At 66.7% G+C, this 115343-nt stretch carries 94 protein-coding genes, 1 tRNA gene and 1 pseudogene (2 of these 96 running past the window's edge); 43 read left to right on the forward strand and 53 right to left on the reverse strand.

Going from position 1 to position 115343, the window contains the following annotated elements:
* The 3 genes in view from trpA to trpB are tightly spaced (at most 1 nt apart) and all read right to left on the reverse strand, a layout consistent with a single transcriptional unit that may run on beyond the window.
* Nucleotides 1-279: the 5' portion of a tryptophan synthase subunit alpha gene (gene trpA, locus SriyCCGPB3_RS15200; protein WP_164161530.1), read on the reverse strand. Its footprint begins 531 nt before the window's first position; 279 of the gene's 810 nt are visible here — the first part of the coding sequence; the start codon lies at nucleotides 277-279; its stop codon lies off the left edge, out of view.
* A gap of 1 nt (nucleotide 280) precedes the next feature.
* A complete protein-coding gene (locus tag SriyCCGPB3_RS15205) occupies nucleotides 281-961 on the reverse strand; it encodes a hypothetical protein (protein ID WP_164161529.1) in 681 nt (226 codons plus the stop codon).
* A complete protein-coding gene (gene trpB, locus SriyCCGPB3_RS15210) occupies nucleotides 958-2175 on the reverse strand; it encodes a tryptophan synthase subunit beta (RefSeq protein ID WP_014647880.1) in 1218 nt (405 codons plus the stop codon). The genes SriyCCGPB3_RS15205 and trpB overlap by 4 nt, the downstream gene beginning before the upstream one ends.
* A gap of 96 nt (nucleotides 2176-2271) precedes the next feature.
* Here trpB and SriyCCGPB3_RS15215 point away from each other — a divergent pair, with 96 nt between their 5' ends.
* Complete coding sequence (locus tag SriyCCGPB3_RS15215; RefSeq protein ID WP_164161527.1) at nucleotides 2272-3159, forward strand: LysR family transcriptional regulator; 888 nt, start codon at nucleotides 2272-2274, stop codon at nucleotides 3157-3159.
* A 71-nt stretch (nucleotides 3160-3230) separates the two neighbouring features.
* On the opposite strand, the gene SriyCCGPB3_RS15220 is transcribed toward SriyCCGPB3_RS15215, so the two are convergent.
* The 13 genes from SriyCCGPB3_RS15220 to prmB form a co-directional block, all read right to left on the reverse strand.
* Entirely contained in the window at nucleotides 3231-4340 is a 1110-nt protein-coding gene (locus SriyCCGPB3_RS15220; protein ID WP_110712999.1) for a toxic anion resistance protein, read from the reverse strand.
* 40 nt (nucleotides 4341-4380) lie between these two features.
* Complete coding sequence (locus SriyCCGPB3_RS15225; protein ID WP_239506136.1) at nucleotides 4381-5082, reverse strand: hypothetical protein; 702 nt, start codon at nucleotides 5080-5082, stop codon at nucleotides 4381-4383.
* A 2-nt stretch (nucleotides 5083-5084) separates the two neighbouring features.
* A complete protein-coding gene (locus SriyCCGPB3_RS15230) occupies nucleotides 5085-10475 on the reverse strand; it encodes a DNA repair ATPase (protein ID WP_350259467.1) in 5391 nt (1796 codons plus the stop codon).
* Between the two features lie 85 nt (nucleotides 10476-10560).
* Nucleotides 10561-12579: a hypothetical protein gene (locus SriyCCGPB3_RS15235; protein WP_350259468.1), complete on the reverse strand. Its 2019-nt coding sequence runs from the start codon at nucleotides 12577-12579 to the stop codon at nucleotides 10561-10563.
* Nucleotides 12579-13253 (reverse strand): OB-fold-containig protein, encoded by a 675-nt coding sequence (locus tag SriyCCGPB3_RS15240; RefSeq protein ID WP_110713002.1) that lies wholly within the window; start codon nucleotides 13251-13253, stop codon nucleotides 12579-12581. Before SriyCCGPB3_RS15240 ends, SriyCCGPB3_RS15235 begins: the two co-directional genes overlap by 1 nt.
* A gap of 168 nt (nucleotides 13254-13421) precedes the next feature.
* The gene (locus SriyCCGPB3_RS15245; protein ID WP_049429515.1) at nucleotides 13422-14078 is read right to left on the reverse strand and encodes a phosphoribosylanthranilate isomerase; all 657 of its coding nucleotides are present in this window, start codon (nucleotides 14076-14078) and stop codon (nucleotides 13422-13424) included.
* Nucleotides 14075-14845: a tRNA pseudouridine(38-40) synthase TruA gene (gene truA, locus SriyCCGPB3_RS15250; protein WP_110713003.1), complete on the reverse strand. Its 771-nt coding sequence runs from the start codon at nucleotides 14843-14845 to the stop codon at nucleotides 14075-14077. Before truA ends, SriyCCGPB3_RS15245 begins: the two co-directional genes overlap by 4 nt.
* 31 nt (nucleotides 14846-14876) lie before the next feature.
* Nucleotides 14877-15239: a VOC family protein gene (locus SriyCCGPB3_RS15255; RefSeq protein WP_093999948.1), complete on the reverse strand. Its 363-nt coding sequence runs from the start codon at nucleotides 15237-15239 to the stop codon at nucleotides 14877-14879.
* Between the two features lie 26 nt (nucleotides 15240-15265).
* Nucleotides 15266-17314 carry a FimV/HubP family polar landmark protein gene (locus SriyCCGPB3_RS15260; RefSeq protein ID WP_350259469.1) on the reverse strand — a complete coding sequence of 683 codons (2049 nt, stop codon included), beginning with the start codon at nucleotides 17312-17314 and terminating at the stop codon, nucleotides 15266-15268.
* A 172-nt stretch (nucleotides 17315-17486) separates the two neighbouring features.
* Entirely contained in the window at nucleotides 17487-18515 is a 1029-nt protein-coding gene (locus SriyCCGPB3_RS15265; RefSeq protein WP_110713006.1) for an aspartate-semialdehyde dehydrogenase, read from the reverse strand.
* 91 nt (nucleotides 18516-18606) lie between these two features.
* A complete protein-coding gene (locus SriyCCGPB3_RS15270) occupies nucleotides 18607-19644 on the reverse strand; it encodes a 2-hydroxyacid dehydrogenase (RefSeq protein ID WP_153855808.1) in 1038 nt (345 codons plus the stop codon).
* Nucleotides 19637-20740 carry a chorismate synthase gene (gene aroC / locus SriyCCGPB3_RS15275; RefSeq protein ID WP_005410486.1) on the reverse strand — a complete coding sequence of 368 codons (1104 nt, stop codon included), beginning with the start codon at nucleotides 20738-20740 and terminating at the stop codon, nucleotides 19637-19639. Before aroC ends, SriyCCGPB3_RS15270 begins: the two co-directional genes overlap by 8 nt.
* A complete protein-coding gene (gene prmB, locus SriyCCGPB3_RS15280; protein ID WP_110713009.1) occupies nucleotides 20737-21666 on the reverse strand; it encodes a 50S ribosomal protein L3 N(5)-glutamine methyltransferase in 930 nt (309 codons plus the stop codon). Before prmB ends, aroC begins: the two co-directional genes overlap by 4 nt.
* 122 nt (nucleotides 21667-21788) lie before the next feature.
* Between prmB and SriyCCGPB3_RS15285 the strand changes: the two genes are divergently transcribed.
* Nucleotides 21789-22439, forward strand: coding sequence for an SCO family protein (locus SriyCCGPB3_RS15285; protein ID WP_006381470.1), 651 nt, complete (start codon nucleotides 21789-21791; stop codon nucleotides 22437-22439).
* Nucleotides 22436-23278 carry an archaetidylserine decarboxylase gene (gene asd / locus SriyCCGPB3_RS15290; protein ID WP_153855806.1) on the forward strand — a complete coding sequence of 281 codons (843 nt, stop codon included), beginning with the start codon at nucleotides 22436-22438 and terminating at the stop codon, nucleotides 23276-23278. The genes SriyCCGPB3_RS15285 and asd overlap by 4 nt, the downstream gene beginning before the upstream one ends.
* Nucleotides 23279-23369: 91 nt before the next feature.
* Here the strand turns inward: asd and SriyCCGPB3_RS15295 are convergent, their stop codons facing one another.
* Together SriyCCGPB3_RS15295 and SriyCCGPB3_RS15300 are read right to left on the reverse strand one after the other, a co-directional pair.
* On the reverse strand, nucleotides 23370-23717 hold the full coding sequence (locus SriyCCGPB3_RS15295) for a ribonuclease E inhibitor RraB (protein ID WP_110713014.1): 348 nt from the start codon (nucleotides 23715-23717) through the stop codon (nucleotides 23370-23372).
* 23 nt (nucleotides 23718-23740) lie between these two features.
* Entirely contained in the window at nucleotides 23741-25348 is a 1608-nt protein-coding gene (locus tag SriyCCGPB3_RS15300) for a transglycosylase SLT domain-containing protein (RefSeq protein ID WP_110713015.1), read from the reverse strand.
* A gap of 122 nt (nucleotides 25349-25470) precedes the next feature.
* Here SriyCCGPB3_RS15300 and SriyCCGPB3_RS15305 point away from each other — a divergent pair, with 122 nt between their 5' ends.
* On the forward strand, nucleotides 25471-26976 hold the full coding sequence (locus SriyCCGPB3_RS15305; protein ID WP_110713017.1) for a helicase HerA-like domain-containing protein: 1506 nt from the start codon (nucleotides 25471-25473) through the stop codon (nucleotides 26974-26976).
* 125 nt (nucleotides 26977-27101) lie between these two features.
* Nucleotides 27102-27608, forward strand: coding sequence for a transcription elongation factor GreB (gene greB, locus SriyCCGPB3_RS15310; RefSeq protein ID WP_110713018.1), 507 nt, complete (start codon nucleotides 27102-27104; stop codon nucleotides 27606-27608).
* Here the strand turns inward: greB and SriyCCGPB3_RS15315 are convergent.
* Both SriyCCGPB3_RS15315 and rimO read right to left on the reverse strand, forming a co-directional pair.
* Nucleotides 27568-28467: a DUF3025 domain-containing protein gene (locus SriyCCGPB3_RS15315; protein WP_350259470.1), complete on the reverse strand. Its 900-nt coding sequence runs from the start codon at nucleotides 28465-28467 to the stop codon at nucleotides 27568-27570. The two genes, greB and SriyCCGPB3_RS15315, sit on opposite strands and share 41 nt — an antisense overlap.
* Entirely contained in the window at nucleotides 28464-29825 is a 1362-nt protein-coding gene (gene rimO, locus SriyCCGPB3_RS15320) for a 30S ribosomal protein S12 methylthiotransferase RimO (protein ID WP_049436796.1), read from the reverse strand. The genes SriyCCGPB3_RS15315 and rimO overlap by 4 nt, the downstream gene beginning before the upstream one ends.
* 204 nt (nucleotides 29826-30029) lie before the next feature.
* On the opposite strand from rimO, the gene SriyCCGPB3_RS15325 reads away from it, so the two are divergent.
* Genes SriyCCGPB3_RS15325 through SriyCCGPB3_RS15335 form a run of 3 tightly spaced genes read left to right on the forward strand, consistent with a single transcriptional unit; the run spans nucleotide 30030 to nucleotide 31303 of the window.
* Nucleotides 30030-30701, forward strand: a complete 672-nt coding sequence (locus tag SriyCCGPB3_RS15325) for a dienelactone hydrolase family protein (RefSeq protein WP_180853796.1) — start codon at nucleotides 30030-30032, stop codon at nucleotides 30699-30701.
* Nucleotides 30698-31120 carry an HIT domain-containing protein gene (locus tag SriyCCGPB3_RS15330; RefSeq protein ID WP_110713023.1) on the forward strand — a complete coding sequence of 141 codons (423 nt, stop codon included), beginning with the start codon at nucleotides 30698-30700 and terminating at the stop codon, nucleotides 31118-31120. Before SriyCCGPB3_RS15325 ends, SriyCCGPB3_RS15330 begins: the two co-directional genes overlap by 4 nt.
* Before the next feature lie 15 nt (nucleotides 31121-31135).
* Nucleotides 31136-31303 carry a LiaI-LiaF-like domain-containing protein gene (locus tag SriyCCGPB3_RS15335; protein ID WP_180846270.1) on the forward strand — a complete coding sequence of 56 codons (168 nt, stop codon included), beginning with the start codon at nucleotides 31136-31138 and terminating at the stop codon, nucleotides 31301-31303.
* Nucleotides 31304-31391: 88 nt separating this feature from the next.
* On the opposite strand, the gene dcd is transcribed toward SriyCCGPB3_RS15335, so the two are convergent.
* Together dcd and apbC are read right to left on the reverse strand one after the other, a co-directional pair.
* Nucleotides 31392-31964 carry a dCTP deaminase gene (dcd, locus tag SriyCCGPB3_RS15340; protein ID WP_010483020.1) on the reverse strand — a complete coding sequence of 191 codons (573 nt, stop codon included), beginning with the start codon at nucleotides 31962-31964 and terminating at the stop codon, nucleotides 31392-31394.
* Nucleotides 31965-32042: 78 nt separating this feature from the next.
* The gene (gene apbC / locus SriyCCGPB3_RS15345; protein ID WP_110714355.1) at nucleotides 32043-32897 is read right to left on the reverse strand and encodes an iron-sulfur cluster carrier protein ApbC; all 855 of its coding nucleotides are present in this window, start codon (nucleotides 32895-32897) and stop codon (nucleotides 32043-32045) included.
* 214 nt (nucleotides 32898-33111) lie between these two features.
* On the opposite strand from apbC, the gene SriyCCGPB3_RS15350 reads away from it, so the two are divergent.
* From SriyCCGPB3_RS15350 to SriyCCGPB3_RS15370, 5 genes and pseudogenes are all read left to right on the forward strand, one after another.
* On the forward strand, nucleotides 33112-35919 hold the full coding sequence (locus tag SriyCCGPB3_RS15350; protein WP_350259471.1) for a TonB-dependent receptor domain-containing protein: 2808 nt from the start codon (nucleotides 33112-33114) through the stop codon (nucleotides 35917-35919).
* Nucleotides 35920-36480: 561 nt separating this feature from the next.
* On the forward strand, nucleotides 36481-39468 hold the full coding sequence (locus SriyCCGPB3_RS15355) for a TonB-dependent receptor domain-containing protein (RefSeq protein WP_350259472.1): 2988 nt from the start codon (nucleotides 36481-36483) through the stop codon (nucleotides 39466-39468).
* A 188-nt stretch (nucleotides 39469-39656) separates the two neighbouring features.
* On the forward strand, nucleotides 39657-41759 hold the full coding sequence (locus SriyCCGPB3_RS15360) for a M13 family metallopeptidase (protein ID WP_164161518.1): 2103 nt from the start codon (nucleotides 39657-39659) through the stop codon (nucleotides 41757-41759).
* Nucleotides 41760-41963: 204 nt separating this feature from the next.
* Entirely contained in the window at nucleotides 41964-43973 is a 2010-nt protein-coding gene (locus SriyCCGPB3_RS15365) for a M13 family metallopeptidase (RefSeq protein WP_110713029.1), read from the forward strand.
* 161 nt (nucleotides 43974-44134) lie between these two features.
* Nucleotides 44135-44703 (forward strand): annotated as a pseudogene (locus SriyCCGPB3_RS15370) (transposase); the annotation flags it as partial.
* A gap of 207 nt (nucleotides 44704-44910) precedes the next feature.
* Here the strand turns inward: SriyCCGPB3_RS15370 and SriyCCGPB3_RS15375 are convergent.
* Nucleotides 44911-47934, reverse strand: coding sequence for a TonB-dependent receptor (locus SriyCCGPB3_RS15375; RefSeq protein ID WP_110713032.1), 3024 nt, complete (start codon nucleotides 47932-47934; stop codon nucleotides 44911-44913).
* 317 nt (nucleotides 47935-48251) lie between these two features.
* Here SriyCCGPB3_RS15375 and SriyCCGPB3_RS15380 point away from each other — a divergent pair, with 317 nt between their 5' ends.
* Together SriyCCGPB3_RS15380 and SriyCCGPB3_RS15385 are read left to right on the forward strand one after the other, a co-directional pair.
* Nucleotides 48252-48746 carry a VOC family protein gene (locus tag SriyCCGPB3_RS15380; protein ID WP_350260379.1) on the forward strand — a complete coding sequence of 165 codons (495 nt, stop codon included), beginning with the start codon at nucleotides 48252-48254 and terminating at the stop codon, nucleotides 48744-48746.
* A 75-nt stretch (nucleotides 48747-48821) separates the two neighbouring features.
* A complete protein-coding gene (locus SriyCCGPB3_RS15385) occupies nucleotides 48822-50405 on the forward strand; it encodes a phytoene desaturase family protein (protein WP_350259473.1) in 1584 nt (527 codons plus the stop codon).
* A 176-nt stretch (nucleotides 50406-50581) separates the two neighbouring features.
* Here the strand turns inward: SriyCCGPB3_RS15385 and SriyCCGPB3_RS15390 are convergent, their stop codons facing one another.
* The 7 genes from SriyCCGPB3_RS15390 to SriyCCGPB3_RS15420 form a co-directional block, all read right to left on the reverse strand.
* Entirely contained in the window at nucleotides 50582-51256 is a 675-nt protein-coding gene (locus SriyCCGPB3_RS15390; protein WP_008267505.1) for a rhomboid family intramembrane serine protease, read from the reverse strand.
* Between the two features lie 93 nt (nucleotides 51257-51349).
* Nucleotides 51350-51688, reverse strand: a complete 339-nt coding sequence (locus SriyCCGPB3_RS15395) for an MGMT family protein (RefSeq protein ID WP_223846496.1) — start codon at nucleotides 51686-51688, stop codon at nucleotides 51350-51352.
* The gene (locus tag SriyCCGPB3_RS15400) at nucleotides 51685-52605 is read right to left on the reverse strand and encodes a DMT family transporter (RefSeq protein ID WP_093999804.1); all 921 of its coding nucleotides are present in this window, start codon (nucleotides 52603-52605) and stop codon (nucleotides 51685-51687) included. The genes SriyCCGPB3_RS15395 and SriyCCGPB3_RS15400 overlap by 4 nt, the downstream gene beginning before the upstream one ends.
* Before the next feature lie 185 nt (nucleotides 52606-52790).
* The gene (gorA, locus tag SriyCCGPB3_RS15405) at nucleotides 52791-54149 is read right to left on the reverse strand and encodes a glutathione-disulfide reductase (protein WP_350259474.1); all 1359 of its coding nucleotides are present in this window, start codon (nucleotides 54147-54149) and stop codon (nucleotides 52791-52793) included.
* Entirely contained in the window at nucleotides 54146-55396 is a 1251-nt protein-coding gene (locus SriyCCGPB3_RS15410; protein ID WP_350259475.1) for an FAD-dependent oxidoreductase, read from the reverse strand. The genes gorA and SriyCCGPB3_RS15410 overlap by 4 nt, the downstream gene beginning before the upstream one ends.
* 3 nt (nucleotides 55397-55399) lie before the next feature.
* A complete protein-coding gene (locus SriyCCGPB3_RS15415) occupies nucleotides 55400-56644 on the reverse strand; it encodes a DUF418 domain-containing protein (RefSeq protein ID WP_153855799.1) in 1245 nt (414 codons plus the stop codon).
* 99 nt (nucleotides 56645-56743) lie between these two features.
* Entirely contained in the window at nucleotides 56744-57226 is a 483-nt protein-coding gene (locus tag SriyCCGPB3_RS15420) for an FKBP-type peptidyl-prolyl cis-trans isomerase (RefSeq protein ID WP_110713041.1), read from the reverse strand.
* A gap of 111 nt (nucleotides 57227-57337) precedes the next feature.
* Here SriyCCGPB3_RS15420 and SriyCCGPB3_RS15425 point away from each other — a divergent pair, with 111 nt between their 5' ends.
* Entirely contained in the window at nucleotides 57338-57877 is a 540-nt protein-coding gene (locus SriyCCGPB3_RS15425) for a C40 family peptidase (protein ID WP_110714359.1), read from the forward strand.
* 131 nt (nucleotides 57878-58008) lie between these two features.
* A complete protein-coding gene (locus SriyCCGPB3_RS15430) occupies nucleotides 58009-58782 on the forward strand; it encodes a C40 family peptidase (protein ID WP_014038011.1) in 774 nt (257 codons plus the stop codon).
* A 309-nt stretch (nucleotides 58783-59091) separates the two neighbouring features.
* Here the strand turns inward: SriyCCGPB3_RS15430 and SriyCCGPB3_RS15435 are convergent, their stop codons facing one another.
* The gene (locus tag SriyCCGPB3_RS15435; RefSeq protein WP_006381938.1) at nucleotides 59092-60426 is read right to left on the reverse strand and encodes a dicarboxylate/amino acid:cation symporter; all 1335 of its coding nucleotides are present in this window, start codon (nucleotides 60424-60426) and stop codon (nucleotides 59092-59094) included.
* 154 nt (nucleotides 60427-60580) lie between these two features.
* On the opposite strand from SriyCCGPB3_RS15435, the gene SriyCCGPB3_RS15440 reads away from it, so the two are divergent.
* The 5 genes from SriyCCGPB3_RS15440 (at nucleotide 60581) to SriyCCGPB3_RS15460 (ending at nucleotide 65828) form a co-directional block, all read left to right on the forward strand.
* Nucleotides 60581-62287: an alkaline phosphatase gene (locus tag SriyCCGPB3_RS15440; protein ID WP_350259476.1), complete on the forward strand. Its 1707-nt coding sequence runs from the start codon at nucleotides 60581-60583 to the stop codon at nucleotides 62285-62287.
* On the forward strand, nucleotides 62284-62829 hold the full coding sequence (locus tag SriyCCGPB3_RS15445; RefSeq protein WP_164080556.1) for a WG repeat-containing protein: 546 nt from the start codon (nucleotides 62284-62286) through the stop codon (nucleotides 62827-62829). Before SriyCCGPB3_RS15440 ends, SriyCCGPB3_RS15445 begins: the two co-directional genes overlap by 4 nt.
* Nucleotides 62830-63376: 547 nt before the next feature.
* Nucleotides 63377-64663: a tRNA lysidine(34) synthetase TilS gene (gene tilS / locus SriyCCGPB3_RS15450; protein ID WP_350259477.1), complete on the forward strand. Its 1287-nt coding sequence runs from the start codon at nucleotides 63377-63379 to the stop codon at nucleotides 64661-64663.
* 36 nt (nucleotides 64664-64699) lie between these two features.
* Nucleotides 64700-64960 (forward strand): exodeoxyribonuclease VII small subunit, encoded by a 261-nt coding sequence (locus tag SriyCCGPB3_RS15455; protein WP_180848089.1) that lies wholly within the window; start codon nucleotides 64700-64702, stop codon nucleotides 64958-64960.
* Nucleotides 64950-65828: a polyprenyl synthetase family protein gene (locus SriyCCGPB3_RS15460; protein ID WP_180853805.1), complete on the forward strand. Its 879-nt coding sequence runs from the start codon at nucleotides 64950-64952 to the stop codon at nucleotides 65826-65828. Before SriyCCGPB3_RS15455 ends, SriyCCGPB3_RS15460 begins: the two co-directional genes overlap by 11 nt.
* Nucleotides 65829-65908: 80 nt before the next feature.
* Here the strand turns inward: SriyCCGPB3_RS15460 and SriyCCGPB3_RS15465 are convergent, their stop codons facing one another.
* Complete coding sequence (locus tag SriyCCGPB3_RS15465; RefSeq protein WP_110713049.1) at nucleotides 65909-66280, reverse strand: DUF4870 domain-containing protein; 372 nt, start codon at nucleotides 66278-66280, stop codon at nucleotides 65909-65911.
* An 87-nt stretch (nucleotides 66281-66367) separates the two neighbouring features.
* Complete coding sequence (gene pmbA / locus SriyCCGPB3_RS15470) at nucleotides 66368-67735, reverse strand: metalloprotease PmbA (protein WP_350259478.1); 1368 nt, start codon at nucleotides 67733-67735, stop codon at nucleotides 66368-66370.
* A gap of 68 nt (nucleotides 67736-67803) precedes the next feature.
* Between pmbA and yjgA the strand changes: the two genes are divergently transcribed.
* Nucleotides 67804-68391 carry a ribosome biogenesis factor YjgA gene (gene yjgA, locus SriyCCGPB3_RS15475; RefSeq protein WP_110713052.1) on the forward strand — a complete coding sequence of 196 codons (588 nt, stop codon included), beginning with the start codon at nucleotides 67804-67806 and terminating at the stop codon, nucleotides 68389-68391.
* A 41-nt stretch (nucleotides 68392-68432) separates the two neighbouring features.
* On the opposite strand, the gene tldD is transcribed toward yjgA, so the two are convergent.
* Genes tldD through SriyCCGPB3_RS15495 form a run of 4 tightly spaced genes read right to left on the reverse strand, consistent with a single transcriptional unit; the run spans nucleotide 68433 to nucleotide 75927 of the window.
* Nucleotides 68433-69878, reverse strand: a complete 1446-nt coding sequence (gene tldD, locus SriyCCGPB3_RS15480) for a metalloprotease TldD (protein ID WP_110713053.1) — start codon at nucleotides 69876-69878, stop codon at nucleotides 68433-68435.
* 60 nt (nucleotides 69879-69938) lie between these two features.
* Nucleotides 69939-73808 (reverse strand): YhdP family protein, encoded by a 3870-nt coding sequence (locus SriyCCGPB3_RS15485; protein ID WP_164162049.1) that lies wholly within the window; start codon nucleotides 73806-73808, stop codon nucleotides 69939-69941.
* A 30-nt stretch (nucleotides 73809-73838) separates the two neighbouring features.
* Entirely contained in the window at nucleotides 73839-75326 is a 1488-nt protein-coding gene (rng, locus tag SriyCCGPB3_RS15490; protein WP_049444954.1) for a ribonuclease G, read from the reverse strand.
* Nucleotides 75319-75927 carry a Maf family nucleotide pyrophosphatase gene (locus SriyCCGPB3_RS15495; RefSeq protein WP_153855796.1) on the reverse strand — a complete coding sequence of 203 codons (609 nt, stop codon included), beginning with the start codon at nucleotides 75925-75927 and terminating at the stop codon, nucleotides 75319-75321. The genes rng and SriyCCGPB3_RS15495 overlap by 8 nt, the downstream gene beginning before the upstream one ends.
* A 131-nt stretch (nucleotides 75928-76058) precedes the next feature.
* On the opposite strand from SriyCCGPB3_RS15495, the gene SriyCCGPB3_RS15500 reads away from it, so the two are divergent.
* The 4 genes from SriyCCGPB3_RS15500 (at nucleotide 76059) to SriyCCGPB3_RS15515 (ending at nucleotide 82248) form a co-directional block, all read left to right on the forward strand.
* The gene (locus SriyCCGPB3_RS15500; RefSeq protein ID WP_110713058.1) at nucleotides 76059-76796 is read left to right on the forward strand and encodes an SIMPL domain-containing protein; all 738 of its coding nucleotides are present in this window, start codon (nucleotides 76059-76061) and stop codon (nucleotides 76794-76796) included.
* A gap of 217 nt (nucleotides 76797-77013) precedes the next feature.
* Nucleotides 77014-77661: an energy transducer TonB gene (locus tag SriyCCGPB3_RS15505; RefSeq protein ID WP_153855794.1), complete on the forward strand. Its 648-nt coding sequence runs from the start codon at nucleotides 77014-77016 to the stop codon at nucleotides 77659-77661.
* Nucleotides 77662-77859: 198 nt separating this feature from the next.
* Nucleotides 77860-80688: a TonB-dependent receptor gene (locus SriyCCGPB3_RS15510; RefSeq protein WP_164162050.1), complete on the forward strand. Its 2829-nt coding sequence runs from the start codon at nucleotides 77860-77862 to the stop codon at nucleotides 80686-80688.
* A 138-nt stretch (nucleotides 80689-80826) separates the two neighbouring features.
* Nucleotides 80827-82248: a basic amino acid/polyamine antiporter gene (locus SriyCCGPB3_RS15515; RefSeq protein WP_248858068.1), complete on the forward strand. Its 1422-nt coding sequence runs from the start codon at nucleotides 80827-80829 to the stop codon at nucleotides 82246-82248.
* Nucleotides 82249-82340: 92 nt separating this feature from the next.
* Here the strand turns inward: SriyCCGPB3_RS15515 and SriyCCGPB3_RS15520 are convergent, their stop codons facing one another.
* From SriyCCGPB3_RS15520 to SriyCCGPB3_RS15560, 9 genes are all read right to left on the reverse strand, one after another.
* Complete coding sequence (locus tag SriyCCGPB3_RS15520) at nucleotides 82341-83315, reverse strand: alpha/beta hydrolase (protein ID WP_425604078.1); 975 nt, start codon at nucleotides 83313-83315, stop codon at nucleotides 82341-82343.
* Nucleotides 83316-83441: 126 nt separating this feature from the next.
* Nucleotides 83442-83518 (reverse strand) — tRNA-Asn (locus SriyCCGPB3_RS15525).
* 22 nt (nucleotides 83519-83540) lie between these two features.
* Nucleotides 83541-84011, reverse strand: coding sequence for a 23S rRNA (pseudouridine(1915)-N(3))-methyltransferase RlmH (gene rlmH, locus SriyCCGPB3_RS15530; RefSeq protein WP_005418108.1), 471 nt, complete (start codon nucleotides 84009-84011; stop codon nucleotides 83541-83543).
* A 64-nt stretch (nucleotides 84012-84075) separates the two neighbouring features.
* Nucleotides 84076-84486, reverse strand: coding sequence for a ribosome silencing factor (gene rsfS / locus SriyCCGPB3_RS15535; RefSeq protein ID WP_005418109.1), 411 nt, complete (start codon nucleotides 84484-84486; stop codon nucleotides 84076-84078).
* 58 nt (nucleotides 84487-84544) lie between these two features.
* Entirely contained in the window at nucleotides 84545-85210 is a 666-nt protein-coding gene (gene nadD / locus SriyCCGPB3_RS15540) for a nicotinate-nucleotide adenylyltransferase (RefSeq protein WP_110713064.1), read from the reverse strand.
* Nucleotides 85211-85213: 3 nt separating this feature from the next.
* Complete coding sequence (gene holA / locus SriyCCGPB3_RS15545; RefSeq protein ID WP_153855792.1) at nucleotides 85214-86251, reverse strand: DNA polymerase III subunit delta; 1038 nt, start codon at nucleotides 86249-86251, stop codon at nucleotides 85214-85216.
* Nucleotides 86252-86260: 9 nt separating this feature from the next.
* On the reverse strand, nucleotides 86261-86845 hold the full coding sequence (gene lptE / locus SriyCCGPB3_RS15550; RefSeq protein ID WP_110713067.1) for an LPS assembly lipoprotein LptE: 585 nt from the start codon (nucleotides 86843-86845) through the stop codon (nucleotides 86261-86263).
* 136 nt (nucleotides 86846-86981) lie between these two features.
* Nucleotides 86982-89624 carry a leucine--tRNA ligase gene (gene leuS, locus SriyCCGPB3_RS15555; RefSeq protein WP_153855791.1) on the reverse strand — a complete coding sequence of 881 codons (2643 nt, stop codon included), beginning with the start codon at nucleotides 89622-89624 and terminating at the stop codon, nucleotides 86982-86984.
* A gap of 105 nt (nucleotides 89625-89729) precedes the next feature.
* Nucleotides 89730-90332: a DUF998 domain-containing protein gene (locus SriyCCGPB3_RS15560; protein ID WP_110713068.1), complete on the reverse strand. Its 603-nt coding sequence runs from the start codon at nucleotides 90330-90332 to the stop codon at nucleotides 89730-89732.
* A 123-nt stretch (nucleotides 90333-90455) separates the two neighbouring features.
* Between SriyCCGPB3_RS15560 and trxA the strand changes: the two genes are divergently transcribed.
* From trxA to SriyCCGPB3_RS15580, 4 genes are all read left to right on the forward strand, one after another.
* Nucleotides 90456-91313 (forward strand): thioredoxin, encoded by an 858-nt coding sequence (gene trxA / locus SriyCCGPB3_RS15565; RefSeq protein ID WP_153855790.1) that lies wholly within the window; start codon nucleotides 90456-90458, stop codon nucleotides 91311-91313.
* Nucleotides 91314-91420: 107 nt separating this feature from the next.
* Nucleotides 91421-93121, forward strand: coding sequence for a FecR family protein (locus SriyCCGPB3_RS15570; protein WP_153855789.1), 1701 nt, complete (start codon nucleotides 91421-91423; stop codon nucleotides 93119-93121).
* Complete coding sequence (locus SriyCCGPB3_RS15575; protein WP_110713072.1) at nucleotides 93118-94740, forward strand: CHASE2 domain-containing protein; 1623 nt, start codon at nucleotides 93118-93120, stop codon at nucleotides 94738-94740. Before SriyCCGPB3_RS15570 ends, SriyCCGPB3_RS15575 begins: the two co-directional genes overlap by 4 nt.
* 424 nt (nucleotides 94741-95164) lie before the next feature.
* Nucleotides 95165-95617: a DUF4442 domain-containing protein gene (locus tag SriyCCGPB3_RS15580; protein WP_153855788.1), complete on the forward strand. Its 453-nt coding sequence runs from the start codon at nucleotides 95165-95167 to the stop codon at nucleotides 95615-95617.
* A 7-nt stretch (nucleotides 95618-95624) separates the two neighbouring features.
* Here SriyCCGPB3_RS15580 and SriyCCGPB3_RS15585 read toward each other — a convergent pair whose 3' ends face one another.
* Nucleotides 95625-96941, reverse strand: coding sequence for a hypothetical protein (locus SriyCCGPB3_RS15585; RefSeq protein ID WP_324187313.1), 1317 nt, complete (start codon nucleotides 96939-96941; stop codon nucleotides 95625-95627).
* Between the two features lie 76 nt (nucleotides 96942-97017).
* On the opposite strand from SriyCCGPB3_RS15585, the gene SriyCCGPB3_RS15590 reads away from it, so the two are divergent.
* The 9 genes from SriyCCGPB3_RS15590 to rnfB all read left to right on the forward strand — a co-directional run bounded on the left by SriyCCGPB3_RS15590 (nucleotide 97018) and on the right by rnfB (nucleotide 106130).
* Nucleotides 97018-97701, forward strand: coding sequence for a DUF502 domain-containing protein (locus tag SriyCCGPB3_RS15590; protein ID WP_100440472.1), 684 nt, complete (start codon nucleotides 97018-97020; stop codon nucleotides 97699-97701).
* Nucleotides 97698-98483 carry a queuosine precursor transporter gene (locus SriyCCGPB3_RS15595; RefSeq protein WP_110713077.1) on the forward strand — a complete coding sequence of 262 codons (786 nt, stop codon included), beginning with the start codon at nucleotides 97698-97700 and terminating at the stop codon, nucleotides 98481-98483. The genes SriyCCGPB3_RS15590 and SriyCCGPB3_RS15595 overlap by 4 nt, the downstream gene beginning before the upstream one ends.
* A 95-nt stretch (nucleotides 98484-98578) precedes the next feature.
* Entirely contained in the window at nucleotides 98579-100519 is a 1941-nt protein-coding gene (locus SriyCCGPB3_RS15600) for a DUF885 domain-containing protein (protein WP_110713078.1), read from the forward strand.
* A 16-nt stretch (nucleotides 100520-100535) separates the two neighbouring features.
* A complete protein-coding gene (locus SriyCCGPB3_RS15605; RefSeq protein ID WP_153855787.1) occupies nucleotides 100536-101606 on the forward strand; it encodes a serine hydrolase domain-containing protein in 1071 nt (356 codons plus the stop codon).
* Nucleotides 101603-102007: an SMU1112c/YaeR family gloxylase I-like metalloprotein gene (gene gloA2 / locus SriyCCGPB3_RS15610; protein ID WP_153855786.1), complete on the forward strand. Its 405-nt coding sequence runs from the start codon at nucleotides 101603-101605 to the stop codon at nucleotides 102005-102007. Before SriyCCGPB3_RS15605 ends, gloA2 begins: the two co-directional genes overlap by 4 nt.
* Before the next feature lie 387 nt (nucleotides 102008-102394).
* A complete protein-coding gene (locus SriyCCGPB3_RS15615; RefSeq protein ID WP_014038046.1) occupies nucleotides 102395-102838 on the forward strand; it encodes a DUF2147 domain-containing protein in 444 nt (147 codons plus the stop codon).
* 102 nt (nucleotides 102839-102940) lie between these two features.
* The gene (gene metG, locus SriyCCGPB3_RS15620) at nucleotides 102941-105022 is read left to right on the forward strand and encodes a methionine--tRNA ligase (RefSeq protein WP_153855785.1); all 2082 of its coding nucleotides are present in this window, start codon (nucleotides 102941-102943) and stop codon (nucleotides 105020-105022) included.
* A gap of 77 nt (nucleotides 105023-105099) precedes the next feature.
* Nucleotides 105100-105690 carry an HAD family hydrolase gene (locus SriyCCGPB3_RS15625; RefSeq protein ID WP_075677000.1) on the forward strand — a complete coding sequence of 197 codons (591 nt, stop codon included), beginning with the start codon at nucleotides 105100-105102 and terminating at the stop codon, nucleotides 105688-105690.
* Nucleotides 105691-105716: 26 nt separating this feature from the next.
* Entirely contained in the window at nucleotides 105717-106130 is a 414-nt protein-coding gene (rnfB, locus tag SriyCCGPB3_RS15630; RefSeq protein WP_110713085.1) for an Rnf electron transport complex subunit RnfB, read from the forward strand.
* 64 nt (nucleotides 106131-106194) lie between these two features.
* Here rnfB and SriyCCGPB3_RS15635 read toward each other — a convergent pair whose 3' ends face one another.
* Nucleotides 106195-106542, reverse strand: a complete 348-nt coding sequence (locus SriyCCGPB3_RS15635; protein ID WP_005418155.1) for a RidA family protein — start codon at nucleotides 106540-106542, stop codon at nucleotides 106195-106197.
* Nucleotides 106543-106734: 192 nt separating this feature from the next.
* Between SriyCCGPB3_RS15635 and mprF the strand changes: the two genes are divergently transcribed.
* Nucleotides 106735-109299 (forward strand): bifunctional lysylphosphatidylglycerol flippase/synthetase MprF, encoded by a 2565-nt coding sequence (gene mprF, locus SriyCCGPB3_RS15640; protein ID WP_350259479.1) that lies wholly within the window; start codon nucleotides 106735-106737, stop codon nucleotides 109297-109299.
* 125 nt (nucleotides 109300-109424) lie between these two features.
* On the opposite strand, the gene SriyCCGPB3_RS15645 is transcribed toward mprF, so the two are convergent.
* The 4 genes from SriyCCGPB3_RS15645 to SriyCCGPB3_RS15660 form a co-directional block, all read right to left on the reverse strand.
* Entirely contained in the window at nucleotides 109425-110771 is a 1347-nt protein-coding gene (locus SriyCCGPB3_RS15645; protein WP_275425333.1) for a virulence factor family protein, read from the reverse strand.
* 78 nt (nucleotides 110772-110849) lie between these two features.
* Complete coding sequence (locus tag SriyCCGPB3_RS15650) at nucleotides 110850-111467, reverse strand: DUF998 domain-containing protein (protein ID WP_110713090.1); 618 nt, start codon at nucleotides 111465-111467, stop codon at nucleotides 110850-110852.
* A complete protein-coding gene (locus SriyCCGPB3_RS15655) occupies nucleotides 111464-111652 on the reverse strand; it encodes an oxidoreductase-like domain-containing protein (protein ID WP_350260380.1) in 189 nt (62 codons plus the stop codon). Before SriyCCGPB3_RS15655 ends, SriyCCGPB3_RS15650 begins: the two co-directional genes overlap by 4 nt.
* A 34-nt stretch (nucleotides 111653-111686) precedes the next feature.
* Entirely contained in the window at nucleotides 111687-112289 is a 603-nt protein-coding gene (locus SriyCCGPB3_RS15660; RefSeq protein ID WP_110713091.1) for an HD domain-containing protein, read from the reverse strand.
* A gap of 228 nt (nucleotides 112290-112517) precedes the next feature.
* Here SriyCCGPB3_RS15660 and SriyCCGPB3_RS15665 point away from each other — a divergent pair, with 228 nt between their 5' ends.
* Nucleotides 112518-113672, forward strand: coding sequence for a tetratricopeptide repeat protein (locus SriyCCGPB3_RS15665; RefSeq protein ID WP_164162057.1), 1155 nt, complete (start codon nucleotides 112518-112520; stop codon nucleotides 113670-113672).
* Between the two features lie 6 nt (nucleotides 113673-113678).
* On the opposite strand, the gene SriyCCGPB3_RS15670 is transcribed toward SriyCCGPB3_RS15665, so the two are convergent.
* Complete coding sequence (locus SriyCCGPB3_RS15670; protein ID WP_088026733.1) at nucleotides 113679-114014, reverse strand: zinc ribbon domain-containing protein YjdM; 336 nt, start codon at nucleotides 114012-114014, stop codon at nucleotides 113679-113681.
* A 182-nt stretch (nucleotides 114015-114196) separates the two neighbouring features.
* Between SriyCCGPB3_RS15670 and SriyCCGPB3_RS15675 the strand changes: the two genes are divergently transcribed.
* On the forward strand, nucleotides 114197-115343 hold the 5' portion of the coding sequence (locus SriyCCGPB3_RS15675; RefSeq protein ID WP_350259480.1) for an Hsp70 family protein. 215 nt of this gene lie beyond the right edge of the window; 1147 of the gene's 1362 nt are visible here — the first part of the coding sequence; its start codon is at nucleotides 114197-114199; its stop codon lies beyond the right edge, outside the window.

Below are 115343 nucleotides of genomic sequence, written 5' to 3' on the forward strand. Positions count from 1 at the left end.
GCGCTCGCGGAACTGCGCCACGGCCTGCAGCACATAGCGGCTGCCGGCCCCCCGCGCCAGCGCGCGCTCGGAGCTGCGCTGGATGGTCGGGCCATCGGCCATCGGGTCGGAGAACGGCACGCCCAGTTCGATCACGTCGGCGCCGGCGTCCACCAGTGCGTGCATGACCGGCACGGTCGCTTCCAGCGACGGATCACCCGCCGTGACGAAGGGAATCAGCGCCTTGCGCTGCTGCTCGCGCAGGCGCTGGAAACAGGCATCGAGTCGGGATACAGGCATCTCAGGCACATCCTTCAATCAGTTCAATCGCATCGCTGGTCCCCCAGTACATCCGGGTGACCTTCCCTTCAAACAGTTCCAGGCGGATGCCCAGGTCCGAACCCGGGTCCTGCCAGGTGAGGTACTCGCCCTGGTCACCGTCGTAGGCATGGGGGCTGGACACCGGCGGCTTCGGGAACTGGGCCACGGCCTGGGCACGGGTCATGCCGATGCGCAGGCCGAACGGTCCCGGCTGTTCAACCGGCAGCTCCGGCTCGTCGCCCGGCTTCAGATCAAAACGGACCACGCGATCGTCGTCGGTCATCATCGACACGCCCGGCGGCAGCCCCTTGCCGTCGTAGTACTCGCAGTCGCCTTCGAAGAATTCCTTCGCGCCCTGCGCCTTCCAGGGCCCCAGGGCGTTCAGGTCACTCATGTGCTGGCCGACCAGCACCTCGCCGGCATGGTCCAGTGCAACCGAGGCGACGGCGGGTGCGTTGTCGCCATTACTGGCTTCCACAGACGGCGGATCGTCGATCGGCGTGCGCGCCATCGGGTCGAGGGCATCATTGGCGGCTAGCTGCTGCGCCGGCTGCGTGGTGGCCTTGGCGGCCGGCGCCAGCACCGGTGGCTCCGGCGGCTGGCACGCGGCCAACCCAAGCGCCAGCAGCAGCACCCCGCTGTTCCGCAGCCGCGCGCTCACAGCACCAGCCCTTCGCGCGCAGCGATGGTGTGCACGTCCTTGTCGCCACGGCCGGACAGATTGCACAGCACGATCTGGTCACGCGGTCGCTCACGCGCCAGCTTGATCGCCTGTGCCAGCGCATGGCTGGATTCCAGTGCCGGCAGGATGCCCTCGGTATGCGCCAGCAGGTGGAAGGCCTGCAGCGCTTCCTCGTCGGTGATGCCGAGGTAGCGTGCGCGGCCGGTATCGGCCAGGAACGCGTGCTCCGGGCCGACACCCGGATAGTCCAGGCCGGCTGATACCGAGTGGGTCTCGATGATCTGGCCGTCGTCGTCGCACAGCACATAGGTGCGGTTGCCATGCAGCACGCCCGGCCGACCCGCCGCGATCGATGCAGCGTGGCGCCCGGTGCTGATGCCATCACCGGCGGCTTCGGCACCGACGATCTCGACCTGGCGATCGTTGAGGAAGGCATGGAACAGGCCGATGGCATTGCTGCCGCCGCCGACGCAGGCAGTAATCGCATCGGGCAGGCGACCGTACTCGGCCAGCATCTGCTCGCGCGCCTCGCGGCCGACGATGGCGTTGAAGTCGCGCACCATGCGCGGATAGGGATCCGGACCGGCGACCGTACCGATGATGTAGAAGGTGTCCTGCACGTTGGTCACCCAGTCGCGCATCGCTTCGTTGAGCGCGTCCTTCAGGGTGGCCGAGCCGGAGGTGACCGGCACCACCGTCGCGCCCAGCAGCTTCATGCGGTAGACGTTGATCTTCTGCCGCTCGATGTCGGTGGCGCCCATGTACACCACGCATTCCAGGCCCAGCCGCGCGGCAACGGTGGCACTGGCCACGCCGTGCTGGCCGGCACCGGTCTCGGCGATGATGCGCTTCTTGCCCATCCGCGCGGCCAGCAGCGCCTGGCCGATGGTGTTGTTGATCTTGTGCGCGCCGGTGTGGTTCAGGTCCTCGCGCTTGAGCAGGATCTGCGCACCGCCGACATGATCGCTCAGGCGCTGGGCGTGATAGATCGGGCTCGGCCGGCCCACGTAGTGAGCCAGGTCACGGTCGTAGGCGGCCTGGAATGCCGGGTCCTGACGGGCCTGGTCATAGGCCTGGGCCAGTTCCTGCAGCGGGCCGACCAGGGTTTCGGCAACGAAGCTGCCGCCGTAGCGACCGAAGTGGCCCTGGGCGTCGGGGAAGGCGTGGTAGTCGGCAATGGGGGAGGCAGACATGGATACGACCGGTGGTTCAGACAGGTGGATACTCTAGCGCACGGGTCGTGACCGGAAAATGGATATTATCTGGCGCATATCGTCAGGAAATCTCACATGAGCCGTTCCCTGCTTCCGCCGCTCAATGCGCTGCGTGCGTTCGAGTCGACCGCCCGCCTGGGCGGGGTTGGCCGCGCCGCGCAGGATCTGCATGTCACCCACGGTGCGGTCAGCCGGCAGTTGAAGCTGCTGGAAGATCATCTGGGCATGGCCTTGTTCCAGCGTGCCGGGCGCGGGCTGCGCCTGACCGCTGCGGGCACGCGCCTGCAGGCAGCGTGCAGCGAGGCCTTCAGCGGCATCGAGGACTGCGTGCGTGAACTGCGACGGCCGGCGGCAGCGCAGGCGCTGGTGCTGGGGTGCAGTGGCAGCGTGCTGGCGCGCTGGATGATCCCGCGTCTGCCTGCACTGCAGGCCGCCCTGCCAGGCGTGCGCCTGCAGTGGTCGGCGCTGGATGGCAGTTTCACCGAAGCGCAGGCCGCACTGGATGCGGTGCTGCTGCTGGCGCAGGGGCCGTGGCCGCGTGGCTGGCAGGTACGCGAACTGGCACCGGAGCGGGTTGGCGTCGTGGTGGCCCCCTCGCATCCGGCGGCGCAGCGCCTGCGGCAGGCATCGCCCACGGCACTGCTGCCGGAAACATTGCTGTACACCAGCTCTCGGCCACAGGCGTGGCCCGCGTGGGCGCAAGCGCACGACCTGGATCCGTCGAAGCTGCAGCTGGGCACCGCCTTCGAGCATCTGTACTACCTGTTGGAGGCGGCGGTGGCCGGGTTGGGCCCGGCGATCGCACCGGAGCCACTGGTGGCCGAAGACCTGGCTGCGGGCAGGCTGGTCGCACCGTGGGGATTTGCCGCCACGGGCGGGTTCTGGGTGCTGGCGCGGCCAGAAGGACAGGCCGATGCGCGCGTGGAGGCGCTGGCCGACTGGCTGGGCCAGCAACTCCGCTGACAACAAAAAGGGGACGGAGGGGATTAAGTCGCAGGTGGCACAAACGACTTAATCCCCTCCGTCCCCTTTTTTCAGCTGGCGGTCGGGGTGGCCAGCCGCTGCTGCAGGTCCTCGCGCAGGCGCGACAGTTCCACCTCCGCCTGCTGCCGCTGCTGCATGCCTTCGCGATGGATGCTGCGCACTTCCTCGACCGTGGCGATCAACTGGTCGTGCACGTGGCGCAGCGTGGCCACGTCGATCACGCCGCGCTGGTTGCTGCGTGCGGTATCCACCGACGCCTGGCGCAGCAGGTCGGCATTGCGGCGCATCAGCTCGTTGGTGGCATCGTCGATGGCGGTGGACAGCTCGACCGCGGCCTTCTGCTCGCCGAGCGAAAGCTGGATGGCGAACTGGCGCTTCCACGACGGGATGGTGATCTCGCGCACCGTGTTGAACTTCTCGATCAGCTGCAGCGCGTTGGCCTGGATCAGGCGGATCATCGGCAGCGACTGATCGGCGGCGTGCTGCATCAGCTGCAGGTCGGACACGCGCTTTTCGATCAGGCGGATCGCGTTGTCCACATCGCTCTGGCGGATGCGCTGCTGCGGATCCTCACTGCCCTGCCCGGCCAGCTGTTCGGCCTGCAGTTCGGCCAGGCGCTGCTTGCCGGCGGCGGCGTACAGGCCGAGCGCATGGCGTTCTTCGCGGACGATGTCATGCATGCGGTCGAACTCACCCACACGCTTGCCCATCAGTACCTGCTGCGCGCCGACGTCTCCCAGCAGCTGTTCGATCTGCGCATTGGTGTCGCTGAATTTCTGCACCAGCTCACCCTTGGAGGCGCGCAGGCGATCGATCAGGCCACCAATCAGCGGCACCCTGGACCGCTGCGCGACCCCATCGAGCTTGAGGCTGCGTGCAATGCGCACTACTTCACCCAGCTTTTCGCCGCTGGCGTCCAGGTCGCGGTTGCGCACCTGGTCCAGCAGCTGGCTCGAGAACGCAGCCGTGCGGCTGGCGGCATCGCGACCGAACACCTGCAGGCTGCTGGGGCGCAGATCATCCAGTTCACGGCGGATCTCGGCGATGCGCGGCAGATCCTCGTGGGCCAGGCCAAGTGCCTTCAGCGTGCCTTCGTCGAGCGTGGAAACGGCGGTGTTGGCGGGCACCAGCGTGCCGGGGCTCTGACTGTCCTGGATCATCGGGCGATCTCCTTGCAATGGGTAAGCGGCGGCGGCCGATTCAGCGCAGTCTAGCCTGAGCGGCCGCAACCTCGTCATCGATCTGGGCGTGCAGCGTGGCAGCCTTGCCGGCCAATGCAGCGCCCGCGGCGGTCTGGTCGGCCAATGCGGCCTGTCGCCAGGCCGGCAGCAGGACATCATGGATGCGCGCGAAGCGTTGCAGCAGCACGTCGTCCTGGTCCTGCAGCAGCTGCCATTGACCGGCTTCCAGACGACGCAGCGTCGCCAGCCGTCGCAGGTGATCCCGCCGTTGTGACAGCGCGGCCTGGCCGGCGGCATCCAGCTGCGTCAGCCGCGACGTCGCCAGCTCGGCCCAGGCGTCCAGCGCCGTGGCCGCCGCTGAATGTTCGGCGATGGCCATGGCCCGCAGCTGCACGTGCTGCTGCAGGTGCTGTGCCTGCTCGCGTGCCCGCAGGGCCAGCACGCCCAGCTGCGACTGCAGCGCACGCCCTTCCGCCTCGCGATCGACATCACGCCCCAGCAGGCGCCCCCACCAGCTCTCCTGCTGCCGGATACGCGTCGGGTTGTCGGCCTGCAGGGCCAGCGCGATGCGTGCCAGTGCCGCCACCAGGCCCTCACCCGCACCCGGTGGCAACGCGGTCTCGCAGCGCGCCAGCGCCTGCAGCAGCGGTGCACCGTAATCGGCCAGCACGGCCACCTCGGCGGTGTCCGGCAGCATCGGTGACGGCAGTGGCGCCTGCATGGTCACAGCGGCGGCTGCGGCTGCGGTGTCAGCGTGGCGACGTCTTCGTTGTCATCCGGCGGCAACGACTCGCCGTAGAAGTGGCGCATCAGGGCTTCATCCAGCGCACGCTCTTCCGGCGTCGTGGCGCGGCGCACCCGCGCGCGCTGCGGCACCGCACTGCCAGGTCCGCCGCGCTCGACCTGCTGGCGCGCCCAACCGGCGAACGCGGCCAGGGTCTGCGACACTTGTACCTGCTGCGCCTGCGATGCCGCCAGCAGTTCCACCAACGGCGCAAGGCCGGCCTGCAGGTCCTCGGCCAGCAGTGTGGCCGGGCTGCTGGGTGCAGCAACGACCGGCATCGGTGCCGCGGGCACCGGCCGCGCTTCGGAAAGACGCTGCAAGGCATCCAGCAATGCCGGCCACGGTGCCGGATCTGCAACGGCAGTCACTTCCGGTGCGGCCGGGGGCAACTGCAACGCGCTGGCGATGTCAGCCAGCTGCGCCACTACACGCCCACCGACATCGCTGTCGTCGGCACCCATCGCCTTGTTGCGCAGGAAATCGCGCTTGATCTGCGCCCAGCGCTGCGCCTGCGTGTCATCCAGTACGCCGCGCAGTTCGGCCAGCTTCAACAGGTTCTCCTCGGCACCGGTGGTGAGCAGCTGTGCCTCGCCCAGGTAGTGGTCGGAGATCAGCTGCTGCAGCTCCTCCTCGTTCATCACCGGCGAGATCTTCTCGGCCAGCTTGTTCATGTTGCGGTAGCTGCCCTGCAGGCGGAACGGCGGTTCGGTGCGGTAGCGATCATCCTGCGCGGCACTGGCGATGTACTGCTGGTTGACCCGGTAGACCACGTCGCGCACGCGCAGCATGCGCTGCAGGGTGGCAGTGATCTCGTTGATCTCCGCGCTGCTGTAGGCATGGCTGAGGCCATTGGTCGAGACGTCCTTGCCCATCGCGCGCTCGACCAGTACATACAGATCGGCCATGTCACGCGTGGCCAGCGGCGCCAGCACCGGGTTGGAGGTCAGGCTGTTCTCGATGTAACTGAGCGTGAAAGCGGCTTCCATGCCACCGAGTACGTCGCCGAGGTTGTAGATGTCGGCACGGTTGGCCAGCATGTCGGGAATCTTGAACACCTCGCCGGACTCGGTATACGGGTTGCCAGCCATCACCACACAGAACTTCTTGCCACGCATGTCGTAGGTGCGGGTACGGCCGCGCCACACGCCTTCGATGCGGCGGGTGCCATCGCACAGCGAAATGAACTTCTGCAGGAACTCGGGATGGGTGTGCTGGATGTCGTCGACATACAGCATGGTGTTGTTGCCCATCTCCAATGCCAGATTGAGCTTCTCCAGCTCCTGCCGCGAGGTTGCGTCCGGTGCCTGGGCCGGGTCCAGCGAGCGCACCTCATGACCCAGCGCCGGACCGTTGATCTTCATGAAGACCAGGCCCAGGCGGTGCGCCACGTATTCCATCAGCGTGGTCTTGCCGTAGCCCGGGGGCGAAATCATCATCAGCAGGCCCATCAGGTCGCTGCGCTTGTTCTCGCCCACCGTGCCCATCTGCTTGGCCAGGTTGTCACCGATCACGCCCAGGTAGACGTCGTTGATCAGCTTGTTGCGCACGAACGAAGACAGCGGCCGCGCCTTGAACTCGGAAAGCCGCAGGGTCTCGCGCTCGCGGCCGATGATGCTCTGGCGCAACGCCTGATAGGCATGGAATGCCGGCACGAAGTGACGCAGGTGCTGCTGCAGGCGTGCCAGGAAATCGTCCAGTGACAACGCAAGCGTGCCATTGCCGATGCGCGCATGCTCGCCAAGCAGGCCATTGACCTCCACCCGCAACGCAGCGTCGCTGGCACGGGTGCGCAGCTGGCGCTGCACCAGGAGCAGTGCCGCCGCTTCATCGACATAGCCGGCATGCATGGCGTACGCCGGCGTTCCCGCAAGTGCACGCAGCCATTGCCTGGCCAGTGCCCAGCGCGTGGCCAGCGGATCCTGGCTGCGCTGCAGGGCACGCTCGACCGCTTCACGCTGCCCTGCCTGCTCCAGCTGTTGCGACAGTGCCTCCAGCAGGACCAGCGCATGGCGGCTGCTGCTGAACACCGGCTCGCCCGCCGCCAGCTCTTCACCCAGATAAGCCGCCGCAGCCTCTGCGGCATCGGCATCGAAAGGCAGGGCATGGGACTGCGCATAGGCCGACAGCGCTACGGCCATCTCCGCACGCAAGGCCTGGCGTCCCTCGTCGGATCCGAACAATCGCGCCAGTGCCTCGGCGCCGGCCTGCCGCGCTGGCCATTGTGCCACCGCCTCACGACGCTGCTCGGCCGCCCAGAACAGCAGTGCCAGCGCACGCACCTGCGGCAGGTGGCGCAGGCTGCCCGCGGCCTGCTGCAGCGGCAACAGTGCGCGCAGGATCAGCGCGGCATCGTGGTCATGGATGCCGCGCTCGTAGCCTTCGCGGTAGCGCGGTGCGGCGAACGCACGCACGCGCTGGTCCAGCGCTTCGGGCGTGGCGACGTCGTGCTGCAGCGTGGCCAGGTCAAGGCCGTCGCGGCCCTCCTGCGCGGCCATCAGCAAGCTGCCGGCCAGATACTCGCCGCGATACAGCGTGGGCGATTCCGAGTCCAGGGTGACTGGCCAGAACGGCTTCAGCGCATCCAGCTCCGGATCGTGCAGGGTCTCAAGGAAGTCCGTGCCGGTCAGGTGGATCGCCAGCGTGTCACCACGCGGCAGCAGGGTCAGGTCCAGCGCCTGGGTGTTGACGCTGAAGCGGTGGCGCGGTCCAAGCCGCACCACGTTGCCGCCGGCTTCGTACAGATCACTGCGGTCGCGCAGCTGGCGCACCGCCTGGTCCCGCACGCCCTTCAGCCGCGCCTCGATGTCGTCGGCCTTGACGTTGTCATGCAATGCGCGCAGGCGCTCGGCCAGCTCACGCAGCTTGAGGATCAGTGGATCGCCAGCGAAGAATGCGTTGAGCTCATCGGCGGTAGCGAAGCGCTCGGTGCGCTTGGCCAGGCCATCGAGAATGCGGTTGGCCGCATCCAGCACCGAGCGCGCCTTGCGCTGGCGGTCATCCAGCAACGCCTGCTTGTGCGTCTCGAAGGCTTCGACCAGCTCCTCGCGCTTGCTCAGGATGTCACCGAGGAACTGCTCATGTTCGCCGAACTGGCTCTCCAGCTCTTCCAGCTGCACCAGCAGGCGCGACAGCTGCTCGTCGGCGCGCTCCGGATCGGTAGCCAGGGCCAGCGCGCTGGTGATCGACTGTGAGAACAGCGCGAACTGTGCGGCGAACTGGGCCACGGCTTCGGCCGAACCGAGCGATCTGCGGCGCTGATCGGCGCGCGCACGCGCCTGGTTGAGACGCCCGTACAGCACAGAGATTGACTCGACCACGCGGGTACGGGCGGTGGCATCCTCCACCTTCAGGCCGGCCATCAGCTCGGACAGCATGTCCAGGTCGGCCGCCATGCCACGCAATCCTTCCAGCTGCTCGTCCAGCTGGCGGGCACTCTGTGCCTGCTGGGCCGCGTCATCCAGCGCCTGCAGGCGCGCGGTCAGCGGCGCCAGCGCGGCATCGCCAGCGAGGAAGTCACCCGTGGCGGCGCCGACGCGATCCTGGGCCTCCACCAGTTCGGCCGTCATCGTCTCGATGCGTGCGGTGTCGATGTAGCGCAGCTCGCGGATGGTCAGCAGGCGTCCACGCAATGCGGTGATTGCGTTGAGGGCCTCGACGAAGGCCTGCACCTCGTTCCAGTTCTGCGGCTGCAGGCGGCCCAGCAGGGCTTTGTGCGCGGCCTCGGCCTCGACCATCGCCTGCGCCGACTGCTGGCGGATCGACTGCACCTTTTCGTATTCGTCCAGCACCGATTCGCCGGTGGCGCTGATCTGCCGCAGCAGCGCCTCTGCACCATCGCAGGCCGCGTCGCCCAGCCAGTGGTGGGCATCGAACAGGCGTCGGGTGTCGGCCACCAGGCGCTGGTAGCGCTGCACCGACACGTCCTGGCCATCAATCTCGCGCGACAGGTTGAACAGGTTGGAAATGCCACGCACCAGCTCGGCGTTGCCGATGCGGCCCATGAAGGTGTTGCCGGGCGGTCGGCTGGCAGCAAACTCGTCACTGCTGAACGGGGTCTGCCAGACCTGCATCGGGTGGATGCGGGTCGGTTCGTTGCCTTCGGCATGGAACAGCACCATGCGCCCGTCCTGCAGGAAGGCGTAGCCATGGCCGAACACCGGGTTCTGCAGCACGCGCTGGATGGTGTTGTAGACGAACAGCGCCGAGCGCCCACCCTCGCGCTCGTAGAAGATGTACAGCACATCCTCGCCATTGGGCGAGCGGATGCTGCGCTTGAACTGCATGCCGGCCATCGAGGCGTCGAACGCCTTGTGCTCGCCTCCCTGCAGGTAGTAGCCGCCCGGGAAGATCACGCCGTGGTCCTCAGGCAGCTGCACGCAGGCCTGCACGATCGCATCGTTGCGCACGATGCCGCCGGTCAGAGTGTTGTAGATCAGGCCCCGCCACTCCGTCTCGCGGTACGGCAGCACCTTCAGCAGCACCAGCGAGCCCACCCGGGCGAATTCGAACTGGGCGTCGTCCAGCGACTGCGTGCTGTCCTCCACCGGTTCGCTGTAGATGCCCTGCCCGGTCTCGGTGTTGTTCTCGACCTTGATGGTGAGATCGCCGCCGGTAGTCTCCACGAACAGGGTGTCGAGGATGTTCAGGTGCGAATGGCGACCATTGACTGCCAGGTCGCGGGTGGCCTTGGTCCATTCGAAGTCGAACGGCGGCGGCAGCGCGATGTCACGCTCGCCGCGCGCATCCAGATAGGTCAGTTCGCCATCGCGCGACAGTGCCCAGCGGAACACGCGCACATCGCTGCTGCGTTCACCGATCTGGAACGAGGCCAGCAGCTTGTCGCCCACCACGATCAGCTGCAGCAGGCGTGCGTGCTTGTAGTAGGCGTACAGCTCGTTGAAGTCGTGCACGAAGCCGGGCTGGTCGAGGAAGCTGCCCTTCAGCTCCAGCGCGGCCACGTCGTAGCCATCGCTGCCCTGCACCAGCCGGTACAGGCCGAACACGTCCTCGATGCGGGTCTGGGTCTTCAGCCCGATGAACACGTTGTAGCCGAACAGCAGGCGGTCAGGACCCACCTGCACGATGTCGCGGCCGACGCAGTTGTTCTCGCTGCGGATGCGGAAGCGCCCAGCCACTTCCAACCGGCTGTCGCCGAATTCGGCCAGGCGCTGGCGGTTGAGCGTTTCGGCCAGGCCCTGCAGGCGCTGGCCCTGCTCGGCCAGGCGGCGGCGCAGGACTTCGTAGGCACCGCCCTGGGCGACGGCCTGGTCGACGGTGGTGCCGCCGGCCTCCGGCGCGGTGGTTTCGGCGGACGGATGGGTTTCAGACATCAGCAGGCTTCCAGCTCACGGGCGAACGGCCGCGTGTGCGGCCGGCACGGACGGGCGATGGCCACGGCGGCCACCGCCCCATGCATCAACGGGCGCTGTCGACCACGGTGGCCGACACGGTCGGCACCGCGTCGGCATCCTCGGTGATCTGGCGCGGGGCCGGTTCGGCCACGGCCACGCCCAGGTAGCGCTGCATCAGCTCCTGCACGATCGGGCTCTTGCCGGCGAAGCCTTCGATCGACTTGCCCAGCGAAACCGCCTTGACCAGATTCTCGAACATGCCGCCGTCGCCGCCGACCAGATCGATGTCGGCATTGCGCAGCGCACTGGCGATGACGTTGGCGTTCTCGCGCGAGACTTCCTTGCCGGCTTCGATCGAGGCCAGCGCCTGCTTCAGGCTGTTGTCCAGCATCATGCGGAACTCTTCGTGGCCACGTGCCTGGTCGCTCAGCGAGGCGATGGCCTCGAACTTGCGCACCAGGCCTTCGGCCTCGGCCAGCAGCTTCTTCTGCACCACGCCGGCTTCGGCATTGCCCAGCGATTCGGTGGCGGTGGCACGGGCCAGGCCCATCTTCTCCTCGCCCTGTGCCTGCGCCTGCAGGGTCTGCGCCAGCACCTGGGCCTCGTTGCTGCCCTGCTTCAGGCTGGCTTCGGCCTTGGCCTCGATCACGCGGGCCTCGGCGATGCCGACCTTCTCGATGGCCAGCGCGGAGGCTTCACGCACCTGCGCTTCGGCCAGGCCCGGCGCGGCCTGCTCGGCGCGCAGTGCGTCGGCCAGCAGTCGCTTGGCTTCGGCCTGCTTGCCGGCCGCTTCGTGTTCGGCCTGGGCCAGCGTGGTCAGTTCCACCGCGCGGTGCTTGGAGGCGGTTTCGCGTGCCTGCGCTTCCTTCACCTCGCGCACCAGCGATTCCTGCGCCTTGGCTTCGGCTTCCAGGATCAGCACCTGCTTCTGGCGGTCGGCCTCGGAGACCTCGCGCACTTCCTTGATGCGCTCCTCTTCCTGGGCCACGGTCTTGTCGATGGAGATGCGTTCGCGGGTGATGTTGGCCACATCCATCTTGCCCTGCTCGACCACCTTGTCGCGCTCCACGCCCTGCAGCTGCACTTCGCGGTCGGTGGTGACCTGCTCCAGCTGGCGCGCGCGCTCCACGCGCTCGGCCTCGATGGCCACGGCGCGCTGGCGGTTCTGCTCGGCCACTTCCACTTCGCGCAGGCGGTTCTGGTCGCGGATCTCGATCAGCTGCTGTGCTTCGATGCGGGCGTTCTCGGACAGCTGGCGCTGTTCTTCCTGCACCTTGGCGGTCTCGGCTTCCTCGCGGGCACGGATGGTCTCGATCTCGCGCTTCTGGCGTGCTTCGGCTTCGGCCTGCTGGCGTTCCAGCGCCAGCAGCGCTTCACGTGCCTCCACATTCTTCTTGGTGATGGCGAGCGTTTCGTTCTGTTCCAGCTCGTTGGTCACCACGTTCTGCGCGGCGGTCAGCTCGGTGATCTTGCGGATGCCCTGCGCGTCGAGAATGTTGAACTGGTCCAGCAGCGACTTCGGCGTCTGCTCCAGGTAGTCGATCGCCACGTCTTCCAGCACGTAGCCATTGAGGTCGTTGCCGATCACCGCGATGATCTCGTCGCGGAATTCCTGGCGCTTCTCGAACAGTTCGGTGAAGTCGAACTTCTTGCCAACCGTCTTCAGCGCTTCGGAGAACTTGGCGTTGAACAGCTCATCGACGGCGTGCTTGTCCGACGCACGGTCGGCACCGATGGCCTTGGCCACGCGCAGCACGTCGGCCTGGGTCTCGTTGACCCGCAGGTAGAAGGCCACGGCGATGTCGGCACGCATGTTGTCGCGGCAGATCAGGCCCTCCTTGCCGCGGCGATCGATCTGCAGGGTGATCAGGCTGATCCGCATCAGCTCGGCGCGGTACAGCACCGGGATGATCAGTGCGCCAGTGAAATGCACCTTGGGCGTGGAGCTCATGTCGTTGACGATCAGGGCCACACCCTGGTCGACCTTGCGGTAGAAGGCCTTGAACAGGCCGGCCAGGCCGAGCAGGCCGACCAGCAGGACCACCACGCCGATCAGGAAGGGGGCCATGGTTGCCAATGTCATCAGTGATTCTCCTTGTTGCCCGGAAGCAGGTTGTCCTGGAAATCGAGGGCGACCGCATCAGCGCGGACCACCCGGTAATAGTGTTGTTCGGCCATGTGCTCGACCAGCACGATGCGCTCGCCACGCTGCAGTTCGATGTCGCTGCGCACCTGCAGCACCAGCCCGGCACCACCGTCGTCGAAGGTGGCGTGACCGCTGCGGGCATCCACCCTGGGCGAGGCGACCACGCCGGTCCGTCCCAGCAGCGAGGCCTGCGCCACTGGTCGCAGGCGCAGCAGGAACCGGCGGATGGGCCGCAGCAGCAGCGCAGTGACCGGCACCGCTGGCAACGGCGCCAGCACGGCCACGACCGCGCCGATCGACCAGCGCAGCAGGTCGGGCAGCGGCAGCAGCACGAACAGATGGATGAAATAGGTGACGATCCAGGCGAAGAAGCCCAGCAGCGTCACCACCAGCATGAGCGGCACCCCGCCCAGGCCCCAGCGCGCCAGCAGCGCGGACAGGCCCTGCAGGTCGTGGTGATCGCCATGCAGCGCACCATCGGCGCCGGCATCGCCGAACCCGTCATCGACCAGGCCGAACGCCGCCAGCGCCCAATACAGCACCGCCACCGCCAGCACGATGCTGTACGGCAGGGTCGGGAAACCGAACACGACGGTGAGGAATTCCTGCATCGCTTTGCCTTCCTGGGCAGTGGGCGGTGTTCGCCCGTTCGGGACGCGCAGAGCGCGCCCCGTCGATCCCCGCGCCGGCCCTCTTGGCAGGCGCGTTGGCTCCATCCTATGTGAAGAATGCGTGCAGGCTCAAATCCGGCCGCAAATCACGACAAAGGGTGACGCGTATCACTCCAGAACCGTGCAGTCCGCGCGGCGCACTTCTTCGACGAAGGTGCGCATCTTGTACCCGTCCTTGATGCCCGGCTCCAGCTCGATGCCACTGGAGACGTCCACGCCCCACGGCAGCGTGGCCAGGACGGCGTCATAGACGTTTTCCGGGTTCAGGCCACCGGCCAGCAGGAACGGCCGGTGCAACCCGGTCGGAATGCGGCCCCAGTCGAACGCTACGCCGGTACCGCCACCACCACCCGGTGCGTGGCTGTCGAACAGGAAGCCAGCGGCGCTGGGATAGCGCAGCTGCAGGGTGCGGGCGTTGACCTCTTCACGCCCGCCCATGGCGATCGCCTTCAGGTAGGGCATGTTGAAGCTGCGGCAGAAGCTCTCGTCTTCCTCGCCATGGAACTGCAGCAGGGTCGGACGCACCGTGCGCAGCACCTCGCGCACCTCTTCCTTGCTGTTGTTGCGGAACAGCGCCACCACGTCGACCATCGGCGCGATCGCCTGGCGCATCGCGCGGGCCTCGGCCGGCGCGACCCGGCGGCTGCTCTCGCGGGCAAAGATGAAGCCCACCGCGTCCACGCCCAGTTCACCGGCCAGGCGGACATCGCCGGCACGGGTCATGCCACAGAACTTGATGCGTGTACGGTAGTAGGAGCGGCTCATAGCGTGACCTCGGCGGGCAGATGCCAGTTGTCGGGGTACAGGGGCCCAAGGAACACCAGGCCCTGCGGCGGTGCGGTGGGGCCAGCTACGGTGCGATCGCGCCCGGCCAGCAGTTCGGCGATCCATTCCACCGGCTTTTCGCCGCTGCCCACCAGGATCAACGATCCGACGATATTGCGGACCATGTGATGAAGGAATGCATTGCCCTGCACGGCGACCTCGATCACCTCGCCCTGGCGGCTGACCTGCAGTGACTGCAGTTCACGCCGGGCATGCAGCGCCTGGCACTGCACCGAACGGAACGCGCTGAAGTCGTTCTCGCCGAGCAGGGCCTGGCCGGCCGCATGCATCAGGGTCTCGTCCAGCGCCCGGCGCTCCCAGCTGAGGGTCTGGCGCTCCAGCGCCGGCCGTACTTCACGGTTGAGCAGGCGGTAGCGGTAGCGACGCGCACGCGCCGAGAAACGGGCATGGAAATCATCGGCCACCGGCACGCACCAACGCACTGCGATCGAGCGCGGCAGGCGGGTGGTGGTACCCAGCATCCAGGCGCGCGGATCGCGCACCACGTCGGTATCGAAGTGGACGACCTGGCATTGGCCATGCACACCGGCATCGGTGCGGCCGGCACAGACCACCTGCAGTGGCGCGTCGGCCACCGACGACAGGGCCTGCTCGAGGCTGGCCTGCACGCTGGGACCGCCCTCGCCCAGGTTCTGCCAGCCCCTGAAATCGCTGCCGTCGTACTCGACGCCAAGCGCGTAACGCATGTGCTACCTCGATGTTGCGGGTGGGCGGCGCTCAGGCCGGATCGCGTTCGGACCAGACCGCCAGTTCGTTGCCACCGGGCTCGACGAACTGGAAGCGGCTGCCGCCGGGGAAAGAAAACACCGGGCGCACGATCTCGCCGCCGGCATCACGCACCGCCGCCTCGATCGGCGCCAACTGGTCGGCGTACAGCACCAGCAAAGGCGCGCCGCTGTCACTGGCCCGTTGCGGCTGGCCGCGGAAGAAGCCGCCCTGCAGGCGGCCATCGTCGAAAGCGGTGTAGTCGCTGCCATAGTCGACGAACGACCAGCCGAACACCTTCTCGAAAAAGGCGCGGCTGGCGGCCGGATCACTGGAGGCGAACTCAACGTAGTCGATGCGGCGCTCGCGGCTCATGGCACGGTCCTTGTCGGCAGGTTCGGTCACGGCAGGCGCGCCAGCAATTCGCGCGCCTGTGCCTGGCTGTGCAGGTCGCCGCCTTCTGCGACCTCCAGCAGCAGGGTACGCGCAGTCTGCGCGTCGCCCAGGTCGAGATAGGCGATGGCCAGCTCCAGGCGCTCCTGGCCCGCACGGGGCGACCAGCCAGCGTCGGTGCCCGCCGCCGCGGTGATCGGCGCGGCATCCTCGTGATGCGGGGCATCGATGCCGTCGCGGTCGATGGGCGCCTGATCGATGGCATCGACCGGAGCGTCGACGTCATGCGTTTCTGCCGGCAGATCGAACACGCCACGGAACTGCGGTTGCTGTTCGGCATGCAGCGCATAGTCCGGCACACCGATGTCGGCCGGGGCTTCCGGTGCAATCGGTTCATCCTGCACCGGCTCGACGACGACACCCTCCCCGCTGGCGGTCGCGGGTTCGTCCCAGCGCGGCAGATCGGTCACCGCCTCGGGCAGTACGACCACGTCTTCGTCACGCAGTGAGTCAGCCCGCCACTCGGGCGGCGCCACGGGGTCGGTGATCGGATCGACTGCGGCTTCGGCCTGCACCTCGGGCTCGCTCGCCCAGGCCGGCATCGCCGGCTCGTGGCGGCCGCCATCGGCTACCGCCGACGACCATGAAGACTGCTCGGCCAGCGTATCCAGCGCCGCGCCCGCCGGCACCGCAGCCGTCAGGCCCGCGGCATCGTCTTCTTCACGCAGCGGCGGCAGCGGCGACGGCTTGCGACGGCGCAGCAGCCAGGCCGCACCGGCCGCCAGCAGCAGCACCGGCAGGCCCAGCCAGTACCACGGCGTCACCGCGTCACGGGCCCCCGGGGCCTGCGCCAGTCGCTGCTGCGCGGCCGCCAGGTCGTTGTCCTTCATCGCGATCAGCGACTGCTGCTGTTCCTTCAGCTTCTCCAGATCGGCCACGCGCTGCTTCAGCTCGCCGATCTCGGCATCGCGGGTGGCGATGTCTTCACGCGCCTGGCGCAGTTGTTCGTTGCCCAGCATGTCACCCTCGCTGCCGGCAGCGGTGCCGGTGGTTGTGCCCGCATGCGCGGCGTCGGACGCCAGCGCCGGAGCGATCTCAAGTCGTGCGCCATTGGCCGCAGCCGGGGAAGAAGCGCTCGTGGTTGCCGCCCTGGCGACCGGTGCGACCGTTCCCGCCGGCTGCGGAACGGTACGTGCCTGCCGCCATTGCGCGGCGTGCTCGCGCACCAGCGCAGCGGCCTCCGCCGCATCCACGGCGGCCAGCGCATCGCTGCCCGGCACACGCAGCACCGCGCCCTGCTTGAGCAGGTTGACGTTGCCACGGATGAAAGCTTCGGGATTGGCTCGCAGCAGGGCGATCATCGCGCGGTCGCGGCTGACCTGGTTGCCGCGCGCCACCGCACTGGCGATCTGCGAAAGGGTCTGACCGCGCTGCACGGTGATGCTGCCATCAACCGGAGTGGCCGCCACCGGTGCAGGTGCCGCACGCGGCCGTGCCGGTGCCGGCGGTGTCGCTGCAGCGGCACGGGTCGGCACATCGGGCGCCTCCGTTGCAGACACGGGCGCCGGCTCGCGGGCAATCGTGTTGGAAAGCGTGCCTGCCGGGGCAACGATCTCCGGTTCGGTTACTGCCAGCGCACTGGACGGTGCATCAACCAGCGCCGAATACTCGCGCACCAGCCGGCCCTGGCCCCAGTCGGCCTCGATCAGGAAGCTCAGCGACGGGGTCTCGACCGGCGCCTGCGAAGTCACCCGCACCACCGCCCTGCCCTGCGCATTGCGGGTCAGTTCGAACTGCAGTTCGCTGACCAGCCCGGTCGGCCGCTGCAGGCCGACACGCTCGAAGGTGACCGGTGAGGCCAGCGCGACGCGCAGGTTCTCCAGCTCGGACGGATCGGCCGAGACCACCGGGATTTCGGCCAGCAACGGCTGGCCCGGCTTGGACAGGACCCGGATGTCACCCAGGCCCAGGGCAAACGCCGAACTGCTGGCCAGGGCCAGCAGCGCGGCGGAAAGATAGCTGAGCGGGCGCTTTGCGCCCTTGGCCCGTTTATTCATGGGCGACACTATAAAGCGTGCGGACCAAGGTCCGCACCCACCGGAAAGACCCTTGAGGTAGTGCCGGCCGCTGGCCGGCAATCCCTTCAGCTGGTGGATCAGGGCAATGCCGGCCAGCGGCCGGCACTACCGACAAGCAGTCGAGCATGGCTCGACGCTACATAACCGGAGATCAGCGCTGCTCGGCGGCGACCAGTTCGGCCAGCTGCACGGCGTTCAGCGCCGCGCCCTTGCGCACGTTGTCCGACACGATCCACAGGTTCAGGCCGCGCGGATGCGACAGATCTTCGCGGATGCGGCCAACGTACACCGCGTCGGTGCCCGAGGCGTGGGTGACCGGGGTCGGGTAACCACCGGCCTCGTGGCGATCCACCACTTCGATGCCCGGCGACTGCTCCAGCAGCGCACGCGCTTCGGCGACGGTGACCTTGTCGCGGGTCTCGATCGCCACCGACTCGGAATGGCCGTAGAACACCGGCACGCGCACCGCGGTCGGGTTCACCAGGATGCTGTCGTCGCCGAGGATCTTGCGGGTCTCCCAGATCAGCTTCATCTCTTCCTTGGTGAAGCCGTTGTCCTGGAAGTCGTCGATGTGCGGGATCAGGTTGAAAGCGATCTGCACCGGGAAACGCTGCGGATCGATTTCCTGGAAGCTCAGCAGCTGGCCGGTCTGCTTGCCCAGCTCCTCGGTTGCCGAACGGCCACCGCCGGACACCGACTGGTAGGTGGAGACGTTGATGCGCTCGATGCCGTACTTGCGGTGCAGCGGCGCCAGCGCCACCAGCATCTGCATGGTCGAGCAGTTCGGGTTGGCGATGATGCCACGCGGACGGTTGGCGACCTGCTCCGGGTTGACCTCGGACACCACCAGCGGCACGTCATCGTCGTATCGGAACGCCGAGGAGTTGTCGATCACCACCGCACCGGCAGCCGCGAACTTCGGTGCGTATTCCTTGGACACGCTGCCACCGGCCGAGAACAGGGCGATCTCGACGCCGGTCGGATCAAAGGTGGCCAGGTCCTGGACCTTGACCTTCTGGCCGTTGAATTCGATCTCACCGCCGGCCGAACGCTCGGAGGCCAGGACACTCAGGGTACCGACCGGGAAACCACGCTCGGCCAGGATCGACAACATGGTCTCGCCAACCGCACCGGTGGCACCGACGACGGCGACGTGGAAACTGCGCTGTGCATTGCTCATGGGGGAAACTCTCACGAAAACGGGGATGGGAAAAAACACGCACGACAGCTGGGTTCGGGGAACCTCCTCAAGCGGGGCGCGCGGAGGTTCCCTATCGTTTCCCGGTTTTTTTGCCCAAAGTCACGCGCGCGGCCATCGCCGCGTCAGCGTTGATCGCGCTCGGCATGCGCGACGGGCCGCCGTCCAGGCCGAGCCCGGCAACCAGATTATCCACGGCCAGCTGTACCATCGCCGTGCGCGTAGCCAGCGAGGCGCTGCCGATGTGCGGAGTGAGCACGACGTTGCGCAGCGCCAGCAGTTCGGGGCGTACCTTTGGCTCGCCTTCGTACACATCCAGACCCGCTGCAGCAAGGCGGCCGTTGGCCAGCGCATCGGCCAGCGCGATCTCATCGACCAGGCCGCCGCGGGCGATGTTCACCAGCGTCGCCGACGTCTTCATCTTCGCCAGCGCGGCGGCATCGATCAGGTGGTGCGAGGCAGGGGTATACGGCAGCACCAGCAGCAGGTGATCGGACTGCGCCAGCAGCGTGTCCAGGTCCACATAACGGGCCCCCACCTCCGCTTCGGTCGCGGCCGGCAGCTGCGAACGGTTGTGGTACAGCACCTTCATGCCGAAACCGTGCGCGCCGCGACGGGCGATGCCCTGGCCGATGCGGCCCATGCCAAGGATGCCCAGCGTGCTGCCGTGGATGTCGGCACCGAGCATGGTCTGGAACGACCACTGCTGCCACTGGCCCTCGCGCAGCCAGCGCTCGGACTCGGTGATGCGGCGCGCGGTGGCCATCAGCAGTGCGAAGCCGAGATCGGCGGTGGTTTCGGTCAGGACGTCCGGCGTGTTGCTGGCCAGGATACCGACCGCACTGAGCGCGTCGACATCCAGGTTGTTGTAGCCGACACCGACATTGGCGATCACCTGCAGCTGCGCGGCATCGGCCACCTGCGCTGCGCCGATGCGCTCGTTGAGGGTGATGATGGCGCCGTCGGCGCTGGCCAGCTGTTCGGCGATCTGCTCGGGCGACCAGGCGGTGACGGTGTCGGTGATGCGCAGCTGCACGCGATCGCGCAGCGGCGCGATGGCCGCGTCGATCAGCGGCTGGCTCACCCACACGGTCGGCCGCGTGTCAGCCATCGATCTGCCCGGGAATGCGCGGGGTGATCGTGCCGACATCGCCGCACTGCGCGCGATGGCGCAGCGCCTGGTCCATCAGCACCATCGCCACCATTGCCTCGGCGATCGGGGTGGCGCGGATGCCGACGCAGGGATCGTGGCGACCGGTGGTGACCACCTCCACCACGTTGCCGGCGGTATCCAGCGACGGGCCCGGCAGGCGCAGGCTGGAGGTCGGCTTCAACGCGATCGAGGCGACCACCGGCTGGCCGGTGGAAATGCCGCCAAGGATGCCGCCGGCATGGTTGCTGGCGAAGCCCTGCGGGGTCAGCAGGTCGCGATGTTCGGTGCCCTTCTGTGCGGCGCTGGCGAAACCGTCGCCGATCTCAACGCCCTTCACCGCGTTGATGCTCATCAGCGCGGCGGCCAGTTCGCCATCGAGCTTGCCGTAGATCGGCTCGCCCCAGCCCGGCGGCACGTTGTCGGCCACCACGTCCACGCGCGCACCGACCGAATCACCGGACTTGCGCAACGCATCCATGTACGCCTCCAGCTCGGGCACCTGTGCGGCGTGCGGCCAGAAGAACGGATTGTCTTCCACCGCCGACCAGTCGAAACCGGCCGGGGTGATGTCGCCCAGCTGCGACAGGTAGCCGCGCACGGTCACGCCGAAGCGCTCGGCCAGCCATTTCTTGGCGACTACGCCGGCGGCCACGCGCATGGTGGTCTCGCGCGCGGAAGAACGACCGCCACCGCGCGGGTCGCGGATGCCGTACTTGTGCCAGTAGCTGTAGTCGGCATGGCCCGGCCGGAACTGCTGGCCGATGTTGGCGTAGTCCTTGCTGCGCTGGTCGGTGTTGCGGATCAGCAGCGCGATCGGCGTGCCGGTGGTCAGGCCCTCGTACACGCCGGACAGGATCTCGACCTCGTCCGCCTCGCGGCGGGCCGAGGTGTGCCGGCTCTTGCCGGTAGCGCGACGCTGCAGGTCGTGGGCGAATTCGGCCGCGTCCAGCGCCAGCCCCGGAGGACAGCCATCGATCACGCAGCCGATGGCCGGCCCGTGCGACTCGCCGAACGTGGTGACGGTGAACAGCTTGCCGAACGAATTGGAACTCACGGGCGCTGCGCCGCCAGTTCGGTGATGCGGGCGCTGTGGGCGATCAGCTCGCGGCATTCGACCGCGAAGATGCCCATCTGGCCAACCTTGAATTCGATCCAGGCGAAGTCGACTTCCGGCAGCAGCTTGATCAGGTGCTGCTCGGACTCGCCCACTTCACAGATCAGCAGGCCGTCCTCGCTCAGGTGCAGCGGGGCATCGCGCAGGATCTTCAGCACCAGGTCCAGGCCGTCGTCGCCGGCACGCAGGCCCATCTCCGGCTCGTAGGAGTACTCCTGCGGCAGGGCATCGGTCTCGTCGTTGGTGACGTACGGCGGATTGGTGACGATCAGGTCGTAGTGGCGGCCGGTCAGGCCATTGAACAGGTCCGACTTGAGCAGGGTGACGTTGTGCGCCTGCAGGCGCTCCTTGTTCTCCTCCGCCAACGACAGCGCGTCGTCGCTCAGGTCGACACCGTCCACTTCCCAGTTCGGGTAGTAGTGCCCCATGGCGATGGCGATGCAGCCCGAACCGGTGCACAGGTCCAGTGCACGATGCACGTCACGACCTGCCAGCCACGGCTCGAAACCGCACTCGATCAGCTCGGCGATCGGCGAGCGCGGCACCAGGGCGCGCGCGTCGCTCTTGAAACTCAGGCCGGCGAACCAGGCCTCACCGGTCAGGTAGGCGGCCGGGATGCGTTCGTCGATGCGACGCTGGAACAGTTCCAGCACGCGCAGCTTCTCGGCCTGCAGCAGGCGCGCCTGGCCGTAGGCCGGGCCGAGGTCGTGCGGCAGGTGCAGGCTGTGCAGCACCAGCTGGGTGGCCTCGTCCAGCGCGTTGTCATAGCTGTGCCCGAAGGTCAGCCCGGCTTCGTTGAAACGGCTGGTGCCGTAGCGGATCAGATCGATGATCGTGTGGAGTTCGGCGGCCGTTTCAGCGGTCATGGCGGTACTGCGGGCAAAGTGGCCCCCGATTATAGGGGCTGGCGCCCGCGGCGGCATCCGTTGCGGCGGAAACGATCGGGCCGCAGCCGGTATGATGGAGCCCATTTCGCGCGGGAGCCCCCATGTTCAATCGCAACGCCGGCATCATCCTGCTGATCGCCCTGGCGGCGGGGCTCGGCCTGCTGGCCGCCCAGCAGGTGTTCGCGCCGAAGCCGCCGGCCAACGCCCCGGCCACCGAAGCGATCACGCTGTACCCGCAACCGCGTGAACTGCCCGACTTCAACCTGGCCCAGTCCGACGGCACCCGGCTGATCCCGGGCGAGCTGAAGGGCCACTGGACCCTGGTGTTCCTGGGCTTCACCTTCTGCCCCGACGTCTGCCCAACCACGCTGGCCGAGCTGGCCGGCGCACAGAACCAGTGGGAGGCCCTGCCCGACAGCCTGCGCCCGCGCGTGCTGTTCATCTCGGTCGACCCCGACCGTGACAGCGCCACCCGCCTCGGCGAGTACGTGCACGGTTTCCACAAGGACACCCTGGCCGCCACCGCCGACGTTCCCTCGCTGGAACGTTTTGCCACCTCGCTGGGCTTCGTGTTCCAGAAGGTGCCGGGCAAGCACTTCGACGAAAATCCCGAGGATTACACCGTCGAGCATTCGGCCAGCCTGGCCGTGCTTGATCCGCAGGGCCGCCTGGCCGGCCTGGTACGCCCCCCGTTCAACGCGCCGGCGATTGCCCGCGACCTGCAGAAGCTGACCGAGAAAACCGCCCCATGAGTCTCACCACCGCCCTGACGTACGTCCTGCCCCACCGCCTGCTGTCCTCGATGGCGCGCTCGCTGGCGTACTCGGACGATCCGCGCGTGTCGCGCTGGCTGATCGACACGGTCACCCGCAAGTTCAACGTCAACCTGGACGAAGCGGCCAACCCGGACCCGCGCAGCTACGCCACCTTCAACCAGTTCTTCACCCGTGCCCTGAAGCCGGGCGCGCGCGTGGCCGATGCCGATCCGCGCAGCCTGGTGATGCCGGCCGACGGCCGCATCAGCCAGCTCGGCAGGATCGAGGCCGGACGCATTTTCCAGGCCAAGGGCCAGTCGTTCACCGCCGCCGAGCTGCTGGGCAGTGACGAGGATGCCAAGCCGTACAACGATGGCCTGTACGCCACCGTGTACCTGTCCCCGCGCGATTACCACCGCGTGCACATGCCGTGGACCGGCACCCTGCGCGAAACCGTGCACGTGCCGGGACGCCTGTTCAGCGTCGGCCCAGCGGCCGTCAACGGCGTGCCGCGCCTGTTTGCGCGCAACGAGCGCCTGGTCTGCCATTTCGACACCAGCTTCGGCCCGATGGTCAGCGTGATGGTCGGTGCGCTGTTGGTCTCCGGCGTGGAAACCGTATGGAGCGGCGAGGAGATCCCGGCCTATGGTGATCGCATCACCCGCAAGGACTACCGCGGCCAGGGCATCCAGCTGGAACGTTTTGCCGAGATGGCGCGCTTCAACTACGGCTCGACCGTGATCGTGCTGCTGCCGCCGGGCGTGGCCGAGTTCGCCCCGCAGCTGGGCGCCGAAAGCCCGGTGCAGCTGGGCCAGGCGCTGGCGAAGCTGCGCTGAGGCTTCGGTAGTGCCGGCCGCTGGCCGGCATCTCCGTTGATCCAACGCGACGAGCATTGCCGGCCAGCGGCCGGCACTACCGGTACGCGCGTTACTGCAGGGCCGGGGCCGGGCCGACGTCCATGCCGTCGTAGTCTTCCACGCCCTTTTCCGCGGCCAGGGCAGCGAATTCCTGGTTGCGGCGGTCCAGCGAGGCTTCGTCGTGGATTTCCACGCGCTCCACGTGCAGCACGTGGAACGGCGCGTCGCCCTCTTCCGGCTCCTGTTCGAACAGCTCGACGAAGCTGTAGCCCTGCGCCTGCAGGTGGTCGGCCAGTACCTGCAGCGGCTCGGCGCTGGAGTGGACGAAGAAATACCCCCACAGCAATGGGCCGTTGATGTCCCAGTCGGTGTTTTCGCGGAGGTTGGCGAACAGGTTGCGGGTGTCTTCGAGGTCCATGCGGGTTCCGGGGGGCGTGGGGATTACTTGTCGCAGCCCTGCAGCTTCAGCGTCTGGCCGTGGCGCAGACTGTAGGCCGGGGCTTTCAGGCCGTTGGCGCGGGCCAGGGTCGGCACGTCGCACTGGAACTTCGCGGCAATGGCGCCCAGGGTCTCGCCCTTGCCCACCTTGTGGCTGCGCACGGGTTTCGGTCGGGCCGGTGCCGGGCGTGGCGTCGCCACCGCGGCCACCGGTGCGGTCGGCACGCTGGTGGACGCTGCCGCATCGGCCACCGGCACCACGCCGCCCACCGCCACGCTGCCGGTATAGCTGGCCGCGGTCGGGCGCTTGATCGCCGCGTTCAGATCAGCGGTGATCAGGGTGCGGGCCAGGTCGGCACGCGGGCCACTGACGCAGTTGCGCTGGTACAGGCCAGCGATGCGGGTAGTGGCGTTGATCAGCGTGCCGGCCGGAATCCAGCCATCGGCTTCATAGCGCGGGTTGAGGTTGCGCAGCGCGCGCATGTAGCCATCACGGGTGCCGTGGCTGCCCAGGCAGATGGTCAGTTCGTAGATGGTGGTGGACTTGGCCAGGCGCAGCGTGGCCGGCTGCGCGCTGATCTTCGGGAACTCCACGCCGTACTGCTGCGGGTGCAGGAAGATCCAGGCCGCGGCGATCACCATCGGCACATAGTCCTTGGTCTCGCCAGGGAACTGGTTGTAGACGCTGTCGGTCCAGAAGCTCTGCCCAGCGCTCTGCTTGAACACGCGCGCGGCACGGCCTTCACCACCGTTGTAGGCGGCCACCGACATTTCCACGTTGTTGTTCAGTTCGCGCAGGCGTTCGTTGAGATAGCTGGCGCTGGCCTCGGCCGCGCTACGCGCGTCGAAACGGGTATCGAAGCCGGTGCCGTCCGGGCCCAGGCCGAAGCGGCGGCCGGTGGCCGGCATGAACTGCATCAGGCCAGCCGCGCCGGCACGCGAGGAGGCATGCACACGGCCATTGGATTCCTTGGCCATGATGCCGAACAGCAGTGCCTCGGGCAGGCCTCGCTTCTCCCACTCCGGCCACATCACCGCGCGCAGGTTCTGGTAATTCTCGTAGCTGGTCAGCAGCGCCGGGCGCATGTCGGTCAGCCAGCGGCGGATGCCGGCCTGCACCGCCGGGTTGTACTCGACCATGCTGTCGAAGGCGTGCCGCTTGTCGTTCAGCAGCGCGGCAGCGCGCGCGGCCTCCGGCACGTCGGCGGTGAGCGGGCCGATATGGTCGGGGTCGGCTTCCAGACGGTCGCCGCCCTCGTCGGCCACGTCATCGCTGGCAGCGGCATCGGCGTCATGCTTGAGCAGGCGCTTGTAGCTGGCCAGCAGGGTGCCCATCTGGCAGCCCTTCTGCTTGACGCAGTCGTTGAGGACATCCTCCATGTCCTCCAGCGCGGCGTCGGCCTCGTTGCTGCCCTTGGGGTCGGCATTGGCGACCAGCAGCAGCGCATCGCTGTAGCGCTTCTCGGCAACGGTCATGCGCTGCTGCAGCGCATCGACCTTCGCCTTGTCCCGGGCCGAAACCCGCTGCGCATGGGCGTCGGGCGCCAGGGAAACCAGGCCGGCCAGGGCCAGCAGCGGCCAACCACGGGAAATCAGGACAGGAACGGGCATTGATGGCACTGTGTGCGAAACAGGCAGGCAGAGTAGCGGCGCCGCCAAGGTCCGGGCAAGCCGACCTTCGGACCGTCACCGCCGGCGGTTAACATTGGGCTATTCACCACAAGGGCTGGACCATGGATCCGATTCTGCTCGGCAAAGGCATCACCGACGATATTGCCGTCACCCTGCTGCCGAAACTCGGCAACCGCCACGGCCTGGTGGCCGGCGCCACCGGTACCGGCAAGACCGTAACCCTGATGACCCTGGCCGAGGGCTTCTCGCGGCTGGGCGTGCCGGTGTTCCTGGCCGATGTGAAGGGCGATGTGTCAGGCCTGGCCGTGCCCGGCACCGGTGCCGAGAACCTGCTCAAGCGCGCGGCCGAGATCGGCGTGGCCGACTATGCGCCGGCCGCCAGCCCGACCATTTTCTGGGACCTGTACGGCAAGCTCGGCCACCCGGTGCGCACCACCGTCAGTGAGATGGGCCCGACCCTGCTGTCGCGCATCCTCGAATTGAACGACACCCAGGCCGGGGTGCTCGATATCGTATTCAAGCTGGCCGACGACCGCGGCCTGCTGCTGCTGGACATGGATGACCTGCGCGCCCTGCTCGGCCTGGTCGCCGAGGAGCGCAAGGACATCTCCACCGAGTACGGCCTGGTCAGCGCGCAGTCGATCGCCGCGATCCAGCGTTCGGTGCTGCGCCTGGCGCAGGACGGTGGCGAGAACTTCTTCGGCGAGCCGGCGCTGGAACTGGCCGACATCATGCGGGTCAACCACGACGGCCGCGGCATGATCGGCATCCTCGCCGCCGACCAGCTGGTGCTCAAGCCCAAGCTGTATTCCACCTTCCTGCTGTGGCTGCTGTCGGAACTGTTCGAGCAGCTGCCGGAAGTGGGCGACCTGGACAAGCCGAAGCTGGTCTTCATCTTCGACGAGGCCCACCTGCTGTTCGACGACGCACCGGCCTCGCTGGTGCAGCGTATCGAGCAGGTGGTGCGCCTGATCCGCTCCAAGGGCGTGGGTGTGTACTTCTGCTCGCAGTTCCCCGACGACGTGCCAGGCAACATCCTCGGCCAGCTCGGCAACCGCGTGCAGCATGCGCTGCGCGCGTTCACCCCGCGCGACCAGAAGGCGGTGAAGACCGCCGCCGAGACTTTCGTGCCGAACCCCAAGCTGGACGTGGCCAAGGTATTGAGCCAGCTCGGCACCGGTGAGGCCCTGGTCTCCACGCTGCAGGACAAGGGCGTACCGATGCCGGTGCAGCAGACGATGATCGCGCCGCCGCGCTGCCGGATGGGACCGATCACCGAGGCCGAGCGCGCCCAGGTGCGTGCCGGCAGCCCGGTCGGCACCCGCTACGACACCGCGATCAACCGCGAATCGGCCGCCGAGCTGCTGGCCCAGCGCGCGCAGAAGACGGTCGAGCAGGCGCAGGCTCCCGCCGCCCGCAGCCGCGAGCAGGACGAAGCGCAGGAAGGCGGTTTCGGCCAGGCGATCAAGGATGCGATCTTCGGCACCAAGCGCCGTCAGGGCATGATCGAGACCATGGCCAAGCAGACCACGCGTACCGTCGGCACCAAGCTGGGCAACCAGATCGTGCGCGGCCTGCTGGGTGGCATCTTCGGCGGCAAGCGCTGATCTGTCGCTGCCGGGGTCAGAGCCCTTTCCCCGGGAAAGGGATCTGACCCACGGGTCGGATCCCTCCCGCCAGGGAGGGCTCCGACCCCTCTCACCTTCGTCATCCAGAAAAGAAGTCGTATTGCATGTCCCGTTGGCGTCCCCCCGCAGAAAAAAGCACTGCCCTGATCACCGCCTCCGGCCATGCCCGGTTGAAGGCCGAACTGGATGAGCTGTGGCGGTTGCGACGGCCGGAAGTGGTCAAGGCCCTGGCCGCTGCTGCAGCGGAAGGCGACCGCTCCGAGAATGCCGAGTACACCTACCGCAAGAAGCAGCTGGGCGAGATCGACCGCCGCGTGCGCTACCTGACCAAGCGCCTGGAATCGCTGCGCGTGGTCGACACCACGCCGACCGATCCGCAGGCGGTGTTCTTCGGTGCGTGGGTGGAACTGGAGAACGTGGACAGCGGCGACACCAGCCGCTACCGAATCGTCGGGCCGGATGAGACCGATGCTGGCCTGGGCTGGATCAGCATCGATTCGCCGCTGGCACGTGCGCTGCTGAAGAAGCGGCTGGATGATGAATTTTCGGTGGAACTGCCCGGCGGCCAGTTCACCTTTGCGGTGATCGGGGTGGAATACGCGCCTGTGTAGCGTCGAGCCTTGCTCGACTGCCTGCCCTTTGTAGCGCCAGCGGCAACGGGTACTGGCGGCCGGCACGCAGCGGTCGGAAGTAATCGGTACTGGCGTAGAAGGCGGCATCCTGTCCTTCGTACCAACCCGGGATGCCAGCCAGCGGCAGCGGACGCAGCTGCAGGGGATCGGTCACAGCCCTGTGCTCGGCGATGGCGGCAGCCACCTCGGCAATGCTGGCCTCATCGTCCTTGCCCTGCACCACCACGCACTTGCCAACCAGCAAACGCCCCGGCAGCAGCGCCTGCTCCATCAGCGCGTGACCGAATACCGCAGCGATGGCGATGTCACCGCTCTGCCAGCATGCCGGTTCGAACAGCACACGCCAGTCGTGCAGGTCCCACGCGCGCAGCAACGTGTTGTCGCGCACGCGCACGATCACACCGGTTTCGTCGAACTGGGTCAGTGCCGCCTGCGCGCGGTTGCGCTGGCCCGGCGGCATGGCCTCGATATGCCGGCATTGCTGCGCATTGAGCGCCAGCTTGAGCTGCGGGTAGCGGGCCCACACCAGTGCATTGAACAGGTCATGCCAGTTGTCGGCGCGGGTGGCGATACAGCCCTGCGCGATGCGGGCTTCATAGTGCAGGCCGTCTGCCAGCAGCGTGGCATCCTGCTCGATCAAGTGCTTGCCGGGCAGTGACAGGCGCGCATCGAGCACGGCGACGGCCGGCCACTCCGGGCCTTCCAACAGATCACCAACGTCGCGCAACCCGGCAAACACCGGGTGCGCGAACACCTGCGGATCGACCGCCGCACGCGGCGGCGGCACGAAGCGGCGGACACCGCTGCCGTCACCGGCGGCGGCCGTCGCCGCGGTCACAGCATCTTGAGATCGAATGCCGGGCGGGTGGCGGCCGGCAGCGCGTCACCATACAGGTCGTGCTCGTCGCTCTCGGTGATTTCCACGTCGACGAACTCACCCACGCGCAACGGCACCTGGTCGGCGTTCTGGATGTGCACCAGGCCGTCGATCTCCGGCGCATCGGCCTTGGAACGGGCCACGGCGATATCACCTTCGATGGCGTCGACCAGGCACTGCTGCACGGTACCAATCTTGGCTTCCAGGCGTGCGGCGGAAATCTGCGCCTGCTTTTCCATGAAGCGGGCCAGGCGCTCCTGCTTCACTTCCTCCGGAACCGCATCCGGCAGGTCGTTGGCGGTGGCCCCCTCGACCGGCGAATAGGCGAACGCACCCACGCGGTCCAGCTGCGCTTCGTCCAGGAACGACAGCAGCTCTTCGAATTCGGCCTCGGTCTCGCCAGGGAAACCCACGATGAAGGTCGAACGCACGGTGATGTCCGGCGCGATGCGGCGCCAGTTCTGCACGCGCTCCAGGGTCTTCTCGACCGCGCCGGGGCGCTTCATCAGGCGCAGGATGCGCGGGCTGGCGTGCTGGAACGGGATGTCCAGGTACGGCAGGATGCGATTCTCGGCCATCAGCGGCACCACCTCGTCCACGTGCGGATACGGGTAGACGTAGTGCATGCGCACCCAGGCATCCAGCTCGGACAGGCCTTCGCACAGCGCCTTCAGACGGGTCTGGTAGGCCTTGTCGCGCCACATCTTCTCGGCGTACTTCACGTCCACGCCGTAGGCCGAGGTGTCCTGCGATACCACCAGCAGCTCACGCACGCCACCGCGCACCAGGCGCTCGGCTTCACGCAGCACCTCATCCACCGGGCGCGAAACCAGCTTGCCGCGCATCGACGGAATGATGCAGAAGCTGCACTTGTGGTTGCAGCCCTCGGAAATCTTCAGGTAGGCATAGTGACGCGGGGTCAGCTTGATGCCGTAGTCGGGCACCAGGTCCACGAACGGATCGTGCTTGGGCGGCAGCGCTTCGTGCACCGCTTCCATCACGCTCTGGTAGTCCTGCGGGCCGGACACCGCCAGCACGTTCGGATAGGCCTCGCGGATCTGCTCCGGGCGCTTGCCCAGGCAGCCGGTGACGATGACCTTGCCGTTCTGGTTCATCGCCTCGCCGATCGCGTCCAGCGACTCGGTCACCGCCGAATCGATGAAGCCGCAGGTATTGACCACCACCACGTCGGCCGAATCGTAGGACGGAACGATGTCGTATCCCTCGGACCGCAACTGGGTGAGGATGCGCTCGGAATCGACAAGGGCCTTCGGGCAGCCAAGGCTGACGAAGCCGACTTTGGGGTTCAGCTGGGACATGGAATCGCGGGACTCTGGGGGCCTGGGCCCCTGCCGCCATGGCAGGGGTTCCTGGGGGCCGGGGCCTGAAAGGGCGCCAGTATACCGGGGTTGGCTGCCTCGCTCTGAACGCCCAGTCGCCCGATCACGCACAGCCGCTGACACCGCGCTAACCCGCGCAGCACCGACAATGCAGTCCTGTTCCCCGCAACGAGGTAGATGACGATGGCCGAGTGGATCACCCTGGATACGCATCACGGCCCGGTACGGGCCTGGCAGGCCCTGCCGGAAGGTACCCCGCGTGGCGGGCTGGTGGTGGTGCAGGAGATCTTCGGCGCCAACCCGCACATCCGCAGCGTGGCCGAGCGCTTCGCCGCCGAGGGCTACGCGGTGCTGGCGCCGTCGTTCTTCGACCTGATCGACGGCCCCGATGCCGACCCCGACGCCCTCCCCTACAGCCCCGAGGGCGTGAAGGACGGCCTGGAACGGGTCGCCGCACTGGGCATGGAGAAGGCACTGGAAGTGGTCCGCGCCGCGGCAACCCGACTGGCTCCCTACGGCAAGGTCGGCACGGTCGGCTACTGCTGGGGCGGTACCGTGGCGATGCTGTCGGCAGTGCGGCTGGGCCTGCCCTCGGTCAGCTACTACGGTGCGCGCAACGTGCAGTTCCTCGATGAGGCGCCCAAGGCCCCGGTGATCTTCCACTTCGGCGCCCAGGACAAGAGCATCCCACCGGAGGCGGTCCAGGCCCACCGCGAGAAGCTGCCGCAGATGGCCACCTTCGTCTATCCGGCCGATCACGCCTTCAACCGCGAGGTCGGACATGCGTATGATCCAGACAGCGCTACCCTGGCGCTGCAACGCACCCTGGACTTCTTCTCGGAGCATCTTGGATGAGCGAATTCGAACTCGATTCACGCCTGGCCACCGATAGCGTGCTGGTGGCCGAAGGACCGTTGTCGCAAGTGCGGCTGATGAACGACGAACGATTCCCCTGGCTGGTGCTGGTACCGCGCCTGGCCGGGGTGACCGAGTGGATCGAGCTGGACGGCGAGCAGCAGGACAAGCTGCGCACCGAGCTCAACCGCGCCTGCAAGGCCCTGAAGGGCTCCGACGGGGTTGAAAAGATCAACATCGGGGCGCTGGGCAACATCGTGCGCCAATTGCATTTCCACGTGATCGGCCGCCATGACGGCGATCCGGCCTGGCCGGGTCCGGTCTGGGGCAGCGGGCCTGCCCACCGCTACGAGCCGGCCGCGCTGGACCAGCATGTCGCCTACTGGAAGGAAAGGCTAGGATATCCGGCCCACTCCTGAGCCCTTGCCGACCCGATGCGATTCAACCTCGTTGCCGCCATCCTGCTGATCCTGATCGGCCTGTTCATGCTCGCCAGCAACCTCGGCTGGACGCATCTGAACCTGTCCAAGCTGCTGATGACCTGGTGGCCGGTGGCCCTGGTGGGCGTCGGCATCGCGATGCTGTTCGGTCGCGGCAAATAAGGGTAGTGCCCGGCCATGTCCGGGCACGCGCCAGAAACGGAAACGCCGGGCATGTCCCGGCGTTTTCGATGGGTGATGACGCGAGCGATCAGGTCCGCGGCAGGGTCACGCCGGTCTGGCCCTGGTACTTGCCGCCACGATCGCGGTACGACGTCTCGCAGATGTCATCGGCGGCCGCCTGGAAGAACAGCATCTGAGCCACACCTTCGTTGGCGTAGATGCGCGCAGGCAGCGGCGTGGTGTTGCTGAATTCCAGGGTGACGTGGCCTTCCCACTCCGGTTCCAGCGGGGTCACGTTGACGATGATGCCGCAGCGCGCGTAGGTGCTCTTGCCCAGGCACACCACCAGGGTATCGCGCGGAATGCGGAAGTACTCGACGGTACGCGCCAGCGCGAAACTGTTCGGCGGGATGATGCATTCATCGCCGACGATATCCACGAAACTGCCCGGATCGAAGTGCTTGGGATCGACGATCGTCGAGTTGATGTTGGTGAACACCTTGAACTCGCGCGAGCAGCGCACGTCATAGCCATAGCTGGACGTGCCGTAGCTGACGATGCGTTCGCCGTTGGCCTGCTTGACCTGCCCGGCCTCGAACGGCTCGATCATGCCGTGCTGCTCGGACATGCGGCGGATCCAACGGTCACTCTTGATGCTCATGCTTTGTCCTGGGGGTACGAGGGGGCGCGAGGATTCTAGCAGGGGGCCGGCCTCGGCCGGCGGCACCGGCCTCGGCGCTTACAGCAGCGACGACAGGATCGGGATCGAGGCCCGCGGGCGCTTGCCGACTTCCTCGATCAGGCGCTGTGCGGCATGGCGGTAGGCCTGGGCCGGCGCCGAATCCGGCTGGGCCACGGTGATCGGGGTGCCTGCATCGCCCTGTTCGCGGATGCCGATCTGCAGCGGCAACGAGCCCAGCAGCGGCACGCCGTACTGCGCGGCCATGCGCTCGCCGCCGCCTTCGCCGAACAGGTGCTCGACATGGCCGCAGCTGCTGCAGGTATGCACCGCCATGTTCTCGACGATACCCAGCACCGGCACCTCGACCTTCTCGAACATCTTCAGCGCTTTTTTCGCATCCAGCGTGGCGATGTCCTGCGGGGTGGTGACGATCACCGCACCGGCCAGCGGAATCTTCTGGGTCAGGGTCAGCTGGATGTCACCGGTGCCCGGCGGCAGATCGATCAGCAGGAAATCCAGGTCGTCCCACAGGGTGTCGTTGAACAGCTGGGTCATCGCCGAGGTGGCCATCGGGCCACGCCAGATCATCGGCGTGTCTTCTTCGATCAGGTAGCCGATCGACATGGTATCCACACCGAACGCACGCAGCGGCTCGATGCTCTTGTTGTCCGGGCTTTCCGGGCGGCCGGACAGGCCCAGCATGGCCGGCACGCTGGGGCCATAGATGTCCGCATCCAGCACACCAACACGGGCGCCCAGCTGCTGCAGCGCCACGGCCAGGTTCACCGAAGTGGTGGACTTGCCGACGCCGCCCTTGCCCGAACCAACCGCGATCACATTGCGGATGCGGGCATGCGGCGTAAGTCCCTTCTGGACCTGGCTTGCATGAGGACGGCGGGGAGAACTGTTCACAACGAGCACCGGCGGGGTCAGGGGGAATAACCCAGCATCATACAAGCTGGACGCAACCTGACTGAAATTCAGGATTGCTACAGATTCGTGCACAGATTGTTAAGTTCATGTTACGTTCGATCCGCACTGTTTTGGGCTGCGGAGCTGGCATTTCCAGTCCGCGCGATGGCGCATGCGCAGTGCCGTTTTTGTTTTTGATCTCCATTGGAACTACATGAAATACGTAAGCAACACCGCACGTCGCAACACGCTCGCCGTCGCCCTGATTTCCGCTCTGATGGCCGCCGCACCGGCAATGGCCCAGGACAAGGCGACCAACCTGGACAAGATCACCGTCACCGGTTCGCTGATCCCGCAGACCCAGGTCGAGACCCAGACCCCGGTGATGTCCATCACCGCCGAAGACATCCAGACCCGCGGTTTCAGCAGTGTCGCTGAAGTGCTGCAGCAGTCCTCGCTGACCACCGGCGGCCTGCAGGGCGGCCAGACCTCGGGTTCGTTCACCCAGGGCGCCGAAGCCGCCGGCATGTTCGGCCTGAACCCGGGCTACACCAAGTACCTGATCAACGGCCGCCCGATGCTCTCGTATCCGGCGCTGTACAACGGCAGCGAAACCTTCAACAACATCAGCGGCATTCCGATCGACATCGTCGAACGCATCGAAGTGCTGCCGGGTGGCCAGTCCTCGCTGTACGGTTCGGACGCGATCGCCGGCGTGGTCAACATCATCCTCAAGGAGCGCATGGACGGCGGCACGATGACCGTCCGTGGCGGCACCTATACCGAAGGCGGCGGCAGCAACATCCGCTTCAGCGCTGCCAAGGGCATCAACGCGTTCGACGACCGCTTCCATGCACTGTTCAACGTGCAGATCGAGAACGGCAGCCCGATCTGGGGCTACCAGCGCGACATCACCCGCCAGAACAACCCGGTCGGTTACACCGCCCAGGTCCCGTCGAACGACTTCGCCGTCATCACCAACGCTGACAGCAAGCTGCTGATGATGGACCCGAGCCGTTGCGCCAACGTCGCCGGACTGTACGACGGCACCACCGTGGTCGGCCAGCGCCCGTCGGGCGAGTCCTGCGGTTCGGTGTACAGCGCCGGCTACAAGACCCTGAAGAACGGCAAGAACAGCGGCCAGTTCTACTCGTCGATGACCTTCGACGTGAACGACAACTTCCAGCTGTTCGCCGACGTGCTGTACAGCAAGGAAAAGACCGAGTTCACCTCCGGCGCCAGCGCCCTGTGGTGGGGCACCAAGTCGAGCATGGGCGGTTTCTACGACCAGAACTCCGGCAAGGTCGTGAACCTGCAGCGCTCCTTCGCTCCGGAAGAAATCGGCCAGGGCGACTACAACAACATCCTCAACTCCGATGAGAGCCGCGCCTACCAGGTCACCCTGGGCGGCAAGGGCATGGTCGGCAACTGGGATTACAGCGCCAGCTTCACCCGCGGCGAGTACCGCCTGGACCAGAACCGCTTCGTGCGCTGGAAGGACAAGATCGATGGCTTCTTCGGCCAGAACGTGATGGGCCAGCGTCTGGGCACCTACATCGACCCGAAGGACCCGGAAGCCAAGTTCGGCATCTACAACCCGAACTACGCGGCCTTCTACTCGCCGATCACCCCGGACCAGTTCGCCAGCTTCACCGGCTACGGCACCCACCGCAGCAAGACCTGGCAGAACCTGGGTCGCGTGCAGGTGACCAATGGTTCGCTGTTCAGCCTGCCGGGCGGCGACGCCGGCCTGGCCGTCGTGCTGGAAGGTGGCAGCGAAGGCTGGGACTATTCACCGGATCAGGCCTTCGTCAAGGGCAACGTGTGGGGCGCCACCGCTGTCGCCGGCGCCGGCCACCGCAGCAACTATGCGGTCACCAGCGAACTGCGCATGCCGCTGCATGACACGCTGACCGTCAGCGCATCGGGCCGCTATGACGCCTTCAAGATCGCCGACAAGACCGTCGACAAGGCGACCTACAGCATCGGCCTGGAATTCCGTCCGATCGAAAGCCTGCTGCTGCGCGGCAAGTACGGTACCGCGTTCCGCGCGCCGACCCTGTCCGATGCCTTCCAGGGCACGAGCGGCTCCTACGCATCCAACCAGAACGACTACTACCGCTGCAGCCAGCTGGGCTACGGCCTGCGTGACGAGGCCTGCTCGTTCTACAAGGGCACCTCGGTGTACAGCGAAAAGTCCGGCAATCCGGACCTGAAGCCGATCACCGCAGACGTCTGGAGCGCAGGTGTGGTGTGGGCCCCGGTCAGCAACTTTTCGCTGTCGGCCGACTACTACAACTGGAAGATCAAGAACGAGGTCAAGACCCTGAGCAGCGACCAGCTGCTGCTGGCCGAGTACCAGTGCCACAGCGGCCTGCCGAACAACACCTCGGCGAGCTGCCAGAACGTGACCGACTGGGTGTCCCGTGGCAAGGGTGGCAATCTGGAGCGCGTGTACACGCCGAAGCTCAACGTCGCCAGCCAGAACCTGGAAGCGGTGACCGTAGCGGCCAAGTACCAGCAGGATATCGGCCGCTTCGGCTCGCTGATGTTCTCCGGCAACTACACCAACATGCTGAAGCGTGAAGTGCAGCCGATGCCGGGCGCTGACAAGCTCGACCTGCTGAGCGATCCGTACAACATGTGGTACTACGACAACTTCGCCAAGGTTCGCGGCGATCTGTCGGTGGCCTGGAACATCGCCAAGTTCACCACCACCGTGTACGCCAACTACGTCGGCAGCACCCCGAACTACCTGGCCTATACCGGCCGCAGCTACGGCTATGTCCACTCCTCCGGCGCCAAGGCCGGCAAGTGGGGTTCGTACACCACGTACAACCTGAGCATGAACTACCAGGCACAGGACGATCTGGTCCTGTCGCTGATGGTCAACAACGTGTTCAACAAGCTGCCGGAAGGCCAGCGCTACAACTACCCGGGCAACGAATCGACCCCGTTCAATGACGGCTTCTACAGCGTCTACGGCCGCCAGATCTCGGCCCAGGTCAAGTACAACTTCTGATCCCGTCGTTTTCCGGACTTCGTGTCTGGACCAGGCCCCGCTTCGGCGGGGCCTTTTTTTTGGTCGCTCTCCCACCGCGGAGTTGGAGACAGCCGATTCGTGGTGGAACCTCCTGGCAGGCGCTTTCCCAGCGCCCTGCGCCAGGAGCAACCGGCATCTGCAGGTGGCGCCTCAAGCAGGGGCCAACGGCCCACCACGCGCTTGCGCCGCCGCGATCGGTGCCCGAGGAATCGGCTGAATGAACCGTTATGCCAGCCCTTCCGCCCCCGCTGGAAAGCAACTGTTGCGGACTACTGAAAGGCCTGTTTGCGCAAAGGGACCCGACTCCCACATTCAGCTACGCGTCATCCAGCCTTTACCTGCAAATCACAACTGATACTAAGTGACTGTAATTATTGCACTTTCATGTACTTTTGGAGTGACTTCAGAGACATTGCGTGACATTGGCATGCATTTCTCGTTAAGACCGTGTTAGGTTCCATGAACAACGCCCGTTATCTGAACTCAGATATAACGAGCGGACGGAACGGCACGCTTCACTTCAATAGGGGATCCATCACGATGACGTACAACCGCTCACCTGGCCGCCACCCGCTGACCAGCGCCCTGCTCGTCGGCCTGCTGGCCGCGACTTCGGCGCCCGCCTTCGCGCAGGAAGCCTCCTCCAACCCGGTCGATCTGGACCGCGTCAGCGTGACCGGCTCGCGCATTGCGCGTACGGGCTTCGTGACCTCTTCGCCGGTTACCGCCATCACCGCCGAAGAAATCCGCCAGACCGGCGCGCTGACCATCAGCGACCTGATGAACAAGATGCCGCAGCTGGCACCGTCGTTCACGCTGGGCAACTCCACCCGGTACATCGGTACCGCTGGCCTGGGCCTGATGGACCTGCGTGGCATGGGCTACGACCGCACTCTGGTGCTGGTCAACGGCCGCCGCCACGTCGGCGCCAGCCCGGGCAGCACCGCAGTCGACGTCAACACCATCCCGGTGGAGTGGATCGAGCGCGTTGAAGTCATCACCGGTGGCGCATCGGCCATCTATGGTGCGGATGCCGTGGCCGGCGTGGTCAACTTCATCATGAAGAAGAACTACGAAGGTTTCGAAGCCCGCGCCCAGAAGGGCATCGCGGGTGAAGGTGGCTTCAACCGCGGCTTCGTGTCGGCTACGGCAGGCACCAACTTCGCCGACGGCCGCGGCAATGTGGCCGTCGCCGTCGAGTACAGCCAGCAGGATCGTTTCGGCCGTGGCGACCGTTCGATCGGCCAGCGCTACGACGTGACTGTGCCCAACCCGAACTTCGATAGCTCCAGGCCGCCGAGCGAGAGCAACCCGCAGAACATCCTGGCCCGTCCTGGCGGCAACTATTCCACGTCCTATGGCGGCTCCTTCCAGGCCGGCGGTACGTTCGACTTCACCAAGCCGGAGACCTACAAGTACCGGTACCACTTCAATCCGGATGGCAGCTTCAGCCGCAACCGTTTCGATGGTCCTGTGGTCAGTCCGTCCTCGTGCGTCAACTGTGACTTCGCCGACCTGAATGCCGTTGCCGACCTGCAGCCGAAGTTCGATCGCGTCAGCGTCAACACCGTTGCCCACTTCGATCTGAACGACAAGCACCGCCTGTTCTTCGAAGGCAAGTACACCAAGACTGAATCGACCTTCTTTGGCCAGCCGGCTTTCGACAGCACCATCCGTATCCGACGCGACAACGCGTTCATCAGCCCGGAACTGGGCGCCCTGATGGATGCCAACGGGCTCCCCCAGCTGCAGATCGCTCGTTTCAACGTCGACGCCGGCCGCCGTGGTGAAGAAGTCAAGCGCGAAACCAAGCGCTTTGTCTTCGGCGTCGAAGGCATGTTTGGCGACAACTGGAACTACGAGGCTTCCGGCAACTACGGCGAGACCGAGATCAACCGTGTCAACGTCAACAACCGCATCAACGAGCGCTGGCAGGCCGGTCTGGATGCCGTGCGTGATGCCAACGGCAATATCGTTTGCCGCGTCGATCGCGATGCGAACGCTACCAATGCAAACGCCGGCGGCCGCGCCTACAACCGCAGCCTGATCGGTTCGGGCTGCATTCCGTTCAGCATCTTCGGCAACGGCGCTGTGCCGCAGGAAGCAGCCGACTGGTTCAATACCCGTTCGCACTACTTCGGCAAGCTTCAGCAGACCGTGTTCAGCGCATCGGTGAACAACAACGCGCTGTTCTCGCTGCCGGCCGGTGACGTGGGCATCGCCGCCGGTGTGGAGTACCGGAAGGAGAAGAGCCTGGAGCGCACCGATCCGCTGGCCGCCTCCGGTGCCACCTTCCTCAACGCCATCAACGGCGGTGGCGGTTCCTACAACGTGAAGGAAGTCTTTGCCGAGACCAACATTCCGCTGCTGGCTGACATTCCCGGCATCCGCCGCCTGTCGCTGGACGTGGCTGGCCGTTACTCGGACTACAGCACCATCGGCTCGACCAAGACCTGGAATGTCGGACTGGACTGGGAAGTCATCCCATCCCTGCGCGTCCGCGGCACCCTGGCCAAGGCCATCCGTGCTCCCAACATTGGCGAACTGTATGACGAGCAGTCGCAGAACTTCGCGACCATCAGCGACCCCTGCAATACCAACCGCACCAACCCGAACCGCCCCGGCACTGCCGGCGACCCGGCACTGCGCGCCGCAAACTGCGCAGCTCTGGGCATTCCGGCCAACTGGATCGACTCCTACAGCGCAAACCGTCCCGGCCTGAGCGGCGGCAACCCGGACCTGAAGCCGGAGCGTGCAACCACCAGCTCGATCGGCTTCGTCTGGCAGCCTGAGTTCTTCGAAGGCTTCGGCATGTCGGTCGACTACTGGCGCATCACGCTGAAGGACGCCATCGGTGCGGTTACCGCCGAAACCCTCGCCACCCGCTGCGTGGATTCGCCGGGGGGTATCAACAACTCGTTCTGCAGCAAGATCAAGCGCGCCCCGGTCGGCGGCGCAACCGGGGCCAACGGTGCCGAGTTCCCGGCATACAGCATCTATGACTGGACCGCGCTGCAGGAAAACCTGGCCAAGAAGCGCCGCACCGGCATCGATCTGGAAATGAACTACGACTTCGGCATGTTCGGTGGCCACACCAACCTGCGCCTGGTCGGTAGCCGCCTGCTGGAATCGCGTGAATGGGAGTTCCAGGACTTCCCGAGTGAGTACAAGGAACGCTCGAACTACGTGACCAATCCGCGCTGGCGCGGTCAGTTCACCGCCAAGTACACGCTGGGCAACTTCCGCGCCAGCTGGGACATGGTGTACATCCATCGCAACCTGCGCGTGTTCCCGGAGAGCTACAACAGCAACCCGGGTTCGCAGAGCCCGATCTGGAACCCGTCGTTCACCTACCACAACATGCAGATCGGCTACAAAATGGCTGATTCCGGTGTCGAGGTGTACCTGGGCGTGGACAACGTGTTCGACAAGGATCCGCCGGTCAATTACTTCGGCGCAGACCTCGGCTCGGCTTACTACGACAACATCGGCCGATTCATGTACATGGGCGTCAACTACAAGTTCTGATCCGTCCGAACTTGTTGCAACCCGCAGACCCGGCATTGTGCCGGGTCTGCTTTTTTGTGCGCGCGAAGCCCCCCTTGCGTCCGGCCATGACCTTCGACACCCTTGCAGGGCAGGCCGGCGGCGTATTGTTCGGCCCACGGCCGTCCCCGCGGCCCTTCCCTGACTCACTCGGCCTGGAGGCCATCAAAGTGACCCGTACTCCCAAGATCGTGCTGCTGACCCTGGCCGTTTCGGCCGCGCTGGTCGGCTGCGGCAAGACTGAAACCCCGGCCAAGGACGCCACCGCCTCCACGCCGGCTGCGGCCGAAGCCACCCACTACACGCTGGACGAGAGCAAGCTGCCGGCCTACAACGCCTTCCAGCCCAGCGACCTGGATGCCAGCAAGGACGCCTGCGGCGCCTTCGGCGACTACGTGAACAGCAAGTGGCTGGCCGCCAATGAAATTCCGGGCGACCGCACCAGCTGGGGCGCGTTCACCATCCTCGACGAGCGTTCGGTGGCCGTGCAGCACCAGCTGGCTGAACAGGTCGCGCAGGTCAAGAACCCGAACCATATCGAGAAGATCGTCGGCGACCTGTGGGCCACCGGCATGGACGAAGCCAAGATCAATGCCCAGGGCATCGAGCCGCTGAAGGCCGACCTGACCGCGATCGACGGCCTGCAGGACAAGGCGGCCATCGCCAACTACCTGCGCAGCAGCGCCGCCAAGGGCGACAACGTCCTGTTCGGCTTCGGCGCCGAAGCCGACTTCAAGAATTCGGCCGTGAACATGGCCTACGCCAGCCAGGGCGGCCTGGGCCTGCCGGACACCACCTATTACACCGATGCCAAGAACGCCGACAAGCTGAAGGCCTACCAGGCGCACGTCGCCAAGGTGCTGGAACTGTCCGGTGTCGCCGCCGCCGATGCGGCCAAGCAGGCCGAGGAAGTCGTCAAATTCGAGACCCGCCTGGCCAAGGCCTCCAAGTCGCGCGTCGAGCTCTCGCGCAACGTCGAGCTGTTCTACAACCCGGTCACCCTGGCCGACGCCGACAAGCTGACCCCGAACTTCAGCTGGACCGAGTTCTTCAAGTCGCAGGGCGTAGCCGCGCCGGAGAAGTTCTCGCTGGCCATGCCGGCTTTCCATGAGGAAGTGAGCAAGGCGCTGGGCGACACCGATCCGTCGGTGTGGCGTGCCTACCTGCGCTTCCACACCGTGGACAGCGCCTCGCCGTACCTCGCTGACGCCTTCGTGCAGGAGAACTACGAGTTCTACGGCAAGACCCTCAACGGCCAGAAGGAACAGAAGCCGCGCTGGAAGCGCGTGCTGGGTACGATCGAGAACGATGCCGGTGAAGCCTTCGGCCAGCTGTACGTGAAGGTAGCCTTCTCGCCGGAAGCCAAGGCGAAGATGGAAGAGCTGGTGAAGAACCTGGCCGCCTCGCTGAAGGAACGCATCCAGGGCCTGAGCTGGATGAGCGAGGAAACCAAGGCCAAGGCCATCGCCAAGTGGGAAACCTTCACCCCGAAGATCGGTTACCCGGACAAGTGGCGTGACTGGGCGGGCCTGCAGACCCAGCGTGACAGCTACCTGGGCAACGTGCGCGCCGCCAACGAGTTCAACTACAAGTTCAACCTGTCCAAGATCGGCAAGCCGGTGGACAAGACCGAGTGGGGCATGACCCCGCAGACGGTCAATGCCTACTACAACCCGCTGCAGAACGAGATCGTGTTCCCGGCCGCCATCCTGCAGCCGCCGTTCTTCGATCCGAAGGCCGACGACGCGCTGAACTACGGTGGTATCGGTGCGGTGATCGGCCATGAAATGACCCATGGTTACGACGACCAGGGCGCGCGCTTCGGGCCGACCGGCAACATGGAAGACTGGTGGACCCCGGCTGACAAGAAGAACTTCGAAGGCCTGACCGGCAAGCTGGTCAAGCAGTTCGACCAGTACAAGGTCGACGGCCAGGCCGTGAACGGTCACCTGACCCTGGGCGAGAACATCGCCGACCTGGGTGGCCTGGCCACTGCCTACGACGCCCTGCAGAAGGCCACCGCCGGCAAGGAAGACCCGAAGGTCGACGGCTTCACCCGCGACCAGCGCTTCTTCTTCAACTGGGCCACCGTGTGGCGCACCAAGTACACCCCGGAAAACGCCAAGGTCCGCCTGGCCACCGACCCGCACGCCCCGGCGCAGTTCCGCGCCATGGGTGCGCCGTCGAACCTGCCGACCTTTGCCGCGGCCTTCCAGTGCAAGGCCGGATCGCCGATGGCCCGCACCGGCGAGCAGCAGGTGGTGATCTGGTAAGCCCTGGCTGACGCTGCGGCAGACCTGCAAAGGCCCGGGAATTCCCGGGCCTTTGTTTTTTGGCGGTACCTCACATGTCACCCACGCATGGCGTGGATCTATGGATGCCGGTGTCCTGCGAAAGCGGTGTGATGCGTGCATGCCGCGCCCATGCCCGGCTTGCTATAGTGCGCGCGCCCTCAATCCATCACGGATTCGTTCCACATGCCCAACTTCCGTCCGCTTGCCATCGCCCTGGGCATCAGCCTGGCGACCCTGGTCCCGACCCACGATGCGTTCGCCGCCGCCAAGAAGAAGGCTGCACGCGCCCCGGCCGTCAGTGCCCAGTGCAGCGACTTCTACGACGCCACCAACGCAGGCTGGCTGAAGGCCAACCCGGTGCCGCAGACCGGTGCCACCACCGCACTCGGGCAGCTGGTTGATCGTAGCCGCCAGCAGCAGCGCGAACTGCTCGACGCCGCGATGAAGTCGCCGCAGGGCAACGTGCAGAAACTGCTGGGCGACTTCTGGGCCAGTGGCCTGGACGAAGCCGCCGTGGAAGCGGACGGCTCGAACCCGATCGCCCCGTTGCTGACCCGCATCAACGCCATCAAGAAGGCCAAGGATGTGCCGGCATCGATCGCTGCGCTGCATCAGGTCGGTATCCCGGTGGCCTTCAACTTCGGCCCGGATGTCGACCTGAAGGCGCTGGACCGCCATATCGGCTACTTCATGCAGGGCGGCATGGGCCTGCCGGATCCGGCGTTCTATACCCGCACCGACGCCGATACCGTGGCCCTGATGGGCCGCTACCGCAACTACGTCAAGCAGATCCTGGCGCTGACCGGCACCCCGGCCGCCAAGCTGGATGCCGAGTCGCAGGCGGTGATCGCGCTGGAAACCGAGCTGGCACGCAATGCGCAGTCGCTGGCCGGCATCAACAACCCGTTCAACAACTACGCGCCGATCTCCACCAAGGAGCTCAACAGCCGCTACCGCAACCTGCAGCTGGATGCCTTCCTGAAGGCACAGGGCGTGGACGACGACCTGGTCTCGCTGGCCGACCCGGGCCTGTTCAAGCAGCTGGACGGCATGGTCACCAAGCTCAAGCCGGACCAGTGGAAGGCCTACCTGCGCTGGCGCGTGGGCGACTCGATGGCGCCGTACCTGTCCAAGGCCTATCGCGACGCAGAGTTTGAGTTCCGTGGCCGCGTGCTGCGTGGCGAAACCCTGCCGCCGCAGCGCTGGGAAGATGTGCTGGATGCGATCAACGTGGCCGCCGGCCCGATGGTCGGTCGTGAGTACGCCGCCCGCTACCTGTCTGCCGAAGACCGCCGCCAGGCCGCGTGGATCGTCGACAAGGTGCGCGAAGTGCAGATCGAGGCGGTCAAGAACAGCAGCTGGATGAGTGCCGAGGCCAAGACCGAAGCACAGGCCAAGCTGGCCGCGCTGAAGATCGAGATCGGCACCCCGCTGCGCGATCTCGACTACACCGTGCAGCCGATGGGCCGCGGCTCGTTCGGTGGCAACATGCTGATCGCTTCGACCTGGCGTCATCGCGAAGAAATGCGTCGCATCGGCAAGGGCAACGCCGACCGCCGCTGGGACGTGCTGCCGCAGCAGCCGTCGCTGGCCTACGACCTGGCGCAGAACCGCCTGATCGTCACCGCCGCGATCCTGCAGGGCCCGGTGTTCAATGCCAAGGCCGATGCGGCTGACAAGTTCGGCAGCTTCGGTGGTCTGGTCGGCCACGAGCTGACCCGAGCCATCGATGCCAAGGGCGCGCTGGTGGACGCCAAGGGCGAACTGCGCAGCTGGTGGACTCCGGCCGACAAGACCGCCTGGACCCTGCTCGGCAACCGCGTCGCCGCGCAGTACGGCGCCTACGACTTCCCGGGCGTGAAGGGCGCCAAGGTCAACGGTGCGCTCACCCAGGAAGAGAACCTGGCCGACATCGCGGGCCTGGAACTGGCCTGGGCGGCCTACGTCGCACAGGAGCCAAAGGCCAAGCAGGCGCAGCAGCAGGGCTTCTTCCGTGCCTGGTCGGCGCTGTGGGCACAGCAGCTGTCGCCGAACGAGGCCGTACGCCGCCTGACCGCCGACATCCGTGCACCGGGCGTGTGGCGCAGCAACGGCACGCTGGCCAACCTGCCGGCCTTCGGTGCCACCTTCAGCTGCAAGGCCGGCCAGCCGATGCAGCGCAGCGAAGCCGACCAGATCAAAGTCTGGCGCTGATCGTGCGGCTATAGCGACAACAGGAAAAGGGCGCCTTCAGGGCGCCTTTTTCCTTGTGCTGCCCCGTCCTGAATTGGGTTGACACCTTTTCCCTCTGGAAAAGGAATGTTCAATGAAATCAACAATCAGGCGCAGCCAGCGGGATTACTCGCTGACCTTCAATCAGTCGGCAGGCGTTCTGTCAGACTGGACGCCGTCATCAGCGGCGACACGCTGTCGATGCCACGGCACAGGCACTGGTGAGCGATTGCCGTACGCCAGCCGCGGATCGTTACCCGCAAACTGCACCATTTGATCGAACCGAAGCTACAGGCGGTGGGCATCGCCCTGGGGCGCGACCGCGTGTCTGAGGTGTTTCAAGAAGCACGCCTGTTGGTGCCAACAGATCCGTTATCACAAGACCACCGACAGCCATCATCGCTTCCGGAGGCATCCGAACCTGCTCGAACCGGACGAAGGGTGCGTGACACCCACCGGTATCGAACAGGCATGGGTAGCGGATATCACCTATCTGCCGTCGCAGGGGAAATTCGTGTAACTGAGCCTGATCACGGATGCATGGTCACGCAAGATCGTGGTCTGGAACGTGCATGAAACGCTGCAGACAGAGCAGGTAGCTCAGGCACTGGAGATGACATTGAAAGGAAGAAAGACACAGCAGAAGCTGATCCATCACTCTGATCGCGGCATCCAGTACTGTTCGGACTACTACCAGAAGATCCATGCGCGGCAACGCTGAGCGCCCCACCTGTGCCTTAAAGTGCAGACGCCCGATGCGATGCATCGGGCGTCCTTGGCCGCCTGCCGGCGGCCGGACCATCCCCCCCCGTAGATGTCAACCTATGGTAGGCCGGGTCATGCGAGTCACTCCAAAAAAAGGACCCCGGCATTGCCGGGGCCCAATTCATCTCATGGAGAGGTCGACACGTGACTACGATCAGAAGTCGTAGGACGCACTGACACGGACCGAACGCGGTGCGCTGAAGAACGTGCCCATACCGTAGGTGTTCGACACGGTGTAGGGAGCATCCTCATATACCGCATCGGTCTGCACGGCACGACGCTGATTGAGCACATTGAAGACATCCAGACCGAAAGCCAACTTGTGATCGGCAAACGCAGGGCGATACATCACACCCAGATCCACGCGCGTGGTCCATGGCGTACGGCCGGCATCACCCGGGCGCGACGGCGTGCCACCACAATAGTGATACGCCGCATCGTAACCCAAAGGATCGCTTTCATCGGTGCCGTAGTAGCCCAGGCAGCTCTTCGGCATTCCAGACATGACACGCAGGGTCGCCGACGCCGACCACTCGTCATTGAACATGTATGCACCATAGCCCTTCAGCTGGTGGCGCCGGTCGTTGGCGAGGTACCCGCCCGCGTATTCCATCAACGCCCCAGCATCCCAGTCCTGCGTCTTGGAAACATCATCCTGTCCGATGTCCGACTTCACCTGGCCTTCGGTGTTGCCGAAGTTGCGCGACCAGGTGTAGTCCAGGCGGCCATACCACTTGTCACTCAGCGGGTGCTCGATGAACAGGTCCACAGCAATGTAATCGCGCTTGGCCTTCTTGTTCCCGAAACCCCAATCTGCCGAACTCATCCGTACCGGCGTATAGCCCGAACCATCGGCATGCTTGAGCATGATGGTGTTCGTCTTGCCGGGATTGAAGATCACGCAACCTGGGATCACCAGATCGCTTGAATCAACACCCATCGCGTCCAGCTTGTCGATGATGCGGTCCGAGTCACAGGTGTCGTCGATAGCTGACTGCAGGCGGCGATAGGTGAATTTAGCACCGGAGTTCCAGCGCTCACCCAGCGTCTTCTCGAAACCAAGAATGAGTTCGTCCTGGTACTGCGACTTCAGGTCTGTTGGAGCTACCGACAGCGGATCCGGGGTCTGGCCGTACTCGTTGTTGGACGACACGGGGCCCGGGCCAAGCGCGGTGAGGCCCGTCGGAACACCGTTCTCATCGATACCGCTGTAGGCAAAGTACTCGCGGGTGAAGGTCGATGCCGAAGCACCGCGAATGGCCACGCTGTTCGGAAGTGCCAGGTAGTAGCGACCGAGATTGGCGAACAACTTCAGCGACGAATCGCCGAACACGTCCCAGCTTGCTCCAAGGCGCGGCGCCCACTGATCGCCACTCTCCACATAGGGCCTGGCATCACTGTTGTAGTTGGTGAACTTGTCGTTGCGGACGCCGATGGTCAGCAGCCAGTTCGGCGTGACTTGCCAGCGATCCTCCAGGTAGTAGGCCTTCTGCTTGACTGACATGCTGGTGGTCGTGGAGAGGATGTACTTCTGCACGAAGTAGCCATCACCTGGCGGTGGCGCGATGTCGAAGCGCGGGCTCGGCGATTCGCCGGGTTCGACACGGCCATAGATCCACGCATAGCCGGGGCCCGTGACCTTCTGGCCTTCGTTGTGCCCCTGGTAATACATGTTGTCGATACCACCGGTCAGCTCGTGGTCACCGATGCGATACTGCAGATCCAGTCGCAAGCCGCGAGTCTTGCTGCCCGCATCTGCAGCCTTTTCATAGAGCTCAGGCTGGCTGTTGCGGATGGGACGCCCACCCGTGATGGCCGGGTCCTGGTTACCCGGGGCACTGAGATAGGGGATGCCGGACGAGGCAGGGTTGGATTCCAGGTTGATCTGCTTGCTGCGTCCCCAGACCGCGCTGAGGGTCAGGTCATCAGTCAGGTAGCCGGTGTACTTGAAAATATCGAAATCGTCCTTGACCTTCGTGGTGTTCGGGAAGGTACCGGTGCGATCGCCTTCGGTCAGGTCGTCGTACTCGAACGACCGGTAGTAGCCACCAGTGCGATCGGTGTTCTGCACACGTGTGTACTCAAGGGTATTGCTGTCGTTGATGTTCCAGTCGATCTTGCCATAGAACTTTGGCGTGTCGATCGTGTAGTGGTTGCGAACCTGTTGCGAAGCCGCCGCACTGTTCGTCGACACGCCTTCCGTACGGTCCTTCTCGGCGGCCAGATGGATGAACAGGCGATCCTCGATCAACGGGCCACTGGCATAACCGCTGTAGGTGGTGCGAGTCGCGGCATCGTCCTTGCGGTAGCGATAAAGGCTGCCACGTAGCGAGTCCTTGGTATAGGCATAGCCTGCAGGCAACTCGCGGTCCGGATACATCACCGTCGCTGCGGAGGCGGCCAACGAGTCAGGTGCCCACGTAGCTTGGACACCAAAATGCCATTCGTTGGTACCGCGCTTGCCCAGCTGATTGATCACGCCACCGGTGGAGCGACCATAGCCGGCACCGTAGCCGCCCATGTAGGTTTCCTGCTGGTCGATCGAGCCATAGGGCAGGCTGACACCACCGAGGTTGCTGAGCGGGTTGGAGGCGTTGAAGCCATTGAGGTAGTAGGCGTTCTCGGTAACGCTGGAGCCACCGAACGACAGCACCGACCGCGAACCATTGGTAAAGGATCCACTGCCAGACACCACGCCCGGCGCCAGCAGCGCAATGGCTTCGGCGCTACGGCCCAGGGGCAACACGTCGAGTTGCTCGGAGGTGATCACCGACTTGGAGACAGTATTGCTGACGTCGATCTTCGGCACGTTGGCCGCAACAACGTTCACAGTGCCAAGCGTAGTTGCTCCGGCCGCACCGCCGCCAAACGACACCTCGGTGCCACCGCCTACCCTCAGCAGCACATTCTCACGTCGCTCGATGGTCTGGCCATCACGCTGCTGGGTAATGGTGTATTTACCCACTGGCAAGGAACCTAGATTGTAGCGGCCGCTGCTGTCGACGGTCGCCGACCGGGTCAGGCCCGTGTCACTCTGCACGACGATGGTGGTACCGGCAGGCGCATTGCCAAACAACGAACCGGTCGTGCTCTGTGCCGCGGCGGCGCCAATGAAAGACGTCATGACCACCGCCAGCGCGGTGCGCTTCAACCTTGTGACGTGCTTGCTGCTGCTCATTGAGTTTCCTTGATTCGACGGAGATCAGGCTGCTGTTGCAGAAGCGCTGCACAGAAGCGACGCTCCTGTTTCAGCTGAACCAAATATTAATTTCCCCAATCCTCAATTTGCAATGCCAGCTGAACAAAAACAACCAATTGAAATTAAAAGAGAAATTTCGATACAAACGTGAACTCCGTTCACGTTCTGTTTGAAAATTAGCGACTTGGCTTCCAGATTGCAGTCTCCATCAACGGTGCGTGATGCCCCGGCGTGGAGATCCCGGGTTAACACCCGGCGTGCTATCGCTGCGGCTTCGTCCATCGCGGAGCCCCGACATGGCGCACAAGAACACGATCTGTGTCTGGTACGACAATGGCGCACTCGAAGCCGCCACCTTCTATGCCAGCCTCCTGCCAGACAGCGCAGTGACCGCCGTGCATCACGCCCCCGGTGACTATCCCGACGGCAAGGAAGGCAACGTGCTGACCGTCGAATTCACCGTCTGTGGCATCCCCTGCGTCGGCCTCAACGGCGGCACCGCGTTCAAGCAAAGCGAAGCCTTCTCTTTCCAGATCCAGACCGAAGACCAGGCCGAGACCGACCGCCTGTGGGATGCGATCGTCGGCAACGGTGGACAGGAGAGCCAATGCGGCTGGTGCAAGGACCGCTGGGGCATCTCCTGGCAGATCAGCCCGCGCATGCTGATCGAAGCGGTGACCAGCAAGGACAAGGCACTGGCCAAGCGCGCTTTCAACGCAATGATGCCGATGAAGAAGATCGACATCGCCACCATCGAAGCGGCAATCAAAAAAGGGGACGGGGGGGATTAAGTCGTTTCTCCCCATGTCCTGTGCGCAGATGCAGATTGCGACTTAATCCCCTCCGTCCCCTTTTCAGAGGTGCTGATGACCTGGGATGCGATCGTCGTTGGTGGTGGCCACAACGGCCTGGTCTGCGCGGCCTATCTGGCGCGCGCCGGAAAGAAGGTGCTGGTGCTGGAACGTCGTGGCGTTCTCGGCGGTGCCGCAGTCACCGAGGAATTCCATCCCGGTTTCCGCAACTCGGTGGCGTCGTACACGGTATCGCTGCTGCAGCCGAAGGTAATCGACGACCTGCAGTTGCATGCCCATGGACTGCGCATCGTCGCGCGTCCTGCCAACAACTTCCTGCCGTTGCCTGATGACCGCTATCTGCTGTCAGCACCCGGTCGCACCCAGGCCGAGGTGGCGAAGTTCTCCGAGCGGGATGCGCAGCACTTGCCCGCGTACGAGGCACGCCTGGAGATCTTCGCCGACGTACTGCGCGCATGGGCCCTGCGCGCGCCGCCGGACCTGGGTGCAGCAGGCGGTTGGCGCGCCCTGCCCGCCCTGTGGCAGATGGGCCGTCTCGGTCGTGAACTGGCGACGCTGGATGCCTCGCTTCGGCAGGAACTACTGGACCTGTTCACGCTGTCGGCCGCCGAGTACCTGGACCGCTGGTTCGAAAGCGAGCCGATCAAGGCCCTGTTCGGCTTCGATGGCATCGTCGGCAACTACGCAAGCCCGTATACACCGGGCAGTGCCTACGTACTGCTGCACCACGTATTCGGCCAGTGCAATGGTGTGAAAGGTGCGTGGGGCCATGCGATTGGTGGCATGGGCGCGATCAGCCAGGCGATTGCGGCCTCGGCACGCGAGGCCGGTGCGGAACTGCGCATGGAGGCCGGGGTGCAGCGCGTGCGGATTGAACAGGGCCGCGCGGTGGGCGTGGAACTGGCCAACGGCGAAATCCTGCGCGCACGCGCGGTGGTCGCCAACGTCAATCCGAAGCTACTGTACGAACAATTGCTGGAACCAGCACAGGTACCCAACGCAACGCGCGAACGCATGGCGAACTGGCGCTGTGGTTCGGGCACGTTCCGGATGAACGTGGCGCTGTCGCGGCTGCCGGATTTCAGCGCCCTGCCCGGCCCCGGCGATCACCTCAGCGCCGGCATCATCATGGCCCCCAGCCTGGACTACATGGACCGCGCCTGGCTGGATGCACGCCGCGACGGTTGGTCGCGCGAACCGATCGTGGAAATGCTGATACCCAGTACGCTGGACGATTCACTGGCACCGCCCGGGCAGCATGTGGCCAGCCTGTTCTGCCAGCACGTGGCACCGGTGTTGCCTGAGGGCCGCCATTGGGATGATCACCGGGAAACCGTGGCCGACCTGATGATTGCCACCGTTGAACGGTATGCGCCCGGCTTCGCCGACAGCGTGCTCGGTCGGCAGGTACTGTCACCGCTGGATCTGGAGCGGATCTTCGGCCTGGTCGGTGGCGACATCTTCCACGGCGCACTAAGTGCCAACCAGCTGTTCTCGGCACGGCCGATGGTCGGCCAGGCCGGCTATCGCGGCGCCCTGCCCGGCCTGTACCTGTGCGGTGCGGGCACCCATCCCGGCGGTGGCGTCACCGGTGCGCCGGGGCACAACGCCGCGCAGGTGGTGCTGCAGGATCTGTAGAGGTGTGCCGACCAACGGTCGGCACCTACAACATCTACAGCGTGCCAACCAAGGTTGGCACCTACCCGCGTGGGACAAGGTGTGCCGACCAACGGCCGGCACCTACAGCGTCAAATGATCCCATTCAAAGCGTGCCAACCAAGGTTGGCACCTACAGCGTCAAATGATCCTTCGGATCATTTGACGCTGCGCAGGTGGTTCGGGCGATTCGGCGGGCCGGGGGGGCGGCGCTTGTTGAACGGCGGCTGCCCGCGCCAGTAGCGGATCAGCAACCAGCCGAACAGCATGCCGCCCAGGTGCGCGAAATGGGCCACGCCGGGCTGCCAGCCGGTCATTCCCAGCACCAGCTCGCCCACACCGAACAGGATCACAAAGGTCCGTGCCTTCATCGGGATCGGCGGGAACAGCAGCATCACCCGCTGGTTGGGGAACAGCATGCCGTAGGCCAGCAGCAGGCCAAACACGCCGCCGGAGGCGCCCAGCACCGTGGCCGGGTTTTCCAGCAGCGTGCCCACCAACAGCTGGCAGACGCCTGCACCGGCCACGCACACCAGGTAATACAGCAGGAAGCGCTTCTCGCCCCAGGTCTGCTCCAGCGGCGCGCCGAACATGAAGACCGCCAGCATGTTGAAGAACAGATGGCCGAAGCTGCCATGCAGGAAGCCATAGGTCAGCAGCTGCCAGGGCTGGAAGTTGCCGCCCGGCGAGAACGCATCGAAGCCCTGCTGCAGCGGTTGCAGCATGAACGGCTCGAAGGTCTGCATGCCGAGCAGGAACGGCTGCTGCAGCAGGAACAGGATCGCGTTGGCGATCAGCAGGGCCTTGGTGACGGTTGGCAGTCGCGGGAACATGGGAGCACCGGCATGGAACGGCCTCCATCATAGCCGCAGCACCGTGTCTTGTTGGCGACCGGCAGGCGCGGCCCGTTCAGTCGCCAGCGGTGCTCAGCCCGGTCCCCACACGGCGGCATCCAGTGCCGCCGCCGGATCAGCCGCCGGCATCCGCACCCGGCCGTTCTCCACCACCACGCCCTCCGCGCGCAACCGCTGCGACTGTTCGCGCCAACCGGCCGAACCTTCCTCCATGGCAATACGCCCATCCGAGCGCAGCACGCGATGCCAGGGCAGGTCCGGGTCGTCGTTCTGGCCCAGGATGCGCGCGGTCAGGCGTGCACGCCCGGGCAGGCCCGCGCGCATCGCCACCTGCCCGTAGCCCATCACCTGCCCCGCCGGGATCGCGCGGATCACTGCCAGGATGCGCGCACGCGCCTGCTCCGGCGTCAGCGCCGCAGGCGGGTTACCAGCAGTACGCCGATCAGCACCAACACGGTGCCGGCGATCTGCGCCGGCCCCATCGGTTCGTCGAGCAGCCATAGGCTCATCACGATGGTGGAAACAGGGCCCAGCATACCGACCTGCGCGGCCAGCGACGAACCCACGCGCTGCACCGCCAGCATGATCGCAAGCACCGGCAACACCGTGCACACGGTGGCATTGACCAGCGACAACCACTGCACCGGCGCCGGTGCCTGCCACAACAACGGTAGCGGATGGGTAACCGCGAAATGCAGCAGCACCAGCACGCTGGCCACGCAGCTGGCGTAAGCGGTCAGCCGCACCGCGCCGATGCGCGCGACCACCTGCCCGCTGCCGAACAGGTACAGCGCATAGCTGAGCGCACTGCCCAGCACCAACAGGCTGCCAACGATGATCTGCCCACCCTCGCGCTGCAGGTCATGGCCGAACGCCAGCAGCACGCCCAGATAACTCAGCACCAGCGCGCCGATCTGCCATCGGCCCGGCCGCTGGCGCGCCAGCAGCACGTTGATCAGCAGCACCAGGGTCGGGTTCAAGTACAGGATCAGCCGTTCCAGCGTCACGCTGATGTACTGCAGGCCCTGGAAGTCGAGCAGGCTGGACAGGTAGTAGCCGGTGAAACCCAGCCACAGCACGCGGGCACGGTCGGCCCAGGACAGTGGTTCGGCCCGGCGCGCGGCCCACAGCGCCATCAGTACGAACAGCGGCAGCGCCATCAGCATGCGCAGGGCGAGCAAGGTGGTGGCATCAACGCCGTGGCGCAGGCCGAGCTTGACGATGATCGCCTTGCCGGAAGCAGCGATGGCGCCGATCGCGGCCAGGCCGATACCCCCCAGCGCGATGCGAGGAGAAGCGGTGGCGATACGGGAAGTGGGGCTGGACATCAGGACGACGGCGGGCCGCGTGGAGCGGCCCGGGAAGGCGTGGGGCGGCCATTGTCGCATGGGGGCGGCCAGTGCCCGCCTTGTAGAGTCGAGCCATGCTCGACTGTCTTTCCACCGCAGTCGAGCATGGCTCGACTCTACAAAGAGCGACGGCCGAGCATGGCTCGGCTCTACAACGGCCCGGGTCAGCGCATCAGCACCACTTCCTCGGCAGAAGTCGGATGGATCGCCACGGTGTCGTCGAACTGGGCCTTGGTCGCGCCCATCTTCACCGCCACCGCGAAGCCCTGCAGGATCTCGTCCGCCGCTTCGCCCAGCAGGTGGATGCCCACCACCCGTTCGTCCGGGCCCGCGCAGACCATCTTGAACAAGCTGCGCTGGGTACCATTGGCCAGCGCCTGCAGCATCGGGCGGAAACGGCTGTGGTAGACGCTCACCTGGTCGAAGCGCGCGCGCGCTTCTTCTTCGCTCATGCCCACCGCACCCAGCGGCGGGTGCGAGAACACCACGCTGGCCACATTCTCGTAGTCCATCTTCGACTGCGGGCGGCCACCGAACAGACGATCCATCAGCCGCCGCGACGCCGCCACCGCCACCGGGGTCAAGCCGACCTTGCCGGCGATGTCACCCACCGCGTGCACGCTCGGCACGCTGGTGGTCTGCCATTCGTCCACCTGCACCTGCTGGTGTTCGCCGATGCCGATGCCAAGCGCTTCCAGGCCGAGGTCACGACTGTTGCCGCGGCGACCGGTCGCGAAGAACACTGCGTCGAACACGTTGTCGAGCGGGCCGTCATGACCGAACGCACGCACGCGTTCGCCATCGCGCTGCAGCTCGCGCAGACGGTAGTCGAAATGGATGCGCACGCCCTGCTGCTTCAGGTTCTCGGCCAGCTGGTCGGTCAGCTCGTAGTCGAAGCGCTCCAGCAGCCGCTTGCCGCGCACCAGCAGGCTCACGCGGCTGCCGAGCGCCTGCAGCAAGCCAGCCAGTTCCACCGCGATGTAGCCACCGCCGATGATCGCCACCTCGGCCGGCGCGGCACGCAGGTCGAAGAAATCGTCGGAGACCAGGCCCAGTTCCGCGCCGGGAATGTCCGGACGCAACGGGTGTGCGCCGGTGGCGATCAGGATGTGCTCGGCGCTGTAACGCACGCCATCGCTGCAGGCCACGGTGTGCGCATCCAGTAGTTGGCCGCGTGCCGGAATGCGCACTACGCCGGTTTCGTCCAGGCGCTTGTGGTAGCTGGTATGGATGTTGCTGATGTAGGCTTGGCGATGGATCACCAGTTCCTTCCACGACAGCGCCGGACGCGCTTCAACATCGAAGCCCATCGCGCTGGCCAGGCCGATACGCTCATGCAGGTCAGCCGCCAGCCACATCGCTTTCTTCGGCACACAGCCAACATTGACGCAGGTCCCGCCCAGTTCACCAGGCTCCAGCATCGCCACGCGCTTGCCGTGCTGCGCAGCGCGGATCGCGCCGGCCAGGCCGGCGGAGCCACCGCCAAGGACGATCAGGTCGTAATCATAGGATGCAGTGCTCATCGGAATCGCTCGGGTCGGTAAGGGGCAGGATCGATCGCTGGCGTGCGGCCGCAGACGAGATCGGCGATCAGCTGGCCGGTGCCGGCGCTCATGCTGATGCCGAGCATGCCATGCCCCGCTGCAAGCCAGACGTGAGGATGTGCGGGCGCACGGCCGATCAATGGCACGTCGTCCACGCTCATGGGGCGCCACCCGCACCACTGCTCCTGCAGCTGCGCACCGCGTGGCGCGCGCAGGTAGTGGTCGGCGGCCTGCTGCAGGGCCTGCAGGCGGGCCGTGCGCAGCTGCGGGTCGGCACCGGCGAACTCCATGGTGCCGCCCAGTCGCAACGCCTCGCGCCAGGCAATCACGAACACGGAATGGTCCTTCAGCACGACTGGACGCTGCGGCACCTGCTCCGGTCGCGACCAGGTAAGCGAATAGCCCTTGCCGGGCTGGATCGGCACGCGCAGGTCCAGTTGCCGTGCCCAGTCGCGCGACCACGGGCCGGTGGCCAGCACCAGCTCACGCGCCCGCACGACCTGCCCGCCGACCTGCACACGTACCCCTTGTGCATCGTCGCTGAAACCCTGCACGTCCAGGCATTCGTCGATCACCACGCCCTGTGCGCGCAGCACACGCGCCATTTCCGCGGTGTAGCGGTCAGGCCGCAGCTGCGCATCACCGGGAAAGTGGATCGCACCGGCAAGGCGATCATGGAAGGCCGGATTGGCACGCGCATAGTCGGCCCCCTCGATGCAGTACGTGGCAATGCCCTGCGCGGCCAGTGCTTCGCATTCGGCTGCGTGGTGATCGAAGTTGCGCGTGTCACCGAACACATAGTCCAGCCCGCGGGTGTCGAACTCACAGTCCAGTGCATGCATCTGCACCCACTCGGCCAGGCGCAGCCGGGAATCATTCAGCAGCGCAGCGCGGGCGCGCGTGGCCTGCAGCCAGTCGCGGGCATTGCAGCGTGCGCCGAACTGCAGCAACCAGCGCCACAACGTTGGATCCAGCCGCGTGCGCACGTACAGCGGCGCGCGTGGATCAAGCATCCATCGCAGCGCGCGCAACGGTATGCCAGGAGCCGCCAGTGGCGGTGCATGGCTGGGAGTCACAGTGCCGCAGTTGCCGTGCGACGTGGCCGCGCCGATGCGCCCACGGTCGATCACCCGCACCTGCCGCCCCTGCGCGCGCAACGCGAGCGCGGCGGCCAGGCCGATGGCACCGGCGCCGACCACGATGACATCCTCGCGCGCGCCCTGCATCGATCAGCCCAGCCCAGCCCCGCGCCGCATCGGCGGCCACTGCCGGTAGGTCATCGCCCGCCACAGCCATTCCATCGGCCCGAAGCGGAAGCGCCGCAGCCACGCGTGCGAAATGCCCACCTGCACAGCGAACAGCAGTAGTGCGAACAGCAGCTGCACGCTGCGCGGCATCACCTCGAACCATCCCAGCCCGTAGTGATAGAAAAGCAGCGTGCAGAACAGCGACTGCGCCAGGTAATGGGTCAGCGCCATGCGCCCGACCGGCGCCAGCCACGCCAGCCGCGTGCGCCAGTGCACGATCCACGCCAGATAGCCCAGGCACATCGGCAGGCCGCCTATGGTCACCAGGCCCATCGCCGCCGTCACCGGCAGGTCATAGGCGCCCGGAGCCAGATAGGGTTTCCAGGCAACTCCGATCAACGTGACCAGCAGGCCCAGCGGCAGTGCAATCCAGCGCAGTGACGCATACAGGCGCGGGACGCGTTCCGGCGCCGCCAGCGCACCACTGGCGGCGAACCAACTGCCGATCAGGAACATGCCCAGCACTTCCGGACCGGTGATCAGCAGCGCACCCATTGACGATCCGAACTCGTGCAGGCGCTGCACATTGGCCTGCATCCAGCTGCCCTGCCCATAGACCTGCCGCTGCAGATCGATGCCCTGCTGCGCTTCGGCGAGCATCTTCTGCACGTCCTCCGTCGAGGCCATCGACACCATCGCGCCGACCAGCAGCATCATCGCCGCGCCGCCCAGGTAGACGATCACGCCCATCCACGGCAGCCAGCTGCGTGGTGCCTCGCGGCAGGCCAGCAGCGGCAACGAGATCAGCGCATACATCACCAGGATGTCGCCGGACCAGACCAGCAGCGCGTGGCAGAGGCCGATCAGCAGCAGCCCGGCGCTGCGGCGCAGGTAGAACGGGGTGAAGTCGCGTCCAGCCACTTCGGCGCGTTGCGCCATCACCGCAAAGCCGGCACCGAACAGCAGCGAGAACAGGGTGAAGAACTTGCCCTGCACGAACACGTAGACGAAGGCATCGGCCCAGTAGTCGATGCCCTGCCAATGCACGTCGATGCCGGTGAACGCCAGTTCCAGCGGACCGCTGAAGGCCTCGATGTTCATCAGCAGGATGCCCAGCAACGCGGCACCACGCAGCACGTCCAGCACGGCGATGCGTTCGCCGGAGGCCATCGGCTGCAGGGAAGGAGAAACGGCGTTCACGGGGCATCCGTCAGGCAGGTCCGCCATTATGCCGCCGGCCCACACGCCATGGATGCCCGCGCCGTGTTCCAGAAACGCAACGGCCCGCCGAAGCGGGCCGTTGCTGCCATCACGATCGCACTGCGATCAGTGCTGGTGGCCGCCGTCGCCGTGGACGTGGCCGTGGTCGATCTCTTCCTGGCCGGCTTCGCGCACATCAACGATTTCGACGTCGAAGTGCAGGTCCTTGCCAGCCATCGGGTGGTTCAGGTCGACGTCGACCACGCTCATGCCGACCTTCTGCACGGTCACCGCACGCGGGCCGAAGTTGGTCTGCAGCACGACCTGCTGGCCCGGAGCCAGCTTGGTGTTGCCGAAGTGCTTCTTCGGCACGCGCTGGGACAGGCCCTCGCGGCGCTCGCCGTAGGCATCGGCTGCGTTGACGTCGACGCTGAAGGTCGCGCCGGCTTCCTTGTCCATCATGGCGTTTTCCAGGCCCGGGATGATGTTGCCGTGGCCGATCAGGATCGCCAGCGGCTCGCCGCGGTCCTTGGACGATTCGATCGGCTCCTGGCCGACTTCGGAAACGGTGTAGTGGAAGCGGACAACGCGGTCTTTTTCGATCTTCATGCGCAACTCTGTCTGGATCTGCCGGAGGCAGGCGGGTTGGGGCGGGTTGTCGCCCGGCGGGGACGCCGCCATCATGACGGCCAATCCAAGGTGGCGCATTATCCGGAGATCATGCACATCACGCCAGTTTCGTCCGGCCCCCGCCGGTTCCTCGCCCCGGCCCTGCTGCTGGTCCTGCCCCTGCTGATGACCGCCTGCGGCGGCGGCAAGGCCACCCGTCCCGCGCCACCACCGCCAACCGCAAACTGGCCGAAGACCGTGCCGGACAATCCCGAGGCCGCCAACTCGGTGCTGATGCGAGCCATCAGCCTGGTCGGCACCCCCTATCGCTATGGCGGCAATACCCCCGACTCCGGCTTCGACTGCAGCGGCCTGGTCGCCTACGTCTACCGCGAGATGCTGGACCTGAAGCTGCCACGCACCTCGCGCGATCTGGCGGCGGTACAGGGCCCGAAGATCGACCCGCAGCGTCTGGCCACCGGCGACCTGGTGTTCTTCGGCAGCCGCGGCAGCGTCACCCATGTCGGTATTTATGTAGGTGAAGGTCGTTTCGTGCACGCGCCAAGCACCGGCGGCACCGTGCGCCTGGACTCGCTCAGCGGCCCCTACTGGAAAGACCACTACACCGGCGCGAAACGTGTCCTTCGCTAAAATGAACAGGCGATATGTTCAAAACTGTGACGCACATCACCCTGAAACTAACGGTTTTCTAACGGAATTTTTAACTTATTGCCGCTTTTACAGGGCATGATGCCCCATCGTTTTTTTCCTGTGACCGACGCGTGACGACTGACGACCTGAAAAGCGAAGGCCAGACTTCCGTATCTTCACGTAGTGCCCGCCCGCTGTTGCTTGGCCTGGCACTGTGTCTGACCAGCCTTCCGGCCTGGTCGCAGACTGCTCCGAACCGTTCCGATGTGACCCCGGCCCCGGTGGCCGAGAACACCACCCGACCGGCCGCCAAGGCCGAGGCTGCCGCTCCGCAGCGCAGCCGCGTCGATGCCGCCGCCAGTGCCACGCTGGCAGCCCTGCTGCCGCACCTGGCCGCCAATGACACCATTCCGCTGATGGACCGTTCGGCCGTGGTGGCCGGCGACCTCAGCCGTCTGCTCGCCAACTACGACACCAGCAGCGCCGCCAATGGCAGCGTTGTCGGTACCGCGGCCGACAACGGCAAGGTGCAGTCGCTGCTGCGCCGCGCGATGACCCTGCTGGGCACCCCGTACCGTTGGGGTGGCAGCAACCCGGACAGCGGTTTCGACTGCAGTGGCCTGGTCGGCTATGTGTTCCGTTCGGCCCTGGGCATCGAGCTGCCGCGCGTCTCGCGCGAGATGGCCCACGATGACAACGCCGAACTGATCAACGACCGCACCGCGCTGGCTGCCGGTGACCTGGTGTTCTTCGGGCGCAAGGGCCGTGTTGACCACGTCGGCATCTATGTCGGCGACGGCCGCTTCCTGCACGCGCCGAGCTCGGGCAAGGACGTCCGCGTGGACACCCTGCTCAGCGGCTACTGGGGCAACAAGTTCATGCAGGCCCGCCGGGTCGATCTCTGACCTGACCGGTTGGCGCTACCGCGCCGCCTGACACGAAAAAGCCGCTGCCCTGCAGCGGCTTTTTTGTTGGGCCTGCGTACGGTGGATACCTGCCAACCCTGGTCGGCACTGCCTTCATCCACGCATGGCGTGGATCTACTGTGGCTCCGCTCCCTACTGACCTTTGGTGGGGTGCCGAGCTTGGCCGGCACCGCCTCCGTCCACGCATGGCGTGGATCTACCAGGTGCCCGCCTCGGCCGGCACCGCGCCAGCCATTTCCCAAACGAAAGGCCCGCCGGTCAGGGCGGGCCTTTCATCTCCACGCAGCCTCAGGCGCGTGGCGGTGTTGGATCAGGATCGTCCACACCCACATTGCTGGACGGGTTGTCATACACCGCCTGGTCCAGCAGCCCGGTTTCCTTGGCCACGATCACCGGCACCAGCATCTGGCCCGTCACATTGGTCATCGTGCGCATCATGTCCAGGATGCGGTCGATGGCATACAGGTAGCCGATGGTCTCCAGCGGCAGGTTGGCTGCGCTCAGCACCACCGTGGCCATGATCACCGCGGTCCCCGGCACGCCGGCCGTACCGAAGCTGCCCAGCACCGAGGCGATCAGCACCACCACGTACTGCTCCGGGGTCAGCGGCACACCGCTGTACTGCGCGATGAACACCGCGCACAGCGCCGGGTAGATCGCGCCGCAGCCATCCATCTTGATGCTGGCACCCAGCGGCACCGCGAACGAACCGTAGTCCTTGTTCACGCCCAGGTTGTGGGTGATCGAACGCAGCGCCACCGGCATCGCGGCGAAGCTGGACGAGCTGACGAAGGCAACCTGCATGCCCGGCGCCGCGCCACGGAAGAACTTCAGCGGGTTCAGGCCGTGCGCCAGCAGCAGTGCGCTGTAGACCACCACGATGTGCAGGGCGCAGGCCACGTACAGCGCCAGCACGAAATGCCCCAGCGGCAGCAGCTTCTCGAAGCCGTAGCTGCCGACCAGGCCGGCGATCAGGCCGAAAGTACCGATCGGGGTGACTTCCAGCACGAAGCGGGTCACCTGGATCATGATGTCGCTCATCTGGCCGACCAGCTTGCGCGCCTCGGTCACCTTCTCGCCCAGCTTGACGATGGCAAAGCCCACCAGGCCAGCGAAGAAGATCACTGGCAGGATCGAGCCGCGACCGGCAGCCAGCACGGTTTCACCGGCCGCATTGACCTTGGTGCCGATGCCGGACAGCGCGTAGAAGACATTGGCCGGCACCACGTCCAGCAGCACCTGCACCACGCTGGGCACTTCGCGCGGCACGTAGTTGCTGGCCATCGACAATTGCAGGCCACCGGCGCCGGGCTGCAGCACGGTACCCACGCCCAGGCCGACGCACACCGCCAACGCGGCAGTGATCACGAACCACAGGAAGGTGCGGCCACTGAGCGCGGCGACCGACTTCTGGCCGTGCAGCGACGAGATTGCGTTGATGACCGCGAAGAACACCAGCGGCACGGCGATCATCTTGATCAGGGTGACGTACAGCTCGCCGAGCGGGCCGAACCACGTTTCCGCGGCCGGGCCGAGCGCCCAGCCGGCCAGCGCGCCGAGCACGAAGCCACCGACCACGCGCTGCCAGAATGGAATCCGCAGCCAGGCAGAGACCAGCTTCATAGGCAATCCAGAGGGGAAGGAAGGGATGCTGGCACGATAGCCCAAGGCGGCCCGCGGAACGACCGTCCGGCCGGCAAATCAGTGTGTCATCGGCGTGCCTTGCGAGGGCGGGCATAATGAACGTCCCGTTACAGTTTGTGAGATCCCAGCGTCCATGCGCCGTTCCGTCTCCCTGTTGGCCGCCTGCGCCACCACCCTGCTGCTGGGCGCCTGCGCCAGCACCGCCCCCGCGTCCGCCCCGGCCGGCCTGAAGGTCGCCGTCGCCCCCGTCGCCCATCCGGCCGGCGAGACCCCGCAGTGGTGGTACCGCAGCGGCGCCGCCCAGGCCGCCGCCAACGGCGCGATGTCCGGCAAGGCCAAGAACGTCATCCTGTTCCTCGGCGACGGCATGAGCCTGACCACCGTGGCGGCCTCGCGCATCTACGAAGGCCAGCAGAAGGGCGGCTCGGGTGAAGAGAACCTGCTGTCCTGGGAGCGCTTCCCGGCCACGGCGTTCAGCAAGACCTACAACACCGATTCGCAGACCCCGGATTCGGCCGGCACCATGACCGCCATCACCACCGGCGTGAAGACCCACATGGGTGCGATCGGCGTCAGCGCCGGCAGCCGCACCGACTGTGCCGACAGCCTGTCCAAGGGCCTGCTGACCTGGCTGCAGCTGGCTGACAGCGCCGGCCTGGCCACTGGCGTGGTGTCCACCGCACGCCTGACCCACGCCACCCCGGCCGCCACCTACGCGCACTCGCCCGAGCGCAACTGGGAAAACGACACCGACCTGACCGAAGCCGCGAAGGCGGCCGGCTGCAAGGACATCGCCCAGCAGCTGTTGTCGACCTCGCGCTATGGCCGTGGCCCGCTGGTCGCCCTCGGCGGCGGTCGCGGTGAATTCACCACGGTGGAGGAACGCGACCCGGAGTACGACGACAAGGTCGGCCAGCGCCTGGATGGCCGCAGCCTGGTCCAGGAATGGCAGCAGGCGCATCCGCAGGGTGCCTACGTGTGGAACAGCAAGCAGCTGGCAGCGGCCGCCAATGCGCCGGCCATCCTCGGCCTGTTCGAACCTGACCACATGCGCTACGAGTACGAGCGCCCGCAGGATCCGGGCGGTGAGCCGAGCCTGGCCGAACTGACAGCGGCAGCCATCAAGAATCTGGCCAGGCACCAGGAAGGCTACGTGCTGATGATCGAAGGCGCGCGCATCGACCACGCCAACCACAGCGGCAACGCCTACCGTGCCCTGACCGAGACCGTGGCGCTGTCCGACGCGGTGCGCGTGGCCAACGAACTGACCTCGGCCGATGACACCCTGATCATTGTCACCGCCGACCACTCGCACACCCTGAACTTCGTCGGCTACCCGGCGCGCGGCAACCCGATCCTGGGCAAGGTGAAGGACAAGGGCGGCGAAGATGGCGCCGGCAAGCTCGACTACGCGCTGGACGGCACCGGCCAGCCGTACACCACCCTGAGCTACGCCAATGGCCCGGGCCATACCGGCAGCAGCAACCAGCAGCCGGCCGGTCCGAAGCGTTACCCGCACAACCCGAGCAGCTTCGAACCGGCCAACGGCCGCCCGAACCTGCGCGAGGTCGACACCGAGCATCCGGACTACATGCAGGAAGCACTGGTGCCGATGAAGTCCGAGTCGCACGGCGGCGAAGACGTCGGTATCTGGGCACGCGGCCCGGGCAGCAAGGCGATCCGCGGCACGCTGGAACAGAACGCGATCTACCACATGATCGTGCAGGCCACCCCGGCCCTGCGCGAGCGCCTGTGCCAGGCCGGCACCTGCGACGACAAGGGCGTGCCGGTACAGCTGCCGGCGCCGACCGCGTTCGAGCGCAAGGCCGAGGCCAAGTGATCGTGCGGCAGGCCTACCCTGCTCCTGCCAGCGGCCGCTTCGCGCGCTCGCTGGTCCTGCTTGGCGTGCTGGTCAGTGCCAATGCAGCGGCACAGGCACCGGCGTGCAAGCTGCTGACCGACGAACACGGATTGTGGCCGCTGCCCAACTGCGAAGTGGTCGATCACCGGCCGAAGATCAGTGCCGACACCTTGAAGGACCTGAATTACGACGACCATGGCCTGGCCGTGGTGTACGCCGACCAAGGCTTCCACTATGTCAACCGCAAAGGCCGCAGCCTGCCGGTACTGACCTGGGACAACGGTCCGGAAACGCCGCAGGAAGGCCTGCTGCGCGCCCGCGTAGGCAACCGCGTGGCCTACTTCGATCTGAAGTTCCGCCAGGTGGTGCCCGGCACGTTCGATTTCGGCTGGCCGTTCCAGGATGGCGTGGCCGAGGTCTGCAATGGTTGCCGTCGTGGTACGCCGGATGCCGATGGCCACACGCCGATGGAAGGCGGAGAGCGGTTCCGGATCGACCGCTCGGGCCGTCGGGTGAAGTAGGTTTTTCGGCAGGGCTGCGCCCTGCACCTGCTGCAAGCCAGAGCAACAGCAACAGCAACAGCCGAAGCGGCTCTGGATTTCTGTGAGTTGGGTGGGGCGGTGTGGGTGGGCAGGACCGTTGGCGCCATGGATGGCGCCATCGAGCCCCCAGGGATGGGTTTACGGCGTGTCCTGCCCACCCACACCGCCCCACCCCCGACAGTTTCCCGATGACGGTTGGTAGATCCACGCCACGCGTGGATGAAATCCGTCAGATATCGAAATAAATCGGGGTCAGATCCGTTTTCCTGCGGAAAACGGATCTGACCCCAAGAGCATTTCCGACAGATCGCGAATATCTGTCGAAGGCGGGATGGGTCCGGTTGCGGGAGTGTCCGCGGCATGGATGCCGCGGCCAAGCCCCCATGGATGGGTTTACGGCGTCTCCCGCAACCGGACCCACCCCGCCAACCCTCAGGAACCCCGCTTCTGCTGTTGCTTCGGCTGTTGCTGTTGCTTGTAGCGGGTGCAGGGCGCAGCCCTGCCGAGCAACCCTATACTTGCCGCCGTGACCGAATTCCCTGCCCTCGTTCCGCTGGATGCGCCCGTGCTGGTGGGCTACAGCGGTGGTGTCGACTCCACCGTGCTGCTGCACTGGCTGTGGCGCTGCGCACAGGCCTCCGGCACCTCGCTGCGCGCGGTGCACGTGCACCATGGCCTGCAAGCCGATGCGGACGACTGGGTGCTGCACTGCCAACAGCAATGCGCGGCTCGGGGCATCGAACTGGCCGTGCGCCACGTGCAGGTTGAAAGCGGTACGGGGCTGGGTCTCGAAGGTGCGGCACGGCAGGCGCGACGTGCCGCGTTCGCGGCCGAACTGCGCGACGGCGAAACACTGGCGCTGGCGCAGCACTTGGACGACCAGGCCGAAACGTTCCTGCTGCGTGCCTTGCGTGGCTCCGGCGTCGATGGGCTTGCCGCGATGTCCGCGCACAGCCGCCTTGGCGAAAAGCCTCTATGGCGACCGCTGCTGGCGATGCCACGCAGTGCACTCCTCGACTACGCCCGCCAACATGCACTGCACTGGATCGAAGACCCCAGCAATGGCGACGACCACGCCGATCGCAACTTCCTGCGCCTGCAGGTGCTGCCGTTGCTGCGCCAGCGCTGGCCACACGCCGCTGCGGCATTGGCGGGCAGCGCGACACACTGCAGGCAGACCCGCGAACTGCTCGACGAGGAAGACGCCGAGCTGATTGTGCACCTGGAAGTCGCTCCACGTGTGCTGTCGCTGCAGCTGCTGCGCCAGGTCTCACCGGGTCGCGCCGCACGCGTGCTGCGTGCCTGGGTGGTGGGCCACGGTGCGGCACCGCTGCCGGCCACGGTGCTGCAGCAGACGCTGGACGAACTGCTGCCGGCCGACAACGATCGCCAGGCCCGGGTGAGTTGGCACGATCACGCGATCCAGCAATGGCGCGACCACGCCTATCTGCTACCGGCCAGGCTGCCTGCGCTTCCCCCCGAGTGGCAGGCCGAATGGGATGGACGCGCACCGCTGGCACTGCCCGATGGCGGACAGCTGCGCCTGCAGGGCACCCCGGCCTTCGAACGCCCGCTGCAGGTCCGTGCACGCGTGGGCGGTGAGCGCATTCTGCTGCCGGGTCGCCAGCATTCGCACGCGTTGAAGGACTGCCTGCAGCGCGAACACCTCGCCCCCTGGCGACGCGCGCAGCTGCCGCTGATCTTCGATGGCCCGCAGTTGCTGGCCGCCGCCGACGTGGTCATCGCCGCACCGCTGCAGGCCTGGTTGCAGGCGCATGGTGCGCAGTTGCAGTGGCGCCCGGGCGGCTGGTGAATTGACCCCCGCGCGCGGCCCGTCCACACTTGCCGCATGGCCAAGAAGTCCCCCGAAAACGCCTCCCCGGTCGCCCAGTTCGAGCAGTCGCTCGAATCGCTGGAGCAGCTGGTGGAGCAGATGGAAACCGGCGAGCTGAGCCTGGAAGCTTCGCTCAGTGCTTACGAACGTGGCGTCGGCCTGTACCGCCAGTGCCAGCAGGCGCTGGAGCAGGCCGAACTGCGCGTGCGCCTGCTCAGTGATCCGGCCCAGCCGGACGCCGCCGAGCCTTTCGATCCGCCCAGCCATGACGGCTGAGGCCTTGTTCGCGCGCTGGCGCGACCGTATCGAAAGCCAGCTCGACGCCGCCCTGCCCTCGCCTGCTGAAGCGCCCCAGGGCCTGCACAAGGCCATGCGCTATTCGGTGCTGGGCGGGGGCAAGCGGATGCGCCCGCTGCTGGTGTACGCCAGCGGCCACCTGTTCGGCGCGCCGCCGGAGCATCTGGATGCGGCGGCGATGGCGGTCGAACTGATCCACGCCTATTCACTGGTGCATGACGACCTGCCCGCGATGGACGACGACGCCCTGCGCCGCGGCAAGCCGACCACCCACGTCGCCTTCGACGAAGCCACCGCGATCCTTGCTGGCGACGCCCTGCAGACCCGCGCCTTTGGCCTTCTGGCCGATGCGCCGCTGCCGGCTACCCTGCGCGTCGCCTGCCTGCAGACCCTGGCCCACGCGTCCGGCGCTGCTGGCATGTGCGGCGGCCAGGCCCTGGACATCGATGCCACCGGCCAGCAGCAGACGCTGGCGGCGCTGACCCGCATGCACGCGCTGAAGACCGGTGCGTTGATCCGCGCGGCGGTGCGCATGGGCGCGCTGTGCGGCCAGGCCCACGAACCGCAGCTGGCCCAGCTGGACAGCTTCGCCGACGCGCTTGGCCTGGCCTTCCAGGTGCGCGATGACATCCTTGATGTCGAAGCCAGTTCGGAACAACTGGGCAAGACCGCCGGCAAGGACCAGGCGCAGGACAAGAGCACCTTCCCCGCCCTGCTCGGCATGGACGGGGCGAAGGCCCAGCTGCACGAACTCGCGGCACGCATGCAGGCGATCCTGGCCGGGTACGGCGAGGAAGCCGATCCGCTGCGCGCGCTGGCAACACTGGCGGTGGAGCGCGATCACTGATCGATCGCGTCACCCTGTGCGGCCCCCCAATGAAAACGCCCGGCAATGCCGGGCGTTGTTGTTTCCGCATGCAGCCGGTCTTACTTGATCAGGCGCAGGGTGAACGGGTAGCGGTAGGCTTCGCCGTTGTTGGCCTTCACGGCAGCAATGATGCAGAACACCAGGTTGATGATGCCCACGATCGGCGCCAGGATGCCGCCGATGATCACCACCATCAGGATGATGCTGATGACCATGGCGATGGTCACGGTGATCTGGAAGTTCAGGGCTTCCTTGGCCTGGTCGGTCACGAAGGCCTTGCCCGCGTCATCCTTGTTGATCAGCCAGATGATCAGCGCGCCGATGAAGCCGGTGAAGATGCCCAGCAGGTGCGCGGCCAGGGCCATGGTGCGCTGGTCGGCCGGCACATCGGTGGTGGCCGGCGGCGGCGGGACGTTATCGAATTCGCTCACGACAAAACTCCTTTTCATTGGGTGGTCTTGACCCACCAGCACCAAGCTGGCTGCGTCAGGCGGGCATAGCTTACGCCATCAATGCCATCAATCATTACCGGCGATGGTCATCCGCCCCAGCAGGATCGAACCGGTCCGGATGTGCGAGCGCGGGTCGACGTCGCTGCCGACCGCCTCGATGCTGCTGAACATCTCGCGCAGGTTGCCAGCAATGGTGATGCCATCCACCGGGTACTGGATCTCGCCGTTCTCGACGCGGAAGCCGCCGGCACCGCGCGAGTAGTCGCCGGTCACCCCGTTCACGCCCTGCCCCATCAGTTCGGTCACCAGCAGGCCATCGCCCATCTGGCGGGCGATCTCCTGCAGGCCGCCAGCGTTGGCGGCCAGCTGCAGGTTGTGCACGCCACCGGCATTGGCGGTGGTCTGCAGGCCCAGTTTGCGTGCCGAATAGCTGCCCAGTACATAGCGTTGCAGCACGCCGTTGCAGACCAGGGCCGAGGCGCGGGTGGCCACGCCGTCACCATCGAACACGGCCGAGCGCAGGCCGCGACGCAGGTGCGGAAGCTCCTCGATCTGCATCCATTCCGGGAACAGGCGCTGGCCGACGCTGTCGAGCAGGAAGCTGGCCTGGCGGTACAGGGCACCGCCCGATACCGCCGACAGCAGGTGTCCAACCAGGCTGCGCGCCACTTCCGGGGCGAACAGTACCGGCATGCTGCCGGTGGCCATCGAACGCGGCTGCAGGCGGGCAACAGTGCGTTCGGCGGCGCGACGGCCGACCAGGCCCACGTTTTCCAGGTCCTCCCGGGCCAACGCGCTGGTGTACCAGCCGTCACGCTGCATGCCATCGCCCTGGCCGGCAATCAGCGCACAACCGACGGAATGGTGGGTGCCGCGCTCCCGGCCGATGAAGCCATGCGAATTGGCATACACCGACAGGCTCTGCATGCTGGACACCGAGGCGCCGTCGGAATTGCGGATCTGTGCGTCGGCCTCGCGACCGGCACTTTCACAGGCCAGGGCCAGGTCCACCGCCTCGTCGGCCTGCAGCGCCCACGGGTGCCAGCCGTCCAGGTCGGGGAAGTCGGTGGCCATCAGCGCGGCTTCGGCCAGGCCGGCGGCCGGGTCGTCCTCGGTATGGCGGGCGATCGCGCAGGCCTGCTCGACAGTAGCAGCAAGGCTGGCCTCGTTCAGGTCGCCGGTGCTGGCACTGCCCTTGCGCTGGCCGAAATAGACCGTCACGGCGATACCGCGGTCACGGGTGGACTGCACCGTCTCAACCTCGCCGAGGCGGACATTGACCTCCAGGCCACGGTCTTCACTGCAGCTGACCTCGGCCTGGCTGGCGCCCAGCGCACGGGCGCGGTCGAGCAGCTGCTGGGAAAGGTCGGCCAGCCGTTCCAGCCGGGCCGGGCTGTCGTCGCCGACGGCGGCTTCAGGGGCGATCACGTTCAATGCTTTATCCTGTACAGGTTGGGCCCGGCATCACGCCGGGCGACTTTTTTTGAGATCAGGTAGGGACGATGCGCGGACGCGACGAAGAAACCGGTGAATTCCACGACAAGAGCCGCAGCCAGAACCGGCGCGACGCGCTCGACGTCCTGGCCCTGGGCGAGAAGCTGGTGTCGTTGACCCCGGCCCAGCTGGCGCGCCTGCCGATCCCGGAAGACCTGCTGCCGCACATCGCCGAGTGCAAGCGCATCACCGCCCACATCGCCCACAAGCGCCAGCTGGCGTTCCTGGCCAAGCACATGCGCCGCGAAGAAGACGCCACGCTGGATGCGATCCGCGATGCGCTGGACGCCAACAGCGAAACCGGCCGCCGCGAAGTGGCGATGATGCATCGCGTGGAAGACTGGCGCGACCGCCTGCTGGCCGAGGGTGACAAGGCGCTGGCTGCACTGCTGGACGACTACCCGCAGGCCGACCGCCAGCAGCTGCGCACGCTGGTGCGCAATGCGCAGGCCGAAAAGGCCAGGAACAAGCCGCCGCGCGCCTACCGCGAAATCTTCCAGGTGCTGCGTGGCCTGATGCTGCCCGCCGCGCTGGGCCTGAAAGCCAGCGCCGAAGACGCCGACCACGTCGAGAGCGACGACGCCGACGAGGACTGAGGCCTCGCCGGCCCGGGCGGTGGCACTGGCCATCGCCCGGCTCAGGCCTGGGTACCGCCGACGGTGATGCCCTCGATCAGCAGCGAGGGCTGGCCGACACCCACGGGCACGCTCTGCCCGTCCTTGCCACAGATACCCACGCCCTCGTCCAGGGCCAGGTCGTTGCCGACCATGCGCACCTTCTGCATGGTTTCCGGGCCGTTGCCGATCAGGGTCGCGCCCTTCACCGGCGCGGTGATGCGGCCATCCTCGATCAGGTAGGCCTCGGTGGCCGAGAACACGTACTTGCCGCTGGTGATGTCGACCTGGCCGCCGCCGAAGTTGACCGCATACAGGCCCTTCTTCACCGAACGGATCATCTCCTGTGGGTCGTGCTGGCCGGCGCGCATGTAGGTATTGGTCATGCGCGGCATGGTCAGGTGCGCGAACGATTCACGACGCCCGTTGCCGGTCGGCGCCATGCCCATCAGCCGTGCGTTGAGACTGTCCTGCATGTATCCCACCAGGATGCCGTCCTCGATCAGCGTGGTGCACTGGGTCGGGTGGCCTTCGTCGTCGATGTTCAACGAGCCACGGCGACCGTCCAGCGTGCCGTCGTCGACGATGGTCACGCCCGGCGCCGCCACCCGCTCGCCGATGCGGCCGGCGTAGACGCTGGTGCCCTTGCGGTTGAAGTCGCCCTCCAGGCCATGGCCGACCGCTTCGTGCAGCAGCACGCCGGGCCAGCCCGGTCCGAGCACCACCGGCATCACCCCGGCCGGTGCCGGAACGGCGTCCAGGTTCACCAGCGCCTGGCGCAGTGCCTCGCGGGCGAACGCTTCCGGACGCCCCTCGGCGAACAGTTCCCCGTAGCCATAGCGGCCACCGCCTCCCGCATAGCCGGACTCGCGACGGCCGTTCTGCTCGACGATCACCTGCACGTTCAGGCGCACCAACGGGCGCACGTCGGCTCCCAGTACACCGTCGCTGCGGGCGATCAGCACCGTATCGACGCCGCCGGACAGGCTGACCATGACCTGCTTCACGCGCGGATCGGCGGCACGCAGGTAGCCATCCAGGCGCTTGAGCACCTCGACCTTGGCCTCGTTGCCGATGCCGTCGATCGGATCCAGCGCCGGGTACAGCGCGCGCGCATTGCCGCGCAGCAGCGATTGCCCGGACTGGGCCCCGCCCTCACGCGAGATCGCGCGCGCCGACTGCGCTGCCGTCAGCAGCGCATCGGCATGGATGTCATCGGAGTAGGCGAAGCCGGTCTTCTCGCCGGAAATCGCACGCACGCCCACGCCCTGCTCGATGGAATGGGCACCATCCTTGACGATGCCGTCCTCCACGCTCCAGCTTTCGCGGCGGGCGTGCTGGAAGTAAAGGTCACCAAAGTCGACACCCGGGCCGAGCAACTGGCCGAAAGTGCGCTCCAGGCCAGCGGTATCCAGGCCACCGGGGCGCAGCAGGCGGTCTTGGGCAAGCGTCAGGGCGATGTCAGTCATGTGTCTCGATCTGGGGATGCGGGGGCGCTGAGGCAAGCCCCATGAACAGGAAAACCACGCTCAGCGCGAGTGCGAGTGCGAGCGTGGCAGGTCGGTGACCGTCGGCGGCACCTCTGGGGCTGGGCCCGGTGCAGGCGCCGGCGGGGTTTTGTCGCGGCTGCGTTCAATCACGTCCACCTTCGGCTCCTTCCATGGGCCGGTCACCTTGTAGGTACGGGCGCCGATCTCGCCGAGCGGTTTGGACAATACCGCATTGGTGGCGGCGCCGAGTGCCGCGCCCACCGGGCCGCCGGCCACTGCGCCGACCACGGTCAGCAGGTTGCCGGCGCGCGGGTTGACGTCGATGGTCTGGTCGAACTGCTGGTTGCGCAGATCGGCCTGGCCGCGGATGGTGATGTTCGCCGCCGGTCCCTCGATCAGTACTTTGTCGGTACGGGCCATGCCCTGGCCGAACTGCACGCTGCCATCGACCTGGTTGAACGCGAAGCCCTTGGAGAAGAAATCGCGGAAGTCGAACATCAGGCGCCTCGGCAGCTGCGCGACACTGAGCAGGCCGAGCACGCGGCCGGCGCCGGGCTCCAGCTCCAGCAATTGCCCATTGCGCGCGTGCAGGTCGAGCCGGCCCTGCAGATTGGCCAGCTGGAAGTCCGAGGGACCGCCGCTCCACGAAGCCTGCAGCTGGGCCTGGCCGGAGCCGCCACGCAGCTGGCCACCGTAGTCCAGGTTCTGCATCAGCCCGCCCAGGTCTTCACTGCGCACCTGCGCGGTCAGTTCGGTACGGGCGCCACCGGTACGGCCCAGCCAGCGACCACTGATGTCGATCTCCTGGTCCGGCGCGCGGAAGCGCAGCTCGTCCACGTTCAGGCCGTTGGCCAGCGGCCGCGTACGCAGCACCGCCTGGCCGAGTACGACCTTGCCGAACTGCAGATCGGCGATGTCCAGCGCGAACGGCGGCAGCTTGGCCGGATCCATGTCGTTGGCGCCGGCCTGCACCCGCGCCGGCGCAGCCGGCGCCCCCGGTGCGGCCGGCAGCGACTGCCAGTGCACGCGGTCGAGCTGGCCACTGATCGTGCCGCCCTCGGCATTGGGAACGGTCAGGCGTCCCGCCAGTGACGGTCCGTCCAGGCGTACATCCAGCGCCTGCGGACCGGGCTGCAGCTGCAGCCGCGTCTGCTCGAAGACGCCGCCGATCAGCATCAATCTGCCGACCTGCACATCCACCGCACGCAGCGGCATGCTGTCATCGTCACCACCGCCACGCGCCAGGCTGATCCATTCCAGCGCATCCAGGGTCGGGCTGCGACCGTTGACGGTCAGCCCGCTCGGTGGCGGCTCGCGGTCGACGTGGTCGCTGCCGAGCGTGACCTGGACGCCGGTCTGGTTGTTATGGCTGCGCGCGGCCAGGGCCAGGCGCTGGCCAAAGGCCACGTCGATGCGGCCAGCCCCCATCGGCAGCTGTGCGGCCACCGTGGTCGCCAGCGGTTCGGCGGCCGGCTTGTCCAGCGGTGCCGGCAGGTCCAGGCGGGTGCCCACCAGATCCGAACTCAAGCGCAGTTCGCTGGGCGGTGCAGGTGCCCCCGGCGCGACCTTCGGCAGGTTGACCGCGATGGTCCACGGCGAGGTGCCGGCGACGTAGGGCTTCAACCACGCCATTTCCGGTGCGCGGTCGATCAGCACGCCGGCATCGAGGTTGGCCGACAGCTGCGATTCAAAGGCCAGCTTGCTGTCGTGCACGTAACCGCCGGCGCGCAGGCTCAGGCGGCCGTCCTGGCCGAGGTGACGCACCGCCAGTTCCTCGGCGTCGAAACCGCCGTTGCTGTAGCGCGCCTGCCCATGCATGTTGTCGAAGGTCAACTGGAACCGCTTGTCGACCAGCTTCACACCGTTGAGGTCGACCGTGCCCTGCAGGTGGCCCTCGCCTTCATCCAGGTGCAACGGCTGCAGCAGGTCGAAGGTCACATGCGCCGGTCCCGCGGCGGTGAGGTTGTCGAGGGTGTCACCGTAGTCGTGGTGCAACGGGCTCTGCCGCAGCATCGCCAGCAGCTTGCCCGCTTCGCTCTGGGCATCGGCGCGCACGTACAGCGGCTGCTGGCCGAAATCAGGAATGCCGGCTTCGAACTGCTGTACCGCCACACCGGCCAGATCACCGCGTCCGCGCATGTCGAAGCCGGGGCCGATGAAGGCGATATCGGCATCGACCTGGCTCATCAGTGGCCAGTCGTGCTGGAAACGGATATCGCCGTTGGTGATGTGGCCGGTGGCCTCGAAGCGGCCATCGTTGTTGTCGAACGGCCAGTCGTCCAGGTCACCGCTGACCAGACCGACGCCATTGCGCACCTGGCCGCCGGCCAGCGCCATGTCCAGCCAGTCGGTGGCGCCCTTGCTCATCTTGGAGTGGATCCAGAAGCGCTTGGCCGCAGTCATCGGCACATCGTCCAGCTTGGCTGCCAGCTGCAGCCAGGGCCGCGTGCCGTCGCCCTGGAACCAGACGCCGCCACGCACATCGGCCGCATAGTCAGTGCCTTCCACGCGCATCGCTGCGGTGCCGATACGCCAGCCACCGCCCTCGTCGCGCCAGCCCACCACCTGCCCCGCCAGGTGCAGGTCATGGCGCACACCAAAGCCGGTCGGCCAATCGAACTGCAGCTGCCGTTGCGGCTCCAGCTGCAGGCTGAAGCCATCGGCATCGCCCTCGAAGCGCCCGCCCAGGCCGCGCAGGCCCGGGGAATGCCCCACACTGGCAAAGCCCAGCGACTGCAGCTCGCCCTGCGCCCTCAACGGACCATCACGCTCACCAGCCAGTTGCAGCTGACGCACATCCAGCTGCGGCCTGGACAGGAACAGCCAATGGCGCAGGCCGGGCTCGAGGCGATCACTCAGCGCCAGCGCACGCAATGCGGTACCCGCCTGGACTTCACCGGAACTCACCCGCAGTTGCTTGCCGACCTGCAACTGCAGGCCATCGAGCTGTTGTTCGCCGTCATCCGTCTTCAAACGAAGCCGCGGTACCTGCAGTGCCCAGCCATCGGCCTGGCGCTGCCAACGCAGGCGCGCCTGCAGGCGCTGCAGCTGCAGTTGCGGCGTCGCCACGTCAGGCATCGGCGCACCGTCGATGCGCACATCACGCAGGTCCGAGTCGGTGGTCAGCGCCACCGGCGCGAAATCGCGCAGGGTCAGCCACAGGTTCAGTTCCCCCTTGCCTTCGCGCAGGCGCACGCCGCCGGCGGCCAGCAACGGCGACCAGGCATGGAAATCAACAGGATCGGCGCCCAGCCAGGCCTGGCCGTTGCCGCGGGCGCGATCCACGTCCAGCACCGCGGTCAGCGGCAGGGCATCGGTCTGCGCCCAGGCACGCACGCCCACGCGCAGGCGGTCGCCATTGACGCGCAGGCGCAGATCGATACGCGGCAACGTTGTGTCGATACCCAGCCCTGGCGCATGCACGCCCAGGCGGCCATCGATCACCTGCAGCTCGCCCAGCCGGCGCAGCGCGTCCAGTGGGTCACCACCAGCGTCGGACTGCGGCAGGCCACGTACCGACCAGCGGCCGTCCTCGCCCTGCTGCAGGTCCAGTGCCAGGCCACGCAGGCGCAACTCGGTCAGCGAGCGCCCGGGCAGCAGCCCGCTGTACATCGACACCAGCACTTCGGCCTCGCCGATCGCCAGGCCCTGGCCGGCGCCGATGCGCAGGCCCTTCAGCTGCAGCAGCGGGCCGCGACGGGTCCATGCGGTCTGCAACTGGTCGAAACGCACCGGCTGGCCGGCACGCTCGCTCAGCCAGGCGGCAATCTTGTCGGGATGGCGCTCGGCCAGCGGCAGCAGCTGGCTGAGCGTGCCCACCAGCAGTGCAAGCCCGACCAGGCCCACCGCGCAGGCGGCAATGAAATGACGGCGGATCCTTCGCAGTCGCAGGCGCGGCGGCGCGCTCATCGGCCACCGCCGGCCTGCAGCCGGCGAGGGTCAGAGCAGAACGACATCGAATTGCTCCTGCAGGTACTGCTCGTCCGCCTGGAAACGGATGCTCTTGCCGAGGAACTCTTCCAGCTCGGCCACCGCCGAGGACTCCTCGTCGGTAATGCGCGCAACAACCTTGGTCGAAGCAATCACCAGCAGGCGCGCCGCATCGAACTGGCGCACCGCGCGGGTGATCTCGCGGAAGATCTCGTAGGTCACCGTCTCGGTGGTCTTGATGCTGCCACGGCCGCTGCACTGCGGGCAGGTTTCCGACAGCTGGCGCTCCAGGCTTTCCACCGTGCGCTTGCGGGTCATCTCCACCAGGCCCAGCGGCGAGAAGTCGTACACCGTGGTCTTGGCATGGTCGCGGGCCAGCGCCTTCTCCAGGGTGCGCAGCACCTGGCGCCGATGCTCGGCATCGTCCATGTCGATGAAATCGATGATGATGATGCCGCCCAGGTTGCGCAGCCGCAGCTGCCGGGCCACCGCCTGCGCGGCCTCCAGGTTGGTGCGGAACACCGTCTCTTCCAGGTTGCGCTGGCCGAGGAACGAACCGGTGTTGACGTCGATGGTGGTCATCGCCTCGGTCTGGTCGATCACCAGGTAGCCGCCGGATTTCAGCGGCACCTGCTTGTCCAGCGCGCGGCCGATCTCGTCCTCCACCCCGAACATGTCGAAGATCGGGCGATCGCCCGAATACAGTTCCAGCTTCTCGGCCAGCACCGGCATGTACTTGGCCACGAACGCCTGCAGCTGCGCGAAGGTTTCCTTGGAGTCCACCTTCACCTTGTCCACGTCCTTGCGGATCAGGTCGCGCACCGAACGCAGCGGCAGGCTCAGGTCTTCATAGATGTTGCTGCACGAAGGCGCTTCGCGGCCCCGTCGCTCGACCACGTTCCAGACCCGCGACAGGTAGGCGATGTCCTCGGCAATGGCCTCGGCCGGCTGCCCCTCGGCATTGGTACGCACGATGTAGCCGTAGCCGCCATGCTGGGCCGACAGTTCGGTCACCAGCGCCTTCAGCCGCGCGCGTTCGCCTTCATCCTCGATACGCGCCGACACGCCCACCACCTTGGACTGCGGCAGCAGCACCATGTAACGCGAGGGGATGCTGATCTGCGTGGTCAGGCGCGCCCCCTTGGTACCGATCGGGTCCTTCACCACCTGTACCACGATGTCCTGGCCATCGCGCAGCAGCTCGACGATGGGCACGCTGGACGGCGGTGGCAGCGTGGTGTTCTCGGTGTCGGCGCTGGCCACCGGCGCCGGCCGCACCACGTCGTTGGCGTGCAGGAACGCAGCGCGCTCCAGCCCGACCTCGACGAAGGCCGCCTGCATGCCGGGCATGACCCGCTGCACCTTGCCCTTGTAGATGTTGCCGACCACACCCCGGCGCCAGCCGCGCTCGATATGCAGCTCCTGCAGCATGCCGTTTTCGATCACTGCGACCCGGGTCTCGCGCGGGGTCACATTGACCAGGATTTCCTCAGACATCGGCAGCCTCCCTGGCGGCATCAGCAGTTGGGGCCGGCACGCCGCAGCGCGCCAGCAGACGATCGGTGTGCAGCAGCGGCAGTCCCATCACGCCGGAGTAGCTGCCGGAAAGATGTTCGATCCAGCGCTCGGCCCCGCCCTGGATGGCATAGGCCCCGGCCTTGTCCAGCGGTTCGCCGTTGGCCACGTAGGCAGCGATGTCGGCGGCGCTGATCGGCGCGAAGGTCACCTCGGAAATGACCAGCTCACTGTCCAGCCCGTCCGCAGCCACCACCACCACTGCGGTCATCACCTGATGGGTGCGCCCGGCCAGCCGGGCCAGCATCGCCCGCGCGTCGGCGGGATCGGCCGGCTTGCCGAACACTTCACCGTCCAGCACCACCTCGGTGTCCGAGCCGAGCACCCGCGCCTGCGGATCATCGGCCAGCACCCGGGCCAGGCCGGCGCGCGCCTTGTCGGCGGCGACCCGGCATACATACTGTTCGGCGCTTTCAGCGGGCGCGCGCTGCTCGACGACCTCCAGGTCCAGGGCCTGGAAGGGGCGTCCGAGTCGGGCCAGCAACTGGTTGCGTCGGGGGGAGCGGGAAGCAAGATAGAGCATCGGCACAGCATAACCTGAGGCCGCCACCTGAATCGTCGGCAACCCGTTCCGGAACGCGTTCAACCCCGAACGGGCTCACAGCGCGTTCATCGCTACGACACCACCCTCAACGGCACAACAAGGAGTTCTCCATGCGCCTGACCGCCACCCCGCTGCTGCTTGCCCTGTCCCTCGCCCTTGGAACCTCGATGACTGCCCATGCCGCCCCGTCGTCGCCGTCGATCGCCACCCCGGCCGAAGGCACGCTGCTGAACATCTCGGCCAATGCCGAAGCCACCCGCGTACCGGACGTGGCCACCCTGTCGGCCGGCGTGGTCACCCAGGCTGCCGATGGCAACAGCGCCATGCGCCAGAACGCCCAGCAGATGGACAAGGTGCTGGCCGCGATCAAGGCCGCCGGCATCGCCGAGCGTGACGTGCAGACCAGCGGCATCAGCCTCAATCCGCAGTACCGCTATGCCGACAACGAAGCGCCGAAGATCACCGGCTACCAGGCCAACAATACGGTCAGCCTGAAGGTGCGCGACATCGCCAAGCTCGGCAAGGTGCTGGACGCACTGGCCGCACAGGGCGCCAACCAGATCAATGGCCCCAGTTTCGAGATCGACCAGCCGGAACCGGTCTATGACGAAGCGCGCCTGGCTGCGCTGAAGAAGGCCCAGGCCCGCGCCCAGACCTACGCGAAATCACTGGGGCTGCAGGTGCGCCGCATCGTCAGCATCTCCGAAAACAGCAACGGCGGCTTCCGCCCGATGCCGATGATGCGGACGATGTCCGCCGGTGCGGCGATGGACAAGGCCACTACGGTCGCGCCGGGCGAATCGACGGTCTCGGTCAACCTGGACGTGGTGTTCGAACTGGGCCGCTGATCGCGTCCAGCACCGCCAACGAAGGCGGGTCCCGCAGGGGGCCCGCCTTTTTTCATGCGCACCACCGGTGCTGGCTGAAGGCCAGCCCAACGATGCCGCCCCTGCCTCTAGGCAGTGGCGGCCATGCCGCGCTACTGATGCACTGCCAGCCGCGTGCGGCAACCCCGCCACGGGCCCTGGTGCGTTGAGGACTTCGTCACTGGCATGGAGGTGGACCATGGTTCGTACGTATCCCGTTGCATCCCCGCACTTCGACCCCGCCCGCGTTGCCGCCTGGAGCGCGGCCATCGCCCTGCATCTGCTCGCATTCCTGCTGCTGCTCATACCGGCGACCTACCAAGCCGTACAGGTCCCGCGCGACAAGACCACGGTACGGCTGATCGAGAAGATCCCCCCACCGCCGGCACCGCCGAAACTGGACCCAAAGGAGATCGCTCGGGTCGTGCCGAAGCCGCATGCACAGCCGGCAACGCCGCCCCTGCCCGCTCCCACCGCGACCGTGGAGGACACCCAGGGCATCGCACTTCCAGCGGCCGAACCGGCCCCGCCACAGCTCGCGCCGAGCATCGACAGTGCTGCACCGCTGGCCGGAGCGCAGCTGCAATACCGCAGTGCACCGCCACCCACCTATCCGGTGCCGGCCCTGCGCAATCATGAGCAAGGCACGGTGCTGCTGCGGGTGGAAGTCGACAGCAGCGGCCAGCCGGTCATGGTCAGCATCGAGCGCAGCAGTGGCTCGCGCAGCCTGGACCAGGCCGCGCGCCAGCAGGTGCTCAAGCGCTGGCGTTTCGAACCGGCCCAGCGTGATGGCGTAGCGGTCCCGGCCATCGGCCTGGTGCCAGTGCAGTTCTCGCTGCCGGAGTGATCGTTCCGGGCCGGCCCGGCGACCCGTCGGGCCGGCTTTCACACGCGAAAAGACAGACTCGGCAAAGCCAGCAGTCAGTCGTTACGAATTAAGCAAAATTTCACTGCTTCGTCACCCATCGGAAACCTAGATTGGCCCGTCCCGGAACCTTCCGGAGACAGCCCTCAACGCTATGGTTTTCCAGTTAGGAGAGAAGCTGTGAAACACCTGATCCAACGGCCCGCCAGCCGCCGCCGCTGCACCCTGGCATCATCCATCACCCATATCCTTGCCGGCAGCACGCTGCTGCTGGTTGGTGCGGTAGCTTCCAACTCCGCCTTCGCGCAGGAGCAGGAGAAGGCCACCAACCTCGACCGCATCACGGTCACGGGCTCAAACATTCCGCGCACCAACACCGAAACGCCGTCGCCGGTGCAGGTGGTGACCCGCCAGGAAATCGACCGCACGGGCAAGACGTCGCTGTCGGAGTACCTGCAGACACTGACCGCTAATGGCGCAGGTTCGATTCCCAAGTCCTTCGGTACCGGCTTCGCCGGCGGCGGCTCGGGCGTGTCGCTGCGCGGCCTTGGCGCGGGGTCGACGCTGATCCTGTTGAACGGCCGCCGCATGGCCACCTATGGCCTGGCCGATGACGGCCAGAAGGTCTTCACCGACCTGAGCACCATTCCGATGGACGCCGTCGAGCGCGTCGAAGTCCTCAAGGACGGCGCCTCGGCGATCTATGGTTCCGACGCCATTGCCGGTGTGATCAACATCATCCTGCGCAGTGATTTCCAGGGGGCGACTCTGCGTGCCTCCTACGGCACGTCGGGCGACGGTGATGGTGACGAAAAGAAGGCAACCTTGACCGCTGGTACCGGTGACCTGGCCAAAGATGGCTGGAATGCCTTCATCAGCGTCGACGTCGGCAAGTCCGACGCAATCAAGGTCAGCGACCGCAAGAACCGGAAGTGGATCGGGACCGGCGACCTGCGTCGCTGGGGCTACGACTTCGACGGTTCGTATTTTGGTGCCGGCGGCGGTGCATACATCAACAACCGTACCGGCGGCGGCGTAGGCCCCAATGGCTCGGTATTCGATGATCGCAACGCGACTGCCGCCAACCCCGGTCAGTTGGTTCCGCTGCCGGGCTGCGCCGGGCTCAGCAATATTCCGGGCCAGACGGATGCATCGGCCGCGCAGCAGGGCTGCCTGTGGGATCCGAACCAGAAGTACCGTGACCTGACGCCGGAAGAAAAGTACGTCAACGTGTTCGGTCGTGCGACCTTCGCCTTCGGCGAGGGTGGTGAGATCTACACCGAGATCGGCTACTCGAAGAAGGAAACCACCTTCACCAATACGCCGTCCGGTGTCTCTGGTGGTTGGGGCTATCCTGGCCATACCGTCAATGCCAATAGTGGACCGGGTGCAACAGTGCTCGGCCCAACCCATCCGGACAATCCGATTCCCGGCCAGGCCTCGCGCCTACGTTACAGCGCGTGGGACGTGGGTCCGCGCGTGACCGAGAACACCAACGAGTTCAACCGCTTCCTGGTAGGGGCCAAGGGCAACTGGGGAGACTGGAGCTATGACGCCGGCTACCTGCACTCGGGTACCGATCTGGTCAGTGAGCGCACCGGCTTCCTGCGCTACAGTGCAGTGCGCTGTGCATTGGCCGACCCGAACTGTGCCGGTGGTGTGTGGCGCATCGGCGATGATGCCGGAAAGAATTCGCAGGCACTGTACGATTTCATTTCGCCGCGCATCAGTGCACGCGCCAAGACCAGCCTGGACTCCTTCAACGCTACTGTCTCGCGCAGCCTGATGGACCTCAAGGGCGGCCCCCTGGGCCTGGCAATCGGCACCGAATGGCGCCGCACCAGCAACAGCCTGACACCGCAGACCTATACCGACCAGGGCGACATCATCGGCCTGGGCTATTCGGCCTACGACGGCATCCAGAACGTGTACGCCGGCTACGTCGAACTGTCGGCGCCGGTGCTGGAATCGCTGGAGCTTTCCGGCGCCCTGCGCTATGACAAATATGATGGCGGCGATGGCAAGGCCACTCCGAAACTGGGTGTCAAGTGGACCCCGGCCGACTGGATCGCCCTGCGCGCAAGCTATGCCGAAGGTTTCCGTGCTCCCAATGTGGCCGAAAGCGGCGTCGGTGGTCTGGCGGGATTCTCCAGCATCAAGGATCCGATCCGATGCGCCCTCCAGGGAACCACCTCCAACTGCCAGTCGCGTCAGGTGGCGATCATCACCAACTCCAACCCAGCGCTCAAGCCTGAGGAGTCGAAGAGCTATTCGTTCGGTGTGGTCCTGCAGCCAACGCGCACTACGTCGTTGACCGTGGACGCCTGGGAGATCAAGCGCACCAACGAGATCGCTTCCAGTGAACCGTCCGACGAGATCCTTGCCGGCAACGTGGTGCGCGATTCCGACCTCATCAATGGCGTAGCAGGATCCGGTACGATTCTGGCGGTCAACAATCGTTATGTGAACGCTGCCTCTTCGCGTGTTCGTGGCATCGATACCGATATCCGGCAGACCTTCGATATCGGCCCCGGCCAGCTCGAGATGGACCTGCAGTGGAGCCACCTGCTGAAGTTCGAACGCACCAATGGTGGATCCACTTCCGACTATCTCGGTACACACGGCAACTGCGACGTTTCCAACTGCATCGGCACGCCCAAGGACAGGGCAAACCTCGGTGCCACCTGGAAGCAGGGCCCCTGGAGTGTCAGCGGTGTTGCCAACTACATCAGCAAACTGGAAAACATCGACAAGCGCGGTGGCGACTACCAGGCGTTCTATGCCGACGGCACGCCAGTGAAGAAGATCGCGTCGTTCACGAGCTTCGACCTGTCCGGCCGCTGGAACGTAACCGAGCAGTTCGAGCTCAATGCATCGGTGCAGAACGTATTTGATCGCATTGCACCGCTGGATCCAGTGACCTATGGCGCCGTGAACTACAATCCGATGCACTTTGCCGGTGCAGTCGGCCGCTTCTTCACCGTCGGTGCCAAGTACACCTTCAAGTAAGACCGGCAATACTGTTCAACGCAGTACTTTCGAAGGCCCGGGCACCTGCCCGGGCCTTCGTCATTGCGCCTCTTGCAGGCATGTTCACGAGCACGTGGCTACCGTATGCACGCGGCATCATCGCCGCAGGGGACCTGCATGGCCGCGACTTCGCAACGCCTGGGCCTGCCCGCGTTGACCGCACTGGTGGTCGGCTCGATGGTTGGTGCCGGCATCTTTTCATTGCCACAGAACGTGGCGCGCAGCGCCGGCCCGGCTGCGGCGCTGATCGGCTGGGCGGTAAGTGGCGCCGGCATGCTGATGCTGGCCTTCGTGTTCCAGGCCCTGGCCAACCGCCGGCCGGACCTGGATACCGGTATCTATGCGTACGCCCGCGAAGGCTTCGGCAACTACATCGGCTTCTCCGCGGCATGGGGCTACTGGGTTGCTTCCGTACTTGGCAACGCCAGCTTCTTCGTGCTGATCTTCAGTGGCCTCGGCCACTTCATGCCGGTCTTCGGCGAAGGCAATACCCCGGCCGCCGTTGCCGCTTCGTCACTGCTGCTGTGGACCGTGCACCTGCTGGTACTGCGCGGCCTGCGCACCGCAGCCATCGTCAACGGCCTGGTGACGGTGGCCAAGCTGCTGCCGATCGCGCTGTTCCTGGTCCTGGCCGCCGGCGCCTTCCGCATGGAGGTGTTCCGCGCCGATTTCCTCGGCACACCCGCGCTCGGCGACCTCGGCCAGCAGTTGCGCGGCATGATGCTGGTGACCGTGTGGGTGTTCATCGGCATCGAAGGCGCCAGCATCTATTCGCGACGTGCCGCGCGCCGTGCCGACGTTGGCCGCGCCACGGTGATCGGTTTCCTCGGCGTGTGGCTGCTGCTGGTGCTGGTCAGCCTGCTGTCGATGGGGGTGCTGTCACAGGCCGAACTGGCCGGGCTGCCCAATCCGTCGATGGCCTATGTACTGCGCGCGATCGTCGGCGAATGGGGCGCCACGGTGATCATCGTCGGTTCAATCATTTCCGTGCTCGGTGCGCTGCTGGCCTGGGTGCTGCTGTGCGCCGAAGTGCTGTACGCCGCGGCCGGCGACGGCACCATGCCGGCCTTCCTCGGCCGCGAGAATGCGCGCGGCGTTCCGGCCAATGCGCTCTGGTTGAGCAATGGGTTGATCCAGCTGTTCCTGCTGCTGGTACTGGTCAATTCCGGCAGCTACACCGGGCTGGTGCTGCTGGCCGCGTCGATGAGCCTGGTGCCCTACTTCCTGTCCACGGCATTCGGCGTACAGCTGGCCTGGCGTGGGCAGGCCTATGCCGGTGAACCCGTCGTGCGCTGGCGCGATTTTGGGGTCGCACTGCTGGCCAGCGCCTATGCGCTGTGGCTGGTATATGCTGGCGGCCTCGACAACCTGCTGCTGTCGGTACTGCTGTACGTGCCCGGCGTGGCGTTGTTTGCATTGACCCGGCGCCAGCGCGGCGAGCGTGTGTTCACGCGCTGGGAGTGGGTGCTGTTCGGTGCGATCCTGATCGTAGCGATCGCCACGCTGGTCGCGTTCTCCAGAGGTGAGCTGGCACTGTAGAGCCGAGCCCACGCTCGGCTTCGCACAGGCAGCCGAGCCGGCTCGGCTCTACAAGGCAAGGCAAGGCAAGGCAAGCCGAGCATGGCTCGGCTCTACAGCTGGCGTTCCGGCAGCATGCCGATGTCCCGCATCCAGCGCTCGGCAAGCTGCGGCCACGCCGCGACCGGTGCATCCTTCATGCGCAGCCCGAATGCGTGGCCGCCGCGTGCGAACAGATGCATTTCCACCGGCACGCCCGCGTCGACCAAGGCACGGTAATAGGCCAGCGATTCGCGCACGTCATCGGTGCGATCGTCGGTGGCCTGCGCGATGAACGTCGGCGGCACTTTGTCATCCACGGTGATGTCCTTGACCAGCGACAACCCCTTTCCGTGCCCCGCCCACAGGTGCCCGGAATACATCACCATCGCGAAATCGGGGCGGCTCGGCTGCTCATCTGCAGCATCGACCGGCGCGTAGCTGCGCAGTGCGTGCGTGCTCAGTCCCGCTACCACGTGACCACCGGCGGAAAAGCCGATCACCCCGATCCGCTTTGGATTGATTGACCAGCGCTCGGCCTGTGCGCGCAGCAGGCCCATTGCACGCTGTGCATCCTGCAGGGCCATCGGCACCTTTGGAATGTCGCGGCAGTTGCACACGGGGTCCCAGTTCGGGCCGGAGGCTGGCACCCGGTACTTCAGCAATGCACAGGTGATGCCCTGCGCGGCCAGCCAGTCGCAGATCTCGCTGCCTTCCAGGTCCATCGCCAGCACCCGATAGCCTCCGCCAGGCACCACCATCACCGCGGTGCCGGTGGCCGGCCCCTTCGGCGGAAACACGGTGAGGGTCGGCGCAGCGACGTTCTGCAGCATCATCCAGTGTTCGCCACTGGCTTCGGAGGTCACTTCGCTGACCTGCTCGGGCCCCTTCAACCTCGGCGGCGCGCTCACCGTGCCCTGCGGCCACAATGGAAGCTCGGTGGTGCCCAGTGGCGGATGCCAGGTGGAAGGCGCGGCCTTCGCTGTAGCGAACGGCACCATCGCAAGCAGCAGGAAGCTCGAGGACAGGAGCGCACGCATGATCGGCATCCATGGTTGGAGCAGCAGATTGTAGAGCCGAGCCCATGCTCGGCTTCGAGGATGCAGCCGAGCGTGGGCTCGGCTCTACAACACGGCAAAAAAAAACCTGCATCTCGCGATGCAGGTTTTTCAAGGTGGCGCCCGAAGTTGGACTCGAACCAACGACCCCCTGATTAACAGTCAAGTGCTCTAACCGGCTGAGCTATTCGGGCAGACGACTAGTATAACCACTCTTCACGCGCGATGGTAGGGGTGATTGGCAATCATTGCGGCAGCCCGATACAACTGCTCGGCTACCACCAGGCGCACCAGCATGTGCGGCAGCGTCAGCGGTCCGATCGACCACTTCTCGTCGGCCAGTGCGGATACTTCCGGCGAATGCCCTTCCGGGCCACCGATCAGGAATGCCAGGTCCCTGCCCTGCCCGCGCCAGTGTTCCAGGCGCTGCGCCAGTTGTTCCGAGCTGAGCTGGCGTCCGGGCACGTCCAGCGCCACTACATAGGCATTCTTCGGCAGCGCAGCGATCACCCGCTTGCCTTCATCTTCGGTGGCGCGGCGCGGATCACGCCCCTTGCCGCGCAGGCCGGGCTCGATTTCCACCAGTTCGAACGGCAGCCAGTGCGACAACCGTTTCTGGTATTCGGCGAAGCCCTGCGCCACCCAGCTGGGGGCGCGTTCACCGGTGGCGATCAGGCGGGCTTTCATCAACGGTCCTCCAAAACGTCGACGGCGCCATCGGCGCCGTCGAAGGGATGCATCAACGCGTGGCTCAGGCCACTTCGTCGTCGCTGGACGGCGGCTGGTCGCCGACGGTCCACAGGCGCTCGAGGGCGTAGAACTCACGCACGCGCGGCAGCATCACATGGACGATCACGTCGCCCAGATCGACCAGCACCCACTCGGCTTCGCGCTCGCCTTCCACGCCCAGCGGCATCACGTCGATGTTCTTGGCGAAGCGCACGACTTCATCGGCAATCGACTTGACGTGGCGGGTCGAAGTGCCCGAAACGACGATCATGTAGTCGGCAACGCTGGACCGGCCGCGCACGTCGATCTCGACCAGGTCCTTGGCCTTCAGGTCTTCGGTGGCTTGGCGGACGCTGGCCAGCAGTTCCGGCACGGACGGCGGCGGGCTGGGCAGATCGACCTTGATGGTCTGGGGCTGGGTCTGGTTGCTCAAAGTGAATCGACTCGATAAACGTGGGGGCGATTATACGGGGATGGCGCCGCTGCGCCATTCACGGCCTGGCCGGGCGGTACAGCCCGTGTGCAGCCACATAGTCCGCCACGGCCGGTGGCAGCAGTGCGCGCCAGGGCCCGCCAGCGGCGATCTGCGAGCGCACGGCGCTGGCCGACTCCTCGCGCAGCGGGTGGTGCAGGCGCAGGATGCGGCCGGCCGGGCTGGCGAACAGGGCCTGCTCGTTGTCGGCCCAGCGCCCTTCCAGCGCACGGCCCAGCTCGCCATCGACCGCGACCCGCAGCGGGCTGCCAGGCCGTTCAGCCACCACGAAGTGGGCCAACCCGAACAGGGCCTCCCATTCGTGCCAGCGGGTCAGGCCCAGCAGGCTGTCGGCGCCGACCAGCCAGGCCAGTGGCCGGCTCGGGCCCAGCTCGCCGCGCAGCTCGCGCAGGGTGTCCACGGTGTAGGACGGCCGACCGGGGAAGCGTGCCGCGCGATCCAGCTCGCGGCGGTCCAGCAGCAGTCCGGGTTCATCGCCGATGGCCAGCGACAGCATGCTGCAACGCTGCTCGGCGGTGGCACCAGGCACCGCACGGTGTGGAGGATCGGCCGCCGGCAGCATGCGCACGGCAACCTGCAGTTCGTCACGGGCGGCACGCGCGATCGCCAGGTGCCCGAGGTGCACCGGATCGAAGGTGCCCCCGTAATAGATCCGCAGGCTCATCGCTCAGGCCCGCGCCAGCAGGCGCACGGCACGCGGTTCGGCCACGGCCACCAGCAGGCGCTCCAGCGCCAGCCAGGCATCGCCGTCGGCCCGCCCCTTGGCGATACGGTCGACCAGTCCCGCTTCCGCCACGAAACGCTCCCAACGCTTGCTTTCCGGGTGCCGCTGCAGCGCGCGCTTGTACGGCGCCTGTCGCGATTCCCAGATGCCGCGTGATTTCATCTCGGCGGCCAGATTGCCGCCACGGGCCTGCACCCGGGCCAGGCCGGCCCCGGCCAGCAACTCTCGGATCACCATCGGCATCAGCGCGGCTACCGCCTCGCCTTCGCCGCGCAGGCCGGCCAGCATGCGCAGCACCGCCGGCGGCTGGCCGGAGAAGGTGGCCTCCACCAGCCGGAACACGTCATAGCGGGCGGCATCTGCCACCAGCGATTCCATCCGTTCCACGTCCAGCGGTTGGCCATCGGCCAGCAACGCCAGCTTGTCGATTTCCTGGGCGGCGGCCAGCAGGTTGCCTTCCACCCGCTCGGCCAATCGCTGCACGGCGGCCGGGTCCGCGCGCAGGCCCTTGCCGCGCAGTCGGCGCTCGATCCAGTCCGGCAGTTCATGCGGCTTGATCGCCCACGCCACCGACAGCACGCCGATGCGGTTGACCGCTTCGGCCCACTTGCCCTGGTGCGCCTTGCTCCATTCGTTGGCGGTGATCATCAGCACCACGTCCGGCGCCGGATTGGCGCAGAACTGGCTGATCACCTCGGCGCCGTCCTTGCCCGGCTTGCCGCTGGGCAGGCGCACCTCGACCAGGCGGCGGGCACTGAACAGGCTGGGCGCGTTGAAGCTGGCGTCGAGCTGGTTCCAGTCGAAATCGCGGCCATCGGCGTCGAACACCTCGCGCTCGCCGATGCCGGCGGCACGCGCCCGCGCACGGATGGCGTCAGCCGCCTCCAGCACGCGCAGGGTTTCCGGGCCGGCAATCAGGTAGACCGGCACCAGCGCGGTATCAGCGCTCTGGCTGGCCAGCTGCTCCGGACGCAGTTCCATCGCAGCGGCTCAGTGCTTGGTTGCGGGGACCGGCTCGGCCGGCACCGCACCTTCCACCGGCTTGGCCTTCGGTGCCGACAGGCTGCCACCCTTCTCGATCTCGGCACGGACCACGCTGTCGATGCGGCGGATGATCGACGCCGACATTTCGCGGCGCAGTTCATCGGCCAGGATCTCGCGTTCGGTAGTGGTACCGGTGGCGTCGGTCGGCGGCGACACGTAGTCGCGCGAGAGCTCGATCACCTGCTGCGGCACCAGCTCGCTGCCATCCTCGCGACGGAAGATGAAGATCACGGCATAGCGCAGGCTGTACTCCTGCGCGCGGCCCTGCGAGTCGATGGCGATCGGCAGGTCGCCCCAGCGCTCGGACAGCACCTGCAGCTGGGTACTGGGTTCCTTGCTGTCCTCATCGGCCAGCTTGGCACCGGACGCCAGCAGGCTGCGGTTGAGCAGCTTGACCAGTTCACTGTACGGGGCGGTGGAGACCACCTTCACCGGCGCCGTATCGGTCGGCAGCATCAGCTTGTTGCGCAGATGGAAACCGCAGCCGGCGAGGCCGAGGACAAGAACGAGGGCGAGCAGGATTCGGGTCATGGAGACAGTCTGGCGGAGCCGGGCGATCACGGCAACACACAGCGTGCCCGAAGCCGCGTGAATGCAGGGCCATCAAGTGCGCTGCCCTGCACCGGAAAGGCACCGGCCACCGCACGGGTGGCCGGTGCGGGGTACATCAGGCGGCGACGATGTTCACGATCTTGCCCGGGACGATGATGATCTTGCGCACCGTCAGGCCTTCCATGAACTTGGCCGCGTTGGGCTCGGCCAGGGCCAGCGCCTCGACCTGCTCGCGCGCGGCATCGGCCGCCACCTCGATGGTGCCACGCAGCTTGCCGTTGACCTGTACCGCCAGGGTCAGCGCATCGCGCACCAGCGCGCTGCTGTCGGCCTGCGGGAACGGCTGGTCTTCCAGCAGCGTCTCGCCATGGCCCAGCACCTGCCACAGGGCATGGCTGGCATGCGGAGTGATCGGGTTCAGCAGCAGCACGATGGCCTGCAGCGCTTCCTGGCGCACCGCGCGGCCCTGCTCGCTGCCGTCCTCGAACTTGGCCAGCGCGTTCATCAATTCCATCACCGCAGCAATGGCGGTGTTGAAGCTGTGCCGGCGGCCATAGTCGTCGCCGACCTTGCCGATGGTCTCGTGGGTCTTGCGGCGCAGCGCCTTCTGGTTGGCATCCAGTGCGGCCACATCCAGTGCCGGCGCAGCACCGTCGGCAGCATGCTTCTGCACCTGCGCCCACAGGCGGCGCAGGAAGCGGGCCATGCCATCCACGCCGGCTTCGTTCCACTCCAGCGACTGTTCCGGCGGTGCGGCGAACATCGAGAACAGGCGCACGGTGTCGGCGCCGTACTTGCCGACCATTGCCTGCGGGTCCACGCCGTTGTTCTTCGACTTGGACATCTTCTCGGTGCCACCGACCACCACCGGCTGGCCGTCGGCAATCAGGGTGGCGCCAGTGATGCGGCCACGCTCGTCGCGCTGCACTTCCACATCGGCCGGGTTGATCCAGTCCTTCGAGCCGTCCGGGTTCGGGCGGTAGTAGGTCTCGGCGATCACCATGCCCTGGCACAGCAGGTTGCGCGCCGGCTCGTTGCTGTCCACCATCCGCGCGTCGCGCAGCAGCTTGTGGTAGAAGCGGAAATACATCAGGTGCAGGATCGCGTGCTCGATGCCACCGATGTACTGGTCGACCGGCAGCCAGTAGTTGCCGCGCTTGTCGACGGCATCACGGGCACCCGGCGAGGTGTAGCGGGCGTAGTACCAGCTCGACTCCATGAAGGTGTCGAAGGTGTCGGTCTCGCGCTCGGCCGCGCCGCCGCAGTCCGGGCAGGTGGTCTTGCGCCATTCCGGATCGGTCTTGATCGGCGAACCGGTACCCGAGAACGCCACGTCCTCCGGCAGCACCACCGGCAGCTGCTCTTCCGGCACCGGCACCGCACCGCACTTGGCGCAGTAGATCACCGGAATCGGGCAGCCCCAGTAGCGCTGGCGGCTCACGCCCCAGTCGCGCAGGCGGTAGTTGACCCGGCGCTGGCCCTGGGCCTTGCGCTCGAAACGTTCGGCCAGGGCTTCGAAGGCGCCCTGGAAGTCCAGGCCGTCGAATTCGGCCGAATTCACCAGTTCGAAGGCGCGGCTCTTGTCGCTGTACCAGTCCTGCCAGCGGCTGCCGTCCCAGTTGCGCTCCTCTTCAGTGCGCGCATCCTTCAGCGCGATCACCTGCTTGATCGGCAGGCCGTACTTGTTGGCCACTTCGTTGTCGCGCTGGTCATGGCCCGGGACGGCCATCACCGCGCCGGTGCCGTAGCCCATCAGCACGAAGTTGGCGACCCAGACCGGCACCGGTTCGCCGGTGACCGGATGCAGCGCGCGCAGGCCGGTGTCCATGCCGCGCTTTTCCTGGGTTTCCAGTTCAGCCTCGGACACGCCGCCCTGCTTCAGGTCGGCCAGCATCGCCGCCAGCTCCGGGTTGTTCTTCGCCGCATGCAACGCCAACGGATGCTCGGCGGCGATCGACACGAAGGTCACGCCCATCACGGTATCCGGACGGGTGGTGAACACGCGCAGCGGGTCCAGCGCGCTGCCATCGACGTCGCGCACGTCGAACTGGATTTCCAGACCTTCGGAACGGCCAATCCAGTTGCGCTGCATGGTCTTGACCGATTCCGGCCAGCCGTCCAGTTCGTCCAGGCCGTCCAGCAGTTCCTGGGCGTAGTCGGTGATGCGCAGGAACCACTGCGGGATCTCGCGCTTCTCGACCAGGGCGCCGGAGCGCCAGCCACGGCCGTCGATGACCTGCTCGTTGGCCAGCACGGTCTGGTCCACCGGGTCCCAGTTCACCACCGCGTTGCGGCGGTAGGCCAGGCCCTTGCGCATCAGGCGGGTGAACATGCGCTGCTCGTGGACGTAATAGTCCGGACGGCAGGTGGCGAACTCGCGCGACCAGTCGATGGCATAGCCCAGCGACTGCAGCTGGCTGCGCATGTGGTCGATGTTCTTGTAGGTCCAGGCCGCTGGCGCGGTCTTGTTCTTGATCGCGGCGTTTTCCGCCGGCAGACCGAACGCGTCCCAGCCCATCGGCTGCAGCACGTTGTGGCCGGTCATGCGCTTGTAGCGGCTGATCACGTCGCCGATGGTGTAATTGCGCACGTGGCCCATGTGCAGCGCACCGGACGGGTACGGAAGCATCGACAGGCAGTAGTACTTCGGCTTGTCCGAAGTCTCGTCGACTTCGAAGGCACGGGTGGCGTCCCAGTACTTCTGGGCGGCGGATTCAACCTGCTGCGGGTCGTAGGCGTTGGTTTCAGCGCTGGTCATGGAACACGCGGATGCGGCGGCAAAGCGGTACAGCGTACCGCAGTGCGGCAAACGTCTCCAATCCTGCCCGCCGACCGCCGGCGCCGCCAGCGCCCGGAGCCGGTCTCAGCGCGGTCGCGACAGCGGCAGGGCCAGTGCCAGCCAGACCGCCCAGCAGGCGAATGCAAGCCGTTGTGCCAGTGGTGCCGGCAGCACACCCTGCAGCGCAAAGGCAGCCAGCGCCGCCAGCACGCCACAGGCGAGCGCCACCCCGCCCAGGGCGCGACCGTGCGTCTGGCGCAGCTGCGAGATGCCCAGCAACAGGGTGCCGGCGACGAAGCCCAGCACCCAGACCATCCAGGCACTGGCGTGCAGCTGGCTGGCCGGCCCGTGCAGATCGTCCACATCCAGCGGCATCAAGCCCATCGCGGCGAAGGCCAGCCCGCCCAGCAACAGCATCTGGCTGCCCACCCGCGGCGCCCAGCCAGCGCTGGCCGGCAGCTGCCGGCGCAGGCACTCGGCCACGACCACCGCCAACAGGCCCGGCAGTACGAAACCCAGCAGATTGAAGGCCAGCGCGTGCGGCACACCCTGCGCGCCCAGCAGGGCCACCGGGTGCCGCGCCTGTGCATAACCTTCCAGGCCGGTGCCGAAACCCAGCACCGCCAGCACGAACAGCAGCGCGGCGATCAGCCCGGACAGGCGCAACAGCGGGGACAGTGAAGACATGCAGGCTCCGGAACAACAGCGACAGGAAGGCCGCATTGTCGGGTATTTGCCGCAGCCCGGGTTGAGACCGACATCGATCGTCACCATAGAATCGGTCTCCAGATGCCAAACGATGCCTCTCCCATGACCGAGACGACCTACGTATTCGACGCCACCACTGCGACCTTCGAGGCCGAAGTCCTGCAGAAGTCGCTGCAGACGCCGGTGCTGGTCGACTTCTGGGCCACCTGGTGCGGGCCGTGCAAGAGCCTCGGCCCGATGCTGGAAAAGCTGGCGGCCGAATACAACGGCGCCTTCGAACTGGCCAAGGTCGACGTCGACAAGGAGCAGCAGATCGCTGCGGCTTTCCAGATCCGCTCGGTGCCGACCGTGTTCCTGGTCAAGGGCGGCCAGCTGGTGGATGGCTTCCCCGGCGCCATTCCGGAAGGCCAGTTGCGCGAGTTCCTGGCCCAGCACGGCATCGTGCCGGCCGACGTCGGTGACACCGCTGCCGAGGACGAAGCACCGCTGGACCCGCAGGCACAGGTGGACGTGCTGCGCGCACAGATCGCCGCCGAGCCGGACAAGGATGAACTGAAGCTCGATCTGGCCCTTGCCCTGCTGCAGATCGGCGGTGTGGACGAGGCCGGCACGCTGATCGACGGCCTGCCCGCCAACCTCGCCACCGACGACCGCGCCGTGCGCGCCCGCGCGCGTCTGTCCTTCGCCGCTGCACTGAAGGACGCGCCCGCGGCCGAGGTGCTGGACGCGCGCATTGCCGCCGATGGCAACGACCTCAAGGCCCGCCACCTGCGTGGCGTGCAGTTGCTGCTGGGCGGCCACGACGAGGCCGCGCTGGCGCAGTTCCTGGAAATGCTGCGGATCGACCGCACCTTCGAAGAAGGACTGCCGCGCAAGGCCCTGATCGACGCCTTCAATGTGATCTCCGACGAGGACCTGGTCGGCCAGTACCGCCGCCGGATGGCCTCCCTGCTGTTCTGAACGGGAACATGCTTCGTTCAGAATCCCTGCACTGAACGCGGGCAATAATGCGCTGGATGGCGGCCGTACGGCCGCCACGATCCGTTCGGGGGGATGAGGTCGGGGCCATGGGGTCTTGCAGCTGCGCCCCCGCATTGCCGGGATTGCAAACTGTGACCTTCGTCCGCTCGCTGTTGTTCGCCATGCGCTTCCAGGGTGCCTTGCTCTGCGCCCTCCTCCTGCTGCCGGGTCTGGCCGGTGCCCAGGACTGGAACTACCGGGTCCGTCCCGGCGATACCCTGTGGGACCTGGGTGGCCTGTACCTCAAGCCTTCGGTGCCCTGGCAGCAACTGCAACAGCACAACCGCATCGACAATCCCTACCAGCTGCCCCCCGGCCAGCTGCTGCGCTTCCCCATCAGCTGGCTGCGCATCGAACCGGCGCCCGCCCGCGTACTGTCCGTGCGTGGCAAGGTCGAGCTGTCTGGCGCCGACGGCAGCGCCACGCGCGCGGTCCTGGCCGGCGAGCAGCTGCGTATCGGCGATACCGTGCAGACCGAAGGCGACTCCAGCATCACGCTTGAATTCGCCGATGCCTCGCGCCTGCAGTTGCGCGAGCATTCGCGCCTGCGCCTGGACCAACTCAGCCGCTATGGCCATACCGGCATGGTCGACACCCGCCTGCGCCTGCAGCAGGGACGCGCCAGCAACCGGGTGACGCCGGCCCGCGGTCCGGCATCGCGCTACATCATCGATGCCCCCACCGCCACCAGCAGCGTGCGCGGCACCGTGTTCCGGGTCAGTGCCGGCGACACCGGCCAGGTCGCGGCCACCGAGGTCCTGCAGGGCAAGGTGCAGGTCGGCAACATCCACGGCCAGCGCCTGGTCCGGCCAGGACAGGCCACCCGCAGCGGCAGCGCTGACGCAGCCCCCGCTGCGGTCTCTCCCCTGCTGCCCGCTCCGACGCTGCGCAACGACCAACTTCGGCTGGCGCCGCTGCCGACCCTGCTGGCCTGGGAAGCGGTTCCCGGCGCCGCACACTACCGCGTGGAAGTGGTACAAGCCGCAACACCGGAAATTCTGCTCTTTGCCGCGACCACCGCTGACACCCACCTGGCCATCGGCGATCTGCCGCCCGGCCAGCTGCGTATCCTGCTGCGTGCTGTCGACGCACAGGGTGTGGAAGGCCTGGATGCCAGCGCCGATTTCGAACTCAGCGACCAGCCGCCGCCGCCACTGACGGTGGCCCCGCTGCATGGGCAGACGATCAACAGCGACCGACCGCGCTTCCGTTGGAGCCAGGCCCCCGGCGCGCGCAGCAGCGTACTGCAGATCGCCGCCGAGCCGAGCTTCGTGCAACCGCTGCAGGAACAGACGACCCCTGGCACCGACCTGCGCCTGGCGCAGCCACTGCCGCCGGGCCAGTACTTCTGGCGCGTGGCCTCGCGCGATGGCAACGGCCACCAGGGCCGCTACGGCCAGGCGCTGCCGCTGCAGCTGAGCAATGAACCGGTTGATCCGGCGCTGCAGCCGCCGGAAGCCGCGCATGGCGAGCTGACGCTGCGCTGGCAGGCGGGCAGCGAAGGCCAGCGCTATCGGGTGCAGGTCGATCGCCGCGGAGACTTCAAGGCGCCGCTGGTCGATGAGACAGTGGTCGAGCCGCAGGTCAGCTTCAAGCGGCCCTGGAGCGGCACCCTGCACGTGCGCGTGCAGTACATCGACGATGACGGTCATGCAGGCGAGTACTCTCCTGCGCAGCAGATCAAGCTGCCCTGCCGCCTGTGCTACGGCGCTGGCGGCGGCGCCCTGCTGCTGTGGCTGTTGTTATGAGGCGCTCGCCACTGCCGTGGTCGAAGCGGATCCTGCTGGCGCTGCTGGCCGGCGTGCTGACCGTGATCGCCAGCCAGGGCCAGTGGCTGTGGCGGCAGGATGAAGCCGCCTACGATGCCATGGTCGGCAACTGGGACTATCGTCCCGATCCAAGCGTGCTGATCGTGGCGATCGACGAAGGCAGCCTGCAGCGCATCGGCCAGTGGCCGTGGCCGCGCTCGATCCACGCACGCCTGCTGGATCGCCTGACCGATGCCGGCGCCGAGCGCGTCGCGCTGGACCTGATGCTGTCCGAGCCGGACCGCCGCGACAGCCGCCAGGACGAGGCGCTGGCCGCGGCCATCCGCCGCAATGGCCGGGTGGTGCTGCCGGTGCTGGCCGCGCCCGCGGCCGGTGATCGCATGGCCGAGGAAATGCTGCCGGTACCGCAGATTGCGGCCAGTGCCGCCGCCATCGGCCACACCGATGTTGAAGTGGACGGCGATGGTGTCGCCCGCGGCGTCTACCTGCACGCTGGCATCGGCATGGCCCATTGGCCCGCGCTCGGATTGGCCCTTGCGGGCCTCCCCGCGGGCGCTGTGCGCGGCCTGCCCGACCCCGATCCGGGGGTGAGCTCGCCCTATCAATGGCGACGCGACGACTACGTGCGGGTGCGCTACGCCGGTCCGCCCGAGCGGCTGCCGCAGGTTTCCTACGTGGACGTGCTCGATGGCCATGTGGACATGGCGATGTTGCACGGCCGTCGCATCGTCGTCGGCATGACCGCCAGTGGCATCGCACCACGGCTGTTGACGCCGACCACCCGCGAGTTCTGGATGAGTGGCAGCGAGTACCAGGCCAACATCGCCTCGATGCTGCTGCAGCACAAGCAGATCGACCTGCTGCCGCGCCTCTGGCAGCACGCCATCAGTGGTGTGGTGGTTGCGCTGTGCGTGCTCCTGCTCGGCCTGCGCCTGCCGTGGCTGGCCGCGCTGGCATCACTGCCGGCGGCGCCGTTGCTGAGCTGGGTGCTGCTGCGCGCAAGCGACCTGTGGTGGGCGCCGGCTACCGCCATGCTGGGCGTTCTGCTGGTGTTGCTGGCCTGGGCGATCTGGCGGATCTCGGCCTGGCACCGCCAGGCCAACCGCGACGCGCTGACCGGTCTTGGCAACCGCCTGCGCTTCGAGCAGTCGCTGCAGCAGGAATGCGATGCCGCCCGGCGCAGTGGCAAGCCGTTGAGCCTGGCGCTGATCGACGTCGACCATTTCAAGCGCCACAACGACCGCCATGGCCACCAGGTGGGCGACCGCGTGCTGCGCGATGTCGCCCGCCTGATCGGCGCGCATGCGCGGCGCCCGCGTGACATGGCCGCACGTTACGGCGGTGACGAATTCGCACTGGTGCTGCCGGATACGCCAGCCGAGGGGGCGCGCCTGGTGATCGAGGACCTGATCGCATGCGTGCGGGCGCTGCCGGCGCCCGGCGATGCCAGCGACGGTGCCGTCACCCTCACCATCGGCGTGTTCACCCGCGTGCCTGACGGCGATCTGCAACCACACCATTTCGTCGAAGGCGCCGACACCGCGTTGTACCAGGCCAAGGCCAATGGGCGCGACGGGTATGTCATCGACGGCCCATGAGGCATGGATATGCACACCACCTGTAGAGTCGAGCTTGCTCGACTGCCTCCGCCTCATTCCAGCGGCCAGCGACACCACGCAAGCGGATAGTCTCCCAGCCGCGATGTCAGGCCCGTACGCACTGGGTTGGCCAGTACATACAGTGACTGTTGCCGAACATCCGCCTCATTCCGGATCAGATGATCGTAGTAGCCCCGCTGCCACACCGGCCGTCCTTCATCGGAGTGCGCAGTGACTGCAATGGCCACTCTGGACTTCAGTGACTGCATGCATCGCCCCAGGGTTCCTTGACGCAGCTGCATGACCCCAAGCTCGACTCAACAATTCGCCGGACCACGCCCGAATCGTGCGGACGCTCGCCCGGGGTGCAACATACGCATGCGAATGGTTAGACTGGACGCCTCGCCCTGCGCCCCGGACCCGCATGAACGCCCGCCTGTTCCGCTTCGGTATCAACCTCTGGCCGCCGTTCCTGTTCACCGGCATCCACGTCACCCGCATCACTCCCGACTACCGGCAGATCGATGTCGAACTGCGATTGCGGCCCTGGAACCGGAACTATGTCGGTACCCACTTCGGCGGCAGCCTGTTCGCGATGACCGATCCGTTCTGGATGCTCGGCCTGCTGCATATCCTTGGCCGTGACTACTACGTGTGGGACCGCGCCGGTGCCATCGATTTCCTCAAGCCCGGCCGCGGTACCGTGCGTACCTCGTTCCGCATCGACGACGCACTGCTGGACGAACTGCGCGCCGAAGCCGCCGCTGGTGACAAAGTGCTGAGATGGTTCAGCAATGATGTCGTCGATGAAAGCGGCGAGGTGGTCGCCCAGGTGCGCAAGCAGGTCTACCTGCGGTTGAAGCCACACGCACGCTGAGCGCGCTTCAGTCGCGTCCCGCCGCAGTCGAAGCCGATTCCTTCTGCAACGGCACCGACAGCCACGGGTTCTCATCAGCGCTGCGCGCTGGAGAGCGACGCGGCACCTGCAGGTGGCGGCCATCGGCCGACAGTTGCGGCGCCCGCACCGGCGAGCGGAACTGCACCGGCAGCCGCTGCAGTGCGTCCACCGGATCATCCGTCTGCTGCCGCAGCCAACGCTGCGCCCCCAGCAGCCGCACCATCGCCGCGGCATCCTGTGGCCGTGACGAATAGGCAGGATAGATCGGCGCGGCCATATCGGTCAGCACGCAGCCCATGACGTTCGACAGGCAACCGAAGTCATGCTGCGGTGGCGCCGGCACTGGCAACGGGCGATCCGCTTCCAGCGCCGCTGTGGCTGCCGCGCCACAGGCCCAGCCGAGATTGCCGGCCGCGCGGGCCAGGGTGCTGCTGCGATCCAGCACCAGCACGCCGCCGAACTCCCGCGCCGATGTCTCGATCGCCGCGCGGTTCATCGCATACTCGCCCTGCATTGCCCGGCACAGGCTCTGTTCCTCGGCCCGCATCGGCTGCAGCGCCTGTTCGCATTCCGTTGGCAGCGGGTGGCCGGCGGGTAGTTCGACCAGCATGTCGGCCAGCAGCTGGGCATTGGCCTGGACCAGGCTGGCGCCGATGATGCTCTCGATCAGATAGCTGCTACCGGGCACCAGCCGCCTTCCCAGCAGCAGTCCACGGCAGCTGCCGCGCAGTGCACCGTCGATATCGCCCTGCACGTAGTCCAGCGCGTGCGCGCTGGTGGCGTCCACCACCAGGCCATAGGTCGGCAACGGGACCAGAATGCCGTCGCCCTTCGGCTGGAACGGCGATATGAAGTAGTCCGCTTCGGCCAGCTGATCCAGCCGCGCATGCAACTGCTGGTGGCCGGCGTGGGCGTCCACGAAGCGTTGCGGGTTCGCGCGGACCTGGGCGAGGCAGCCGGTGGCGGCCGGCCCGCAACTGGCACCGGGCCGCGAGCGCAGCTCGGCATGGTTGGCCGCCAGGTGTGTCTGGCCGCCGCTGCTGCCCTGCAGGTCGGCCTCCCAACGGCGCACGTCCTCGGCCAACGCCTGCTCGCGCTGGCGGGCATCCAGATCGTCGAACGGCAACGTCCACAGCAGCGCATAACCATTGCGCCCGGCCGCCGGCAGGCGTGCCTCCAGCCGTTGCTGCGCCTGCAGGCGTGATTCAGGCACCGGCCACATGCGCGATGCGCACCACACCACGATGGCCAGCACCAGCAGGCCCGCCAGGGTCCAGCCCAGTCCGCGCAGAATCTTCAACACAGCTTCCCTTCCATGTGTCGTTGCCGCAGTCGATTCCCCAGCGTAATCGACCGGCGGTGGCCGCTACAATGCGCACATGTCGCTCGAAGCCCCCGCCCTGGTCCCCCGCCCCTCCCTGCAGCGCCTGTTCCTGACCGGCCTGCTGACCCTGCTGCCGATCTGGCTGACCTGGGTCGTGGTCAAGTTCGTGTTCGTGCTGCTGTCGGGCATTTCCAGCCCCTTGGTGGTACCGCTTTCCGAGCAGATCGCGACAAGCTTCCCGCATTACCTCGGCTGGGTTCGTGCCGAGTGGATCCAGGACACCATCGCCCTGCTGGCCACCCTGCTGGTGATCCTGGCGGTGGGCGTGGCCAGCCGCCGCGTGCTCGGCCAGCGCCTGCTGCGCTGGGTCGGCGCGATCATCAAGCGCATTCCCCTGGCCAGCATCATCTACGACAGCGCCAAGAAGCTGCTGGACATGCTGCAGACCGAACCGGGCAGTACCCAGCGCGTGGTGCTGATCGACTTTCCGCACCGCGACATGAAGTCGGTCGGCCTGGTCACCCGCGTCATCAAGGAACACGGCACCGACCGTGAGCTGGCGGCGGTGTACGTGCCGACCACGCCGAACCCGACCTCGGGTTACCTGGAAATCGTGCCGGTGGAGCTGCTGACCCCGACCGACTGGACCGTCGACCAGGCCATGAGCTTCATCATTTCCGGTGGTGCCGTCGCACCGTCCAGCGTTCCGTTCACGCGCGCAGGCGAACGCAGCGAATGACCGCGGCGCCGGTCGAGCGCCCGCTGCAGGACCGCGCGGTCCTGCTGTTCATCGTGCTGGCCGCATTTTTCTGCGGCAACGCGGTGCTGGCCGAGCTGATCGGGGTGAAGATCTTCGCGCTGGAAGACACCCTCGGCATCGATCCGCTGAACTGGAACCTGTTCGGCCAGACCGGCTCGCTCAGCTTCACCGCCGGCACCCTGTTGTGGCCGGTGGTGTTCATCATGACCGACACCATCAACGAGTTCTTCGGCAAGCGCGGCGTGCGCTTCATCTCGTGGCTGGCGGTGGTGCTGATCGGCTACGGCTTCCTGTTCGCCTTCGCCGCCATCTCGCTGGCGCCGGCCAGCTGGTGGGTCACCTCGATGGACGGCCACGGCGTGCCCGACTACCAGGCCGCGTTCGCGGCGGTGTTCGGCCAGGGCATGTGGACCATTGCCGGTTCGCTGGTGGCCTTCCTGCTCGGCCAGTTGATCGACGTGGCGGTGTTCCATCGCATCCGCCAGGCCACCGGCGAACGCCACGTGTGGCTGCGCGCGACCGGCTCGACCGCGATATCGCAGGTCGTGGACAGCTTCGTGGTGATCTGGATCGCCTTCGTGCTCGGCCCGCAGCACTGGCCGACCTCGCTGTTCCTTGCCGTCGCCAGCGTCAACTACGTGTACAAGATGGGCTTTGCGATTGCCCTGATTCCGTTGCTGTACCTGATGCGGCGGGCTATCACCCGCTATCTGGGCGCCGATCGAGCGGCGGCGTTGCGCGCCGCCGCGGCGGCTGACTGAAGCCCCAGCGCCACCAAGCTGACTGCGCCTTCACGCTGGCCGTACGCGCGCGGTTCGTGCAAGCTCCACGGTCTGTGTTCCACGGAAGCTTCTTGATGCCGTATTCCCCCCGCGTCCTGGCCGCCGCCATTGCCGCGTTGTTCCTGTTCAGTGCCGTGCCGTCGGCCGAAGCAGCGAAGAAGAAGGCCAGCCGCCCTGCCGCCGCGCAGACCCGCCAGGCCGCCAAGCCCAAGGCCAGGCCCGCCCGCGCCACCGCGCCGGCCCGTGGCAGTTCGGCGCGCCGCGCCGCGCCACGCCCGGTCGCACCGGCCCGTGCCGTACCCAAGCAGGTGCAGCTGGAGCGCCTGTATGACGAATACTGGGATGCCTCGATGCGGCTGAATCCGCTGCAGGCGACCTTCCAGGGCGAGCCCCGCTACAACGACCAGCTGCCCAACATCCTGTCCGCCGCCTGGCGCCAGCAGTCGCACGACTTCACCACCGAGTGGCTGGGCAAGGTCGAGAAACTCGGCAGCGACGGCCTGCAGGGCCAGGACCTGCTCAGCTACGAGATCTTCGTGCGCGACGCGCGCGCTTCGCTGGCCGCCGAGCGCTACCCGAGCTGGATGATGCCGATCAGCCAGTACTACAACATCGGCAGCATCATGGCGATCCTCGGTGCCGGTGCCGGCGCGCAGCCGTTCAACACCGTGCAGGACTACGACACCTGGTCGCGCCGTTCGCTCGGCATTCCCGAGCTGTTCGACCAGGCCATCGACAACATGCGCCAGGGCATGAAGGCCGGCGTGGTACAGCCGCGCGACCTGATGGAAAAAGTGCTGCCGCAGCTGGATGCGGTGATCAAGCCGACCGCCGAAGAGAGCATCTTCTGGTCGCCGATCCGCACCATGCCGAACACCATCCCGGCTGAGGACAAGGCGCGCATCAGCGCCGAGTACAAGCGCATGATCGAACTGCGCATCATGCCGGCCTACCGCGCCCTGCGCGGCTTCATCGCCACCGAATACCTGCCCGCCACGCGTGCCAGCAGTGGCCTCGGCGCGCTGCCCGATGGCCAGGCCTGGTACGCCAACCTGATCGTGCAGACCACCGCCAGCGACCAGACCGCTGCGCAGCTGCACGCGCTGGGCGAACAACGCGTGCAGGAACTGCAGGCCCAGATCGCCACGGTGATGAAGGATGCCAAGCTGCGTGGTACGCCATCCAAGCTGCTGCGCAGCATGCGCAATGACCGCCAGTTCCAGTACGGCGACGCCAATGCGCTGATCAACCGTTACCGCCAGGTGCAGCAGCAGGTCAATGCGCGCCTGCCGCAGGTACTGGACACCCTGCCCAAGTCCACCCTCGAAGTGCGCGCGGTGGAACCGGAACGTGCGTTGACCGCCGCCGCCGCGGCCTATCAGCCGTCACCGGCCGGGCAACCGGGCGTGCTGTACGTGAACACCCGCGACCTGCCCAGCCGCAAGCGCTGGAACGTGCCGGTGCAGTACCTGCATGAAGCGATCCCCGGCCACCACGTGCAGCTGGGCCTGCAGCAGGAACTGGCCAAGCTGCCGCGTTTCCGTCGCCTCGGTGGCGACCTCGCCTTCGTCGAAGGCTGGGGCCTGTACGCGGAAACGCTGGGCGAGGACCTGGGCGTCTACACCGATCCCTACGACCGCATCGGCTACCTGTACTCGCGCCTGCTGCGCGCCGCCCGCGTTGTGGCCGACACCGGCGTGAACGCCCAGGGCTGGAGCAAGCAGCAGGCCGTCGCCTACCTGCAGAAGACCGTGGACATGAGCAGCGACGATGCCAACGCCGAAGTCGAGCGGATCATGGCCCAGCCCGGCCAAGCGCTGTCCAACGTGGCTGGCCTGACCACCATTGTTGCCCTGCGCGACAAGGCCAAGGCACGCCAGGGCACCGCCTTCGACCTGCGCCGCTTCCACGCCGAACTGCTGAAGGACGGCTCGATGCCGCTGGACGTGCTGGACCGCAAGATGGAACGCTGGATGGCCCAGCCCGCCAGCGCTACGCCCGCCCCGTCACCCTGACCCTTCCGGAGCCGCCATGCGTCCTGCCGTCGCCCTGTTCGCCGTCGTGCTGGGCCTGCTGCCGCTGGCCACCTCCGCCGCTCCGGTGCTGACCCCACCGGATGCGGGCATCGACGGCCTGATGCAGGCCTACGATGGCCAGGTACCCGGCGCCGCCGTGCTGGTACTGCACGACGGGCAACCGGTATTCCGCCGCGGCTACGGCCTGGCGGTGGTGGAGGACGGCACCACGGTCACCGCGGCCAGCAACTTCCGGCTGGCCTCGGTCAGCAAGCAGTTCACCGCTGCGGCGGTGCTGCTGCTGGTGGAAGACGGGCGGCTCGGACTGGACCAGACCGCCCACCACTGGCTGCCCGAGTTGCCGCCGGCTGCAGCGGCCATCACGATCCGCCAGCTGCTCTCGCACACCGGTGGCCTGCTCGACTACGAAGACCTGATGGCCCCTGCCGACACCCGCCAGGTACATGACGCCGATGTGCTGACCCTGCTGTCGCACGAAGATCGCCTGAACTTCGCACCTGGCACGCAGTATCGCTACAGCAACAGCGGCTATGCATTGCTGGCACTGATCATCGGCCGCGCCTCCGGCCAGGATTTCGCGAGCTTCCTGCAGCAGCGCATCTTCCGCCCACTGGGCATGGCGCATACGGTGGCCCACCAGGATGGCGTGGACACGGTCGCCGCACGCGCCTATGGCTACAGCCAGATCGACGGTCACTGGCAGCGCACCGACCAGAGCACCACCAGCGCCGTGCTCGGTGATGGCGGCATCTATTCCTCGCTGGACGACCTGGCCCGCTGGGATGCGGCGCTGTACGACGACCGCCTGCTGTCGAAGGCCTCGCGCCGCGCGATGTTCAGCCCGGCCACGGCAACACCCGAACCGGATGTGCCGCACTACGGCTTCGGCTGGCGCCTGAATGGCCCGGTGCAATGGCACAGTGGCGAAAGCATCGGCTTCCGCAACGTGATCGTGCGCCATCCGGAGAAGCACCTGACCGTGATCGTGCTGACCAACCGCAACGACCCCGAACCCTATCCGCTGGCGCAGAAGATCGCCCAGCGCTGGCTGGACACCCTGCAATGAACACCGGTTCCGACGGCCTGCTGGGCATCCACCACGCCGCACTGATCTGCAGTGACTACGCGCGCTCGAAGGACTTCTACGTGCGCATCCTCGGCCTGCGCGTGCTGGCCGAGAACCACCGCAGCGCGCGCGACTCCTGGAAGCTGGACCTGGCCCTGCCCGATGGCGGCCAGCTGGAACTGTTCTCCTTCCCTTCCCCGCCCCCCCGGCCCAGCCGCCCGGAAGCCCAGGGCCTGCGCCACCTCGCCTTCCGAGTGGCCGCGCTGGAGCCGTTCATCCAACGCCTGGCTGCACATGGCGTGGCCTGCGAACCGATCCGCGTGGACGAATACACCGGCCGCCGCTTCACCTTCTTCGCCGACCCCGACGACCTGCCGCTGGAGCTGTACGAGGTCGGTTGAGCGTTTTTCAATCGTGATTTATCCATGCATGGCATGGATCTACGTGTCGACCAAGGTCGACACCCACCAAGAGCAGGCCGTGCCATTCCGACAGATTGCGGAGACCTGTCGAAGGCGGGGTGGGTCCGGTTGCGGGGGTGTCCGCGGCATGGATGCCGCGGCCAAGCCCCCAGGGACGGGTTTACGGCGTCCCCCGCAACCGGACCCACCCCGCCATCCCACGGAATGGTCGCTTTTGCCGTTGCCGTTGAGGTTGCCGGCCAGCGGCCGGCACTACCGTGGGTGCAGGGCGCAGCCCTGCAAAGCCCCCCTTCCCCATACCCCGCCGAATGGGTATACAGTCGACCCATACCGGCACCGTGCCGGAATGAACCCTGGGAGGGGACCATGCGCAACACCTTCAAGACCCTGCTGCTGGCACTGCCGCTGTGCCTGGCCGCCCTGTCGGCCCAGGCCGCCGACGGCGCCGCTGGCCGCTGGAAGACCATCGACGACAAGACCGGCAAGGTGAAGTCGATCGTCGAGATCACCGAGGCCGCCAACGGCACGCTGACCGGCAAGGTGGTCGACATCCTGCACTCGGACAAGGGCCCGAACCCGGTCTGCGATGGATGTGAAGGCGCCAACAAGAACAAGCCGGTGAAGGGCATGACCATCCTCTGGAACCTGAAGGCCGATGGCGCCAACAAGTGGTCCGGCGGCACCATCCTCGACCCGGCCAACGGCAAGACCTACAAGTCGAAGATGGAGCTGCAGCCGGGTGGCACCAAGCTGGACGTGTCCGGCTGCATCGCCTTCATCTGCCGCGCACAGACCTGGCAGCGCGAATAAGCGCCCCCGTCCCCGCTTGATCCCCGTGACCCGGCCCCGGCCGGGTCACGTCGTTGCGGGCATGCGATACTCTGCGGTTCCCCTCGGCTTCACCCCGCGACCATGACCCGTACCGCGCTCGTCACCACCGCCCTGCCCTACGCCAACGGCCCGCTGCATCTGGGCCACCTGGTCGGCTACATCCAGGCCGACATCTGGGTGCGTGCGCGGCGAATGAGCGGCGGCAAGGCCTGGTTCGTCTGCGCCGACGACACCCACGGCACGCCGATCATGCTGGCTGCGGAAAAGGCCGGGGTCACCCCGGAAGCCTTCATCGCCAACATCCAGGCCAGCCACGAACGTGACTTCGCCGCCTTCGGCGTGGCCTTCGACCATTACGACTCGACCAACTCGGCAGCCAACCAGGCGCTGACCGAGCAGTTCTACCTGAAGCTGGAGGCGGCCGGCCATATCAGCCGCCGTTCGGTCGCCCAGTTCTACGACCCGGCCAAGGGCATGTTCCTGCCCGACCGCTACGTCAAGGGCATCTGCCCGAACTGCGGCAGCCCCGACCAGTACGGCGACAACTGCGAAGTCTGCGGCGCCACCTATGCGCCGACCGACCTGAAGGAGCCGCGTTCGGTCATCTCCGGTGCCACGCCGGAAATGCGCGATTCGGAGCACTTCTTCTTCGAGGTGGGCCACTTCGATGCGTTCCTGCGCGAATGGCTGGCCGGCGATGTCGCCCTGCCGGGCGTGAAGGCCAAGCTCGGTGAGTGGCTCAATGCCGAAGGTGGCCTGCGCGCGTGGGACATCTCGCGCGATGCGCCGTACTTCGGTTTCCAGATTCCCGGCCAGCCGGGCAAGTACTTCTACGTCTGGCTGGATGCGCCGATCGGCTACCTGTCCAGCTTCCAGACCCTGTGCGGCAAGCTCGGCGAGGACTTCGAAGCGCACCTGCGTGCCGGCACCAGCACCGAGCTGCACCACTTCATCGGCAAGGACATCGTCAACTTCCACGGCCTGTTCTGGCCGGCGGTGCTGCACGGTACCGGCCACCGCGCGCCGACCCGCCTGCACGTCAACGGCTACCTGACCGTGGACGGCGCCAAGATGAGCAAGTCGCGTGGCACCTTCGTGATGGCCCGTACCTTCCTCGATGCCGGCCTGGAGCCGGAAGCGCTGCGCTATTACTACGCCGCCAAGTCCGGCGGCGGCGTCGACGATCTCGACCTGAACCTGGGTGACTTCATCGCCCGCGTCAACGCCGATCTGGTCGGCAAGTTCGTCAACCTGGCCAGCCGCTGCGCCGGCTTCATCAGCAAGCGCTTCGACGGCCTGTTGGCCGCGCAGCTGCCCGATGCGGCGCAATACCAGCGCTTCGTCGATGGCCTGGCGCCGATCCGTGAAGCCTACGAGCGCAATGACCCGGCCGCGGCGATCCGCCTGACCATGACCCTGGCTGACGAAGCCAACCGCTACATCGACGACGTCAAGCCGTGGGTCATCGCCAAGCAGGAAGGTGCCGACGCACAGCTGCAGGCCGTATGCAGCCAGGGCCTGAACCTGTTCCGCGTGCTGGTCACCGCACTGAAGCCGGTGCTGCCGGCCACCGCCGCGCAGGCCGAGGCCTTCCTGGCCGCGCCGGCAAACGACTGGACCGACCTGGTGCAGCCGCTGCTGGGCCACCGCATCACTGACTACACCCCGCTTTTCACCCGTATCGACCCGAAGAAGATTGACGCCATGATCGACGCCTCCAAGGACACCCTGCAGCCGGCCGCCGCTGCCGCCCCTGCCGCCAAGACCGATGCGGTCAAGCCGGCCGCACCGGCACCGGCCAAGGAAGAAGCCAAGAGCACCGACGCCCCGGCCTACATCGGCATCGACGATTTCGCCAAGCTCGACCTGCGCATCGGCAAGGTGCTGGTGTGCGAGTTCGTGGAAGGCTCGGACAAGCTGCTGCGCTTCGAACTGGACGCCGGCGAACTGGGCAAGCGCCAGATCTTCTCCGGCATCCGTGGCAGCTACGGCGAGCCGGAAGCCCTGGTCGGCCGCAGCGTGGTGTTCATCGCCAACCTGGCCCCGCGCAAGATGCGCTTCGGCCTGAGCGAAGGCATGATCCTGTCGGCCGGTTTCGACGGCGGCGCGCTGGCGCTGCTGGACGCCGACAGCGGCGCACAGCCGGGCATGCCGGTCCGCTGATGCCTGCAGCGGGCGTGGCCACCGCCACGCCCGCCGGCAGCACCGGCCACGGGGGCAACGCGATGGGAAGCAACGGAATGGAACTGGCGCTGTTCGACTTCGACCACACCGTGACCACCTGCGATACCTATGGCCGTTTCCTGCGCCGCGTGGCCACCGCCGAACAGCTGGCGCAGGCGTGGTGGAAGGTCGGCCCGTGGCTGGCCGCATACAAGCTGAAGCTGATCTCGGCCGAACGCATCCGCGCACGCGTCACCCGCCTGACCTTCAGCGACCGCCACAGCGATGACATCACCACGCTGGCGGCAGGCTTCTCGCGTGAGTTCCTGCCCGAGGTTGTGCGCCCGGAAATGCTGGAGCAGATCCGCTGGCACAAGGAACAGCAGCATACCGTGGTGATCGTGTCCGGCTCGCTGGACCTGTACCTGCGGCCGTGGTGCGAGCAGCTGGGCCTGCAGCTGATCTGCAACCGTCTGGAAAGCCAGGACGGCCGCCTGACCGGTCGTTATGCCGGAGGCGACTGCGGCCCGCGCAAGGTCGAGCACATCCGTCGCCAGTTCGATCTGTCGCGCTACGTGCGCATCCATGCCTACGGTGACAGTTCCGAAGACAAGCCGATGCTGGCGCTGGCCCACGAGCGCTGGTTCCGTGGCAAACCCCTGAAGTAACCCCCAACGCGCAGCCTTCGCCACGCATGAGCCTGATCCCGCCCCTGACCGAACGCCTCGACCGCTTGCTGCCGCAGACCCAATGCGGGCAATGCGGCTACGACGGCTGCCGCCCGTACGCGCAGGCGATGGCGCGCGGCGAGGTGGGCGTGGACCGCTGCCCACCGGGCGGCGACGCTGGCGCGCGCGCACTGGCGCAGGTACTGGGCGTGCCCGCCATTCCGTTTGATCGTTCGCGCGGCGAACACAAGGCGCCGCAGGTGGCGCTGATCGTGGAAGCCGACTGCATCGGCTGCACCAAGTGCATCCAGGCCTGCCCGGTGGATGCCATCGTCGGCGGCGCCAAGTACATGCACACGGTCATTGCCGATCTGTGCACCGGTTGCGAGCTGTGCATTCCACCGTGCCCGGTGGATTGCATCGAGATGCTGCCCCTGTAACGGGGTCTGCAGAAGGGGTCAGATCCCTTTTCCAACGGAAAAGGGATCTGACCCCGTTCAATGATTACGGCACCGCTGCCGTCACCACGATCTCGACCTTCCACTCGGCGTGGGCCAGCTTGGCTTCGAAGGTTGCGCGGGCCGGGGTCGCGCCCTCGACCACCCACTCGTCCCATGCCTTGTTCATGCCGTCGAAGTCGGCGATGTCGGCCAGGAACACTTCGGCGCGCAGCACATGCTGGCGATCACTGGCGACCAGCGCCAGCAGCTTGTCGATCTCGGCCAGCACCTGCCGGGTCTGCCCGGTAATGTCCTGGCTGGTGTCTTCCGGAATCTGGCCGGAGAGGTAGGCGACCTTGTTGTACACGGTCATTTCGGACATGCGCGGTCCGACGTCGTAACGCTCCATCATGGGCGTGGCTCCTGCGGGTGATCAGGCCTGCATTGTCCTCCAATCCGGTCAACGATGGGTGCAGGGGGAGCCTTCGCGCAGGATCACTACCGGGCTCCGACACGCCTGCTGGTCAAATGGCGGCGACAGGCGCACGATGCGCCACGCCCGCGTTGACACCGCACTCGCCCCGCCTGACGCACCCTTGCGCCGATGACACCAGCCACCGACCCCGCCACCGCTTCCTCCACCCCGGCATGGAAGCGGGTCCTCACCATCGTCGTTCCCCTGCTGATCCTCTCGCTGGCCCTGCATGGCCTGGCCAGTGAATTCGATGAGCACGGCTACCGCGCGATCCGTCAGGCGTTCCGCCACCTCAGTGCCACCCAGATCGCGCTCACCGTGGTGCTCGGTCTGGCCAGCTACGCCTGCCTGATCGGCTTCGATGCCATCGGCCTGCGACGCAGTGGCATCCGCGTGCATCCGGCGCGCATCGGCATCACCGCCTTCCTTGCGCATACGCTGGGCCAGACCGTGGGCTTTGCGGCATTGACCGGAGGCGCAGTGCGCCTGCGTGGCTACCGCAGCGCCGGCCTGGACCTGGCGCAGATCGGCCAGGTGGTGCTGATGAGCACGCTCGGCTTCGTGTTCGGTGCATGGCTGCTGATCAGTGTGGCGCTGTGCATGGAACCGGCTGCCGCAGCCTTGGCGCTGCCGCTGGATCCCAATGCGGTACGTATCGTCGGCATCGTCGCGTTGCTCGCCTACCTCGCCACGGTGCTGCTGGTCGGCCGCGATGGACGGCAGTTCAGCGTGTTCGGTCATGCGTTGTGGCTGCCCGACCGCCGCACCATGATCGGTGTCACCGTGCTCAGCGTGATCGAACTGGTGCTGGCCAGTGCCGCGTTCTATGTGCTGCTGCCGGACTCCACGCCGACCGGCCTGCCGGGCTTCGTCGGCCTGTACCTGGTGGCAGTGCTGGCCGGCCTGGTCTCGACGGTTCCCGCGGGCCTGGGCGTATTCGAATGGAGCCTGTTGAAGCTGTTGCCACAGGTGACACCGGCTGCGGTGCTGGCGGCTGCACTGATCTACCGCGTCACCTACTACGTGCTGCCGCTGGTGCTGGCCACGCTGCTCGCGCTCGCGCCGGCACTGCGTCAGCCGCTACAGGCCAGTGCCGGCGCAACCCGCGCCGGCTGGAACGCGCTGCGCCCGTGGCTGCCGCAGATCATCGCGCTGGCGGTGTTCAGCATCGGCGCCGCGCTGGTCATCGACGGCACGCTGCCGACGCCGCGCCGTCACCTGGTCAACGCCTCGCTGCCGATCCTGGAAACCTCGCACCTGATCGGCAGCCTCAGCGGTGTCGCGCTGCTGCTGATCGGCCAGGGCCTGGCCCGGCGCAGCCATGCGGCGTGGATGCTGGCGATGGCGGTGTGCGTGGTCACCCCGTTGCCGCTGTGGCTGCGTGGTGGCCAATGGCTGATCGCAGTTTCCGCAGTGCTGGCGGCGATGGCGCTGTGGGCCGCGCGCCGCGAGTTCTACCGCCAGGGCGCACTGCTGGATGAAGCCTGGTCGTGGCCGTGGCTGCGCAACCTCGGGCTGGTGCTGGTCGCGGTCACCTGGCTGCTGTTCTTCACTTACAGCCACGTCGAGTACCAGAACGAGCTGTGGTGGGAATTCGCGGTGTCCGGCAACGCGCCGCGCGCGCTGCGTGCCTTGCTGGTGGTGGCCATCGCGCTGGTGATGTTCGGCCTGGCGCGGCTGCTGCACAGCACACGCAGCCCGCTGCCGGCCGCCGATGAAGCCACGCTGCAATCGCTGGCACCGGTGCTGGCCGGCGCCACCGACACCCAGGCCTGTCTGGTGCTGACCGCCGACAAGGCCGTACTGCGCGACGAAGCGAAGCTGGGTTTCGTGATGATGCAGCGCTATGGCGGCTCGCTGATCGCAATGGGCGATCCGGTCGGCCCGCCGGACGTCGCCCGCGCATTGATCTGGCGCTTCCGCGAGGAAGCCGACCGGCTCGGCCTGCGCCCGGTGTTCTACCAGGTCGGCGAGACCTACTGGCAGACCTACCTTGACCTCGGACTGGGGCTGGTCAAGCTGGGCGAAGAGGCGATGGTGCCGCTGCACGACTTCGGCCTGGAAGGCCGCGAACGTGCCGATCTGCGCCAGGCCTGGAACCGCGGCAAGCGCAGCGGCCTGTCGTTCCGCGTGGCACAGGTGGAAGAAATTCCCAGCCTGCTGCCGCGCCTGCATGCGATTTCCAATGCCTGGCTGGAGGACAAGGCCGGCGACGAAAAGGGCTTCTCGCTGGGCAGCTACGACCCGGACTACCTGGTGCGCTTCCCGGTGGCGCTGGTCGAGGCCGAAAGCCAGATCGTGGCGTTCGCCAACCTGTGGCAGGCACCGGCCGGTGCCGAGCTGTCGGTGGACCTGATGCGCCACGTCAACGAGGCGCCGAAGGGCACGATGGACTTCCTTTTCATCGAACTGTTCCTGTGGGGCCGCGCGCAGGGCTATGCGCGCTTCTCGCTGGGCATGGCGCCGCTGTCCGGCCTTGCCCAGCATCGCCTGGCCGGTCGCTGGAACCGGTTGGCCGGCCTGCTGGCGCGGCATGGTGAACGCTTCTATGGATTCAGTGGCCTGCGCCGCTTCAAGTCGAAGTTCGACCCGCAGTGGCGACCGCGCTACCTGGCCGCACCGGGGGGCATGCACCTGCCGGCGGCGCTGCTGGATGCCACGCGCCTGATCTCGCTGGACCCGCGGCGGAATTGACGTCCCGTACCGCCGGGCATGGCCCGGCGCTACCGACCACCCAGTAGGTGTCGACCTTGGTCGACACGCTCATCCCCAAGGCGCCCTCAGCCCCAGCGCCGACCAAGGTCGGCGTCTACCAAGCGCTACGCCCCGCCCTTGAGGATCACTTCGGCCAAGCGGTCGTAATCACCATTGAAGTGGTGGTCGCCGGGCAGCTTCACCTTCTGCACGCCGTCATTGGCCGGAAGGCCCGGGCACAGCGCGTCATCGTCGTCCTGGCCGTACACGCACAGGGTCTTGCCGGCCGGGAGTCTGGCCACTTCCGGCGCGATCGGCAGGCCGTCGCCGCCACCACCCAGCCAGTTGCTGACGTGGAACTCGAAGTCGGCCTTCTTGCCTACCGACAGCAGCACGATGCGCTCCAGCGCCTCACGGGTGCCAGCGTCAAGCTGGTTGATGGTGGCCGGCAGCACGTCGGCGCCCTGCGAGAAACCGATCAGCATCACCTTGTCGCGGTGCCACTGCTGGCGGTAGTGGTCGATGATCTTCTGCAGGTCAGCAGCGAAGCCCTTCGGCGTGCGCTCGCTCCAGAAGTAGCGCAGCGAGTCGATGCCGACCACCGCCACGCCGTGCTCGTTGAGCGACGACGCCACGTCCTTGTCCAGGCCGGCCCAGCCACCGTCGCCGGAAACGAATACCGCCAGCGTGTCGCCGTTGCCGGTGGCCGGCACTTCCACCACCGGCAGGCCCTTCAGCGCGGCCGGCGGCGGTGCCAGGCTGACGCCGGCCTGCGCGCCGATCACCCGCGCCGCGGCCACCAGGCCGGGCGAGGCATCACCGCGCGCGGTGCGCTTGAACTCGCGTGCCATCGCGACCTGCTGCACGAATCGGCTGGCCTCGCCCACCTTGCAACCGTGATCACCGGCTGCACTCAACCATGGGAAGTTCAGCTCGGCGGGTTGCAGTTTGTTGCGCTTCACGCCATCGCCGCAGACCATGCGCTCGTGGTTGTGGTCGGGGCAGAAGCCGGTGGTCAGCAGGCCAGCGAACACCTGGGTGTCGGCCTGGGCCGCGAGCGAATAGGCCATCTCGGCACCTTCGCCATCACCGCCCACCAGCGGCAGGTGGTAGCCGGGCAGATGCAGGGATGCCTGCAGCCAGCGCGAGAAGTTCTCGACGTCACCGGAACCGAACGAGCAGGTCGGGTCACCCTCGCGCTTGAGCACCCCGCGCAGGTGCGCGATGTCCACCGCGGCAACCATGGCGCCGTCGGCACGCAGGGCCTCGATCGGCAGGCGGCTGGTGTCGCCACCGGCGCTGGGCTCATGGAACCAGATCACCACCCGCTGTGGCGTTCCCGACGGCATATGCACCGGAATCTGCTCGAACCGCCCATGGCTGAACTGCTGCGGGGTCACGGCCGCCGTTGCCGGCAGCGCGGCCAGCGCCAGTACCACACCCATTGCCCTGCCCAGCCCTGCACGCTTCATATCGCATCCCCGATGGAATGCGCACACGATACGCCGCCGCCGCGTGCACGGCACGTACCGGCGCAGGCCGTTGGGGATTCAGTGGGCCGTGGTTCGCCGACTGCGCCGGTACAGCGCCAGCGCCAGGTACAGCAGCCAGCCAACGATCACGACGATCACGGCCTTCTGGCCCAGCCCGCGGGGCGGACCAGCGCGCCACAGCACATGCAGCCACAGCAGCACGAACGCCAGCCAGGCCCAGGCCCAGAGCAGGCCGGCGGCGGACTGCCAGCCCGGCTCGCGGCGCAGGTACCAGGCCTGCAGCAGCATGCCGACGCTGGCGCACAGGAACGCGGTGTTGGCCGCCAGCCCATGGATGAACGGTGCCAGCAGCGGGGTTGCTTCGGGCAGCCAGCTGTCGCCGATGGCAACCGTCGCCAGGCCCAGCGCGGAAACCGTGAACAACAGCGGCGCCGCCGCACTGCGTCGCGGGCCGGTGCTGCTGCGGTACAGCGCGATGCCAAGCACCGCGATGGCCAGTGCCAGCAGGCAATAGGCCGCGCGCAACGCCAGCCCCCACGGCCCGTGCAGGTACAGGCTCAAGGTCGCCCGCACCCAGTCCAGGTCGGTGCGGGCGAACTGGGTCCATAGCGCGGTGGCCAGGAACAGCAGCAGCGCAACCAACGCCAGCATCGCCGCCGGACGCGCGCGGCTCATGGCGTCGCCTCCGGATGCCGTGTCTTCCACTCGGCCAGCGCCTTGCGATAGCGCTGCAGCTCGTCGGCATACAGGTCAAGCACGCACAGGGGGCAGCCGCTGCCGCAGCATTCGTTGGGGCCGGGCTCTTCCGGCGGCTGCGGGCGGGGATCTGGATCAGGGACGGACACGGTTGGAAGCGGCAGTCGGTGGAAACAGCTGCCAGTGTACCGGGCTGGCTCAGCGGCCCAGCTGACGGCGCAGGTTGTCGCGCGCGGCCGCATCCAGACGTTGGTGGAAGAACTCGCTAAGGAAGATCCGCGGTGCGCGCAGCAGGCCCTGCAGGAAACGGCGACGGCCGGCACGGTACAGGAAGCCCGGCACCACACCCTTGTATTCTTCGGCCACGCCACGGTCATAGGCGGCGAACACGGCTTCCGGCGCGGCCAGGATCGCCATGTCGCAGTCCAGGAACAGCGCCGCCTCGGCATCCACGTCGTCCGGCCCGAGCGCGCCATGGCGCGCGGTCAGCAGGATCAACTGCTCCACGCGGGCGGCATCGACACCGGCAAGCTCCGGTGCCTGTGCGATCGCCTGCACGGCGAGCGCTGCCGAACGTGCCTCGTTGTCCTTGCGCCCCGCCTCGTAGATCGCGTCGTGGTAGAGCACGGCCAGATAGACTTCGGCCGGCTGCTGCCAACCGGGGCCATCGGCCACCTCCTGGCAATGCTGCAGCACCGCGCGCACATGGCCGAAGTGGTGGTAGGCCCGCGGCGGCGATGCGTAACTGTCCTGCAGCGCCTGCCACTGCGCCGGTGCAAGCGTCAGCGGAGAGAAGTCCATGCCCGGATCATCCCGCCTGCGCCGACGCCCGGCAAGCTGGCGAGTTTTTCACCACACCCTCACGACGCTTGCCGGGCGGGGCCTGGGCGCGGTTGTCCACAGCTTTGTCGAGCGCTGGTCCACACCGGTTGTGGATGAACACGGCGCCGACCAGCGGTCGCTGCAGCCGGACATCCATGGGCATACACTCGCCACAGGCGGGAGCGCCCGCCGCTGCCGGGAACCGTCATGTACCGTCCTGCCGCCCACTGCCTCACCCTTTCGCTGCTGGCCTTCTGTGCTCCCGCCTTCGGCGCAGGCCAGGCACCGCCCGCCGATGTGGTGACGACCCCGACCATCACCGTGTCGGCCGCACGCGTGCCGACCCCGGAAGAAGTGTTCGCCATTCCGGCGGACCTGCGCACGATGCTCCAGAAGCAGGTGATCCAGCGCAGCTACTCACGCGGCCAGCGGCTGCAGGCGCTCGTGGAGATGATCTTCGATCAGCACGGGCTGGACCTGCAGTACGACGCCAATGCGACCTACACCGTCAGCGATATCTGGCAGCACCGCCGCGCCAACTGCCTGGCCTTCACCCTGCTGTTCGTGACGCTTGCGCGGGAGGCTGGCATCCAGGCCCGCGTGCAGGAAGTCGGGCAGGTCGTGTCCTGGTACCAGGACCAGGACGCGGGCGTGGTCTACAGCGTCGGCCACGTCAACGCCGGTGTCGACGTCGGTGGGCGTTTCGGTACAGTCGATCTGGATCGCAATGTGCTCTATGACCGCCGCGGCCCGGTTCCCGTCAGCCGTGCGCGGGCATTGGCGCACTTCTACAACAACCGGGGCGCGGAGCGCCTCGCCGACGGTGATTTCGGCGGCGCTCGTGCATTCTTCAACGCTTCCCTGGCCCAGGACAGCGGGTTCGCTCCGGTGTGGAACAACCTCGGCGTGCTCGACCACCGCGAAGGCAACAATGAGGCGGCGCGGCAGGCACTGGAACGATCGCTGCAGCTGGACAGCCGCCAGGATGCCGCACTGACCAATGCCTCCGCGCTGTTCCGCAGCCTGGGATTGACCGCGCAGGCGCAGTCACTTGAGCGCCGGTTGAAGTCGGTGCAGCGCGAAGACCCGTTCGCGCAGTACATGTTCGGCGCCAAGGCCGAACGCGCTGGCCAGCTGGATGCGGCGATCCGCTATTACCGGCAGGCCGTGCGCCTGTACGACACCGCGCATCAGTTCCACTTCGGGCTGGCGCGGGTCTATTTCCTGGCGGGCCAGCTCAAGCGCGCCGATCGCGAACTGCTGCGTGCACAGGAACTGGGTGGCGCGCCGGAGCAGGCGCGCTACCAGGCCAAGCTGGACAGCCTGGCCCGCTGGCGTGCGCAGCAGCAGGCCAAGCGCTGAAGGCGATCAGGCCTTCTTGAGGAAGCAGGTCTTCAGGACCAGGCCCTTGATCTTGTCCGAGTTGCCTTCGATGTGCTCGGCATCGTCCTCGACCAGGCGGATGTTGCGGATCACGGTGCCCTGCTTGAGCGGGATCGAGGAGCCCTTGACCTTCAGGTCCTTGATCACGGTGACGGTGTCGCCGGTCTGCAGGGTATTGCCGTTGCTGTCACGCACGACCAGGGTGGAACCGGCGCTTTCCTCAGCGGTCCATTCGAAACCGCAGTCGGCGCAGATCCACAGCGCGCCATCGGCATAGGTGTTTTCCAGGGTGCACTGCGGGCAGGCGGGAACAGAAGACATCAGCAAGTACCTCAAAGTGAATCAACAGCGGCCATTGTAACCGCCCAGCCCTTCCCCCCTCTTTTCGGGGGTGGTGCCCGGGAAACTCCTTGACGCGTTCCACACCGGCAAGCGACGGGAACTTGCAGTCGGCGACGAACTGCAGCAGAGTGCGCGGCCCCTGATCGCCCCCGGAACCCCCCATGCGCCTCGGCATCGACTTCGGTACCAGCAACTCCGCCGCCGCCATCGTGCATGAGGGGAAACTGCTGCCGATCCGCTTCGGCGACGCCGAGCAGTTCCGCACCAGCGTGTACTTCCCCGGCGTGGTGCCCGACCCGGACGACTTCCAGCTCGACGCCAGCCAGGAACACGAGCTGCAGCAGATGATCGACAGCGCCGCGCGCGCGGCGCGCGCCGCCGGCCAGGAACGCACGCCGCAGGCGCTGCGCCGCGAGGCCCTGCGCGCACTGCGCCGGGAATGGATGGAAGCCCGCGCAGGCAAGGAGCGCAGCGCCAGTGACCTGCTGCAGAACGCGGTCTACGGCGACGACGCGCTGGAAGCCTATTTCGAGGAACACGAAGGCAACCTGGTGCAGAGCCCGAAGTCGATGCTGGGCTACAACCTGCACCCGCGCGCGAAGCAGACCATCACCGGCATCGCCGCGCACATCCTCGAGCACATCCGCCTGACCGCCAGCGCCCAGCTTGGCCAGCCGCTGCGTGCCGCCCTGCTCGGCCGCCCGGTGCAGTTCCGCAGCTCGATCGGCGCGGCCGGCAACGACCAGGCGCTGGACATCCTGCGAGAAGCCGCCACCCAGGCCGGTTTCGACCAGATTGATTTCCTCGAGGAACCGGCCGCGGCGGCCATGCATTACCACGCCGAAAGCCGCGAGCGGCACCAGGCCGTGATCGTCGACATCGGCGGCGGCACCACCGACATCGCGCATGCCGAAGTCGGCGGCGACGACGCCCCGCGTATCCATCGCGCCTGGGGTATCGCCCGCGGCGGTAGCGACATCGATCTGGCGCTGAGCCTGTCCAGCTACATGCCGCTGTTCGGCCGCGGCGTCACCCGCGTGCCCGCCCACCACTATGTGGAAGCCGCCACCGTGCAGGACATGACGCGCCAGCGCGACTTCCGCCAGCACAAATACGATCACGTCGACGACCCGTGGGGCGCACGCCTGCAGGCCCTGCAGGACACCGGCAACACCGCCCGCCTGTACCGTGACGTCGAACGCGCCAAGATCGCCCTCAGCGCCGCCGGCGAACACCGCAGCACGCTGGACTACATCGCCCGCGACCTGCATGCCGACAGCAGCGCCGACGGCCTGGCCGCCGCCGCCC

It is taken from the genome of Stenotrophomonas riyadhensis (assembly GCF_040256885.1).
In the GTDB taxonomy this organism is placed as follows: domain Bacteria; phylum Pseudomonadota; class Gammaproteobacteria; order Xanthomonadales; family Xanthomonadaceae; genus Stenotrophomonas; species Stenotrophomonas riyadhensis.

Coding starts and splice junctions, on each gene's coding strand:
- trpB (WP_014647880.1), bottom strand. CDS start 2,175: ATGTCTGCCTCCCCCATTGCCGACTACCACGCCTTCCCCGACGCCCAG.
- SriyCCGPB3_RS15215 (WP_164161527.1), top strand. CDS start 2,272: ATGAGCCGTTCCCTGCTTCCGCCGCTCAATGCGCTGCGTGCGTTCGAG.
- SriyCCGPB3_RS15220 (WP_110712999.1), bottom strand. CDS start 4,340: ATGATCCAGGACAGTCAGAGCCCCGGCACGCTGGTGCCCGCCAACACC.
- SriyCCGPB3_RS15225 (WP_239506136.1), bottom strand. CDS start 5,082: ATGCAGGCGCCACTGCCGTCACCGATGCTGCCGGACACCGCCGAGGTG.
- SriyCCGPB3_RS15230 (WP_350259467.1), bottom strand. CDS start 10,475: ATGTCTGAAACCCATCCGTCCGCCGAAACCACCGCGCCGGAGGCCGGC.
- SriyCCGPB3_RS15235 (WP_350259468.1), bottom strand. CDS start 12,579: ATGACATTGGCAACCATGGCCCCCTTCCTGATCGGCGTGGTGGTCCTG.
- SriyCCGPB3_RS15240 (WP_110713002.1), bottom strand. CDS start 13,253: ATGCAGGAATTCCTCACCGTCGTGTTCGGTTTCCCGACCCTGCCGTAC.
- SriyCCGPB3_RS15245 (WP_049429515.1), bottom strand. CDS start 14,078: ATGAGCCGCTCCTACTACCGTACACGCATCAAGTTCTGTGGCATGACC.
- truA (WP_110713003.1), bottom strand. CDS start 14,845: ATGCGTTACGCGCTTGGCGTCGAGTACGACGGCAGCGATTTCAGGGGC.
- SriyCCGPB3_RS15255 (WP_093999948.1), bottom strand. CDS start 15,239: ATGAGCCGCGAGCGCCGCATCGACTACGTTGAGTTCGCCTCCAGTGAT.
- SriyCCGPB3_RS15260 (WP_350259469.1), bottom strand. CDS start 17,314: ATGAATAAACGGGCCAAGGGCGCAAAGCGCCCGCTCAGCTATCTTTCC.
- SriyCCGPB3_RS15265 (WP_110713006.1), bottom strand. CDS start 18,515: ATGAGCAATGCACAGCGCAGTTTCCACGTCGCCGTCGTCGGTGCCACC.
- SriyCCGPB3_RS15270 (WP_153855808.1), bottom strand. CDS start 19,644: ATGGCTGACACGCGGCCGACCGTGTGGGTGAGCCAGCCGCTGATCGAC.
- prmB (WP_110713009.1), bottom strand. CDS start 21,666: ATGACCGCTGAAACGGCCGCCGAACTCCACACGATCATCGATCTGATC.
- SriyCCGPB3_RS15285 (WP_006381470.1), top strand. CDS start 21,789: ATGTTCAATCGCAACGCCGGCATCATCCTGCTGATCGCCCTGGCGGCG.
- asd (WP_153855806.1), top strand. CDS start 22,436: ATGAGTCTCACCACCGCCCTGACGTACGTCCTGCCCCACCGCCTGCTG.
- SriyCCGPB3_RS15295 (WP_110713014.1), bottom strand. CDS start 23,717: ATGGACCTCGAAGACACCCGCAACCTGTTCGCCAACCTCCGCGAAAAC.
- SriyCCGPB3_RS15300 (WP_110713015.1), bottom strand. CDS start 25,348: ATGCCCGTTCCTGTCCTGATTTCCCGTGGTTGGCCGCTGCTGGCCCTG.
- SriyCCGPB3_RS15305 (WP_110713017.1), top strand. CDS start 25,471: ATGGATCCGATTCTGCTCGGCAAAGGCATCACCGACGATATTGCCGTC.
- greB (WP_110713018.1), top strand. CDS start 27,102: ATGTCCCGTTGGCGTCCCCCCGCAGAAAAAAGCACTGCCCTGATCACC.
- rimO (WP_049436796.1), bottom strand. CDS start 29,825: ATGTCCCAGCTGAACCCCAAAGTCGGCTTCGTCAGCCTTGGCTGCCCG.
- SriyCCGPB3_RS15325 (WP_180853796.1), top strand. CDS start 30,030: ATGGCCGAGTGGATCACCCTGGATACGCATCACGGCCCGGTACGGGCC.
- SriyCCGPB3_RS15330 (WP_110713023.1), top strand. CDS start 30,698: ATGAGCGAATTCGAACTCGATTCACGCCTGGCCACCGATAGCGTGCTG.
- SriyCCGPB3_RS15335 (WP_180846270.1), top strand. CDS start 31,136: ATGCGATTCAACCTCGTTGCCGCCATCCTGCTGATCCTGATCGGCCTG.
- dcd (WP_010483020.1), bottom strand. CDS start 31,964: ATGAGCATCAAGAGTGACCGTTGGATCCGCCGCATGTCCGAGCAGCAC.
- SriyCCGPB3_RS15350 (WP_350259471.1), top strand. CDS start 33,112: ATGAAATACGTAAGCAACACCGCACGTCGCAACACGCTCGCCGTCGCC.
- SriyCCGPB3_RS15355 (WP_350259472.1), top strand. CDS start 36,481: ATGACGTACAACCGCTCACCTGGCCGCCACCCGCTGACCAGCGCCCTG.
- SriyCCGPB3_RS15365 (WP_110713029.1), top strand. CDS start 41,964: ATGCCCAACTTCCGTCCGCTTGCCATCGCCCTGGGCATCAGCCTGGCG.
- SriyCCGPB3_RS15375 (WP_110713032.1), bottom strand. CDS start 47,934: ATGAGCAGCAGCAAGCACGTCACAAGGTTGAAGCGCACCGCGCTGGCG.
- SriyCCGPB3_RS15380 (WP_350260379.1), top strand. CDS start 48,252: ATGGCGCACAAGAACACGATCTGTGTCTGGTACGACAATGGCGCACTC.
- SriyCCGPB3_RS15385 (WP_350259473.1), top strand. CDS start 48,822: ATGACCTGGGATGCGATCGTCGTTGGTGGTGGCCACAACGGCCTGGTC.
- SriyCCGPB3_RS15390 (WP_008267505.1), bottom strand. CDS start 51,256: ATGTTCCCGCGACTGCCAACCGTCACCAAGGCCCTGCTGATCGCCAAC.
- SriyCCGPB3_RS15400 (WP_093999804.1), bottom strand. CDS start 52,605: ATGTCCAGCCCCACTTCCCGTATCGCCACCGCTTCTCCTCGCATCGCG.
- gorA (WP_350259474.1), bottom strand. CDS start 54,149: ATGAGCACTGCATCCTATGATTACGACCTGATCGTCCTTGGCGGTGGC.
- SriyCCGPB3_RS15410 (WP_350259475.1), bottom strand. CDS start 55,396: ATGCAGGGCGCGCGCGAGGATGTCATCGTGGTCGGCGCCGGTGCCATC.
- SriyCCGPB3_RS15415 (WP_153855799.1), bottom strand. CDS start 56,644: ATGGCGGACCTGCCTGACGGATGCCCCGTGAACGCCGTTTCTCCTTCC.
- SriyCCGPB3_RS15420 (WP_110713041.1), bottom strand. CDS start 57,226: ATGAAGATCGAAAAAGACCGCGTTGTCCGCTTCCACTACACCGTTTCC.
- SriyCCGPB3_RS15425 (WP_110714359.1), top strand. CDS start 57,338: ATGCACATCACGCCAGTTTCGTCCGGCCCCCGCCGGTTCCTCGCCCCG.
- SriyCCGPB3_RS15435 (WP_006381938.1), bottom strand. CDS start 60,426: ATGAAGCTGGTCTCTGCCTGGCTGCGGATTCCATTCTGGCAGCGCGTG.
- SriyCCGPB3_RS15440 (WP_350259476.1), top strand. CDS start 60,581: ATGCGCCGTTCCGTCTCCCTGTTGGCCGCCTGCGCCACCACCCTGCTG.
- SriyCCGPB3_RS15455 (WP_180848089.1), top strand. CDS start 64,700: ATGGCCAAGAAGTCCCCCGAAAACGCCTCCCCGGTCGCCCAGTTCGAG.
- SriyCCGPB3_RS15460 (WP_180853805.1), top strand. CDS start 64,950: ATGACGGCTGAGGCCTTGTTCGCGCGCTGGCGCGACCGTATCGAAAGC.
- yjgA (WP_110713052.1), top strand. CDS start 67,804: ATGCGCGGACGCGACGAAGAAACCGGTGAATTCCACGACAAGAGCCGC.
- tldD (WP_110713053.1), bottom strand. CDS start 69,878: ATGACTGACATCGCCCTGACGCTTGCCCAAGACCGCCTGCTGCGCCCC.
- SriyCCGPB3_RS15485 (WP_164162049.1), bottom strand. CDS start 73,808: ATGAGCGCGCCGCCGCGCCTGCGACTGCGAAGGATCCGCCGTCATTTC.
- rng (WP_049444954.1), bottom strand. CDS start 75,326: ATGTCTGAGGAAATCCTGGTCAATGTGACCCCGCGCGAGACCCGGGTC.
- SriyCCGPB3_RS15495 (WP_153855796.1), bottom strand. CDS start 75,927: ATGCTCTATCTTGCTTCCCGCTCCCCCCGACGCAACCAGTTGCTGGCC.
- SriyCCGPB3_RS15500 (WP_110713058.1), top strand. CDS start 76,059: ATGCGCCTGACCGCCACCCCGCTGCTGCTTGCCCTGTCCCTCGCCCTT.
- SriyCCGPB3_RS15505 (WP_153855794.1), top strand. CDS start 77,014: ATGGTTCGTACGTATCCCGTTGCATCCCCGCACTTCGACCCCGCCCGC.
- SriyCCGPB3_RS15515 (WP_248858068.1), top strand. CDS start 80,827: ATGGCCGCGACTTCGCAACGCCTGGGCCTGCCCGCGTTGACCGCACTG.
- SriyCCGPB3_RS15520 (WP_425604078.1), bottom strand. CDS start 83,315: ATGCCGATCATGCGTGCGCTCCTGTCCTCGAGCTTCCTGCTGCTTGCG.
- rlmH (WP_005418108.1), bottom strand. CDS start 84,011: ATGAAAGCCCGCCTGATCGCCACCGGTGAACGCGCCCCCAGCTGGGTG.
- nadD (WP_110713064.1), bottom strand. CDS start 85,210: ATGAGCCTGCGGATCTATTACGGGGGCACCTTCGATCCGGTGCACCTC.
- holA (WP_153855792.1), bottom strand. CDS start 86,251: ATGGAACTGCGTCCGGAGCAGCTGGCCAGCCAGAGCGCTGATACCGCG.
- lptE (WP_110713067.1), bottom strand. CDS start 86,845: ATGACCCGAATCCTGCTCGCCCTCGTTCTTGTCCTCGGCCTCGCCGGC.
- leuS (WP_153855791.1), bottom strand. CDS start 89,624: ATGACCAGCGCTGAAACCAACGCCTACGACCCGCAGCAGGTTGAATCC.
- SriyCCGPB3_RS15560 (WP_110713068.1), bottom strand. CDS start 90,332: ATGTCTTCACTGTCCCCGCTGTTGCGCCTGTCCGGGCTGATCGCCGCG.
- trxA (WP_153855790.1), top strand. CDS start 90,456: ATGACCGAGACGACCTACGTATTCGACGCCACCACTGCGACCTTCGAG.
- SriyCCGPB3_RS15570 (WP_153855789.1), top strand. CDS start 91,421: ATGGGGTCTTGCAGCTGCGCCCCCGCATTGCCGGGATTGCAAACTGTG.
- SriyCCGPB3_RS15575 (WP_110713072.1), top strand. CDS start 93,118: ATGAGGCGCTCGCCACTGCCGTGGTCGAAGCGGATCCTGCTGGCGCTG.
- SriyCCGPB3_RS15580 (WP_153855788.1), top strand. CDS start 95,165: ATGAACGCCCGCCTGTTCCGCTTCGGTATCAACCTCTGGCCGCCGTTC.
- SriyCCGPB3_RS15590 (WP_100440472.1), top strand. CDS start 97,018: ATGTCGCTCGAAGCCCCCGCCCTGGTCCCCCGCCCCTCCCTGCAGCGC.
- SriyCCGPB3_RS15595 (WP_110713077.1), top strand. CDS start 97,698: ATGACCGCGGCGCCGGTCGAGCGCCCGCTGCAGGACCGCGCGGTCCTG.
- SriyCCGPB3_RS15600 (WP_110713078.1), top strand. CDS start 98,579: ATGCCGTATTCCCCCCGCGTCCTGGCCGCCGCCATTGCCGCGTTGTTC.
- SriyCCGPB3_RS15605 (WP_153855787.1), top strand. CDS start 100,536: ATGCGTCCTGCCGTCGCCCTGTTCGCCGTCGTGCTGGGCCTGCTGCCG.
- gloA2 (WP_153855786.1), top strand. CDS start 101,603: ATGAACACCGGTTCCGACGGCCTGCTGGGCATCCACCACGCCGCACTG.
- SriyCCGPB3_RS15615 (WP_014038046.1), top strand. CDS start 102,395: ATGCGCAACACCTTCAAGACCCTGCTGCTGGCACTGCCGCTGTGCCTG.
- metG (WP_153855785.1), top strand. CDS start 102,941: ATGACCCGTACCGCGCTCGTCACCACCGCCCTGCCCTACGCCAACGGC.
- SriyCCGPB3_RS15625 (WP_075677000.1), top strand. CDS start 105,100: ATGGAACTGGCGCTGTTCGACTTCGACCACACCGTGACCACCTGCGAT.
- rnfB (WP_110713085.1), top strand. CDS start 105,717: ATGAGCCTGATCCCGCCCCTGACCGAACGCCTCGACCGCTTGCTGCCG.
- SriyCCGPB3_RS15635 (WP_005418155.1), bottom strand. CDS start 106,542: ATGATGGAGCGTTACGACGTCGGACCGCGCATGTCCGAAATGACCGTG.
- mprF (WP_350259479.1), top strand. CDS start 106,735: ATGACACCAGCCACCGACCCCGCCACCGCTTCCTCCACCCCGGCATGG.
- SriyCCGPB3_RS15645 (WP_275425333.1), bottom strand. CDS start 110,771: ATGAAGCGTGCAGGGCTGGGCAGGGCAATGGGTGTGGTACTGGCGCTG.
- SriyCCGPB3_RS15650 (WP_110713090.1), bottom strand. CDS start 111,467: ATGAGCCGCGCGCGTCCGGCGGCGATGCTGGCGTTGGTTGCGCTGCTG.
- SriyCCGPB3_RS15660 (WP_110713091.1), bottom strand. CDS start 112,289: ATGGACTTCTCTCCGCTGACGCTTGCACCGGCGCAGTGGCAGGCGCTG.
- SriyCCGPB3_RS15665 (WP_164162057.1), top strand. CDS start 112,518: ATGTACCGTCCTGCCGCCCACTGCCTCACCCTTTCGCTGCTGGCCTTC.
- SriyCCGPB3_RS15670 (WP_088026733.1), bottom strand. CDS start 114,014: ATGTCTTCTGTTCCCGCCTGCCCGCAGTGCACCCTGGAAAACACCTAT.